Annotated in this window: 100 protein-coding genes and 1 tRNA gene; 53 read left to right on the top strand and 48 right to left on the bottom strand. The window is 66.9% G+C overall.

Features of this window, described 5'->3' with window-relative positions:
* The first annotated feature begins 134 nt into the window (after positions 1–134).
* The 7 genes from HTA01S_RS13120 to HTA01S_RS13090 are packed head-to-tail and all read left to right on the top strand — an operon-like array spanning position 135 to position 6,913.
* The gene (locus HTA01S_RS13120) at positions 135–1,196 is read left to right on the top strand and encodes a CobW family GTP-binding protein (RefSeq protein WP_068172128.1); all 1,062 of its coding nucleotides are present in this window, start codon (positions 135–137) and stop codon (positions 1,194–1,196) included.
* Positions 1,197–1,239: 43 nt separating this feature from the next.
* Positions 1,240–2,526: an ABC transporter substrate-binding protein gene (locus HTA01S_RS13115; RefSeq protein WP_068172123.1), complete on the top strand. Its 1,287-nt coding sequence runs from the start codon at positions 1,240–1,242 to the stop codon at positions 2,524–2,526.
* Between the two features lie 10 nt (positions 2,527–2,536).
* A complete protein-coding gene (locus tag HTA01S_RS13110; protein WP_068172120.1) occupies positions 2,537–3,262 on the top strand; it encodes an ABC transporter ATP-binding protein in 726 nt (241 codons plus the stop codon).
* Positions 3,249–3,947, top strand: a complete 699-nt coding sequence (locus HTA01S_RS13105) for an ABC transporter ATP-binding protein (RefSeq protein WP_068172117.1) — start codon at positions 3,249–3,251, stop codon at positions 3,945–3,947. Before HTA01S_RS13110 ends, HTA01S_RS13105 begins: the two co-directional genes overlap by 14 nt.
* Position 3,948: 1 nt before the next feature.
* Positions 3,949–4,815 (top strand): branched-chain amino acid ABC transporter permease, encoded by an 867-nt coding sequence (locus HTA01S_RS13100; RefSeq protein ID WP_068172114.1) that lies wholly within the window; start codon positions 3,949–3,951, stop codon positions 4,813–4,815.
* Complete coding sequence (locus tag HTA01S_RS13095) at positions 4,812–5,765, top strand: branched-chain amino acid ABC transporter permease (RefSeq protein WP_068172112.1); 954 nt, start codon at positions 4,812–4,814, stop codon at positions 5,763–5,765. The genes HTA01S_RS13100 and HTA01S_RS13095 overlap by 4 nt, the downstream gene beginning before the upstream one ends.
* Positions 5,762–6,913, top strand: a complete 1,152-nt coding sequence (locus tag HTA01S_RS13090) for an ABC transporter substrate-binding protein (protein ID WP_068172110.1) — start codon at positions 5,762–5,764, stop codon at positions 6,911–6,913. Before HTA01S_RS13095 ends, HTA01S_RS13090 begins: the two co-directional genes overlap by 4 nt.
* Here HTA01S_RS13090 and HTA01S_RS25990 read toward each other — a convergent pair.
* The 4 genes from HTA01S_RS25990 to HTA01S_RS13070 form a co-directional block, all read right to left on the bottom strand.
* A complete protein-coding gene (locus HTA01S_RS25990) occupies positions 6,903–8,915 on the bottom strand; it encodes an HAD-IA family hydrolase (RefSeq protein WP_169804775.1) in 2,013 nt (670 codons plus the stop codon). The genes HTA01S_RS13090 and HTA01S_RS25990 overlap by 11 nt on opposite strands.
* Positions 8,912–10,276, bottom strand: a complete 1,365-nt coding sequence (locus HTA01S_RS13080) for an aminotransferase class III-fold pyridoxal phosphate-dependent enzyme (RefSeq protein WP_068172105.1) — start codon at positions 10,274–10,276, stop codon at positions 8,912–8,914. Before HTA01S_RS13080 ends, HTA01S_RS25990 begins: the two co-directional genes overlap by 4 nt.
* Positions 10,277–10,402: 126 nt before the next feature.
* The gene (locus HTA01S_RS13075; protein ID WP_068172175.1) at positions 10,403–11,863 is read right to left on the bottom strand and encodes an NAD-dependent succinate-semialdehyde dehydrogenase; all 1,461 of its coding nucleotides are present in this window, start codon (positions 11,861–11,863) and stop codon (positions 10,403–10,405) included.
* A gap of 72 nt (positions 11,864–11,935) precedes the next feature.
* On the bottom strand, positions 11,936–12,928 hold the full coding sequence (locus HTA01S_RS13070) for a helix-turn-helix domain-containing protein (protein WP_068172103.1): 993 nt from the start codon (positions 12,926–12,928) through the stop codon (positions 11,936–11,938).
* Between the two features lie 156 nt (positions 12,929–13,084).
* On the opposite strand from HTA01S_RS13070, the gene HTA01S_RS13065 reads away from it, so the two are divergent.
* The 4 genes from HTA01S_RS13065 to HTA01S_RS13050 all read left to right on the top strand — a co-directional run bounded on the left by HTA01S_RS13065 (position 13,085) and on the right by HTA01S_RS13050 (position 18,771).
* Positions 13,085–14,605 (top strand): APC family permease, encoded by a 1,521-nt coding sequence (locus tag HTA01S_RS13065; protein ID WP_068172100.1) that lies wholly within the window; start codon positions 13,085–13,087, stop codon positions 14,603–14,605.
* A 96-nt stretch (positions 14,606–14,701) separates the two neighbouring features.
* Entirely contained in the window at positions 14,702–15,985 is a 1,284-nt protein-coding gene (locus HTA01S_RS13060) for an aspartate aminotransferase family protein (RefSeq protein WP_068172097.1), read from the top strand.
* Positions 15,982–16,929: a phosphotransferase enzyme family protein gene (locus HTA01S_RS13055; protein WP_084236082.1), complete on the top strand. Its 948-nt coding sequence runs from the start codon at positions 15,982–15,984 to the stop codon at positions 16,927–16,929. The genes HTA01S_RS13060 and HTA01S_RS13055 overlap by 4 nt, the downstream gene beginning before the upstream one ends.
* A 150-nt stretch (positions 16,930–17,079) precedes the next feature.
* Positions 17,080–18,771, top strand: coding sequence for an AMP-binding protein (locus HTA01S_RS13050; RefSeq protein WP_068172095.1), 1,692 nt, complete (start codon positions 17,080–17,082; stop codon positions 18,769–18,771).
* Here HTA01S_RS13050 and fghA read toward each other — a convergent pair whose 3' ends face one another.
* A complete protein-coding gene (gene fghA / locus HTA01S_RS13045; protein WP_068172092.1) occupies positions 18,772–19,608 on the bottom strand; it encodes an S-formylglutathione hydrolase in 837 nt (278 codons plus the stop codon).
* Between the two features lie 5 nt (positions 19,609–19,613).
* Complete coding sequence (locus HTA01S_RS13040) at positions 19,614–20,720, bottom strand: S-(hydroxymethyl)glutathione dehydrogenase/class III alcohol dehydrogenase (protein ID WP_068172089.1); 1,107 nt, start codon at positions 20,718–20,720, stop codon at positions 19,614–19,616.
* Between the two features lie 69 nt (positions 20,721–20,789).
* Here HTA01S_RS13040 and HTA01S_RS13035 point away from each other — a divergent pair, with 69 nt between their 5' ends.
* Positions 20,790–21,623 carry an endo alpha-1,4 polygalactosaminidase gene (locus HTA01S_RS13035; RefSeq protein WP_068172086.1) on the top strand — a complete coding sequence of 278 codons (834 nt, stop codon included), beginning with the start codon at positions 20,790–20,792 and terminating at the stop codon, positions 21,621–21,623.
* A 2-nt stretch (positions 21,624–21,625) separates the two neighbouring features.
* Here the strand turns inward: HTA01S_RS13035 and HTA01S_RS13030 are convergent, their stop codons facing one another.
* Positions 21,626–22,822 (bottom strand): urate hydroxylase PuuD, encoded by a 1,197-nt coding sequence (locus HTA01S_RS13030; RefSeq protein WP_068172084.1) that lies wholly within the window; start codon positions 22,820–22,822, stop codon positions 21,626–21,628.
* A gap of 194 nt (positions 22,823–23,016) precedes the next feature.
* Positions 23,017–23,847 carry a xanthine dehydrogenase accessory protein XdhC gene (gene xdhC, locus HTA01S_RS13025; protein ID WP_068172079.1) on the bottom strand — a complete coding sequence of 277 codons (831 nt, stop codon included), beginning with the start codon at positions 23,845–23,847 and terminating at the stop codon, positions 23,017–23,019.
* A 196-nt stretch (positions 23,848–24,043) separates the two neighbouring features.
* Between xdhC and HTA01S_RS13020 the strand changes: the two genes are divergently transcribed.
* A complete protein-coding gene (locus HTA01S_RS13020) occupies positions 24,044–24,598 on the top strand; it encodes a hypothetical protein (RefSeq protein WP_407656109.1) in 555 nt (184 codons plus the stop codon).
* A gap of 9 nt (positions 24,599–24,607) precedes the next feature.
* On the opposite strand, the gene HTA01S_RS13015 is transcribed toward HTA01S_RS13020, so the two are convergent.
* Together HTA01S_RS13015 and uraH are read right to left on the bottom strand one after the other, a co-directional pair.
* Complete coding sequence (locus tag HTA01S_RS13015; RefSeq protein WP_169804774.1) at positions 24,608–25,387, bottom strand: tetratricopeptide repeat protein; 780 nt, start codon at positions 25,385–25,387, stop codon at positions 24,608–24,610.
* 147 nt (positions 25,388–25,534) lie between these two features.
* Positions 25,535–25,888: a hydroxyisourate hydrolase gene (gene uraH / locus HTA01S_RS13010; protein ID WP_068172075.1), complete on the bottom strand. Its 354-nt coding sequence runs from the start codon at positions 25,886–25,888 to the stop codon at positions 25,535–25,537.
* 70 nt (positions 25,889–25,958) lie between these two features.
* Between uraH and HTA01S_RS13005 the strand changes: the two genes are divergently transcribed.
* The 18 genes from HTA01S_RS13005 to HTA01S_RS12920 all read left to right on the top strand — a co-directional run bounded on the left by HTA01S_RS13005 (position 25,959) and on the right by HTA01S_RS12920 (position 45,677).
* Positions 25,959–26,624 (top strand): GntR family transcriptional regulator, encoded by a 666-nt coding sequence (locus HTA01S_RS13005; protein WP_068172070.1) that lies wholly within the window; start codon positions 25,959–25,961, stop codon positions 26,622–26,624.
* 135 nt (positions 26,625–26,759) lie between these two features.
* The gene (puuE, locus tag HTA01S_RS13000; RefSeq protein ID WP_068172067.1) at positions 26,760–27,710 is read left to right on the top strand and encodes an allantoinase PuuE; all 951 of its coding nucleotides are present in this window, start codon (positions 26,760–26,762) and stop codon (positions 27,708–27,710) included.
* 10 nt (positions 27,711–27,720) lie between these two features.
* On the top strand, positions 27,721–29,532 hold the full coding sequence (gene uraD / locus HTA01S_RS12995) for a 2-oxo-4-hydroxy-4-carboxy-5-ureidoimidazoline decarboxylase (RefSeq protein WP_068172166.1): 1,812 nt from the start codon (positions 27,721–27,723) through the stop codon (positions 29,530–29,532).
* A 7-nt stretch (positions 29,533–29,539) separates the two neighbouring features.
* Positions 29,540–30,793 carry a M20 family metallopeptidase gene (locus HTA01S_RS12990; RefSeq protein ID WP_068172066.1) on the top strand — a complete coding sequence of 418 codons (1,254 nt, stop codon included), beginning with the start codon at positions 29,540–29,542 and terminating at the stop codon, positions 30,791–30,793.
* A gap of 93 nt (positions 30,794–30,886) precedes the next feature.
* Positions 30,887–33,187, top strand: coding sequence for an NADP-dependent malic enzyme (locus HTA01S_RS12985; protein ID WP_068172063.1), 2,301 nt, complete (start codon positions 30,887–30,889; stop codon positions 33,185–33,187).
* A gap of 190 nt (positions 33,188–33,377) precedes the next feature.
* Entirely contained in the window at positions 33,378–34,793 is a 1,416-nt protein-coding gene (locus HTA01S_RS12980; RefSeq protein WP_068172061.1) for an ATP-binding protein, read from the top strand.
* Positions 34,794–34,884: 91 nt separating this feature from the next.
* A complete protein-coding gene (locus HTA01S_RS12975) occupies positions 34,885–35,517 on the top strand; it encodes a response regulator (protein ID WP_084236080.1) in 633 nt (210 codons plus the stop codon).
* Positions 35,518–35,648: 131 nt separating this feature from the next.
* Complete coding sequence (gene pqqA / locus HTA01S_RS25760) at positions 35,649–35,789, top strand: pyrroloquinoline quinone precursor peptide PqqA (protein WP_218017350.1); 141 nt, start codon at positions 35,649–35,651, stop codon at positions 35,787–35,789.
* A 167-nt stretch (positions 35,790–35,956) separates the two neighbouring features.
* Positions 35,957–36,199: a pyrroloquinoline quinone biosynthesis peptide chaperone PqqD gene (pqqD, locus tag HTA01S_RS12965; RefSeq protein WP_068172156.1), complete on the top strand. Its 243-nt coding sequence runs from the start codon at positions 35,957–35,959 to the stop codon at positions 36,197–36,199.
* Positions 36,168–37,301, top strand: coding sequence for a pyrroloquinoline quinone biosynthesis protein PqqE (gene pqqE, locus HTA01S_RS12960; RefSeq protein ID WP_068172055.1), 1,134 nt, complete (start codon positions 36,168–36,170; stop codon positions 37,299–37,301). Before pqqD ends, pqqE begins: the two co-directional genes overlap by 32 nt.
* Positions 37,302–37,423: 122 nt before the next feature.
* Complete coding sequence (locus HTA01S_RS12955; protein ID WP_068172053.1) at positions 37,424–37,930, top strand: hypothetical protein; 507 nt, start codon at positions 37,424–37,426, stop codon at positions 37,928–37,930.
* Positions 37,908–39,020, top strand: a complete 1,113-nt coding sequence (gene serC, locus HTA01S_RS12950; RefSeq protein ID WP_084236078.1) for a 3-phosphoserine/phosphohydroxythreonine transaminase — start codon at positions 37,908–37,910, stop codon at positions 39,018–39,020. Before HTA01S_RS12955 ends, serC begins: the two co-directional genes overlap by 23 nt.
* The gene (locus HTA01S_RS12945) at positions 39,013–39,933 is read left to right on the top strand and encodes a dihydroorotate dehydrogenase (RefSeq protein ID WP_068172048.1); all 921 of its coding nucleotides are present in this window, start codon (positions 39,013–39,015) and stop codon (positions 39,931–39,933) included. Before serC ends, HTA01S_RS12945 begins: the two co-directional genes overlap by 8 nt.
* 142 nt (positions 39,934–40,075) lie before the next feature.
* Positions 40,076–41,107 carry an ABC transporter substrate-binding protein gene (locus HTA01S_RS12940; RefSeq protein ID WP_068172045.1) on the top strand — a complete coding sequence of 344 codons (1,032 nt, stop codon included), beginning with the start codon at positions 40,076–40,078 and terminating at the stop codon, positions 41,105–41,107.
* Between the two features lie 90 nt (positions 41,108–41,197).
* On the top strand, positions 41,198–42,040 hold the full coding sequence (locus HTA01S_RS12935; protein WP_068172042.1) for an ABC transporter ATP-binding protein: 843 nt from the start codon (positions 41,198–41,200) through the stop codon (positions 42,038–42,040).
* Between the two features lie 125 nt (positions 42,041–42,165).
* Positions 42,166–42,921 (top strand): ABC transporter permease, encoded by a 756-nt coding sequence (locus tag HTA01S_RS12930; protein WP_068172039.1) that lies wholly within the window; start codon positions 42,166–42,168, stop codon positions 42,919–42,921.
* Between the two features lie 121 nt (positions 42,922–43,042).
* The gene (locus HTA01S_RS12925; RefSeq protein WP_068172036.1) at positions 43,043–43,873 is read left to right on the top strand and encodes an urease accessory protein UreD; all 831 of its coding nucleotides are present in this window, start codon (positions 43,043–43,045) and stop codon (positions 43,871–43,873) included.
* Positions 43,874–43,991: 118 nt separating this feature from the next.
* Positions 43,992–45,677 carry a response regulator gene (locus tag HTA01S_RS12920; RefSeq protein ID WP_068172033.1) on the top strand — a complete coding sequence of 562 codons (1,686 nt, stop codon included), beginning with the start codon at positions 43,992–43,994 and terminating at the stop codon, positions 45,675–45,677.
* Positions 45,678–45,696: 19 nt separating this feature from the next.
* Here the strand turns inward: HTA01S_RS12920 and urtE are convergent, their stop codons facing one another.
* The 5 genes from urtE to urtA form a co-directional block, all read right to left on the bottom strand.
* Entirely contained in the window at positions 45,697–46,389 is a 693-nt protein-coding gene (gene urtE, locus HTA01S_RS12915; protein WP_068172142.1) for an urea ABC transporter ATP-binding subunit UrtE, read from the bottom strand.
* 25 nt (positions 46,390–46,414) lie between these two features.
* Positions 46,415–47,290 (bottom strand): urea ABC transporter ATP-binding protein UrtD, encoded by an 876-nt coding sequence (gene urtD / locus HTA01S_RS12910; RefSeq protein WP_068172030.1) that lies wholly within the window; start codon positions 47,288–47,290, stop codon positions 46,415–46,417.
* A complete protein-coding gene (gene urtC / locus HTA01S_RS12905) occupies positions 47,287–48,417 on the bottom strand; it encodes an urea ABC transporter permease subunit UrtC (protein ID WP_407656108.1) in 1,131 nt (376 codons plus the stop codon). The genes urtD and urtC overlap by 4 nt, the downstream gene beginning before the upstream one ends.
* Positions 48,414–50,015: an urea ABC transporter permease subunit UrtB gene (urtB, locus tag HTA01S_RS12900; protein ID WP_084236077.1), complete on the bottom strand. Its 1,602-nt coding sequence runs from the start codon at positions 50,013–50,015 to the stop codon at positions 48,414–48,416. The genes urtC and urtB overlap by 4 nt, the downstream gene beginning before the upstream one ends.
* 179 nt (positions 50,016–50,194) lie before the next feature.
* Positions 50,195–51,457, bottom strand: coding sequence for an urea ABC transporter substrate-binding protein (gene urtA, locus HTA01S_RS12895; protein ID WP_068172140.1), 1,263 nt, complete (start codon positions 51,455–51,457; stop codon positions 50,195–50,197).
* A 207-nt stretch (positions 51,458–51,664) separates the two neighbouring features.
* Here urtA and HTA01S_RS12890 point away from each other — a divergent pair, with 207 nt between their 5' ends.
* The 5 genes from HTA01S_RS12890 (at position 51,665) to HTA01S_RS12870 (ending at position 60,441) form a co-directional block, all read left to right on the top strand.
* On the top strand, positions 51,665–54,733 hold the full coding sequence (locus HTA01S_RS12890) for a type I restriction endonuclease subunit R (RefSeq protein ID WP_068172027.1): 3,069 nt from the start codon (positions 51,665–51,667) through the stop codon (positions 54,731–54,733).
* The gene (locus HTA01S_RS12885; RefSeq protein ID WP_068172025.1) at positions 54,726–56,192 is read left to right on the top strand and encodes a Fic family protein; all 1,467 of its coding nucleotides are present in this window, start codon (positions 54,726–54,728) and stop codon (positions 56,190–56,192) included. Before HTA01S_RS12890 ends, HTA01S_RS12885 begins: the two co-directional genes overlap by 8 nt.
* Before the next feature lie 133 nt (positions 56,193–56,325).
* Positions 56,326–57,618: a restriction endonuclease subunit S gene (locus HTA01S_RS12880; RefSeq protein WP_068172022.1), complete on the top strand. Its 1,293-nt coding sequence runs from the start codon at positions 56,326–56,328 to the stop codon at positions 57,616–57,618.
* Positions 57,615–58,805: an AAA family ATPase gene (locus tag HTA01S_RS12875; RefSeq protein ID WP_068172009.1), complete on the top strand. Its 1,191-nt coding sequence runs from the start codon at positions 57,615–57,617 to the stop codon at positions 58,803–58,805. Before HTA01S_RS12880 ends, HTA01S_RS12875 begins: the two co-directional genes overlap by 4 nt.
* A 22-nt stretch (positions 58,806–58,827) precedes the next feature.
* Complete coding sequence (locus HTA01S_RS12870) at positions 58,828–60,441, top strand: type I restriction-modification system subunit M (protein ID WP_068172006.1); 1,614 nt, start codon at positions 58,828–58,830, stop codon at positions 60,439–60,441.
* 60 nt (positions 60,442–60,501) lie between these two features.
* Here HTA01S_RS12870 and HTA01S_RS12865 read toward each other — a convergent pair whose 3' ends face one another.
* Complete coding sequence (locus HTA01S_RS12865) at positions 60,502–61,533, bottom strand: response regulator transcription factor (protein WP_068172004.1); 1,032 nt, start codon at positions 61,531–61,533, stop codon at positions 60,502–60,504.
* Positions 61,530–65,165, bottom strand: coding sequence for a hybrid sensor histidine kinase/response regulator (locus HTA01S_RS12860; protein WP_068172001.1), 3,636 nt, complete (start codon positions 65,163–65,165; stop codon positions 61,530–61,532). The genes HTA01S_RS12865 and HTA01S_RS12860 overlap by 4 nt, the downstream gene beginning before the upstream one ends.
* A gap of 251 nt (positions 65,166–65,416) precedes the next feature.
* Here HTA01S_RS12860 and HTA01S_RS12855 point away from each other — a divergent pair, with 251 nt between their 5' ends.
* The 8 genes from HTA01S_RS12855 (at position 65,417) to HTA01S_RS12825 (ending at position 70,196) form a co-directional block, all read left to right on the top strand.
* Positions 65,417–65,719, top strand: coding sequence for an urease subunit gamma (locus HTA01S_RS12855; protein ID WP_068171998.1), 303 nt, complete (start codon positions 65,417–65,419; stop codon positions 65,717–65,719).
* Between the two features lie 134 nt (positions 65,720–65,853).
* Entirely contained in the window at positions 65,854–66,012 is a 159-nt protein-coding gene (locus HTA01S_RS25250; RefSeq protein WP_157572088.1) for a hypothetical protein, read from the top strand.
* 10 nt (positions 66,013–66,022) lie between these two features.
* Positions 66,023–66,328, top strand: a complete 306-nt coding sequence (locus HTA01S_RS12850) for an urease subunit beta (RefSeq protein ID WP_068171996.1) — start codon at positions 66,023–66,025, stop codon at positions 66,326–66,328.
* Positions 66,329–66,355: 27 nt separating this feature from the next.
* Positions 66,356–68,074: an urease subunit alpha gene (ureC, locus tag HTA01S_RS12845; RefSeq protein WP_068171994.1), complete on the top strand. Its 1,719-nt coding sequence runs from the start codon at positions 66,356–66,358 to the stop codon at positions 68,072–68,074.
* A 21-nt stretch (positions 68,075–68,095) separates the two neighbouring features.
* Positions 68,096–68,641, top strand: coding sequence for an urease accessory protein UreE (gene ureE / locus HTA01S_RS12840; protein WP_068171991.1), 546 nt, complete (start codon positions 68,096–68,098; stop codon positions 68,639–68,641).
* The gene (locus HTA01S_RS12835; protein WP_068172136.1) at positions 68,628–69,353 is read left to right on the top strand and encodes an urease accessory protein UreF; all 726 of its coding nucleotides are present in this window, start codon (positions 68,628–68,630) and stop codon (positions 69,351–69,353) included. Before ureE ends, HTA01S_RS12835 begins: the two co-directional genes overlap by 14 nt.
* Before the next feature lie 14 nt (positions 69,354–69,367).
* Positions 69,368–70,051 carry an urease accessory protein UreG gene (gene ureG / locus HTA01S_RS12830; protein ID WP_068171988.1) on the top strand — a complete coding sequence of 228 codons (684 nt, stop codon included), beginning with the start codon at positions 69,368–69,370 and terminating at the stop codon, positions 70,049–70,051.
* A gap of 57 nt (positions 70,052–70,108) precedes the next feature.
* Positions 70,109–70,196: transfer RNA gene (locus HTA01S_RS12825), tRNA-Ser, on the top strand.
* Between the two features lie 61 nt (positions 70,197–70,257).
* Here HTA01S_RS12825 and rtcA read toward each other — a convergent pair.
* The 6 genes from rtcA to HTA01S_RS12795 all read right to left on the bottom strand — a co-directional run bounded on the left by rtcA (position 70,258) and on the right by HTA01S_RS12795 (position 76,684).
* Complete coding sequence (gene rtcA, locus HTA01S_RS12820; RefSeq protein WP_068171985.1) at positions 70,258–71,295, bottom strand: RNA 3'-terminal phosphate cyclase; 1,038 nt, start codon at positions 71,293–71,295, stop codon at positions 70,258–70,260.
* A 17-nt stretch (positions 71,296–71,312) separates the two neighbouring features.
* A complete protein-coding gene (locus HTA01S_RS12815; protein ID WP_068171982.1) occupies positions 71,313–72,104 on the bottom strand; it encodes a nucleotidyltransferase domain-containing protein in 792 nt (263 codons plus the stop codon).
* A 70-nt stretch (positions 72,105–72,174) separates the two neighbouring features.
* Positions 72,175–72,669 carry a DUF4275 family protein gene (locus tag HTA01S_RS12810; RefSeq protein WP_068171979.1) on the bottom strand — a complete coding sequence of 165 codons (495 nt, stop codon included), beginning with the start codon at positions 72,667–72,669 and terminating at the stop codon, positions 72,175–72,177.
* Between the two features lie 19 nt (positions 72,670–72,688).
* Entirely contained in the window at positions 72,689–73,138 is a 450-nt protein-coding gene (locus HTA01S_RS12805) for a hypothetical protein (RefSeq protein ID WP_068171976.1), read from the bottom strand.
* A 191-nt stretch (positions 73,139–73,329) separates the two neighbouring features.
* The gene (locus HTA01S_RS12800; RefSeq protein ID WP_068171973.1) at positions 73,330–74,553 is read right to left on the bottom strand and encodes an RtcB family protein; all 1,224 of its coding nucleotides are present in this window, start codon (positions 74,551–74,553) and stop codon (positions 73,330–73,332) included.
* 433 nt (positions 74,554–74,986) lie between these two features.
* On the bottom strand, positions 74,987–76,684 hold the full coding sequence (locus HTA01S_RS12795) for a vWA domain-containing protein (RefSeq protein WP_157572087.1): 1,698 nt from the start codon (positions 76,682–76,684) through the stop codon (positions 74,987–74,989).
* A 199-nt stretch (positions 76,685–76,883) separates the two neighbouring features.
* On the opposite strand from HTA01S_RS12795, the gene rtcR reads away from it, so the two are divergent.
* A complete protein-coding gene (gene rtcR / locus HTA01S_RS12790) occupies positions 76,884–78,497 on the top strand; it encodes an RNA repair transcriptional activator RtcR (RefSeq protein ID WP_068171969.1) in 1,614 nt (537 codons plus the stop codon).
* Positions 78,498–78,512: 15 nt separating this feature from the next.
* Here rtcR and hemW read toward each other — a convergent pair whose 3' ends face one another.
* From hemW to HTA01S_RS12765, 5 genes are all read right to left on the bottom strand, one after another.
* Positions 78,513–79,694 carry a radical SAM family heme chaperone HemW gene (hemW, locus tag HTA01S_RS12785; RefSeq protein ID WP_084236085.1) on the bottom strand — a complete coding sequence of 394 codons (1,182 nt, stop codon included), beginning with the start codon at positions 79,692–79,694 and terminating at the stop codon, positions 78,513–78,515.
* Between the two features lie 154 nt (positions 79,695–79,848).
* Positions 79,849–80,466 (bottom strand): RdgB/HAM1 family non-canonical purine NTP pyrophosphatase, encoded by a 618-nt coding sequence (rdgB, locus tag HTA01S_RS12780; RefSeq protein WP_068171964.1) that lies wholly within the window; start codon positions 80,464–80,466, stop codon positions 79,849–79,851.
* 9 nt (positions 80,467–80,475) lie between these two features.
* Positions 80,476–81,207, bottom strand: coding sequence for a ribonuclease PH (gene rph, locus HTA01S_RS12775; RefSeq protein ID WP_068171961.1), 732 nt, complete (start codon positions 81,205–81,207; stop codon positions 80,476–80,478).
* Positions 81,208–81,353: 146 nt separating this feature from the next.
* Positions 81,354–82,253: a PP2C family protein-serine/threonine phosphatase gene (locus HTA01S_RS12770; RefSeq protein ID WP_068171958.1), complete on the bottom strand. Its 900-nt coding sequence runs from the start codon at positions 82,251–82,253 to the stop codon at positions 81,354–81,356.
* Positions 82,250–83,257 carry a serine/threonine protein kinase gene (locus tag HTA01S_RS12765; protein WP_068171956.1) on the bottom strand — a complete coding sequence of 336 codons (1,008 nt, stop codon included), beginning with the start codon at positions 83,255–83,257 and terminating at the stop codon, positions 82,250–82,252. Before HTA01S_RS12765 ends, HTA01S_RS12770 begins: the two co-directional genes overlap by 4 nt.
* 61 nt (positions 83,258–83,318) lie before the next feature.
* Here HTA01S_RS12765 and HTA01S_RS12760 point away from each other — a divergent pair, with 61 nt between their 5' ends.
* From HTA01S_RS12760 to rpoZ, 3 genes are read left to right on the top strand one after another with little or no spacing between them, the layout of a single operon-like run.
* Positions 83,319–84,254: a YicC/YloC family endoribonuclease gene (locus tag HTA01S_RS12760; RefSeq protein ID WP_068171954.1), complete on the top strand. Its 936-nt coding sequence runs from the start codon at positions 83,319–83,321 to the stop codon at positions 84,252–84,254.
* 2 nt (positions 84,255–84,256) lie between these two features.
* Entirely contained in the window at positions 84,257–84,877 is a 621-nt protein-coding gene (gene gmk / locus HTA01S_RS12755; RefSeq protein ID WP_068171951.1) for a guanylate kinase, read from the top strand.
* A gap of 27 nt (positions 84,878–84,904) precedes the next feature.
* On the top strand, positions 84,905–85,108 hold the full coding sequence (gene rpoZ / locus HTA01S_RS12750) for a DNA-directed RNA polymerase subunit omega (RefSeq protein ID WP_068171949.1): 204 nt from the start codon (positions 84,905–84,907) through the stop codon (positions 85,106–85,108).
* 58 nt (positions 85,109–85,166) lie between these two features.
* Here the strand turns inward: rpoZ and nadA are convergent, their stop codons facing one another.
* On the bottom strand, positions 85,167–86,270 hold the full coding sequence (nadA, locus tag HTA01S_RS12745; RefSeq protein WP_068171947.1) for a quinolinate synthase NadA: 1,104 nt from the start codon (positions 86,268–86,270) through the stop codon (positions 85,167–85,169).
* 166 nt (positions 86,271–86,436) lie between these two features.
* A complete protein-coding gene (nadC, locus tag HTA01S_RS12740) occupies positions 86,437–87,294 on the bottom strand; it encodes a carboxylating nicotinate-nucleotide diphosphorylase (RefSeq protein WP_068171945.1) in 858 nt (285 codons plus the stop codon).
* A 66-nt stretch (positions 87,295–87,360) separates the two neighbouring features.
* Here nadC and panB point away from each other — a divergent pair, with 66 nt between their 5' ends.
* A complete protein-coding gene (gene panB, locus HTA01S_RS12735) occupies positions 87,361–88,251 on the top strand; it encodes a 3-methyl-2-oxobutanoate hydroxymethyltransferase (RefSeq protein WP_068171942.1) in 891 nt (296 codons plus the stop codon).
* 107 nt (positions 88,252–88,358) lie between these two features.
* Positions 88,359–89,225, top strand: a complete 867-nt coding sequence (gene panC / locus HTA01S_RS12730) for a pantoate--beta-alanine ligase (RefSeq protein ID WP_068171939.1) — start codon at positions 88,359–88,361, stop codon at positions 89,223–89,225.
* Positions 89,226–89,337: 112 nt separating this feature from the next.
* On the opposite strand, the gene HTA01S_RS12725 is transcribed toward panC, so the two are convergent.
* The 4 genes from HTA01S_RS12725 to HTA01S_RS12710 form a co-directional block, all read right to left on the bottom strand.
* Positions 89,338–90,360, bottom strand: a complete 1,023-nt coding sequence (locus tag HTA01S_RS12725) for an NAD(P)H-dependent glycerol-3-phosphate dehydrogenase (RefSeq protein ID WP_068171938.1) — start codon at positions 90,358–90,360, stop codon at positions 89,338–89,340.
* A 27-nt stretch (positions 90,361–90,387) separates the two neighbouring features.
* Entirely contained in the window at positions 90,388–90,846 is a 459-nt protein-coding gene (secB, locus tag HTA01S_RS12720) for a protein-export chaperone SecB (protein ID WP_068171935.1), read from the bottom strand.
* A gap of 149 nt (positions 90,847–90,995) precedes the next feature.
* Positions 90,996–91,253, bottom strand: coding sequence for a glutaredoxin 3 (gene grxC / locus HTA01S_RS12715; protein ID WP_068171932.1), 258 nt, complete (start codon positions 91,251–91,253; stop codon positions 90,996–90,998).
* Positions 91,254–91,300: 47 nt separating this feature from the next.
* Complete coding sequence (locus tag HTA01S_RS12710) at positions 91,301–91,711, bottom strand: rhodanese-like domain-containing protein (RefSeq protein WP_068171931.1); 411 nt, start codon at positions 91,709–91,711, stop codon at positions 91,301–91,303.
* A gap of 114 nt (positions 91,712–91,825) precedes the next feature.
* Between HTA01S_RS12710 and gpmA the strand changes: the two genes are divergently transcribed.
* From gpmA to HTA01S_RS12695, 3 genes are all read left to right on the top strand, one after another.
* A complete protein-coding gene (gene gpmA / locus HTA01S_RS12705; RefSeq protein ID WP_068171929.1) occupies positions 91,826–92,569 on the top strand; it encodes a 2,3-diphosphoglycerate-dependent phosphoglycerate mutase in 744 nt (247 codons plus the stop codon).
* A 145-nt stretch (positions 92,570–92,714) separates the two neighbouring features.
* On the top strand, positions 92,715–94,196 hold the full coding sequence (locus tag HTA01S_RS12700; RefSeq protein WP_068171927.1) for a S41 family peptidase: 1,482 nt from the start codon (positions 92,715–92,717) through the stop codon (positions 94,194–94,196).
* A gap of 33 nt (positions 94,197–94,229) precedes the next feature.
* Complete coding sequence (locus HTA01S_RS12695; RefSeq protein WP_068171926.1) at positions 94,230–94,985, top strand: HesA/MoeB/ThiF family protein; 756 nt, start codon at positions 94,230–94,232, stop codon at positions 94,983–94,985.
* A gap of 1 nt (position 94,986) precedes the next feature.
* Here the strand turns inward: HTA01S_RS12695 and HTA01S_RS12690 are convergent, their stop codons facing one another.
* From HTA01S_RS12690 to HTA01S_RS12625, 14 genes are all read right to left on the bottom strand, one after another.
* Positions 94,987–95,583 carry a thermonuclease family protein gene (locus HTA01S_RS12690; protein WP_245638081.1) on the bottom strand — a complete coding sequence of 199 codons (597 nt, stop codon included), beginning with the start codon at positions 95,581–95,583 and terminating at the stop codon, positions 94,987–94,989.
* A 58-nt stretch (positions 95,584–95,641) separates the two neighbouring features.
* Positions 95,642–96,301, bottom strand: a complete 660-nt coding sequence (locus HTA01S_RS12685) for a YitT family protein (protein ID WP_084236076.1) — start codon at positions 96,299–96,301, stop codon at positions 95,642–95,644.
* Between the two features lie 212 nt (positions 96,302–96,513).
* Positions 96,514–96,930, bottom strand: coding sequence for a hypothetical protein (locus HTA01S_RS25680; protein WP_068171917.1), 417 nt, complete (start codon positions 96,928–96,930; stop codon positions 96,514–96,516).
* 129 nt (positions 96,931–97,059) lie between these two features.
* Positions 97,060–97,905, bottom strand: coding sequence for a DUF429 domain-containing protein (locus HTA01S_RS12675; protein ID WP_084236075.1), 846 nt, complete (start codon positions 97,903–97,905; stop codon positions 97,060–97,062).
* Between the two features lie 28 nt (positions 97,906–97,933).
* Positions 97,934–98,815: an EamA family transporter gene (locus tag HTA01S_RS12670; RefSeq protein ID WP_068171912.1), complete on the bottom strand. Its 882-nt coding sequence runs from the start codon at positions 98,813–98,815 to the stop codon at positions 97,934–97,936.
* Between the two features lie 136 nt (positions 98,816–98,951).
* On the bottom strand, positions 98,952–99,377 hold the full coding sequence (locus HTA01S_RS12665) for a BLUF domain-containing protein (RefSeq protein WP_068171909.1): 426 nt from the start codon (positions 99,375–99,377) through the stop codon (positions 98,952–98,954).
* 10 nt (positions 99,378–99,387) lie between these two features.
* Entirely contained in the window at positions 99,388–100,122 is a 735-nt protein-coding gene (gene folE, locus HTA01S_RS12660; RefSeq protein ID WP_068171907.1) for a GTP cyclohydrolase I, read from the bottom strand.
* Positions 100,123–100,192: 70 nt separating this feature from the next.
* On the bottom strand, positions 100,193–101,455 hold the full coding sequence (gene clsB / locus HTA01S_RS12655) for a cardiolipin synthase ClsB (RefSeq protein WP_068172133.1): 1,263 nt from the start codon (positions 101,453–101,455) through the stop codon (positions 100,193–100,195).
* 59 nt (positions 101,456–101,514) lie between these two features.
* Positions 101,515–102,243: an endonuclease/exonuclease/phosphatase family protein gene (locus HTA01S_RS12650; protein WP_068171904.1), complete on the bottom strand. Its 729-nt coding sequence runs from the start codon at positions 102,241–102,243 to the stop codon at positions 101,515–101,517.
* Positions 102,244–102,292: 49 nt separating this feature from the next.
* Positions 102,293–104,452: an HlyD family efflux transporter periplasmic adaptor subunit gene (locus HTA01S_RS12645; RefSeq protein ID WP_068172131.1), complete on the bottom strand. Its 2,160-nt coding sequence runs from the start codon at positions 104,450–104,452 to the stop codon at positions 102,293–102,295.
* Positions 104,453–104,463: 11 nt separating this feature from the next.
* Positions 104,464–105,789, bottom strand: coding sequence for an efflux RND transporter periplasmic adaptor subunit (locus HTA01S_RS12640; protein ID WP_068171902.1), 1,326 nt, complete (start codon positions 105,787–105,789; stop codon positions 104,464–104,466).
* Positions 105,790–105,798: 9 nt separating this feature from the next.
* Complete coding sequence (locus tag HTA01S_RS12635; protein WP_068171898.1) at positions 105,799–106,602, bottom strand: efflux RND transporter periplasmic adaptor subunit; 804 nt, start codon at positions 106,600–106,602, stop codon at positions 105,799–105,801.
* Between the two features lies 1 nt (position 106,603).
* Entirely contained in the window at positions 106,604–108,481 is a 1,878-nt protein-coding gene (locus HTA01S_RS12630; protein ID WP_084236073.1) for a TolC family protein, read from the bottom strand.
* 41 nt (positions 108,482–108,522) lie between these two features.
* A complete protein-coding gene (locus HTA01S_RS12625) occupies positions 108,523–109,158 on the bottom strand; it encodes a hypothetical protein (protein WP_068171896.1) in 636 nt (211 codons plus the stop codon).
* Between the last annotated feature and the right edge of the window lie 216 nt (positions 109,159–109,374).

Here is a 109,374-nt window from a genome sequence, read left to right as displayed (position 1 = left end):
CACCCCCCGCGCCGCTTCGCGTCACCCCCCTCAAGGGGGGCGGCACTGGCCGTCCGGCAAAGCCGGTCCGGCGGTGCCCTGGACTGCACCCTTTCATGCATCGGGATGGCGCTTCGACGCCGTAGAGGACTGATATGAACGACCCGCGCATCCCGGTGACCGTGCTCACCGGCTTCCTCGGCAGCGGCAAGACCACGCTGCTGCAGCAGCTGATGCAGCGCCCCGAGTGGCGGGGCACCGCCGTGGTCATCAACGAACTGGGCGAGACCGGGCTGGACCACCTGCTGGTGCAGCACGTCGCGCCCCATGTGCGCCTGCTCAGGAGTGGCTGCCTGTGCTGTTCGGTGCGCGAGGACCTGACGCAGACGCTGACGGACCTGCTGGCACGCCGGCGTCGCCACGAACTGCACTTTGATCGTGTGGTGGTGGAGACCACCGGGCTGGCCGACCCGCTGCCGGTGATGCACACCCTGACGACGCACGCCTCGCTGGTGCGCGACTTCCGCCTCGCGGGGGTGGTGACCGTGGTCGACGCCTTCAACGGCTCCGCCACGCTGGACCAGCACGAGGAAGCCCGCCGCCAGGTGGCCGTGGCCGACGCGCTGCTGCTGAGCAAGTGCGACCTGGTGCAGCCACCCGCGCGCGAACAGCTGGAACAGCGGCTGGCGCGCCTCAACCCCAGCGCGCCGCAACACCGCGTGGACCATGGGGCGCTGCGCTCCGAGCACCTGCTCTACCTGGAGCACCTCGACAACCCCTTCCATGCCCCACCACAGCCGGGCAGCGCCGCGCCGGGCACGGGCGGCTGGCTGCTCCGGGCCTCCACCGGGCGCGCCGGCTCGTTGTTCCAGCGCGCGCAGCACGCCCACGCCAGCGACATCCAGGCCCTGTGCCTGACGGTGGACGAGCCCTTCGAAGACGAGGCCTTCCGCCACTGGCTGAGCCTGCTCACCGCCCTGCGCGGCGAGCGCCTGCTGCGCTTCAAGGGCCTGGTCCACATCGCCGAGCGCCCCGAACAGCCGCTCGTGGTGCACGCCGCGCAGCACCTGGTGCACCCCCCGGTGACCCTGCCCGCCTGGCCCGACGCCGACCGACGTTCGCGGCTGGTGTTCATCACCCAGGGCATGGAGCCGCAGGTGATCGAACGCACGCTGCACCAGTTCACCGGCGCCCGCGCCGTGGCCGCACCGGCCTGACCGTTCCCCGTTTCCGTTTCCTTTTTCCCCGGAGCAAGCCCCTATGAACCACCACCCCGCCCCACGCCGCGAGTTCCTGAAGACCTCGGTCGCGCTCACCGCCGCCAGCACCCTGCCCGGCTTCGCCATCGCGCAGCAGAAGACGCTGCGCATCGGCTACATCACTGCCCTGTCCGGGCCACGCGCGCCCTTCGGTGTGGCCGACCAGTGGCACCTGGCCAAGATGCGCGAGCTGCTCAAGAACGGTCTGGAGATCGGCGGCAAGCGCGTGCCCGTGGAGATCGTGCTCAGGGACAACCAGTCCGACCCCAACCGCTCGGTGCAGGTGGCCAGTGAGCTGGTGCTGCGTGAGAAGGTCGACCTGATGCTGGTGGAAGACGGCGATGCCTCCACACCCGCCGGCCAGCTCTGCGACGTGCACGGCGTACCGATGATCAGCACCATGTCACCTTGGCAGGCCTTCCTGTTCGCTCGCAACGGCAAGATCAGCAAGGGCTTCCCCTTCTCGTTCCATTTCTTCTGGGGTGCGGACGACGTGGTGAAAACCTTCACCGCGCTCTGGGACAGTGTCAAGACCGGCAAGTCGGTCGGCACGCTCTACATCGACAACCCGCCCGGCGCGGCCTTCGCCGACCCGCTGGCGGGCATGCCGCCCGCGCTGAGAAAGGCGGGCTACACCGAGTCCACCGGCGGCTTCTTCAAGGTCGCCACCGACGATTTCAGCAACCCCATCGCGAGCTTCAAGAAGGCCAACGCCGACATCGTCTCGGGCTTCATGTACGAGAGCCACTTCGCCACCTTCTGGAAGCAGGCGCAGCAGCAGGGCTACAAGCCCGAGGTCTGCACCGTGGCCGCGGCCTTCCTGTTCCCCAGCGCGCTCAAGGCCCTGGGGGCCGCGGGCAACGGCATGTCCACCGAGGTCTGGTGGACGCCGGCCTTTCCCTACCGCTCTTCGCTGACCCAGCAGAGCGCCGCCGAGCTGGCCGCCGAGTGGGAGAAGTCCACCGGCAACCAGTGGACGCAGCCGCTGGGCTATGTGCACGCCATGTGGGAGGTGGGCCTGCACGCGCTCAAGACCGCGGGCGATCCGTTCGACCGCAAGGCCGTGCGCGACGCGATCCAGAACATGACCCTGGACACAGTGGTCGGCAAGGTCGACTTCAAGAACAGCCCGATCAAGAGCGTGGCCAGGACGGCGCTGGCGGGCGGGCAATGGAAGCGCACGGCGGCGGGGTCCAGGCACCCCTACGAACTGGTGGTGGTGAACAACGCACTGGCGCCGGCCATCCCGCTGGGCGGCAAGCTCGAACTGCTTTCGCAGATCCGCTGAGGCACACCCCATGAGTCTGGAAGTCAGGGGCCTGTGCAAGGCCTACGGCCAGGTGGTGGTGGCCGACCGCATCGACATCGATCTGCCGCTCGGCCAGTGCCTGGGCGTGATCGGTCCCAACGGGGCCGGCAAGAGTTCGCTGTTCCACCTGCTCACCGGCACCGTAGCGGCCGACGCGGGCCACATCGCACTGGACGGCAAGGCCCTCTCGGGCCTGCCCGCGCACCGGCGCGCCCGCCTCGGTGTGGCGCGCGCCTTCCAGGTGCCGCAGCCCTTCGGCCACCTCAGCGTGTTCCAGAACGCGCTGGCCGCGGCCACCTTTGCGGCCGGTCTGCGCGGCGAGGCCGCGGCCAGCGCCGCGCAAGAGGCGCTGGAGCGCTGCGGGCTGTCCCGGGCCGCCGACAAGCTGGCCGGCGCGCTGCCCTTGCTGGACCGCAAGCGCCTGGAGATGGCCAAGGCCGTGGCTGCGCAGCCGCGCCTGCTGCTGCTGGACGAAGTGGCCGGCGGCCTGACCGAGCGCGAGGTGCACCAGATGGTGGACCTGGTGGACGAGCTCAAGCAACGCTACGCGGTGATCTGGATCGAGCACATCGCGCACGCGCTGCGCGCCGTGGCCGACCGCATCATGGTGCTGCACTTCGGCCGCAAGCTGCTGGAGGACACGCCCGCCGAGGTCATGGACAGCGCCATCGTGCGCGAGATCTACATGGGGGTGCCCGCCAATGCCGCTGCTTGAAGTCGACCACGTCGACGTGTTCTACGGCGACTTCCAGGCCATCTCCGGCGTGAGCCTGTCGCTGGCGGCCGGCAAGGTGCTGGCGCTCATCGGCGCCAACGGTGCCGGCAAGACCACGCTGCTGCGCGCGGTCACGGGCCTGCTTGCGCCCCGCGCGGGCCGCATCCGTTTTGACGGCGGCGACGTGACCGGACTGCCCGCCGAAGCCCTGGCGCGCCGCGGCATCGCCATGGTGCCCGAGGGCCGCATGCTGTTCCCCTCGCTCACGGTGCAGGAGAACCTGCAGATGGGCACGCTCACCCGCCGGCGTGGTGCCTGGACGCTGGACGCCGTGTACGACGTGTTCCCGGCGCTGAAAGACCTGCGCCAGCGCAACGCCATGCAGCTCTCGGGCGGGCAGCAGCAGATGGTGGCGATTGGCCGCGCGCTGCTGGGCAACCCGCGCCTGCTGATCTGCGACGAGCTCTCGCTGGGCCTGGCGCCGCTGGTGGTGGAAGAGATCTACCGCACCTTCGAGCGCATCCGCGGCGCCGACCTGTCCATCGTGCTGGTGGAGCAGGACGTGGCGCGCGCCCGCGCGGTCTCCGATCAGGTCACCTGCCTGCTCAAGGGCCAGGTGACGCTGCAGGGCGCCAGCCAGGCCATCGAACTTTCGCAGGTGACTGCGGCCTATTTTGGGGAATGACTTGGACTGGCTATCGACCTTGATCAACGGCCTGCTGCTCGGCGGCCTGTACGCGCTGTTCGGCCTGGGCCTGGCGCTGGTGTTCGGCGTGATGCGGGTGGTGAACCTGGCGCACGGCGAATTCATCGTGCTCGGCGCCTACGCCGGCTTCTTCCTGGTGGGCTGGTTCAGCGCCGTGCCGGTGTGGGCCATGCTGATCCCGGTGGTGCTGATCGGCTACGCCTTCGGCTGGCTGCTGCAGGCCACGCTGCTCAACCGCGCGGTGCGCTCGGGCAACGTGCTCACGCCGCTGATGCTGACCTTCGGCCTCTCGGTGCTGCTGCGCAACGGCATGGTCGAGCTGTTCGGCGCCGATTCGCGCGCGGTGGACGCCGGCGCGCTGGGCAGCGCGAGCATGGAGCTGTTCGGTCTCTCGGTGGGCGTGTACCCGGTGCTGATGCTGCTGCTGGCGCTGGCCCTGTTCGCCAGCCTGCAGTGGGTGCTGCAGCACACCGAGTTCGGCCGCACGGTGCGCGCCACGGCCGATTTCCCGGACGTGGTGCGACTGATGGGCGTGAAGCCCGAGCGCGTGTTCTGCCAGGTCATGGGCCTGGCCGCGGCCTTCGCCATGGGTGCGGGCTACCTGCTGGCGCAGCGCACGCTGTTCACACCGTTCTCCGGCGTCGAACGCATGCTGGTGGCCTTCGAGGTGGTGATCATCGGCGGCCTGGGTTCGTTCTGGGGCGCGGTCGCCGGTGGCCTGGTGCTAGGCGTGGCCCAGCTGTTCGGTCAGCGCTTCGACTCCAACGCCGGTTCGCTGTATGCGCACCTGCTGTTCCTGGTGACCCTGATGCTGCGCCCCAAGGGCCTGGCCGGAGGCCGCGCATGAAAGCCAACACCTTGTTTCCCCTGGCCTGGACCCTGCCCTGCGCCCTGGTGGCGGCGCTGGCGCCGCAGTGGCTGGATGCCGGCCTGATGCGCCTGGCCAGCGAGGTGCTGCTGGCCATCTGCCTAGCCCAGATGTGGAACCTGCTGGCCGGCTACGGCGGCCTGATGTCGCTGGGCCACCAGCTGTTCATCGGCGTCGGTGCCTATGCGCTGTTCGACCTGGCGCAGCGCACCGGTATCTCGCCCTACTGGCTGCTGCCGCTCACCGCCCTGGCCGGCGCCTTGTGCGCGGCCCTGGTCGCACCCGCCCTGTTCCGGCTGCGCGAGGCCTACTTCGCCATCGGCATCTGGGTCATGGCCGAGGTGGTGGCGCTGCTGGTCTCCAAGACACAGGCGCTGGGCGGCAACGCGGGCCTGACGCTGGACATGTCGGCGCTGGAGGATATCGAACTGTTCGGCCAGATGAGCTTCTGGCTGGCCTGCGCGCTGGGCATCGCGTCGGTGGCCGGCCTGCAGCTGCTGATGCGCTCGCGCCTGGGCCTGGCCATGACGGCAGTGCGCGACAACGAGGTGGCCGCGCGCAGCGTGGGCATCGACGTGCAGCGGGTGCGCCTGGTGGCCTTCGTCATCTCCGGCGGCGTGAGCGCGCTGGCGGGCGCGGTGTACTTCATGGGCGGCATGTTCCTCGCGCCCAGCGCCGCCTTCGACGTCAACTGGGTGGTGATGATGCTGTTCGCCACACTGATCGGCGGCATTGGCAGCATTGGCGGCCCGGTCATCGGCGTGCTGATCTGGTTCGCGCTGCGCGAGCTGCTGGCCACCTCGCTCGGCATCTCGGGCGGCTGGACCCTGATCGCCATGGGCGCCGTGGCCGTGGGGGTCAGCCTGTGGGCGCCGCGCGGCCTGCTGGGACTGCGACCCTGGACCACCCTTCGCAAGGCCACGCCATGAAACCCGCCGCGCGCCTCCTGCCCTTGGCCACCGCCCTCGCGGCCTCGGCCGTCACCGTCTGCGCGCAGGACAAGGGCCCGCCGCCGCCCATCGTGGTGGGCGCCGTCAGCAGCCTCACCGGCCCGGGCGCCTCGGACGCCAGCGTGCAGGCGGCGCGCATGGTCTTCGACTCGATCAACGCGGCCGGGGGCATCCAGGGGCGGCGCATCGAATACCGGGTGATCGACGACCAGATGTCGCCACCGCAGGCGCAGCGCGCCGCTGCCGAGCTGATCGAAGACCCGCGCACCATCGCCCTGGCCGGAGGGTCCAGCGCGCTGGAATGCGGCGTGAACCAGGCGCGCTACGCCCAGGCCGGACTGTTCAACCTGCCCGGCGCCGGTGGCGACCCTGCGTGCTTCTCCTCGACCCACATCGCACCGCTGAACGCCGGCCCGTACGTGGCCACCGCCACGGCCCTGAGCTTCGCGCACCAGGTGCTGCGCCACGAGCGCCTCTGCGTGGTCTCGCCCGCCCTGCCGGGCATGACCGAGGCGTTCGAAAAATCCGTGCGGGACTGGACGCAGCGCACCCAGGCGCCCACGCCGTCGCTGGACATGTACCAGCTGGGTGAGCCCCTGGCACCGCTGGTGCAGCGGGTGGCGGCGCGCCAGTGCCACGCGGTGGTCTACACCGGCCCCGGCGGCCCCGCCATCGAATGGGTGCGGGCCAGCCGGCCGGCCATGCCGAAAGTGCCCATCGTGATGCTCACACCGGTCTACACCACGCAGGCCGCGCAGGCGCTGGCGGGTGCGGGCGACGGCCTCTACGCCATGGCCGAGTTCGACCCCTGGTCCAGCGGCTCAATGCAGATCATGGGCTGGCGGCGCCTGCTGATCGCCCGACAGATCGAACCGAGCTCGCTCTCACAGGGCGGCTACCTCGCGGCACAGGCCCTGGTGCACACCTTGCAGGGCATGCGCGGTCCCATCACCCGGGCCAGCGTGGCGCAGGCCCTGGCGAACATGGCGCCCTGGCGCAGCGGCATGATGGAGCAGCCCTTCCGGGTCGGCGCCGACGGCCGCCACCAGCTCAACCGCAGCGCCCTGCCGATGAAGCTGGAAGCGGGCAAATGGCGCATCGCCCACGCACAATGGATCAGGAACTGAGCCCCAACAGTTCCCGGGCCGTCGCAAACGACACCGCGGGCCGCAGCACATCGAAGTGCACCACCTGCATGCCGGCTTTCACACCGCCGTCGGCGTTGCGCTTCTGGTCGTCCACGAACACACATTCGCCAGCGGGCAACCCCAGCGCCTCGGTCACGGCCTCGTAGGCGCGCGGGTCGGGCTTGAGGATGCCGGTGTAGGTCGCGTCCACGATCACGTCGAACAGCTGCAGCAGCGGCAAGCGGGTGCGGAAATCGGCGCCGTAGAACAGGTCCAGCTCGTTGGAGAGGATGGCCAGGCGCTTGCCGGCCGCCTTGGCCGCTTCGATGATGGCCACGGCTTCGGGGCGGATCACGGCTTCCACATCGGCGCCGCGCGCGCGCTGCACGAAGGTTTCCATCGCATCCCACTCTTCGCCAACAAGGCATCCCACCTCGCGGGTGCGGGCCATCCAGTAGTCGCGCTCGCTGAGCTTGTCGGCCTGCATGTCCTGCCAGAGCGGGTCGGAAGCGGAGTCGAACGGCCCCTTCCAGGTCAGCGTGCCGGGCGCGAGGCCCAGCGCCTTTTCGGTCAGCGGGTGGGTCTCGAACAGCATGCGGCTGATGACGCCACCGAAGTCGAGCACCAGGGCCTGAGCACCCACGGGAGCGCGCGGTCGACGATCCGGCGCCGGGCCGCCCCAAGCCGGATCAGCCCCCTCGGGGGGCAGCGACCCGCGCAGCGGTGGAGCGTGGGGGCTCGTGTCCACCACACCCGGTGGCACCAGGCCCGCCGCCACCCAGCCATCGAACACGCGCAGCGCGGCCACGGCAAAGGCCTCGTCGTTGATGTGCGCGTCCACCGGCTGGAACACGGTGCCGGGGGAGATCACGTGGACCATTTCGTCGGTGAAGGCCTTCAGGCCCTCGGGGTCGTGCAGCGGCTCGCCCGGCCGGTCCCACTGTTCCACGCCGCCCATGGGCAGCAGCAGGCAGGTGGGGCCGGTCGCCTGCTCCAGCCGGTCGGCGATGGCGCGCGCCACGTGGCGCCGCATCTCGGGGTCGATGCAGACCGAGGCGATCAGGCGGTTGTGCTCGTGCACCGAACGGCCTTCGAACTGCGAAGGGCAGCGCGTCCAGGCCGGGAAGTCCACCATGTCGGTGGCGCCGGGCGCCACGATCTGCGGCACGCCTGCGAGGCCTGCGCCCAGCAGGCGCTCGCTGCCCGCGCTCACGCAGCTGCCGGCCAGGTCGTTCACCAGCTCCTGCAGGCTGAAGTCCATCACGCAGGCGAAGTAGCCGCGCCGCGCCAGGTCTTCGAAGGCGCGCCCGCCCATTCCGGTGGTGTGGAACACCGCCAGCTCGTAGCCACGCGCCTCCAGCGCGGGCTTGAGCTTCTTCATATAAGAGAGCGCGCTGCTGCCCAGCGAGGTCATGCCGATGACGGGCCGCCGGTCGGCCTCGGCCGCACGCGCCATGCAGGCGCCCACCACCGCGCCCGCGGCCTGGCCCAGCGCCGCCTTGCAAAGCCGGTTCAGCCCGTACAGGCCACCGGCCCACAGCCGCATGATCAGGTCGGGAGGGATGCGGTCGGGCGGGATCAGCGGGGAGTAGGCGATGGTGGACAGCACCACCTTCGGGCAGCCCAGCGGCAGCGCGTTGGCCACGTCCAGCGCGAGGTCGGTGCCCATGGTGCCGCCCAGCGCCAGCAGGCCGTCGAAGCGCCCTTCGACGTACCACTGCGTCGCGATCAGCGACGCGCCGGTGGCCATGAGCTTCATCGAGGTGTTCTCGTCTCCCGTCTCCATCACCTGCTGCAGCGTCACCCCCGCGGCAGCGGCCACCTCGCTGTTGAGGATGTCGGGCGTGAAGCCGCCCTTGCCCAGCACGCCCACGTCCATCACCAGGGCCGTGCCGCCCAGGTGCTCGACCGATTCGCGCAGGTAGGCCATCTCGTCGCTCTTGGTGTCGACCGTGCCGATCAGCAGGATCACCGGCGGGCGACCGGCTTGGGTGGGGCTCACAGCGTCGCCTCCACCGCAGCGAATGCGGCCTCCAGTGTGTCGCACAGGTGGTTGATCTCTTCGAGCGAGATCACCAGCGGCGGCGAGAGGATCAGGTTGGGGCCGGAGATGCGCACCATCAGGCCGCGCTGGTAGGCCTCCTTGGCCACGCGCGCCGGGATGTCGTTGCTGCGCGGCATGGGGGTGCGCAGGGCCTTGTCGTCCACCATCTCGATGCCCAGCATCAGGCCGACACCGCGCACGTTGCCGACGAAGCTGCAGGTCTGCTCCAGTTTGCGCAGTCGCTCCTGCATCACCGCGCCGACGCGCCCGGCGTTGCCCGGCACGTCCAGCGCCTCGATCTGGTCCAGCGTGGCCAACGCCGCAGCGGCGCCCACCGGGTGCGCACTGTAGGTGTAGCCGTGGCCCACGGCGGCCTGGCCGGTCTTGTCGTCGTTGAACACCTGTGACACCTTGGCCGAGATGGCCGTGGCGCCCAGCGGCACATAGCCCGAGCTGATGCCCTTGGCCAGGCACCACATGTCCGCGTTCACGCCCCACAGCCGCGTACCGAACAGGTGGCCGGTGCGGCCGAAGCCGGTGACCACCTCGTCGGCGATGAGCAGCACGCCGTGCTTGTCGCAGATCTTGCGCACCAGCGGCCAGTAGTTGGCCGGAGGCACGATCACGCCGCCTGCGCCCTGCACCGGCTCGGCGATGAAGGCGGCCACGGTGTCCGGCCCCTGGAAGACGATCTCGCGCTCCAGCAGCTCGGCGCAGATCTCGCCCAGTTCCAGCGGGTCGTCGGTGTAGGGGTTGCGGTAGAGCCAGGGCGTGTCGATGTGGAAGCAGCCGGGCAGCAGCGGTTCGTAGGCGCGGCGGAAGTTGGTGTTGCCGTTGACGCTCATGCCGCCGAAGTGCACGCCGTGGTAGCCCTGGCGCAGGCTGATGAACTTGAAGCGGTCCTTCTCTCCGCGCAGCTTGTGGTACTGGCGGGCCAGCTTGAGCGCGGTCTCCACCGCGTCCGAGCCGCCGCTGGAGAACATCACGCTGGCCACACCGTCGGGCTCCATCAGCTTGACCAGCCGCGCCGAGAGCTCGATGGCGCGCGGGTGCGTGGTGCCGCGGAAGGTGTTGTAGAAGGGCAGCTCGTCGAGCTGGGCCACGATGGCGTCGCGCACCGCGGTGGCGCTGTGGCCCAGGTTGCTGGCCCAGAGGCCGCCCACGCCGTCGAGCAGCTTGTGGCCGTCCACGTCCCAGATCCAGCAGCCCTCGCCGCGCGCGACGATGTCGGGCTTGGCCTTCTTCATGGCCGCCGGGTGCGCCATGGGGTGCCAGAGGAATTCGGCGTTGTCGGCTTTGAGTTGGTCGATGCTGCTCATGAATGTGCTTTCAAAAGAATCCCATGTCTTGCCCAGAAAACACCGCGGAACCGGCTTGGCCGGGCCGCTGGTGTTGCCCCTTGAGGGGCTGAGCGGCTACGCGCAGCGAGCAAGCGATGGGGGTGGTCAAAAAGGTCTGCCTACCGTGATGGTTTTGATTTCTGTGTAGTGCGTGATGCCCTCGGGGCCCTGTTCGTGGCCGATGCCGCTTTCGCGGATGCCGCCGAAGGGCAGTTCGGGCTGCGAGACACCGAAGTGGTTGATGCCGACCATGCCGGCCTCGATGGCTTCGCCCAGGCGGTGGGCGGTGTGCAGGTCGCGCGTGAAGGCGTAGGCCCCCAGGCCGTAGGGCAGCGCGTTGGCCTGTTCGATGGCCGCGTCCAGCGTGTCGTAGGGCTGGATCACAGCGATGGGGCCGAAGGGCTCCTGTTGCATCAGCCGCGTGCTGGCGGGCGCCTCGGCGAACACCGTGGGTTCAAAGAAGAAGCCCGGCCGCGCCACGCGGTGGCCACCGGTGAGCAGGCGCGCGCCCTGGCCCACGGCGTCGTCCACGAAACGCTCCATGTCGTCGATGCGGCGCGCGTGCGAGAGCGGCCCCATCTGCGTGGCAGCGTCCAGGCCCGAACCCAGCTGCAGCTTCTGCGCCGCGGCGGCGAAGCGTTCGCTGAAGACGGCCAGCTGCGCGCGCGGCACGTAGAAGCGGATCGGCGAGGCGCAGACTTGGCCGGCGTTGCGGTACTTGGCGGTGACCGACTGCTTGAGCACGAAGTCCAGGCCAGCGCCTTCGGCCATGTCCTCGGCCACGATGACCGGCGCGTGGCCACCCAGCTCACCGGTGAAGCGCTTGACATGGCGCGCGGCCTGTTCCCCCAGCAACTTGCCCACGGCCACCGAGCCGGTGACCGACACCTTGGCGATCTCGGGCCGCTCGATCAGGAAGGAAGAGACCTGCGCCGGGTCGCCACACACCATGTTGATCGCGTCGGGCGGCACACCGGCGTCCAGAAAGCAGCGCACCAGCAGCATGCAGCTGGCGGGTGTTTCTTCGGCCGGCTTGATGACCACGCTGCAACCCGCGGCGAGCGCGCTGCCGAGCTTGCGGCTGGGCAGGTTGACGGGGAAGTTCCAGGGCGTGAACGCGGCCACCGGGCCCACCGGCACGCGGGTGACGGTGTGCGAGAGGATGCCGTCCACGCGCGGGGCCACGCCGCGGCCGTACAGGCGCTTGGCCTCCTCGGCCTGGACATCGATGATGTCGGCCGACAGCGTGACCTCGCGCTTCGCTTCGGCGAGCGGCTTGCCCTGCTCCAGCGTGAGCACGGTGGCGATCTCATCGGCTCGCTGGCGCAGCAGCTCGGCCGCGCGGCGCAGGGTGACGTAGCGGTCGTGCGGGCGCACGCGGCGCCATTGTTCAAAACCGCGTTGGGCCGATTCGGCGGCGGCCGCGAGTTCGGCCGGGCCGGCCAGCGGCAACCTGGCCAGCGGCTCTTCGGTGGCGGGATTGATGACGACGCGTTCGCCGCCCGAGGCCTGGGTCAGCCAATGGCCGGCCACATGCAGGGAGAGGGTGGGGTAGGAAGAAGTCATGCTGCGCACTGTGCCGCCCACACCCCACAAGGCGTGATCGGAAATGCGCAAAACCACCTTGCGGGTTTACCCCTAGCGTCCCTTGCGGGCGCGCGCCAGCGTCTCCGACGGCAGCTCGAAAAAATGCTTCTTGTAGTCCAGCGAAAACTGCCCCAGGTGCCAGAAGCCCCAGCGCGCCGCCACGTCCTGCACCGTCGCCCCCGGTTCCGCTTCGCGCAGACCGCGCCGCACGCCATTGAGCCGCAGCGCCCGCAGATACTGGGTGGGCGACGTCCCCAGCACATCCTGAAAACAGTAGTTCAGTTTGCGCCGGCTCGCGCCCACGCGGCTGCACACATCCAGGATCGAGGGCGGCTCGTCCGGGTTGGCCATCATCAGCTCGCAGGCCTTGTCCACCATGCGCTTGCGCCGCGCCAGCGAATCCAGATCCGAAATGTCGACACTGGGCGGCAGCGCCTCGATCCATTCGATCAGGATGTCGTCGCGCAACTGGTTCAGGGGCGAGGCGTCGGTGAAATGCTGGGCCAGCGCCAGTGCCTCTTTCAGCGCTTGCTGGTGCTTGCCGCGCAGCGCGGCGGCGCTCTCGGGCGTGGGCAGCAACTCGACCTGGCGCTCCAGCCAGGTGGCCAGCGGCTTCTGGTACATGTGCTCCCAGAGCTCGTTGAGCAGGCCACGCTCGACCGTCAATGCGATCAGGTGGTGCTGCGGCGGTGTGACGAAATCGATCTCGCGCCCGCTGCCGCAGAGGATGGCGTCCGGGTGGACCTTGCGGCCATCGAAGTACACATCCCCGGTGGGCGCCACCGACGTCGCAAACCCGTAGACATGCTCACCCAGCCGCCCGCGTTGGCGCAGCGCGAGGCTGGTCTTCTCGCCCGTCAGGCGCACCCCTTCGAGTTGCACCAGGGCCAGCTCCCCACGAAAGCGACCGCTGGAGAGCTGTTCGTAGTGCAACACCCAGTCACCCTGAGCCCTGGCGTGGGCGTCCATGTCGAAAGTCAGCAGGGATTGTGCCCAGCCGGGCGCTTCCGCGTCTTCGTGGGTCTCGTCTATGGGGTCGCTCATGGCGCGCAGCGTAGCAGCAGGAGGGCCGATTGGGAGAAACCCGGGCCACATCGTGCGCAGTTTTGATAACCCGATTGGCGGCGCGTCCCTAGCATCCGTCCACCCCCTGGCTCTGCGGGCCCGGTGGCCACATAGACACAACGACGAGGAACAGCCATGAATACCGCTTCCACTTCACTTTCACCATCCGGGCCCGCCCCGGGCACCGAGCAGTCCCTACGTTCCGGTCGCCTGGGCGTGATCGGCATCGTTTTCTTCGTGGTCGCCGCCGCCTCGCCGCTGGTGGGCATGACCGGGGCACTGCCTGCCGCCATCCTGCTGGGCAACGGCGCTGCGGCGCCGGGCGCCTACCTGCTGGCGGGTCTGATCCTGCTGCTGTTCAGCGTGGGCTACGCCGCCATGAGCCACCAGGTGACAAACTCCGGCGCGTTCTTCGCGTACATCGGTCGCGGCATGGGCTTGCACCTGGGCGTGGGCTCGGCTTTCGTGTCCCTGCTGGCCTACCTGGCCATCCACCTGTCGATCTTCGGCTTCTTCGGTGGTCTGATGGCCGAGCAGGTCGGGGGACTGCCCTGGTGGGGATGGTCCCTGGTGGCCTGGGCCGCGGTGACCTGGCTGTCGCTGCGCAGCGTCGACGTGGGTGCGCATGTGCTGGGTCTGCTGATGGGGCTTGAGCTCCTGAGCCTGGTGGTCACGGCGGTGGCGATCTTCCTGCAGGGTGGCCCGGAGGGGTGGAACTTTGCGGCGTCCTTCAGCCCGGCCAACATCCTGGCGGGGGGCCTGGCGGGCTCCGCCGGCATCGCCCTGGCCTTCGCGTTCGCCTCTTTCGTGGGCTTCGAAGCCACCGCCATCTACGGCGAAGAATCGATCGACCCCAAGCGCACCGTGCCGCTGGCCACCTATGTCGCCGTGGTGCTGATCACCGTGCTGTTCGCCTTCACCTCGTTCGCGGTGGTCAGTGGTCTCGGTGCGGGCAAGGTGATGGACCGCGTGGTCGAGCTGTCGTCGGTCGACGGCGCGCCCCTGGTCAACCCCGCCAATGTGCTGTTCACGCTGGCCGGCCAGTATGTGGGTGACTGGCTGTCCGCGCTGATGAAGAGCCTGGTGCTCTCCAGTCTGTTTGCCGCCATGCTGGCGTTCCAGAACTCCGCCGCGCGCTACCTGTTTGCCCTGGGCCGCGGCGGCACCTTGCCCGCTGCGGTGGCCAAGGTCAACCAGCGCGGCGCACCGTCGGCCGGCTCGATCATCGTCTCGGTGATCACCGCCGCCGTGATCGCTCTCTTTGCGGTAGCGGGCCTGGACCCCATCCTCAACATGTTCTTCTGGTTCTCCGGCCTGGCGGTGGTGTCGATCCTGCTGATCGAGATCCTGGTCTGCCTGGCGGTGATCGCCTGGTTCCGCCGTGTGCCCGGTGACGCGAACCTCTTCCAGTCGCTGATCGCGCCGGTGCTGGCCACCGCCGGGCTGTCGGTCGGGCTCTACCTCCTGATGGCGCGCTTCGGCCTGCTGACGGGGGCCGTCGCCGAAGGCCTGGACCCGACCACGACCTCCTGGGCCATGAACGGTCTGGGCTGGTTCATGGCGCTGCTGCCGTTCGGTGTTCTGGTGGTGGGCTACTTCTTCGCGATCGTTCGCCACAAGGAAAACAAGGAACTGATCCAGGACGTGATCTCCTGATCATTGCCCGGCCAGTAGGCGATGTTGAGGGAAGTGCTGGCGCCGCAAGCGCCGGCATTTCCTTTTTTGGGTTGACTGCCTTGATGGAAAACTGCCATGAATGAAACCGAACTGATGGAGAAGCGGCGGGCCCTGCTCGGCCCCAACGTCTCCACCTTCTACCAGCGACCGGTGCACATTGTGAAGGGCGAGGATGTGTGGCTGTGGGACGCGGACGGCCGCCGCTACCTCGACTGCTACAACAACGTGCCGCACGTCGGGCACTGCAACCCGAGGGTGGTGGAGGCCATCTGCTCGCAAAGCGGGCAGCTCAATGTGCACAGCCGCTACCTGCACGAGAACCTGGTGAACTACATCGAGAAGCTGACGTCCACCTATGGCGGCGAACTCTCCAACGCCCTGCTCACCTGCACCGGCTCCGAGGCCAACGACATCGCGCTGCGCATGGCCGAAGCCATGACCGGCAAGCGGGGCGTGATCGCCACCGACGCCACCTACCACGGCAACACCAGCCTGGTCAGCCAGCTGTCGACCGGCAACGCACCCACATACGGTTACGGGCTCGATCAGTACGTGCGCCATGTGGAGGCGCCCGACAGCCTGCGCATCGAGGACCCCCAGGGGCTGCGGTTTGCCGCCAAAGTGCAGGAGCAGATCGACGAGCATGAGCGCTCGGGCATCGGCTTCGCGGCGCTGATCGTGTGCCCGCTGTTCCTCAACGAAGGCTTCCCCGACCAGGCCCCGGGCTGGTTGCGCCCGACCGAACAGGTGGTCCGCAAGGCCGGCGGCTTCCTGATCTGCGACGAGGTGCAGTCGGGCTTTGCGCGCAGCGGCAGCCATTTCTGGGCACACCAGAAGCAGGGTGTGGCGCCCGATGTGGTGACCATGGGCAAGCCCATGGGCAACGGCTACCCGGTCGCGGGCCTGGTCACGCGGCCGGAGGTGATGGAGCGCTTCCGGAACTCCTACCGCTACTTCAACACCTTTGGCGGCAACCCCGTGGCCTGCGCCGCCGCCATGGCCGTGCTGGAAGAGATCGAGCAACGCCAGCTGCAGGCGAATGCCGCCAAGATCGGCGCCCTGGCTGCGAAGGCGCTGAACAAGCTGTCCATAAAGTACGGCGTCATCGGCGACGTGCGCCAGAGCGGCATGGTGTTCGGCGTCGAGTTCCTGAAGGACAAGGCCACGCAGGAGCCCGCCTCGGGCTTCGCTGACCAGGTGGTGGAGGCGATGCGCGAACGGGGCGTGTTGCTGTCCAAGCTGGGACGGCACAAGAACACTCTCAAGATCCGCCCGCCAATGACCTTTTCGGAAGAACACCTGGGCCTGCTCGTGCAGACGCTGGACGAGGTACTGGCCGAGCTGGCGCCTCAGTCATGACGAATCTCGCCAAGGCAGCGGCCGCCGAATGGGGCCTGGGTGATGCGCGCCTGCAGTTCGTGGCGGGCCGGGAGAACCAGGTCTACCGGGTGTCCGACGCATCCGGTGACTACGCCCTGCGCCTCAAGCGTCCCGGCTACCGGACCCGCATCGAGATCGAGTCCGAACTGCAGTGGATGGCGGCGCTCGACCGAGCGGGGATTCTGGTGCCGAGACCGGTTCTTTCGCTCAAGGGGCGGTTGCTCGAACCAGTGGATGGCCATCTGGTCGACCTGCTGACCTGGTTGCCTGGTCAGACCCTGGGCACGCTGCTGGCCGGCGGCTCGGGCGCCGACGCCGAGGCGCTGTTCCAGAACCTGGGGCGGCACATGGCGCTGTTTCACATCGCGTCCGACGCCTGGGTGAAGCCGGAGGGTTTTTCCCGCATCCGCTGGGATGGCGAAGGCCTGCTGGGCGAGTCACCGGTCTGGGGGCGCTTCTGGGAGCACCCGCTGCTGTCCGTCGCCGACAGAACCCTGTTCGAGGACTTCAGGGCAGCGGCGCTGCGCGACCTGCACCGCCTCCAGGACCAGCTCGATGTCGGCCTGATCCACGCCGATCTGGTCCGTGAAAACGTCCTGCTGCTCGGTGACCGCATCGGCATGCTGGATTTTGATGACGGCGGCTGGGGCTTTCGCGCCTTCGACCTCGCCACCACCCTGCTCAAGTTCATGGACTCGCCCAACCATCCGGCGCTCAGGGCGGCGCTGCTGCGAGGCTACCTGGGCGTCCGGGCCATGGACGTGGAAGCGCTCGACCTGTTCCTGGCCTTGCGGGCCGTGACCTATGTCGGGTGGGTCGTGCCTCGTCTGGGCGAAGAAGGCGCGCGGGAACGCAGCCATCGCTACGTGGCGACAGCCCGCCATGTCTGCCAGCGGTACCTGTCGAACCCGCCAGACCATTGAGTTTCTGGCCGGCACACGGCCCGTGCCATCGTTGATCCAGATCAGGCCTTCGCACCAACTGGAGCGCATGCTCTAGAAGACACGCGGGAAAGCCCGCTGCCCGAACACCGGCCAGGCCCGGTAGATTCCGGCATTCACCTGGAGATCCGCATGACCAAGATTTCACCCGACTACCTCGCCCTGCAACGCCTGTACCACTGGGAGCGGACGGCGCCCCACCGCGTCGCTCTCACCCAGCCCATGGGCGCGGGCGCGGTGCAGGACTTCACCTGGAGCCAGATCGGTGACCAGGTGCGGCGCATGGCGGCACACCTGCAGTCCCAGGGCTGGGAGCCGGGCTCCAAGGTGGCCATTCTCTCGAAGAACTGCGCCTGGTGGATGATGAGCGACCTGGCGATCTGGATGGCCGGCCATGTGTCGGTGCCGCTGTACCCCACGCTCGCGCCCGAGACGGTGCGCCAGATCCTGACCCACAGCGAGGCCAAGGCCTGTTTCATCGGCAAGCTCGACGGCTGGGAGGGCATGAAGCCCGGCGTGCCCGACGACCTGCCCTGCATCAGCTACGCGCTCTCACCGCTGGACGCGATCGAAAACTACGAAGGCTGGGACACCATCTGCGGGGGCCGCCAGCCCCTGCAGGGCACACCGCTGCGCCAGGGCGAAGAGCTGGCCACGCTGATCTACACCTCGGGCACCACTGGGAGCCCGAAGGGCGTGATGCACAGCTTCGAGAACTTCGCCTGGGCGCTGGACTCGGGCCTCAAGCGCATCCCCATGTCGGCCGACGACCGCATGCTGTCCTACCTGCCGCTGGCCCACGTGGTCGAGCGCATGCTGGTCGAACACGGCTGGCTGCGCACCGGCATGCACGTGTATTTCGCCGAGTCGCTCGACACCTTCGCCGCCGACCTGCAGCGCGCGCGCCCCACCATCTTCTTCTCGGTGCCGCGGCTGTGGGTCAAGTTCCAGCAGGGCGTGCACCACAAGATGCCGCCGGCCAAGCTCAACCGGCTGCTGGGCATCCCCATCCTGGGCGGCATCGTGCGCAAGAAGGTGATGAAAGCGCTGGGCCTGGACCAGTGCCAGTTCGCCGCCGGCGGCGCCGCCCACATGCCGCTGGCCCTGCTGCAGTGGTACAGCCGGCTGGGCCTGCACATCAACGAGGGCTACGGCATGACCGAGAACCTCGCGCTCTCGCACATCACCGAGCCGGGCAAGAACCAGCAGGGCACCGTGGGGCCGGTCTACGAAGGCGTCGAACACCGCATCGACCCGGCCACGGGCGAGGTGCAGATGCGCAGCCAGGCGCTGATGCTGGGCTACTACAAAGACCCGGAAAGAAGCCGCGAGGCCTTCACCGAGGACGGCTGGCTCAGGACCGGCGACAAGGGCGAGATCGACGCCCAGGGCCTGCTGCGCATCACCGGCCGGGTGAAGGACCTGTTCAAGACCGGCAAAGGCAAATACGTTTCGCCCGCGCCGATCGAGGACAAGCTGGTGGAGCACGAGGCGGTGGAGGCTTGCGTTGTGACCGGCGCCAACCTGGGCCAGCCGCTGGGCATCGTGATGCTCAACGCCGAGGCCGTGGCCCGGGCCGCCGATCCCGGCGCGCGCGCCGAACTCGAACGCTCACTGGAGCAACACCTCCAGCGCATCAACGCCACGCTCGACCCGCACGAACAGCTGCAATGCATCGTGCTCGTGACCACCGCCTGGACGGTGGACAACGACGTGATCACGCCGACCTTCAAGGTCAAGCGCAACCGCATCGAAGACCTGTACGCGAAGCACTACGAACGCTGGGAAACGTCAGGCCGCAAAGTGATATGGCAAAACAGCTGATCAGGCCAGCAGCGTGCGCGCGTGGTGGCGCAGGTGGTCGTCGATGAACGAGGCGATGAAGTAGTAGCCGTGGTCGTAGCCCGCGTGGCGGCGCAGCGTGAGCGGCTGGCCCGCTTCGGCGCAGGCGGCTTCCAGCAGGTGGGGATGCAGCTCGGCGGCGAGGAACTGGTCCGCCAGGCCCTGGTCCACCAGCAGGGGCGGCGCCTTGTGGCCCGCCTTGATGAGCTCGGTGGCGTCGTGCGCGGCCCAGCCGCTGCGGTCTTCGCCGAGGTAGCCGGTGAAGGCCTTTTCACCCCAGGGGCACTGGCTGGGCGCCGCGATGGGCGCGAACGCCGACACGCTCTGGTACTGCCCCGGGTGGCGCAGCGCCAGGGTGAGCGCGCCGTGCCCGCCCATGGAATGGCCGAAAAGGCCCACCCGGTCGGCACGGGCCGGGAACTGGGCCAGCACGAGCTGGCGCAGCTCCTGCGTGACCCAGGTCTCCATGCGGAAATGGCCCGCCCAGGGCGCTTGCGTGGCGTCGAGGTAGAAGCCCGCGCCGTGGCCGAAATCCCAGGCAGCGTCGGCCGCGTCGATACCGGTGCCGCGCGGGCTGGTGTCGGGCGTGACGATCATCAGACCGAGCTCGGCCGCCAGGCGCTGGGCACCGGCCTTGATGGCAAAGGTCTCTTCGGTGCAAGTCAGGCCGGCCAGGTAGAACAGCACCGGCACCGGGCCGTGCGCGGCCTGCGGCGGCACGAACACGCCGAACTTCATGGGCAGGCCGATGCTGTGCGCGCTGTGCCGGTAGAAGCCCTGCACGCCACCGAAACAGTGGTGTTGACTCAGCGTTTCCATGCTCTTCAGAACTCCACCACCGCGCGGATCGACTCGCCGCTCTTCATCAGCTCGAAGCCTTTGTTGATGTCTTCCAGCTTGAGCTTGTGGGTGATCAGGTCGTCGATGTTGATCTTGCCGTCCATGTACCAGTCCACGATCCTGGGCACATCAGTGCGCCCGCGTGCGCCGCCGAAGGCCGAGCCTTCCCACTTGCGGCCGGTCACGAGCTGGAAAGGCCGCGTGCTGATCTCGGCACCGGCTTCGGCCACACCGATGATGATGCTGCGGCCCCAGCCCTTGTGCGTGCACTCGAGCGCATCGCGCATCACCTTGGTGTTGCCGATGCACTCGAAGCTGTAGTCGGCGCCGCCATCGGTGAGCTGCACGATGGCGTCGACCACGTTGGGCACGTCCTTGGGGTTGATGAAGTGCGTCATGCCGAATTGACGCGCCATCGCCTCGCGCGCGGGGTTCAGGTCCACGCCGATGATCTTGTCGGCGCCCACCATCTTGGCGCCCTGGATCACGTTCAGGCCGATGCCGCCCAGGCCAAACACGACCACGTTGGCACCCGCCTCCACCTTGGCGGTGAAGATCACGGCGCCGATGCCTGTGGTGACGCCGCAGCCGATGTAGCAGACCTTGTCGAAGGGCGCGTCTTCGCGGATCTTGGCCAGCGCGATCTCGGGCACCACGGTGTGGTTGCTGAAGGTCGAGGTCCCCATGTAGTGCAGGATGGGCTGGCCGTCGATGGAGAAGCGCGAGGTCGCGTCGGGCATCAGGCCCTTGCCTTGCGTGCCACGGATCAGCTGGCAGAGGTTGGTCTTGCGGCTCAGGCAGAACTTGCACTGGCGGCACTCGGGCGTGTAGAGCGGGATGACGTGGTCGCCCTTCTTGAGCGAGGTCACGCCGGGGCCCACGTCCACCACGATGCCCGCGCCTTCGTGCCCCAGGATGGCGGGGAACAGGCCCTCGGGGTCGGCGCCCGAGAGCGTGTAGTAGTCGGTGTGGCAGATGCCGGTGGCCTTGATCTCGACCAGCACTTCGCCGAACTTCGGACCTTGCAGGTCCACGGTTTCGATCGTCAGGGGTTCGCCGGCCTTCCAGGCCACGGCGGCGCGTGTCTTCATGAGGTCTCCCATCCGTTGAAAATGGCTAGGTTAATGCACGAAAGCCCTCACTCGTCACAGGAGCCCCAAATGCCCCGTTCCACGCTCTCCCCAGGCCGTTTTGTCTTCGCGCTGGCGCTGGCCACCACCGCACTGCTCGTGGGCGGATGTGGCGGTGGTGACCGTGAAGGGACCTCGTCCCGCTGGTCCCCGGCGGTTTCGGACACCTGGCAATGGCAGCTGTCCGGGACCATCAACACGAGCTACTCGGCCAAGGTGTACGACATCGATCTTTTCGATGCGCCGGCCTCCACGTTGAACCAGCTCAAGTCCCAGGGCAAGCGTGTGGTGTGCTACTTCTCGGCAGGCAGCTCCGAAAACTGGCGACCCGATTTTTCGCGGTTCGGTGCGGCCGACATGGGCCGCCCGCTGGACGGCTGGGCGGGCGAGCGCTGGCTGGACACCCGTTCAGCCAACGTGCGCGCGATCATGAAATCCCGGCTGGAACTGGCCGCCTCCAAGGGGTGCGACGGGGTGGAACCCGACAACATGGACGCCTACACCAACGGTTCGGGGTTCGCGCTGGATGCCGCCACGCAACTCGACTACAACCGTTTCCTGGCCCGCGAGGCCCATGCCCTGGGCCTCGCGGTCGGCCTGAAGAACGATGTCGATCAACTGGCGGCCCTGGCGCCGGACTTCGACTTTGCCGTCAACGAGCAGTGTCACGAGTACAACGAGTGCGGCGGCTATGCCGTGTTCGTCAGCGCCGGCAAGCCGGTGTTCAACGCCGAGTACCTCAGCCGGTGGCGCAACGACGCCGCCGACCGGGAGCGGCTGTGCCAGGCCTCCCGGGCCGCAGGCCTTCGCACGCTGGTGCTGCCGCCGGCGCTGGACGACCGGTTCCGCTTCAGCTGCGACTGAGCTCAGTTCAGCGGCGCGCCGGCCTTGAACCACTGGGCGAACAGGGCCCTCTCGTCTTCGGTCAGACCCGTGGCGTTGTTCATGGGCATGGCCTTCATCACCACCACCTGCTGGTAGACCATCTGTGCGTGTTGCTTCAGGCTCTGTTCCGAGTCCAGGCGCACCCCCTTGGACTGCAGCGCCTCGCCGTGGCACATCACACAGCGCTGCGCGATCACCGGCTGGAGCTGCGCATAGCTCACAGTGGCGGGTCCGGCCACCGCCACCACCGGCGCGGGCTTGAGCCAGACGATGAGCGCGAGCAACACCAACACCCCCACGGCGGCATAGGGCCAGGGGTGCGGGTTGCGCCCGAGCTTGTGGCCGTGGCGCATGACGAAGAACTGGCGGATGGCGGCGCCCGCGAACATCATGCCGATCAGGATCAGCCAGTTCTGCGGGTGGGCATAGGTGAAGCTGTAGTGGTTGCTCAGCATGGCGAACAGCACCGGCAGCGTGAAGTAGGTGTTGTGCACGCTGCGTTGCTTGCCGCGCTGGCCGTGGACCGGGTCGATCGGGCGCCCTGCCTTCATGTCGGCCACCACGGTGCGCTGGCCGGGGATGATCCAGAAGAACACGTTGGCGCTCATCGCGGTGGCGAGCATGGCGCCCATGAGCAGGAAGGCGGCACGGCCGGCGAACATCTGCGTGGCTGCATAGGCGCCGATACACACCAGCACCAGCACCAGCGCCCCCACCTTGGCGTCGCCGTTCTGCGTCTGTCCCAGCGTTCGGCAGATGGCGTCGTAGGCGAACCAGAACACCACCAGGAAGGCCAGCGCCGCGGCGATGGCGCCGGCCGGGCTCCAGTGCATGACGTTGGGGTCGATCAGGTAGACGCTGGGGCTCCACAAGTACGAAATGAGGAACAGCGCAAAGCCCGAGAGCCAGGTGGAATAGCTTTCCCAATAGAACCAGTGCAGGTGCTCGGGCAGCTTCGGCGGCGCGCCCGCGAACTTCACCGGGTGGTAAAAGCCACCGCCGTGCACCGCCCAGAGCTCGCCGCTGACGCCGTCTTTCTTCAGTTGCTCGTCTTCGGGCGGGGTGAGGCTGCTGTCGAGAAAGACGAAATAGAACGAAGAGCCGATCCAGGCGATGGCGACGATCACGTGCAGCCAGCGCAACAACAGGTTGGCCCAATCGAGCAGGTAAGTTTCCATGGCACCTCAACACGACGACGGACGGGCCGTCTGGGTTTGCGACTCACCACCGCGGGCGCTCTGAGCCGACTGAGGGCCGCGTTTGAACGCCCACCTGGGGATGGACACCCTGCTCCGCTGCGACCGGTCAGCCAAAAGTGTATACAGTTTTTGAAGACATTCCAACCGACCCAAACCCGGCATCTCCGGCGCCTTCAGCGGTCCGCGCCGGCGTGCTCCAGAAGCAACAACTGCGCCACCACCGAAGCAGCGATCACAGCGGGTGCCTTGCCCGTGATGCCCGGCAGGCCAATGGGGCAGGTGATGTGGGCCAGCTCGTCGGCGCTGAAACCGCGCGCCTCCAGGCGGTGGCGGAAGGTCGCCCATTTGGTGCGGCTGCCGATCAGGCCCACGAACGGCAGGTCGGCCTGATCGCGCTGGCGCTGCAAGCAGGCCGCCACGATGTCCAGGTCTTCGGCGTGCGAAAAGCTCATGATCAGCACACGCGAGCCCGGCGCCAGATCGTGCACAGCGGCCTGCACCGGGTCGGAATGTTCGGCGCGCACGTCACCGGGCAGCTCGGCGGGGAAAACACCGTCGCGGCTGTCCACCCAGAGCACATCGAACGGCAGGGGCGCCAGCGCCTGCACGAGGGCATGCCCCACATGGCCACCGCCGAACAGGGCCACCGGCGCCAGGGCTTGCGCGAGCGTCTGGCGCAGGCGCTCCGTGTCGGCCACCGTCACCGGCTCAAAGCGCAGCCGCAGCACGCCGCCGCAGCACTGGCCAAGGCTTGGCCCCAGCGCCACGCTCTGCTCCCAGGGCGCTGGCGGCGCGCCCGGTGGGGCGTTCAGGTGGGCCCGCGCCTGCCGCAGCGCGTCCCACTCCAGGTGCCCGCCACCGATGGTGCCCACCATGCCGCTGGCAAACACGGCCATCCAGGCGCCGCTCTCGCGCGGCACCGATCCGCGGGCCTGCGCCACCGTGACCAGCACGGCCGGCTCGGTCTGCAGGCGCTGCAGGCAGTGGTTCAATTCGCTGGGCATTTGTGGTGTGTTTGCCTAAAATATGTGCAGAAACGTAAACGCGGTGAACAGGACCGAGTATCCCCGGCTCATCGCCCGATACCACCCGCCAAACCGCCATAGACTTCATGGGCCAACCCATATGGCGCCGGTTGGAAGCCCTCCTCTTGACCACGGCGCGCCACCCGATTCACACCGTTCGAGGGACTCGCAAACCATGAAAAACACCCGCCCGGCGCCGCGCTCCCATGAGGATGCACCTTCTTCGCCCGAAGTGCCCCCCACCTGGCGCTGGCCATGGGGTCTTCTGGGCACCTGCACAGCACTCTTGTTGGCGTCGTGCGCCGCACGGGTGCCGCCTGCGCCCACCCCCGAGCCATCCGCACCGCTGCCACCGCCCACCGCAGCCACGGAACCAACACCGGTGTCCAACGCCGTCAGCCCCCGGGACTACCGCCGCGACGGGGCCCAGCACATCTACAGCAAGAACGGGCACCGCATCTACAAAGGCCAGATGCCACCTTTGATGCATGCAGTGGGCGTTCTGCAGGTGGACCTGGACCGCAACGGCCAGGTGCGCAAACTCAACTGGATGCGCGCGCCCAAGCATGCACCCGATGTGGTGCGCGAGATCGAACGCACCGTGATGGCGGCAGCGCCCTTCCCGGCACCGGCGCGCCTGGGCGGCGTGGTCTACACCGACGTCTGGCTCTGGGACAAGAGCGGGAATTTCCAGCTGGACACGCTGACCGAGGGACAGCGAGACCGCTGAGCCCCGCCGTTACCGGGGCGCCATGGGCACAAAACCCGGCCCCAGGCTGCTGGCGGCGATTCGCAGGCAGTCCTCCATCAGGCCGACATATCGCTCCGCGCTGATGGCCAGGGCCTCTTCCAGGTCCTTCCGGGTGTAACGCGTGAAGGGCGCCTGCCCCGGCGACGGGATGGCGCAGGCGCCGGGGCTCACCGAGGTCGAGTTGGTGACCGAAGTTACAGCCCCGTTCGCGCTGGGCAGCAGGCCCTTGATGCGCAGGTTCCAAAGCACCTCTTGCGCGAGCACGTGGCCGTTCTCGGCCGACCGCGTCAGCCAGCGTTCGGTCTGCGACAGGTCTTTCTCTGTTCCCGGCCTGCCATGGACATAGGACAACCCCAACAGGTATTGCGCATGCCCGTGTCCTTGTTGTGCCGCCTTGAGCAGCCATGCCATGGCCTCCGGGAAAGTGCCCTTCACCCCTTGGTTGTCCAGATGCAGGATCGCCAGCGCGAACTGCGCGTGCGGCAGGCCTTGCAGTGCGGCCTTGTGGAACCAGGCATAGGCCTGCTCGAAGTTGTTGTCCACAACGCCATCGGCCAAGAAATAGGCCTGCCCCAGATTGTGTTGCGCCCTCGCCTCTCCCTGCTCCGCCGCACGGCACAGCGCCCTCAGATCCCGGGGGTCGACTGGCAGCGCCGAGGGACAGACGATGCGGGCCGACGACGCTGGGAACTCGCCCGCTTCCGCCCCCACCTCCGGTGCGCCGGGAGACGACGGTTTCGCATCGGCAGTGCCCACAGCGCACAGCATCAAACACCCCAGCGCGAACGCGGGCAGGCGGCATGGTTGACTCATTCGGGGAAACCTCCTTGATCTTTCATTCGGCGCGCCCACCGAAGCGCCCTGTGGTCGAAAACTTGCCGCGGCCTATGCCGTGACCGCTCATCGTATGCGCGCTCAACTGCCCCTATACGTGGAATAGCTCCACGGGCTCACCAGCAGCGGCACGTGGTAGTGCTCGCTGGGGTGGGCCACGCCGAAATCGATCGACACGCGGTTGAGGAAGTTCGGCTCGGGCAAGGCCACGCAGCGGCGTGCGAAATAGCCCTTCACGTCGAACACCAGGCGGTAGGTGCCGACCTTGAGGCTGGCGTTGTCGTAGAGCATGCCGTCGGGGTTGCGGCCATCGGCGTTGAGTTCGAAGCGCTTGACCAGCGTGGCGAAGTCGCCGTCCGTGGTGTAGAGCTCCACCGCCATGCCGGCGGCGGGGCAGCCGTGCATGGTGTCCAGAACGTGCGTACTCAAGCCCATGGTGCGTCCTTTGAAAAGCAGTCGACTGAAAGTGTATACACTTTTTGCCTTTTCTGGCTATGATGCCCGCATGGACACCTCCAGCACCCACCAGATCGTCGCGTCGCTCACGCGGGCCATCGTGGAACACCGGCTGCACCCGGGCACCAAGCTGGCCGAGCAGAAGCTGGCCGACCATTTCGGGGTCTCGCGCACGCTGGTGCGCCAGGCGCTGTTCCAGCTCTCGCAAAACCGCCTGATCCGCCTGGAACCCGCGCGCGGCGCCTTCGTGGCCACCCCTTCGGTGGAAGAAGCGCGGCAGGTGTTCGCCGTGCGCCGCATGCTAGAAGCCGAGATGACCCGCGCCTTCGTGCGGCAGGTGACGCCGGCCCGCATCAAGGCGCTGCGCGAACACCTGGCCCAGGAAAAGCAGGCGATTGACCAGCAGGACGTGACCGGCCGCACCGAGCTGCTGCGCGACTTCCACGTGCGCATGGCCGAGCTCATGGGCAACCAGGTGCTGGCCGAACTGCTGCGCGAGCTGATCTCGCGCTGCGCGCTGATCACCCTTATGTACCAGAGCACGAACGCGGCCGAACACTCGAACGAAGAACATGTGGCCATCGTCAAGGCGCTGGCCGCCAAGGACGAAGACACCGCCGTGCGCCTGATGAACGAACACCTGTTGCACGTGGAAGAAGGCCTGACCTTCGACCGCAAGCTGCCGACCAACGATTTGTCGTTGGCGTTGACATGACCCACCCCAAAGATGACCCACCCCCGCCACGGCCTTAAGGGGCCGTGACCCCCTCAAGGGGGCAACACCTGCGGCCTGGCAAAGCCAGTTCCGCGGTGTTCCCGGATAAGACACTTCTCTCTCGCTGCTTTTGCCATGACCGTCTACGACTCCACCGCCCCGTATCCCCGCGACCTCATCGGCTATGGCCGTGATGTACCGCACGCGCGCTGGCCGGGGGGTGCGCGCATTGCTGTGCAGTTCGTGCTGAACTACGAAGAAGGTGGTGAAAACTCGGTGCTGCATGGCGACGCGGGTTCGGAGCAGTTCCTCTCGGAAATGTTCAACCCGGCGTCGTTTCCGGACCGCCACATCAGCATGGAAGGCATCTACGAATATGGTTCGCGGGCCGGCGTGTGGCGACTGCTGCGCGAGTTCGAGAAGCGCGGCCTGCCGCTCACGGTGTTTGGCGTGGCGACCGCGCTGGAGAAACACCCCGAGCTGACCGCGGCGTTCCAGCAGCTCGGGTACGACATCGCCTGCCACGGTCTGAAATGGATCCACTACCAGGCCATCGACGAGGCCACCGAGCGCGCCCACATGGCCGAAGCCATGGCGATCATCGAGCGCCTCACGGGCGAGCGCCCGCTGGGCTGGTACACCGGCCGCGACAGCCCGAACACGCGCCGCCTGGTGGCCGACTTCGGCGGCTTCGAGTACGACAGCGATTACTACGGCGACGACCTGCCATTCTGGATGAAGGTGAAGAAAACCGATGGCAGCGACGCGCACCAGCTCATCGTGCCCTACACGCTGGACTGCAACGACATGCGCTTCGCCCTGCCCCAGGGCTATTCACACGCCGACCCGTTCTTCCAGTACATGAAGGACACGTTTGACGCGCTGTACGCCGAAGGCGACCCGGACGGTCTGGACCGCCCGAAGATGATGAGCATCGGCATGCACTGCCGCCTGCTCGGCCGCCCGGGCCGCATCACCGCGCTGCAGCGTTTCCTGGACCACATCCAGTCGCACGACAAGGTGTGGGTGGCGCGGCGGCTGGACATTGCGCGGCACTGGAAGGCCACGCACCCCGTGACCGTTTGAGATGACCACCATGCCGATCACGCTGGACCAGCTCAACACCGCGCCGCTGCCCGAAGCCGCGCAGATGCTCGACGGCCTGTACGAGCATTCCCCCTGGATCGCCGAGCAGGCGTTGGAGCACCGCCCCTTCGCGTCATTGGCCGCGCTCAAACACACCATGGTGCGCGTGCTGGACGCCGCCGGCGTGGAGCCACAACTCGCGCTGATCCGCGCCCACCCCGAACTCGCCGGCAAGGCGATGGTGAGCCAGTCGCTCACCGCCGAGTCGACCCACGAGCAGACCAAGGCCGGCCTGACGCACTGCACGCCCGAAGAGTTTGCCCACATCCAGCGGCTCAACGCCGACTACAACAACAAGTTCGGCTTCCCGTTCATCCTGGCGGTGCGCGGACCACGCGGCACAGGCCTCACCAAGGCACAGATCATCGCCACCTTCGAGCGCCGCCTGCACCACCCGGTGGACTTCGAGCGCGCCGAATGCCTGCGCAACATCCACCGCATCGCCGAGATCCGGCTGAACGACAAGTTCGGCTTCGAGCCAACCTTGGGCAACGCGGTCTGGGACTGGCACGAGGACCTGGCGCGCCACACCGACCCGGGCTACGCCGAACTCGGCCAGCTCACCGTGACCTACCTGACGGAGGCACACCGGGCGTGTGCGGCGCAGTTGCAGCGGCAGATGCTGGCCATCGGATTCGACGAGGCGCACATCGATGCGGTGGGCAACGTCGTTGGCGTGTACCACGCTGGCCCTCACCCCAACCCTCTCCCGCCAGCGGGAGAGGGAGCCAAGACCCTGCTCACGGGCAGCCACTACGACACCGTGCGCAACGGCGGAAAGTACGACGGCCGCCTCGGCATCTTCGTCCCCATGGCCTGTGTGCAGCAGCTGCACACCGAAAGGCGCAGGCTGCCCTTCGCCATCGAGGTGGTGGGCTTTGCCGAAGAAGAAGGCCAGCGCTACAAGGCCACCTTTCTCGGCTCGGGCGCGCTCACCGGCCACGTCAACCCGACCTGGCTGGACCAGCAGGACGCCGACGGCATCACCATGCGCGCGGCCATGCAGCACGCGGGCCTGCCCGCCACGCTGGAGGCCGTCGCCGCGCTGCAGCGCGACCCGGCCAAGTACCTGGGCTTCGTCGAAGTGCACATCGAACAGGGCCCGGTGCTGTGCGAACTCGACCTGCCGCTGGGCATCGTCACTTCCATCAACGCCAGCGTGCGCTACCTGGGCGAAGTGATCGGCATGGCCAGCCACGCCGGCACCACGCCCATGGACCGCCGCCGCGATGCGGCCTGCGCCGTGGCCGAACTCGCGCTCTACGCCGAGCAGCGCGCCGCCGCCGACGGCGACTCGGTCGCCACCATCGGCATGCTGCTGGTGCCCAACGGCTCCATCAACGTGGTGCCCGGCCGCTGCAGCTTCAGCCTGGACCTGCGCGCGCCCAGCGATGCGCAGCGCGACGCGCTGGCGCAGGACGTGCTGGCGAAACTCGCCGAGATCTGCGAGCGCCGCGGTGTCCGCCACACGCTGGAGGAAACCATGCGCGCCGCCGCCGCGCCCAGCGCCCCCGCCTGGCAGGCACGCTGGGAGGCCGCCGTGGCCGCGTTGGGCGTGCCACTGCACCTTTTGTCCAGCGGCGCCGGCCACGACGCCATGAAGCTGCACGAAGTGATGCCGCAGGCCATGCTGTTCGTGCGCGGGCAGAACAGCGGCATCAGCCACAACCCACTCGAATCCACCACCAGCGACGACATGGACCTGTGCGTGCGCGCCTTCGCGCACCTGCTCGAACAACTCGCCGCCGAACACCCCAACTGAACACCCAATGACCACTCCGCAACAACAACTCGACGCCTGGATCGACGCCCACTTCGACGAAGAAGTGCGGTTCCTGCAGGAACTCGTGCGCGTACCCACCGACACGCCGCCCGGCAACAACGCGCCGCACGCCGAGCGCACGGCCGAGCTGCTGGCCGCCATGGGCCTGACGGCTGAAAAGCACGCCATGCCCGAGGCCGAGGTGAAAGCCGCCGGCCTGCAGAGCATCACCAACCTGATCGTGCGCCGCCGCTTCGGCGAAGGCGGCCAGACCATCGCGCTCAACGCCCACGGCGACGTGGTGCCACCGGGCGAAGGCTGGACGCACGACCCCTACGGCGGCGAGATCGTGGACGGCCGGATCTACGGCCGCGCCACCGCGGTGAGCAAGTGCGACATCGCGAACTTCACCTTCGCCATCCGCGCACTCGAATCGCTCGGCGCCCCCCTCAAGGGTGGCGTGGAACTGCACGTGACCTACGACGAGGAATACGGCGGCGAGGTCGGCCCCGACTGGCTGCTCAAGAAGGGCCTGACGAAGCCCGACCTGATGATCGCCGCCGGCTTCAGCTACCAGGTGGTGGTGGCGCACAACGGCTGCCTGCAGCTGGAAGTGACGGTGCACGGCGACATGGCGCATGCCGCCATTCCCGACAGCGGCACCGACGCGCTGCAGGGCGCGGTGCACATCCTCAACGCGCTCTACGCGCTCAACGCCGACTACCTGAAGGTCACGTCCGGCGTCGAAGGCATCACCCACCCGTACCTGAACGTGGGTCTGATCCAGGGCGGCACCAACACCAATGTGATCCCTGGCAAGGTGGTGCTCAAGCTCGACCGCCGCATGATCCCCGAGGAAGACCCGGCCGAGGTGGAAGCCGCCCTGCGCCGCACCATCGCCGAAGCGGCCGCCAGCTACCAGCCGCCGCGCGGCGGGCGCGCCATCGGCGTGGACGTGAAACGCATCCTGCTGGCGCGCGCGCTCAAACCCCTGCCCGGCAACAAGCCCCTGGTCGAAGCGATCCAGAAGCACGGCCAGGCTGTCTTCGGCGAGCCCATTCCCGCGGTGGGCACACCGCTCTACACCGACGTGCGTCTCTACGGCGAACACGGCATTCCCGGCGTGATCTACGGCGCCGGCCCGCGCACCGTGCGCGAGTCCAATGCCAAACGCGCCGACGAAAACCTGCTGCTGGAGGACCTGCGGCGCGCCACCAAGGTGATCGCCCGCACCCTGCTGGATTTGCTCCAGGCACCTTAAACGCCACCTGTGGAATGCCCCAGCAGATGGCCGGCGGACAGCGTGCCACAATGACCGCCCGCCCACGCCGGGCGGCCCGATTCTGGAGACACCATGACCCCCGCTGAAGAAGCCCTGCGCGACGCCGCTTTCGAATACCACCGCTCACCCCACAAAGGCAAGATTTCCGTCAACCCGACCAAGCCGCTGTCCAACCAGCGCGACCTGTCGCTGGCGTATTCGCCGGGTGTGGCCTACCCCTGCCTGGCGATCGAAGCCGACCCGACGATGGCGGCCGAATACACCTCGCGCGGCAACCTGGTGGGTGTGATCACCAACGGCACGGCCGTGCTGGGCCTGGGCGACATTGGGCCGCTGGCGAGCAAGCCGGTGATGGAAGGCAAGGGCTGCCTGTTCAAGAAATTCGCCGGCATCGACGTGTTCGACATCGAGCTGGCCGAACGCGACCCGGACAAGCTCGTCGACATCATCGCGGCGCTGGAGCCCACGCTGGGCGGTGTGAACCTCGAAGACATCAAGGCACCCGAGTGCTTCTACATCGAGAAGAAGTTGCGCGAGCGCATGAAGATCCCTGTCTTCCACGACGACCAGCACGGCACGGCCATCATCTCCAGCGCCGCCCTGATCAACGGCCTGGAACTGGTCGGCAAACAGATCGGCCAGGTGAAGGTGGCGGTCTCGGGCGCGGGCGCCGCCGCCATCGCCTGTCTGGACCTGATGGTCAACCTCGGTGTGAACATCGAGAACATCCTGGTCTGCGACTCCAAGGGCGTGATCCACACCGAGCGCGCCGACGCCGTGGCGGGCAAGCTCGACGAATCCAAGCGCCGCTACTGCCGCAGCACCAGCGCACGCACGCTGGCCGACGCGCTGAACGGTGCCGACGTGTTCCTGGGCTGCTCGGCCGCCGGCGTGGTCGATGCCGACATGGTCAAGAGCATGGGCACGCAGCCCATCATCCTGGCGCTGGCCAACCCCGAGCCCGAGATCCGGCCCGAGATCGCCAAGGCCGCGCGGCCCGACTGCATCATCGCCACCGGCCGCTCGGACTACCCCAACCAGGTCAACAACGTCCTGTGTTTCCCCTACATCTTCCGCGGCGCGCTCGACTGCGGCGCGACCAAGATCACGGAAGAAATGAAGGTCGCCTGCGTGCATCAGATCGCCGCGCTCACCAAGAGCGAGACCAGCGACGAAGTGGCCGCCGCCTACGCCGGCCAGGACCTGAGCTTCGGCCCCGACTACATCATCCCCAAGCCGTTCGATTCGCGCCTGATCCTCAAGATCGCGCCGGCCGTGGCCCAGGCCGCGGCCGACTCCGGTGTGGCCACGCGCCCCATCGCCGACATGGAGGCCTACAAGGAGAGCCTGGGCCGCTTCGTCTACCAGACCGGCATCCTCATGCGGCCGATCTTCAACGCGGCCAAGGCCCTGCCCGACAACCGCAAACGCGTGGCCTACGCCGACGGCGAAGACGAGCGCGCGCTGCGCGCCGCCCAGATGGCCATTGACGACCACCTGGCCGTGCCCATCCTGATCGGGCGCCCGGCCGTGATCGCCGCGCGCATCGAAAAAGCCGGCCTGCGCATGCGCCTGGGTGTGGACGTGCAGAACACCAACCCCGAAGACGACCCGCGCTTTCGCCAGTACTGGGAGCACTACCACAAGCTCATGGCGCGCGACGGCGCCACGCCCGAGGTGGCCAAGGCCGCGGTGCGCCGCTCCAACACCATCATCGGCTCGCTCATGCTCGCGCTGGGCGACGCCGATGCGCTGATCTGCGGCCTGGTGGGCAGCTACAACACCCACCTGGAGCGCATCGACGCGATCCTGGGCAAGCAACCTGGCGTGACCAACTACGCTGCCGTCAACGCGCTCATGACCGACCGCGGCCCGATCTTCATCACCGACACCTACGTCAACGACGACCCGAGCGCCGAACAGCTGGCCGAGATCGCCTTCATGGCCGCGCAGCAGGTGCAGCGTTTCGGCATTCCGCCCAAGGTCGCCTTCCTCTCGCACTCCAGCTTCGGCTCCAGCAAGCGGGCCTCGGCCAAGAAGATGCGCGCCGCGCGCGACCTCTTCGTGGCCCAGCACCCCGAGATCGAGTGCGACGGCGAGCTGCATGGCGACGCCGCGCTGCAGGAAGAGATCCGCCGCAGCTACGACGCGCAGACCACGCTCACCGGCTCAGCCAACCTGCTGATCTGCCCCAACCTGGATTCGGCCAACATCCTCTACAACGTGCTCAAGACCACCACCAGCGGCGGCGTGACCGTCGGGCCGGTGCTTATGGGCGCGGCGGCCACGGCCTACATCCTCACGCCCGCGGCCACGGTGCGCCGCGTGCTCAACATGACGGCCCTGGCCGCCGCGGCCAGCCCGCGCGACTGACCCGGCTTCCGGCCCGACCCCCGAGGGACGCTGCGGCGTCCCTTTTTTTCACCCCAGGGCGGGGGCCGCTACCGTCGTCCGGTGACCCACCGCCCCGGCACCGGGGCCTGGCGCTCATGATTTTCTTGAAAGTGCGGGCCGCCGCGCCGCCGGAGCCCTGCCAGGGCGCTCATCGTCCGACAATGGGCATATGGTCGAACCCCTCTCGCCGCCGCTCCCTCTGCCCCGCAGGCGCGGCGTCTCGCTGCGCCTGCAGCTCAACCTGATCGTGGCCACGCTGACGGGCCTGTTCGTCGCCGCGCTGGTGGGGCTGCAGATCGACGGCACGCGCGCCAGCGTGCGGGAAGAAATCACCGCGTCGAACAGGGTGGCTACCCAACTGCTGGAGCGCGTCAGCGGCATCTTCTCCCGCGGCGGCCCCCCGGCCATGCTCGGTTTCCTGGAGCAACTCGGTCGCGTGCGGGCCAACGACATCGTGCTGGTGGGCGACGACGGCCAGGTGCTCTACCGCTCACCGCCCGCCACCTACAAGCAGGGTCGCGATGCCCCCGAATGGTTCACCGCCTGGGTCGTGCCGCCGCTGCAGCGCCAGCTGGTGCGCATGCCGGGCGCCACGCTGGCGATCGAGCCCAACCCGTCGCGGGCCATCCTCGACGGCTGGGACCACCTGGTGCAGCTGGCTGGCATCGCCGCGCTGGCGCTGGTGGCCCTCCATGTCGCCGTGTTCTGGGCGGTCGGGCGGACCCTGCGTCCCTTTGCGCGCATCGTCGAAGGCCTGCGGCGGCTGCAGGCCGGCGACTACGCCACCCGGCTGCCCCCCTTGCCGGGCCGCGAGGCGGCGCTGATCGGCGAGTCGGTCAACCGGCTGGGCGAAGCCATCGAGACGACCCTGCAGCAACGCATCGCCGCCCGCGAGGCCCGGCAGCGGCTGTCGGAGAGCCGGGCCTGGGCCCAGCAGGTCGAGCAGCGCCTGGAGGCCGAGCGCAAGGACATCGCCGCCGAGTTGCACGACGAGCTGGGGCAATCGGTCACCGCTATCCGCTCGCTCGCCCGATCGTTGATGGCCCGGCTGCCGACGGACGACACCACGGGCCGCGAGGCCGCCCAGATGATCGACGCCGAGGCCGCGCGCCTGTACGACGCGATGCACGGCATGATTCCCCGGCTGACACCGCTGACGCTGGGCCCGCTGGGCCTACCCGACGCGTTGCGCGACCTGGTCGCCGGCCTGCGCCTGCGCCACCGGGCGCAGGTCTTCGACCTGCACATCGAGGGTCCGGAAACGCCGCTCGACGCGGACACCGCGCTGGCGGCCTACCGGACGGCCCAGGAGGCCCTGAACAACGCCCTCAAACACAGCGGGGCGCGGCACCTGGGCCTGCTGCTGCAGCACAACGCACAGACCCTGGCCCTGACGGTGACCGACGACGGCTGCGGCCTGCCCCCGCCCGACCAGCGCCCCCACCGCTTCGGCCTGCCCGGCTTGCACGAACGCGCCGCGGCGCTGGGCGGGCGCTTCGACGCCCAGCTCCGCCCCGAAGGCGGCACGCAGGTCCGTCTGGAGCTGCCCTGCGGGGGCCGGCCGGCCGAAGGAGGCGACGCATGAGCCCCCACGCTCCACCGCTGCGCGGGTCGCTGCCCCCCAAGGGGGCTGATCCGGCTTGGGGCGGCCCGGCGCCGGATCGGAGGGTCGTTCAGTGATCCGGGTGGTGCTGGTCGACGACCATGCCGTGGTACGCATGGGGTTTCGCCTGCTGCTGCAGGCCCAGGGCGGGTTCGAGGTGGTGGGCGAGGCCGCCGACGGGGAGACCCTGCTGCGGGAGCTGCCCCAGTGGGCCGCCGACGTCATCGTCATGGACCTGACCATGCCCGGCCTGGGCGGACTGGAGACGCTGCGGCGCCTGCGGTCCCGCGATCCCGTGCCCGGGGTGCTGGTGCTGTCGGCCCACGACGATGCGGCCTACCCGCGCCGTGCCCTCAACGCCGGCGCGCTGGGTTTCCTGGGCAAACGCAGCGCCCCCGAGGCCCTGCCCGAGGCGGTGCGCGCCGTGGCCCAGGGCCGGCGCTACCTGGACCCGCAGACCGCGCAGGCCCTGGCCCTGTCGCAGTTCGACGGCAACACCAGCCCGTTCGACGCCCTGTCCGAGCGGGAATTCGAGGTGTTCACCCGGCTCGCGCGCGGGCGCAGCGTGCAGGAGATCGCCCAGGCGCTGAGCCTGTCGCCCAGCACGGTGGGAACCCACCTGTACAACGTCAAGCAGAAGCTGGGGGCCGGCAACCAGGCCGAGCTCACGCTGCTGGCGCTGCGCTGGGGCGTGATCGAGGCCTGACAGGCTGAGAGGACCGGCCGGCGCCAGCGCCGACGCCGCGGGCCCTCATGATTTTCTGGAGGCGTTTCCATGAAATTCCCGGGGAGCGATTCCCGATCGCCCCGAGGCGCCGGGGCTCGACGGTCTCCACAATGACCAGCAGGCGGGGTCGAAGCCTCGCCGCTGTTGCCCTTCATCTCAACCTCAAGGAAATCGTCATGCAATGGATTGATCCAGCTTTCTGCGACATCCGCCTGGGCTTCGAAGTCACGGCCTACGTCTACGTGCGTTGATCCGGCGGGGGCGGCGCAAGCCGCCCCCCCAGACACGAAGGGCATCCATGAACAACGCCGTCCGGCCTGACCTGCACAGAGACCCCCACGCTTCGCTGCCCCCCGAGGGGGCGTTCGCCGCCTTGGGGCGGCCCGGCGGCGACTCAGGCCGCTACGCCATCCACCCGATGTACCTGTTTCGCTGGGAGCCCAGCCAGACGGCCCATGTGCTGCTGTACCCGGAGGGCATCGTCAAGCTCAACGAGACCGCCGGCGAGATCCTCAAGCGCTGCGACGGCGCGCGCACGGTCGACCAGCTGATCGCCGAGCTGCAAGCGCTGTATCCCGATGAACCGGCCCGCGTCGAAGCGGGCGTGCTGACATTCCTGGAGGTGTTTCGTGCCAAAGGATGGATCCGTCGTCAGGCTTGACGGCCAGGGCAAGCCGCTGTGGCTCGTGCTCGAACTGACCTACCGCTGCCCACTGAAGTGCCCGTGGTGCAGCAACCCCGTGAACGCCGCGCCCGGCCACGGATCGGAGTTGAGCACCGACGAATGGAAACAGGTGCTGCGCCAGGGCCGCGAGCTGGGTGCGCTGCAGCTGGGCTTCACCGGTGGTGAGCCGATGCTGCGCGACGACCTGGAGGAACTGGTGGAAGAGGCCAACCGCCTGGGCTACTACACCAACCTGATCACCTCGGGCGTCGGGCTGAGCGAGGCGCGCCTGGTGGCGCTGAAACAGGCCGGCCTCAAGCAGATCCAGTTGTCCATCCAGTCGAGTGACCGCGACCTGACCGACGCGCTGGTGGGGGCCAAGGTCTTCGACCTGAAGCTGAAGGTGGCGCGGATGATCAAGGCCCACGGTTTCCCCATGGTGCTCAACGTGCCGGTGTTCCGCCACAACGTCGACCAGACGGCGCAGGTTCTCGCGATGGCCGAGGACATCGGCGTCGACTACCTCGAATTCGCCAACATCCAGTACTACAACTGGGCCCTGCTCAACCGCGACGAGCTGATGCCCACGCGCGAACAGCTGGAGCGGGCCGAGCGCACGGTCAACGAGGCCCGACAGCGGCTGGGCGACCGCATGACGATCTACTTCGTGATCCCCGATTACCACGAGTCGCGGCCCAAGGCGTGCATGAACGGCTGGGGCTCGATCCACCTGACCATCGCGCCCGACGGCACCGCCATGCCCTGCCAGGAGGCGCGGTCGATCGACGGCCTGAGCTTTCCGACGGTGCGCGAACACGGCCTGGACTGGCTCTGGAACGAATCGCCCACCTTCCGCAAGTTCCGCGGCCTGGACTGGATGCGCGAGCCCTGCCGGTCCTGCGACGAGCGGGAGATCGACTTCGGCGGCTGCCGCTGCCAGGCCTTTCTGCTGACCGGCGACGCCTGCAACACCGACCCGGCCTGCGCCAAGTCCCCGCACCACGACCTGATCGCCCAGGCCGTGGCACGCGCCACCGACCCGACCCGTGTGCGCATGCCGCTGATCATGCGCACGGCGCCGCAGGAACAACCGACATGAACACCCCACCCCGGCGCCATCCCCTGGACTCGGCCCTGCTGACGGTGCTGCTGGGCGTGGCTCTGACCGCCTTGCTGGTGGCCCTGCTGCGCCTGCTGGGCGCCGCCTGAACAAGCCCGGCCATGGACATCGCTCTGCTGGACCTGCTGCTGCGCTGGGCACACTTCGCTGGCGCGCTGGTGTGGATCGGCCACAACTACGCCACCGCGGTCACGCGCCCGCGCTATGTGCCACTGGTGGCGGCCGACCTCGCCGACCCCAACGGTCCGCGCCAGCGCGACCTGCTGCAGCGCGAGCACGGCACCTTTCGCTACGCCTCGCTGCTCACGCTGGGCACCGGGCTGGCCATGCTGGGGCTGCGAGGTGCGCTGCCCGGCGCCCTGGGCCTGCAGGGCGGCCTGGCGCCCATCGGCGTCGGCCTGTGGCTGGGCGTGATCATGGTGTGCAACCTGTGGTTCGTGCTGTGGCCCCACCAGAAACGCGTGCTGGGCTTCGTGCCCGCGCCCATCGAGGAGCGCCTGCGCTGCTCGCGCATCACCTTCCTGTCGGCGCGCGTGAATACCATGCTGTCGATCCCGCTGCTGTTCTTCATGGCCGCGGGGTCCCATGGCGGTGCCCTGCTGCCCTGAAGCGGTGGCCGCACCGGCCGCCGCCGCGCCCGCCGGTGGCCACCGCTTCTCGGCGGCGGCCGGCCCGCTGCCGCCGGACGTGGTGGACGAGGTGGCCGAGGCCTGCCGGTCCTGGCGCGGCGGGGGATCGGTGCTGAGCCTGCCGTTCATATCGGAGGCGTTTCGCGAACTGCAGCACGAGACCCAGGCCCGCCTGCGACGGCTGCTGGGCCTTCCCCCGGGGTACCAGGTGCTGTTCATGCAGGGTGGGGCCAGCGCGCAGTTCGCCCTGGTGCCGCTCAACCTGCTGGGCCTCGACGGCGCCGCCGCCCACCTGGACACGGGGCACTGGTCGCGACGGGCCGCGGCCGAGGCCGCCCGCCACGCCCGGGTCGTGACGCTGCGGCACGATGCCCTGGACGAACCGGCCCCGCCCCGGGAAACATCGCCGGTGGCCTACCTGCACCTCACCAGCAACGAGACCGCGGACGGTTGGCAGTGGCCCCGGCTGCCGACCAGCCCCTGGCCGCTGGTCGTCGACATGAGCTCCGATCTGCTCACCCGAGCGATCGACTGCACCGGCCTCGGCCTGCTGTACGCCAGCGCCCAGAAGGCACTGGGGGTGCCGGGGCTCACGCTGGTGATCGTGCGGGACGACCTGCTGGGCCGCGCCCGGCCCAGCCTCCCCGGCGTCATGAACTACACCGCCCTGGCCGCCGCCGACTCGCGCCTGAACACGCCGCCGGTGTTTGCCATCTTCGTCGCCCACGCCATGCTGGGCTGGATCGAACGGCAAGGTGGCGTGCCGGCGATGGCCCGCACCGCCGCCCGGCGCAGCCACGCGGTCTATCAGGCGCTGGACACCAGCGGTGGCTTCTACCGCCCTCAGGTCGGGCCAGCCTGGCGCTCAAGCGTCCACCCGTGTTTCGGCCTGGCCGAACGGGCCCTGACACCCCGCTTCCTCGAACAGGCGCGGGCCGCCGGCCTGTTCGATCTGCAGGGGCACCCGGACGTGGGTGGCCTGCGCGTGAGCCTGTACAACGGCACGCCGGAAGCGGCGGTGTCGGCCTTGCTGTCGTTCCTGCAGGAGTTCCAGCGCACCCATGGCTGAGCCTGCCACCGCCAGCGAAACGCCCCTGGCCCGCCGCACACGGCTGGCGCTGGCGCGGTTGCTCGACGTCGCCCGCGACGCGCCGCAATGCTGCGCCTGGCCGGGCCCGGCCGTGCGCCGCATGGGCCTCGACTTTCCCGGCCCGGCCGGACTGGCGGCGGGCTTCGACCCCCATGGCGCGCTGCTTGGTCACGCCCACCGGCTGGGTCTCGGGCACGTGGAACTGGGCACCGTGCCCGGCCCAGCGCTGTGCGGCGCCGGCATGGCTCCCGCCCGACCGGGCCACCCGGGTCCGCAGGCGTCCGCCGCACCGCGCGCCGTCTGCGGCCTCAGCCTGGGCCGGCACCCCGCGACCCCCTGGGCCCGGGCCGAGGACGACTACTTCGCCGGTCTGCAGACCCTCCCGCCCTGGGTGGACTACCTGACGCTCAACCCGGGCCGCTCGCCCCCGACGGCGGCGCGCTTCGCCCAACTGGTGGCCGCCGTGGCCGCCGCGCTCGGCGCAGACCCTGCCCGGCCACGCCGACCGATCATCGTGAAGCTGCCGGCCGCCTGGACCGAGGGCCCCGAGGGTGCCCGTGCGGCCGCCGACTTCGTCACCCGGGGGGCGGACGGGCTGCTGCTCAGCGCCGAGGGCGCACGCGATGCCGGTGCCGCCCTCGAAGCGCTGCGCCGCGTGGCCCGCGCCGTGCCGCGCGACACCTGCCTCATCAGCGTGGGCGGCATCCACAGTGCCCGGGAAGCCCTGGCCCGCCGGCACGCCGGCGCCGACCTGGTTCAACTGCACCGGGGGCTGAGCGAGCTCGGCGTCGACCTGATCCACACGGTCAACCGCGCCCTGGCGGCGCCACTCGACAGCCCAGCACCCCGAAACGGTGCACCGCCTGGCCGGAGCGCACCGTTTCAGGGTTAGTCAGGATGACGGCGGTCTTCGCATGGCCGACGATGTATACACATTCTGTGTTCAATCATCCCTGGGGGTGCTTGGCATTGTTTTTGCTGAATGCCCCGGATGCGGGCCGCCGGCGCCCGAAACCCCCGCCACGGAGACCCCCATGCACAAGCGCCACTTCCTCAAGACCACGGCTGCCCTGGCCGCCGCGGCCGCCTTCGGCATCGCCCACGCCGAAACCCCGATCAAGTTCCAGCTCGACTGGCGCTTCGAGGGCCCGGCAGCGCTGTTCCTGCAGCCCGTGGCCAAGGGGTATTTCAAGGCCGCCGGCCTGGACGTGACCGTGGACTCGGGCAACGGCTCAGGCGGCACCGTCACCCGCGTGGCCTCGGGCACCTACGACATGGGTTTTGCCGACATGGCCGCGCTGATGGAATTCCACGCCAACAACCCGGACGCGCCCAACAAGCCGGTGGCCGTGATGATGGTCTACAACAACACGCCCGCGGCCGTGCTCGCGCTCAAGAAGAGCGGCATCAGCAAGCCCGCCGACCTGAGCGGCAAGAAGCTCGGCGCCCCGGTGTTTGACGCCGGCCGCAAGGCCTTCCCGATCTTCCAGAAGGCCAACGGCGTGAGCAACGTCACCTGGACCTCGATGGACCCGCCGCTGCGCGAGACCATGCTGGTGCGCGGCGACATCGATGCCATCACCGGCTTCTCGTTCACCTCGCTGCTCAACCTGGAAGCGCGCGGTGTGAAGGCCGCGGACGTGGTGATCCTGCCCTACGCCGACCACGGCGTGAAGGTCTACGGCAACGCCATCATCGCCAGCCCCAAGCTGATCAAGGACAACCCGGCCGCCATCAAAGCCTTTCTGAGCGCCTTCACCAAGGGCGCGCGGGACGTCATGGCCAACCCCGCGGCCGGCATCGAAACCGTGAAGGCGCGCGACGGCATCATCAACGTGGCGCTGGAAACGCGCCGCCTGCAGCTCGCCATCGACTCCGTGGTGGCCAGCCCCGACGCGCGCAAGGAAGGTTTTGGCCAGGTCAATGCCGGGCGGCTCTCGCTGATGGCGTCCCAGGTGTCCGACGCCTACGCCACCAAGACCCGCATCAACCCCGCCGCCATCTGGGACGGCTCCATGCTGCCCCCGGCCGCCGAACTCAACGTGCTGCCGCCCGCGAAGAAGTAAGCCCCGCGAGCAATACCGGCGCGCACCCGACGCCTTCGGCCCGGGGCGCGCGCGTTTTCGTGACCGCTGGCCATTTTTCAGGACCGCCCCATGCCAGAAGCCACCCCCACGCCCGCCGCCAGCGACAAGCCCTTCGTCGAATTCGACCAGGTCTGGCTGGCCTACAACGACGAACTGCTGGCCCAGAACGTCTTCGCGGTCGAAGACATCAACCTCCAGGTGAAACAGGGCGAATTCATCGCCATCGTCGGCCCCTCGGGTTGCGGCAAGTCCACCTTCATGAAGCTCACCACCGGGCTGAAGATGCCCAGCATGGGCCGGATCCTCATCGACGGCCAGCCGGTGACCGGCCCGCTCAAGATCTCGGGCATGGCCTTCCAGGCGCCTTCACTGCTGCCCTGGCGCACCACGCTGGACAACGTGCTGCTGCCGCTGGAGATCGTGGAACCCTACCGCAGCCAGTTCAAGGACCGGCGCAAAGAGTACGAGGAGCGAGCGAAGAAGCTACTGGCCAGCGTGGGCCTGGGCGGCATGGAGAAGAAGTTCCCCTGGGAGCTCTCGGGCGGCATGCAGCAGCGCGCCAGCATCTGCCGCGCGCTGATCCACGAGCCCAAGATGCTGCTGCTGGACGAGCCCTTCGGCGCGCTCGATGCCTTCACGCGCGAAGAACTCTGGTGCACGCTGCGCGATCTGTGGGAGGCACAGCGCTTCAACGTGATCCTGGTCACGCACGACCTGCGCGAGAGCGTGTTCCTGGCCGACACCGTGTACTGCATGAGCAAGAGCCCGGGCCGCTTCGTGGTGAAGCGCGAGATCGAGATCCCGCGCACGCGCGACCTGGAGGTGACCTACACGCCCGGGTTCACCGACATCGTGCACGAGCTGCGTGGGCATATCGGAGCAATGAGAGGGGCGCCCCCCGCGCCGGCCTGACGGCCGTCACCCCCCGGAGGGGGGCAACACCTGCGGCCTTGCAAAGCCAGTTCCGCGGTGTTCTGGGCTGGGTCCGTGGCACGCGTATCGCATCAGCATCTTGAAATGACGTAGGAATCCACACCATGAACAAGAAACAAGTCGAACGCTGGTCGCCCTTGCTGCTGCTGATCGCCATCGTCGTGGTCTGGGAGGTCATCACCAGTGGCTTCGGCGTCTCGGAGTTCATCTTCCCCAGCCCCTCGCGCATCTGGGAGCAGACGCTGGAGCACAAGGCCACCATCCTCGGCCACGCCTGGCGCACCTACTGGGTGACGATGGCGGGCTTTGGCATCGCCATCGTGGTGGGCGTGCTGCTGGGCTTCCTCATTGGCAGCTCGCGCCTGGCCTATGCGTCGGTGTACCCGCTCATGACCGCCTTCAACGCCCTGCCCAAGGCGGCCTTCGTGCCGATCCTGGTGGTGTGGTTCGGCATCGGCGCCGGCCCGGCGATCCTGACGGCCTTCCTGATCAGCTTCTTCCCCATCATGGTCAACATCGCCACCGGTCTGGCCACGCTGGAGCCCGAGCTGGAAGACGTGTTGCGTGTGCTGGGCGCCAAGCGCTGGGACGTGCTCACCAAGGTCGGCCTGCCGCGCTCCATGCCTTATTTCTTCGGCTCGCTCAAGGTCGCGATCACGCTGGCCTTCGTGGGCACCACGGTGTCGGAGATGACGGCGTCCAACGAAGGCATCGGCTACCTGCTGATCTCGGCCGGCAGCTCCATGCAGATGGGCCTGGCCTTCAGCGGCCTGCTGGTGGTGGGCGCGATGGCGATGGCGATGTACGAGCTGTTCAGCTTCATCGAGAAGCACACCACCGGCTGGGCGCATAGACGATAGCCCCCCCCGCGCCGCTTGCGGCGTCACCCCCCAGGGGGCGACACTGGCGGCCCGGCGAAGCCGGTTCCGCGGTGTCCTGGGTTGGGCTGCCGCTCGCTCCCGCCCCCTACACTTCCCTCCCATGCCCTGGCACGCCTCCCTCTCACTCGACTACCGACTGGACGCGCAGCGCACGGTGCTGCGCCACGAACACGACGGCCCGCTGCGCATCTTCAAGAGCCTCTACCCCGAGGGCGATGCGATCTGCCACAACGTGCTGATCCACCCACCCGGCGGCCTGGTGGGTGGCGACGTTCTGGACGTGAAGGTGCACGTGGGCAGTGGCGCCCATGGCCTGATCAGCACGCCGGGTGCGACCCGCTTCTATGCCTCCGACGGCCTGCCCGCCACGCAGCAGGTGGCGCTCACGCTGGACGCCGGGGCGCGGCTCGAATGGCTGCCGCTCGAAGCCCTGGCCTACCCCGGCTGTGCGGCTCACAACACGCTGCGGGCCACGCTGGCCGAGGGCGCGGAGCTGATGGCCTGGGACGTGACCGCGCTCGGACTGCCCCTGGCCGGCCAGCCGTTCACCCAGGGCTGCTTCAGCCAGCGGCTGGAGATTCCCGGGCTGTGGCTGGAGCAGGCGCGCATCGACGCGGCCGACACGCGCCTGCTGGCCTCCCCGCTGGGGCTGGGCGGCCAGCGCTGCCTGGGCACGCTGCTGCTGGCCAGCGGCACGGCCTTCAGCCGGGAGCGCCGCGAACAGCTGCTGGAGGTGGCGCGCGCCGCGCTGGAAGACGAGGCCGACGGGGTACGGGCCGGCGCCACCTGCCCCAACCCGCAGATGCTGGTGGTGCGCGCCGTGGCCCCGCTGGTGGAGCCCCTGATGGCCCGCCTGCAGCGGGTCTGGGCGGCACTGCGCCCCGCCGCCTGGGGGCTCGGCGCCACCCCGCCGCGTATCTGGCGGGTCTGATCCCCGGTCCGGAAAAGCCCCCGCTTTGCGCCGCAGTTCCGGCGTTTGGCCCCCGCCAGGCTGTGCAGAATGAAGCTAAGCACTCCTGCCCGCGCCCATTCCGCCCACCCCAGCCACCATGCCCGTGACCTACAGCGATCTGCACGACGCCCGCGCGCTGGTGGTGGACAGCAATCCGCTGTCGCGCTCCATCTTGGTGTCGCAGCTGCGCGAGTGCGGTGTGGGCACGCTGGTGCAATGCCCCCGGCTGGCCGACGCGCGCCGCAAGCTGGAGATGGGCAGCTACGACGTGGTGATCTGCGACCAGTATTTCGAGCGCGAGGAAATCACCGGGCAGGACCTGCTCGACGACCTGCGGCGCAACCAGCTGCTGCCCTACTACACCGTGTTCGTGATGGTCACGTCCGAGTCGGCGTACAGCAAGGTGGCCGAAGCGGCCGAATCGGCGCTGGACGCCTACATCCTCAAACCCCACACCGCCGCCGGCCTGGTGGAGCGCATCCGCCAGGCGCGGGTGCGCAAACAGGCGCTCAAGGACATCTTCACCGCCATCGAGCGCGAGGAGTTCGAGCACGCCGCCAACCTGTGCCGCCAGCGCTTCGAGTCGCGCGGGCCATACTGGCTGTACGCCGCGCGCATCGGCGCCGAGCTGATGCTGCGCAACGGGCACCTGAGCGACGCGCAGAAGCTCTATGAGGCGGTGGTGGAGGCCAAGACCCTGCCCTGGGCCCGCCTGGGCGTGGCCCGGGCACAGCTGGAAGCGGGCTACCCGCAGCGCGCCACCACCACCCTGGAAGGCCTGATCGAAACCGAACCGGGCTACACCGACGCTTACGACGTGATGGGGCGCGCGCAGTTCGAGCTGGGCAACTTCCAGAACGCGCTGGCCACCTTCAAGATGTCCACCCAGCTCACGCCCTCGTCGGTCAACCGGCTGCTCAAGCACGGCATGATGGCCTACTACGCCGGCGACCGCGAAGAGGGCGTGGAGCTGCTCGACCGCGCCACCCGCATCGGACTGGCCTCCAAGTTCTACGACCCGCAGGCGCTGGTGCTGCTGGCCTTCGCGCGGCTGGACGACAACGACCAGCGCGGCCTGCTGCGCTGCGTGGAGCAGCTCGAACACCTGCGCGACCGCAGCCCGGACAACCCGCGCCCGCAGCGCCTGCTGGAGATGGCCCAGACCCTGGTGTCGATACAGACCTACCAGACCGCCCGCGCGCTCGACGACGTGCGGCACTGGGCCAAGACGATTTCCCAGCCCGAGTTCGACTTCGAATCGGCCAGCAACCTGCTCGCCCTCATGACCCAGCTGGCCAGGCGCTCGATCCAGCTCTACGAGGTGGACGCGGCCGTGGACACGCTGGGCCTGCGCTTTTGCACCAGCAAGGCGCTGACCGAGCTGCTGGCCTGCGCGGCGGTCGGGCGCTCGGAGTTCGCCGACCGCGTGCGCGAGGCCCACGCGCAGATCCTCAAGCTCACCGAACAGGCCATGACACTGAGCCTCCAGGGCGACCCGCAGGGCGCGGTGGAGAAGCTGCTGACGGAGGCCACCCGCACACTCAACGCCAAGCTGATCGAATCGGCCCACCTGGTGCTGCAGCGCTACACGGACAGCATCCCCGACCACGCGGCCCTGCTGAAGCGCGCGCAGGCCATGCGCGAGCGCTACCGCAGCAGCGACATCCACGCGGGCCTGGGCGAACAGAGCCACATCGGGCGCGCCGCGGGCGGCGTGTCGCTGCCCGGCGGCTACAAGCCCCCGAACCCCGAGGGCCTGCTGGGCAAGGTGACCGCGGTATAGGGCGTCACTCCGCCAGGGCCTATATCGCCACCAGCTGGCGCACGCCCTTGGCCTGCATCTCGCTGCCCGGGCCGCTGGCGATGACCTCGCCGCGCTCCATCACCACATAGCGGTCGGCCAGCGCTTCGGCAAAGTCGTAGTACTGCTCCACCAGCACGATGGCCATGTTGCCGCGGTCGGCGAGCATGCGGATCACGCGGCCGATGTCTTTGATGATGTTGGGCTGGATGCCTTCGGTGGGCTCGTCGAGGATCAGCAGCTTCGGGCCGGCCGCGAGCGCGCGCGCGATGGCCAGCTGCTGTTGCTGCCCGCCCGAGAGGTCGCCCCCGCGGCGGCCCAGCATCTGCTTCAACACCGGGAACAGCTCGAACAGCTCGGCCGGGATCGGCGTGCCGCCCTTGCGGGTCGCCAGCCCCATCTGCAGGTTTTCCTCAACCGTGAGGCGGCCAAAAATCTCGCGGCCCTGCGGCACGAAACCCACGCCCAGTCTGGCCCGCTCGTAGGGTGTGGCCTGGGTGATCGCGACGCCGTCGAGCGTGACGCTGCCGCTCTTGATGGGCACCAGCCCCATGAGCGATTTCAGCAGCGTGGTCTTGCCCACCCCGTTGCGGCCCAGCACCACCGTGACCTGGCCCAGCTCGGCCTGCAGGCTCACGTTGCGCAGGATGTGGCTGCCGCCGTAGTACTGGTTGACGTCCTTGACTTCGAGCAGGCTCATGGTGTTTCCCGTAGGCGGCTCAGCGGCCCAAATAGACTTCGATCACACGCTCGTCGGCCTGCACCTCGTCGAGCGTTCCCTCGGCCAGCACGGCCCCATCACACAGCACCGTGACCTTCTCGGAAATGGTGCGGATGAAGCCCATGTCGTGCTCCACCACCATCAGCGAGTGTTTGCCCTTGAGCGTCAGGAACAGCTGCGCCGTGCGCTCGGTTTCTTCGTCCGTCATGCCGGCCACGGGTTCATCGAGCAGCAGCAGTTTCGGGTCCTGCATCAGCAGCATCCCGATCTCCAGCCACTGCTTCTGGCCGTGGCTCAGGTTGCCTGCCTGGCGCGCCGCGCTGTCGGCGAGGTGGATGGTGGTCAGCACCTCACCGAGACGGTCTTTCTCTTCGCCCGTGGGGCGGAACACCATGCTGTGGCGCACGCGCTTGTCGGTCGCCAGCGCGAGCTCCAGGTTCTCGTACACGCTGAGCTGCTCGAACACCGTGGGCTTCTGGAACTTGCGGCCGATGCCCATGGCGGCGATCTCGGCCTCGCGGTGGCGCAGCAGGTCGATGGTGCTGCCGAAGAACACCTGGCCTTTGTCGGGCCGGGTCTTGCCGGTGATGATGTCCATCATCGTGGTCTTGCCCGCGCCGTTGGGGCCGATGACGCAGCGCAGCTCGCCGGGCGCGATGTCCAGGCTCAGGCCATTGATGGCCTTGAAGCCGTCGAAGCTCACGTGCACGTCTTCCAGATACAGGATGCGGCCGTGCGTGGTGTCGACCTCGCCGGGCGTGTGGAGGCGACCGTAGGCGGCGGCGCGACCACCGGACTCGGTCCGGCCCAGCACGCTCGCGGTCTGCAGTTTTTCAAAGCGCTGCGCGCCTTCTTCCATCAGGTCGGGCGTCATGCTTTCGCTCCACGGATTTTCTTCACCAGCCCCACCACGCCCTGCGGCATCCACAGCGTGACCGCGATGAACAACGCGCCCAGGAAGTACAGCCAGTATTCGGGGAAGCTCACGGTGAGCCAGCTCTTGGCGCCGTTGACGATGAAGGCGCCGAGGATGGGGCCGACCAGCGTGGCGCGGCCACCCACCGCCGTCCACACCGCGATCTCGATGCTGGCGGCGGTGCTCATCTCGCCCGGGTTGATGATGCCGACCTGCGGCACGTACAGCGCACCGGCCACGCCGCACATCACGGCCGAGATCGTCCAGATGGTGAGCTTGTAGGGCAGCGGGTTGTAGCCGCAGAACATGACACGGCTCTCGGCGTCGCGCACCGCCTGCAGCACACGGCCGAACTTGCTGCCCACCAGCCAGCGCGCCCAGAGGAAGAAGCCCAGCAGCGTGAAGCCGGTCAACACGAACAGCGTCATGCGCATGTTCTGCGTCGCGATCGGAAGCCCCAGGATGCGCTTGAAATCGGTGAAGCCGTTGTTGCCGCCCAGCCCGGTTTCGTTGCGGAAGAACAGCAGCAGCGCGGCGAAGGTGAGCGCCTGCGTGATGATGGAGAAATACACGCCCTTGATGCGCGAGCGGAAGGCGAAGTAGCCGAACACGAAGGCCACCAGACCGGGCACGAGCACGATCAGCAGCAGCGTGGCGATGAAGCTGTCGGAGAGCGCCCAGTGCCAAGGCAGCTCCTTCCAGTCCAGGAAGACCATGAAGTCGGGCAGCTCGCTTTTGTAGTTGCCGTCGGTGCCGATCTGGCGCATCAGGTACATGCCCATCACGTAGCCGCCGAGCGCGAAGAACAGGCCATGGCCCAGCGACAGGATGCCGGTGTAGCCCCAGATCAAATCCATGGCCAGCGCGCAGATGGCGTAACACATGATCTTGCCCAACAGGCCGACCATGTAGTCGGAAAGGTGGAAGGCGCTGTCGGCCGGCACGAACAGGTTGAGCAGCGGCGCCACGGCGCAGACCACCAGCAGGGCCACGATGAAGGCGCTCCAGCCGGCGCGGGTGAGCAGCGGGCCGGCTTGCGGCAACGTCACGGATGCAGGAACGGGAGGTGTGGACATGTTGGTCATGCTTCGGCGCTCCGGCCCTTCATGGCGAAGATGCCCTGCGGCCTCTTCTGGATGAAGACGATGATGAAGACCAGCACCGCGATCTTGGCCAGCACGGCGCCCGCCCAGCCTTCGAGGAACTTGTTGAGGATGCCGAGGCCCAGCGCGGCGTACACCGTGCCCGCGATCTGGCCCACGCCACCAAGCACCACCACCATGAACGAGTCCACGATGTAGTTCTGGCCCAGGTCGGGGCCGACGTTGCCGATCTGGCTGAGCGCGCAGCCCGCCAGCCCGGCGATCCCCGAGCCCAGCGCAAACGCGTAGGTGTCGATGCGTGCGGTGTTCACGCCCATGCACGAGGCGATCGGCCGGTTCTGCGTGACGCCGCGCACGAACAGGCCCAGGCGCGTCTTGCCGATCAGCAGCGTCACGCCCACCAGCACCGCCACCGCGAAGCCGATGATGATGATGCGGTTCCAGGGCAGGCTGAGGTTGCCCATGAGGGTGACGCCGCCGCTCATCCAGCTCGGGTTTTCCACGCCCACGTTCTGCGCGCCGAACAGGCTACGCACGCCCTGCATCAGCACCAGCGAAATGCCCCAGGTGGCCAGCAGCGTTTCCAGTGGGCGGCCGTAGAGAAAGCGGATCACCGTGCGCTCCATCGCCGCGCCCACCAGGGCCGAAGCGATGAAGGCCAGCGGCATGGCCACCAGCAGGTACCAGTCGAACCACTGGGGCAGCGCCTCGCGGAAGAACGACTGCACCAGCCAGGTGGCGTAGGCACCGATCATGATCAGCTCGCCGTGGGCCATGTTGATCACGCCCATGAGACCGTAGGTGATGGCCAGGCCCAGCGCGGCCAGCAACAGGATGCTGCCCAGGCTGACGCCGGTGAAGGCCTGGCCCAGCGCGCTGCTGATGGCCAGCGAGCGGTCCAGCGCGGCCAGCGAGGCCTTCAGCGCACCCTGCACCGGCGCGCTCTCCTCCGTTTCCAGCCGCTGCAGCAGCAACGGGCGCACGATGGCCTGGCGCGCCTCGCCGAGCTTTTGCGCCGCCTGCAGGCGCTGCGCTTCGTCTTCGCTGGCGAGCAGCACGGCGGCCCGCGCCAGCTCCAGCGTCTGGCGCGCCTGCGGGTCGATGTCGGCGGCCAGCGCCTTGTCGATCAGGGGCAGCTGCGAGGCATCGGGTTCGTCAAAAGCGTTGCGCTGCAGGCTGCTGGCGGCTTCGCGCTGGCGCGCGGCATCGGCCCCCACCAGCTGCATGCCCGCCAGCGCCGTCTCCATGGCGCTGCGCAGGCGGTTGTTGATCATCACGTCTTCGGCCTCTTCGGGCACGGCGGCCACGCGCTCGCCGGTCACGGCGTCGAGCGCACCGTCGCCCTGCACGATAAGCACCCGCTCGCCCACCACGCGCACGGACTCGTCCGCCATGGCCTGTATCAGCACCGAGGCCCGCTCGTCGGCCGCGGTGGCCAGGCGGTTCAGGGTGGTGATGCGGTCGTCCGTCTCACCCGCCACCAGTGCCAGCGCGTCAGCCGGTGTGAGCGCCTGGGCCGCACCCGCGCCCATCCACAGCGCCAACCCCAGCCCCAGAAGCCGGAGCCAATGAATCTTCATGAAATTTCCTCAACCAATACCAAGCCAAGCACAGTGCGCCAACAGACCCTCAAGGCCAACGCCAACCAAGCCCCAACCCAGGGACACCGAGGGTCCGGCTCCGCCGGCCCAAGGTGTCGCCCCCCTCCCGCCGAAGGCGAGAGAGGGGGGAGCGCCGAAGGCGCGCGGGGGGTGCTTATTTACTTCACCATGGGCATGTTCTTCTTGCCCTTGTTCTCGGCGATGTAGTCGCTCCACGGATCGGCGACCACCGGGCCCGGCGTCTTCCAGACCACGTTGAACTGGCCGTCGGCCTTCACCTCGCCGATGAACACCGGCTTGTGCAGGTGGTGGTTTTCCTTGTCCATGGTGGACGTGAAGCCACCCGGGGCCTTGAAGGTCTGGCCGGCCATGGCGGCGATCACCTTGTCGGTGTCGGTGCTCTTGGCCTTCTCGACCGCCTGTGCCCACATGTTGATGCCGATGTAGGTGGCTTCCATCGGGTCGTTGGTCAGCGGCTTGTCCTTGTGACCAGCGATGCCCTTGGCCTTGGCGTAGGCGGCCCACTTCTTGGTGAACTCGGCGTTGGTCGGGTTCTTCACGCTCATGAAGTAGTTCCAGGCGGCCAGGTGGCCCACCAGCGGCTTGGTGTCGACACCACGCAGCTCTTCTTCACCCACCGAGAAGGCGACCACCGGAACGTCCTTGGCCGACAGACCGGCGTTGCCCAGTTCCTTGTAGAACGGCACGTTGGAGTCGCCGTTGATGGTGGAGACCACAGCCGTCTTCTTGCCCGCAGCGGCGAACTTCTTGATGTTGGCGATGATGGTCTGGTAGTCGGAGTGACCGAAGGGGGTGTACTCCTCCATGATGTCTTCTTCCTTCACGCCCTTGGCTTTCAGGAAGGCGCGCAGGATCTTGTTGGTGGTGCGGGGGTAGACGTAGTCGGTGCCCAGCAGCACCCAGCGCTTGGCCGAGCCGCCGTCCTTGCTCATCAGGTATTCGACCGCGGGAATGGCCTGCTGGTTGGGCGCGGCACCGGTGTAGAACACGTTCTTGCTCAGCTCTTCACCTTCGTACTGCACCGGGTAGAACAACAGCGAGTTCTTCTCTTCAAACACCGGCAGCACCGACTTGCGCGAGACCGAGGTCCAGCAGCCGAACACGGCGGCCACCTTGTCCTGATCGATCAGCTGCTTGGCCTTCTCGGCGAACAGCGGCCAGTTGGAAGCGGGGTCGACCACCACGGGTTCGAGCTTCTTGCCGAGCACGCCGCCCTTGGCGTTGATCTCGTCGATGGCCATCAGGGCCACGTCTTTCAGCACGGTTTCCGAAATGGCCATCGTGCCCGACAGGCTGTGAAGCACACCGACCTTGATGGTGTCGGCAGCGTGGGCCGAGAGGCCGAAAGCGCCCAGGGCGGTGGCGACCGTCAGGGCTTTGAGGGTGAATCGACGTTGCATCATGGCGCTTCTCCAGGGTTCAAAAAAACATCCGTTGGTGGGGTGACTCTGGCCGCCGACCACCCGTTTCCGGGCGGTTCACAGCGGACAACTGGATGCTAGGGAAGGCCCTGGGGAACGTCTGTACGCCGGGTGGCGTATGCCGGAACGCCGACCGGTCACAATCTCGGTCAACTTCCTTTTGGACAGAGCTCCATTCACCCATCCATGCCCACGAACACGTCCACCTACGACCAGCCGAGCGGAACACCGCCGCGGACCGTCAAAGAGGATCAGATCGAATACGGCTTCATCGGCAAGCTTCAGAACCTGAAGTACGAATACCGCGCAGACATTCGCGACCGCGCTGCACTGGAAAGGAACTTTCGCGAGAAGTTCGAAGCCCTGAACCGCGTCAACTTGTCGGACGGTGAATTCACCCGCCTGCTGGACGAGATCGTTACCCCCGATGTCTTCACCGCGTCGCGGAAGCTGCGAGAGCGCGAAACCTTCACCCGCGACGACGGCACCCCGCTGAACTACACGCTGGTCAACATCAAAGACTGGTGCAAGAACAGCTTCGAGGTCATTCACCAGCTGCGCATCAACACCGACTACAGCCACCACCGCTACGACGTTCTCATCCTCATCAACGGCGTGCCCTGCGTGCAGATCGAGCTCAAGACGCTGGGTATCAGCCCGCGCCGTGCCATGGAGCAGATCGTCGACTACAAGAACGATCCCGGCAACGGCTACAGCAAGACGCTGCTGTGCTTCCTGCAGCTGTTCATCGTCAGCAACCGCACCGACACCTGGTACTTCGCCAACAACAACGCCCGTCACTTCGCCTTCAACGCCGACGAGCGCTTCCTGCCCATCTACCAGTTTGCCGACGAGGCCAACAAGAAGATCACCCACCTCGACCACTTTGCCGAGACCTTCCTGCCCAAGTGCACGCTGGGCCAGGCCATCAGCCGCTACATGGTGCTGGTGGCCAGCGAACAGAAGCTGTTGATGATGCGGCCCTATCAGGTGTACGCCGTCAAGGCCATCGTGGACTGCATCCACCAGGACTGCGGCAACGGCTACATCTGGCACACCACCGGCAGCGGCAAGACGCTCACGTCCTTCAAAGCCTCCACCCTGCTCAAGGACAACCCCGACATCGAAAAGTGTTTGTTCGTGGTGGACCGCAAAGACCTGGATCGCCAGACCCGCGAAGAATTCAACCGCTTCCAGGAAGGCTGCGTCGAAGAGAACACCAACACCGGCACGCTGGTGCGCCGCCTGCTCTCAAGCGACTACGCCGACAAGGTCATCGTCACCACCATCCAGAAGCTGGGCCTGGCGCTGGACGAAAACAGCAAGCGCAACAAGCAACGCAAAAAGAGCGACCTCAAGACCTACAAGGAACAGCTCGAACCGCTGAGCGACAAACGCATCGTCTTCATCTTCGACGAATGCCACCGCTCGCAGTTTGGCGACAACCACGAGGCCATCAAGACCTTCTTCCCCAAGGCCCAACTCTTCGGCTTCACCGGCACGCCCATCTTCGAGAAGAACGCCACCGCCAAACAGTTCGAAGGCGAAGAAGGCCAGTTCAAGACCACCAAAGACCTGTTCCAGAAGGAACTACACGCCTACACCATCACCCACGCGATTGAAGACACCAACGTGCTGCGCTTCCACGTGGACTACTACAAGCCGGAAGGAAAGAACCCGCCCAAGCCCGGCGAACCGCTGGCCAAAAAAGCCGTGGTCGAAGCCATCCTGGCCAAACACGACACCGCCACCGCCGGCCGCCGCTTCAACGCCGTGCTGGCCACCGCCAGCATCAACGACGCCATCGAATACCACGGCCTGTTCGATGAACTGCAAAAGGTGAAACAGGCGGCCGCCCCGTCCTTCCAGCCGCTGAACATCGCCTGCGTGTTCTCGCCCCCAGCCGAAGGCAACCCCGACGTGAAGCAACTGCAGCAAGACCTGCAGCAGGAAAAGGTCGACAACGAGGAAGACCCCGAAGGCAAAAAGGCCGCGCTCAAAGCCATCCTGGCCGACTACAACGCGCGCTACGGCAGCAACCACAGCATCGGCGAGTTCGACCTGTACTACCAGGACGTTCAAAAGCGCATCAAAGACCAGCAGTGGCCCAACGCCGACTACCCGGCAGCCAAGAAGATCGACATCACCATCGTGGTGGACATGCTGCTCACCGGTTTTGACAGCAAGTACCTGAACACCCTGTACGTGGACAAGAACCTCAAGTACCACGGGCTGATTCAGGCCTTCTCGCGCACCAACCGCGTGCTCAACGGCAGCAAGCCCTACGGCAACATCCTCGACTTCCGCCAGCAGCAAGACAGCGTGGACGCGTCCATCGCCCTGTTCTCGGGCGAAAACGCCACCGAGGAAGAACGCAAGATCTGGCTGGTGGACAAGGCGCCCGTGGTCATTGAAAAGCTCGACGCTGCCGTGCACAAGCTGGCCGACTTCATGCAGACCCAGGGCCTGCCCTGCGCGCCCGAAGCCGTGCCCCAGCTCAAGGGCGACGACGCCCGCGCCGCCTTCATCAAGGCCTTCAAGGAAGTGCAGCGCCTCAAGACCCAGCTCGACCAGTACACCGACCTGACCGCCGACAACGCCACCGCCATCGAAGCCATCCTGCCGCGCGAAGACCTGCAGGCCTTCCGTGGCGTGTACCTCGACACGGCCCAGCGTCTCAAGGCACAACAAGGCAAGAGCGCGCAGGGCGCAGACGACCAAGCCGGCACCGACGAAGTGGACCAGCTCGACTTTGAATTCGTGCTGTTCGCCAGCGCCGTGATCGACTACGACTACATCATGGGCCTGATGTCTCGCTTCACGCAGCAAGGCAACGGCAGCAAGCTGAAGATGAGCCGCGAGCAGCTCATCGGCATCATCGCGGCCGACGCCAAGTTCATGAACGAGCGCGACGACATCGCCGCCTACATCAACACCCTCAAGGCCGGCGAAGGCCTGAGCGAGACCGCCATCCGCGAGGGCTACCTCCGCTTCAAGAAGGAACGGGACGGCGCCGAACTGGCCGCCATTGCCGCCCGGCACAGTCTGGCCGCCCCTGCCCTGCAAGCCTTTGTGGACAACACGCTGCAACGCCTGATCCTGGACGGCGAGCGCTTAAGCGACCTCATGGCCCCGCTGGACCTGGGATGGAAGGCCCGGGCGCAAGCCGAGACCGCGCTGATGGCCGAGCTGATGCCCCTGCTGAACAAACGCGCCCAGGGGCGCGAGATTTCGGGCTTGAGCGCGTATGAGTGAACAACCGCCCCTGACCGAAGCTGCTCTGCTGGAGCGTGTGGCGCTGGGCGAACACTCCCGCCAGCAGTTCAAACGCAGCTTCAACAGCCCCGACGCCCTGGCCGCCGAGCTGGCCGCCTTTGCCAACAGCGGCGGCGGCACCCTGCTCATTGGCGTCAACGACGACGGCAGCCTGGCCGGGCTGGATCCGGCCGAGCTGCGCCGCCTCAACCAGATGCTCAGCAACGCCAGCAGCCAGCATGTGCGCCCGCCCCTGCACCCCCACACACAAAACGTGCAAACCCACGCCGGGCTGGTGATGGTGGTCACCGTGCCCAACGGGCTGGCCAAACCCTACCTGGACCAGCAAGGCCGCATCTGGGTCAAACACGGCGCCGACAAACGCCACGTGACCGCCCGCGAAGAAATGCAACGCATGTTCCAGAGTGGTGGCCTGGTGTACGCCGATGTGGTGCCGGTCACGGGCACCACCAGCGTCGATCTGGACGAACCCGCCTTTCGCCGCTACCTGGCCCAGTACTACAGCGCAGACACCGCGCTGGCCGGGTTGCCGCTGGATGCCGTGTTGCAAAACCTGGGGCTGGGCGATGGTCATGAACTCACCCTGGCCGGCCTCATGCTCTTTGGCCGCAACCCCCTGCGCTGGCGCCCTGCGTTCACCATCAAGGCCGTGGCTTTCTTCGGCAACAGCATTGCCGACAGCCACTACCAGGACAGCCAGGACTTCAGCGGCACCCTGCCCACCCAATACGCCGAGGCGCTGGCCTTCATCAAACGCAACCTTCGCCGCGTGCAGGGCGACCAGGGCTTCAACTCACCGGGCATCCTGGAAGTGCCCGAAGTCGCCCTGCAAGAGCTGCTGGTCAACGCCCTGGTGCACCGCGACTACTTCACCAGCGCGTCCATCCGCATCCTGGTGTTTCGCGACCGCATCGACATCGTCAGCCCCGGCGCGCTGCCCGACAGCCTGAGCATTGAAGATATCCGTCGGGGCAAAAGCAACCGCCGCAACCCCACACTGAGCGAACACGCCTTTAGGCTGCTGCCCTACCGGGGCATGGGCAGCGGCATCCCCCGTGCGCTGGGCGAGTGGCCCCAGATTGAGCTGATCAGCGAAGCCGGCGGCAACCAGTTCACCGCCAGCGTGCAGCGGCCCCAGGCGCAGGGGGTGGGAGCTGGCGAACAAGTGACCGAACAAGTCGAGGCCCCAGTCACCGACCCAGTCACCGACCCAGTCACCGACCCAGTGTTGCGGCTGTTGCAAACCCTTGCCGAGGGGCCTCTGGCACCTTCGGTCATCCAGCAGCGACTGGCGCTGAAGCACCGCCCAACCTTCCGAACCAACTACCTGCGACCGGCTTTGGAGCGGTTGTGGATCGAACCTACCCTGCCCGACAAACCCAACAGCCGCCTGCAGCAATACCGCCTGACCGCACAAGGAAAGGCCTTGTTGAAATGAACTTGTTTTGCACCATTCGCTGGGACGCCTGCGCGTTCAACTACGGCGAAATCGCCTCAATTAAAAGTCAGGCCGGGTTCATCACGCAAATGCGCAGCCTGCCAGCCGATCACCATTTGAAGAGGCTGGCGCGATGAGCGGCGAAAAAACCATGCTGGTGCCCAAGCTGCGGTTTCCGGAGTTTCGGGGGGCCAAGCCATGGCAAACATATTCAGGCGACCACCTGTTTGATCAGGTGAGCGACAAGAACCTGAAGCCCGGGCTCCCCGTTCTCGCAATTACACAAGAGCATGGCGCCATTCCGCGCGACATGATTGACTACCATGTCTCAGTCAGCGAAAAGAGCATCGAGAGCTACAAGGTCGTTCAGGTAGGTGACTTCATCATCAGCCTGCGCTCCTTTCAGGGCGGAATTGAATACTCGCAATACCACGGCATCTGCAGCCCGGCATATGTCATCTTGAGGAGGCGCGCAGCGGGAAGTGACTCCTATTTCAAGCATTACCTGAAAACGGACCGATTCATTCAAATCCTCACCAAGAACCTAGAAGGTCTTCGTGACGGAAAGATGATCAGTTACAAGCAGTTCTCTGAGCTGCAGATTCCAATCCCTGCGCCAGAAGAACAAAAAAGAATTGCCGACTGCCTTAGTTCCCTGGATGAACTGATCGCCGTGCAAGGGCGCACAGTGGAGGCTCTCAAGAACCACAAAAAAGGACTGATGCAGCAACTATTCCCCCGCGAAGGCGAAACCCAACCCCGCCTACGCTTCCCTGAATTTCGGGATGCTGAGGAGTGGAGTATTACCACTGTGGGCGGTTTGGTTAGGGCGGGATGTCTTTTTCCGCCAAAGGACGGGAATCACGGGAACATTCACCCTAAGTCATCAGACTATGTCGCGACCGGGATACCGTTCATCATGGCAAGTGATCTCAAAGGCGGACTGATCGACATTGAAAAATGCCACTTCATCAGCAAAGAGCAGGCCGACACCCTGCAAAAAGGATTCGCGAAAGAGGGTGATGTGCTTCTCTCACACAAGGGTACGGTGGGTGAAGTCGCGGTGGTGCGGAAAATCAATACGCCGTACCTGATGCTGACACCGCCGGTCACCTACTACCGCGTGAAAGACCACCAGAAGCTCTCAAATGAATTTCTTGCACAGCTCTTTGTAGCCGACTCGTTTCAAGCAAACCTTGTGGAAGCATCCGGCGGCGGAACCAGGGCCTATATCGGGATAACTGAACAGGCGAAATTGCGTGTGCAGCTTCCTAGAGATTTGGAGGAACAACAGCGCATAGCCCGTTGCCTGAACAGCCTCGACACGTTCATCACCGCCGCAGCCGAAGAACTCGACAAACTCAAGACCCACAAGACGGGCCTAATGCAGCAGCTGTTTCCCTCGTCGGAGGCGCGAGAAGCATGAGCGACAAGCCGACGATTCACCGCTTCACCGACCTGCGCCGCCTGGCCGTCAGGCTGCGGGACGACCTGAACGGCGGCGGTCAGGACTTTGTGCTGCTCTACGCCTACAACGGCACGGGCAAGACCCGCCTGTCGATGGCGTTCAAGGACGAGGGCAAGCGCAAGAACAAAGGCCAACCCGACACGCTGTACTTCAATGCCTTCACCGAAGACCTGTTCTCCTGGGACAACGACCTGGAGAAAGACAGCGAGCGGCGCCTGCACATCAACACCGACTCGCAGTTCTTCAAGGGCCTGAAGGAGCTGGCCTTGGACGAGCGCATCGGCCACTACCTGGCGCGCTACGCGGACTTTCTGTTCGACATCGACTACGACGAGTGGACCGTCAGCTTCCGCAAGGGTGAGACCCACCACATCAAGGTCTCACGCGGCGAAGAGAACATCTTCATCTGGTGCGTGTTCATGGCCATCTGCGAGCGGGTGATCGACGGGGCAGAGGCGTACCAATGGGTGAAGCACCTGTACATCGACGACCCCATCACCTCGCTGGACGACAACAACGCGATTGCCGTGGCCAGCGACCTGGCCAAGTTGCTGCGCAAAGCGAAGAGCCGAAAACGCCCGGAAGCGGTGGCCTCGGACGCACCGGGCGAAGCCGACAACCCGCCCCGCATGGTGCCAGCTCCCATCAAGGCGGTGGTGTCGTCACACCATGCACTGTTCTTCAACGTGGTGTGCAACGAGCTGCGCTCCAACAAGGACAAGCACAGAACGTACTTTCTTCACCGCCCGGAGCGGGGCGACACGTACACACTGCGTGCCACCACCGACACACCCTTTTTCCATCACGTGTCCATGCTGGCTGAGATTAAAAAGGCGGCCGAGAGCGGGAAGCTGTTCACCTTCCACTTCAACATGCTGCGCAGCATTCTGGAGAAGACAGCCACCTTCTTCGGCAATGACGACTTCTCTGCCTGCATTCATGGCCTGGACGATGAAGACCTGTTCGCCCGTGCGCTGAACCTGCTGAGCCACGGCAAGTACGACATTTACCAACCTGCGGAGATGGTGGACGACAACAAGCGCCTGTTCCGTCAGATCCTGGACGCGTTCCTGGATCGCTACCAGTTCGCGTTGCCAGACATCTTCGAGCGGCCGGCCAAGAGTGCCCAAGCAACGGCTGCATGATCCCGGAAAACGAAGACCAACCATGACCGAAGAAAAACAGAAACAACTGGGCAAGACCCTGTGGGCGATTGCCGACCAGCTGCGCGGCGCGATGGACGCGGACGACTTCCGCGACTACATGCTGTCGTTCCTGTTCCTGCGCTACCTGTCGGACAACTACGAGGCTGCCGCCAAAAAGGAACTGGGCAGCGAGTACCCCAAGGTGGAAGCCGATGACCGCAGCGTGCCGCTGACGGTCTGGTACGCCAACAACACGGCCGACGTGCCCGCGTTCGAGAAACAGATGCGACGCAAGGTGCACTATGTGATCTTGCCCATGCACCTGTGGAGCAGCATCGCCCACATGGCCCGCACCCAGAACGACGAACTGCTGAACGTGCTGCAGTCGGGATTCCGCTACATCGAAACCGAGTCGTTCGCGAGCACCTTTGCCGGCCTGTTCTCCGAGATTGATCTGGGTTCGACCAAGCTGGGCAAGACCTACGCCGACCGCAACGCCAAGCTGTGCAGCATCGTCCAGAAGATTGCCGAGGGGCTAGCGGCGTTTTCCACCGACGTGGACACGCTGGGCGATGCATATGAATACCTGATCGGCCAGTTCGCGGCTGGCTCGGGCAAGAAGGCGGGCGAGTTCTACACGCCGCAACAGATCTCCGACGTGCTGTCCGCCATCGTCACGCTGGACAGCCACGAACCGAAAACCGGCATGAAACAGCGGCTGGAGAGTGTGATGGACTTCGCCTGCGGATCGGGCTCACTGCTGATGAATGTGCGCCGCCGCATGCAAAAGGCGGGGGGCACGATTGGCAAGATCTACGGTCAGGAAAAGAACGTCACCACCTACAACCTGGCGCGCATGAACATGCTGCTGCACGGGGTGAAGGACACGGAGTTCGAGATATTCCACGGCGACACGCTCACCAACGAGTGGGACAAGCTGCGCGAGCTGAATCCGGCCAAGCAACCCAGGTTCGACGCCATCGTGGCCAACCCACCCTTCAGCCTGCGCTGGGAGCCGGGCGAGGCGATGGCCGACGACGTGCGCTTCAAGAACCACGGCCTGGCGCCCAAGTCGGCGGCGGACTTTGCCTTCCTGCTGCACGGCTTCCACTTCCTGAAGGACGAAGGGGTGATGGCCATCATCCTGCCGCACGGGGTGCTGTTCCGGGGCGGGTCGGAGGCACGCATTCGCGAGAAGCTGCTGAAGGACGGCCACATCGACACCGTCATCGGCCTGCCGTCCAACCTGTTTTATTCCACCGGCATCCCGGTCTGCATTCTGGTGTTGAAGAAGTGCAAGAAGCCGGACGACGTGTTGTTCATCAACGCGGCGGAACACTTCGTCAAAGGCAAGCGCCAGAACCAACTGACCGACGAGCACATCGCCAAGCTCATCAAGACCTACCAGTTCCGCGAGGAAGCCGCGCGCTACTCACGCCGGGTGGAGATGGCCGAAATCGAGAAGAACGATTTCAACCTGAACATCTCGCGCTACATCAGCACGGCGGTGGGTGAAGCAGAGATTGACCTGGAAGCGACGCACCGCGAATTGGTGGACATTGAAAAGGCGATTGCGACAGCGAAGGAAAAGCACAACGCCTTCCTGAAAGAGCTGGGCTTGAAGCCGCTGCCATAAGTCGCTCATGCCAACTGCAGCAGTTGCCTCGGTTCCACACCCCGAGAAAATGACCGTTTTTCACCCCCGCGGCTGCAACAACGGCACACGGTTGATCGCCATCGCTGCCGCCGCCGTTCGGGTTTCCACGCCGAGCTTGGCGTAGATGCGTTCCAGGTGTTTCTTCACGGTGGCGGGGCTGGCGCCCAGGATGTCGCCGATGTCGCGGTTGATCTTGCCTTTGGCCACCCAGTACAAGACTTCGGCCTCGCGCGCGGTGAGGCCGAAGGCCTGGCCTATGGCTTCGAGCACGCTGGCGTCCGAGGTTTCCTGCATCACGATCAGCCAGTCGCCGCCCTCGCCCGACGCTTCGATGGCTTCGGACCCGTCCTGGTCGCCCACGCGCTGGTGCAGCCGGAAGGTGAGGCGGCGCGGGCCGTGGTCGAGCGTGAGGCGTGGCGGCTCTCGCTGGGCCCGGGCGTCCTGCAGGTGGCGGCGCAGCCACTGCAGCACGGCGGGCGGGGTGTCGGGCGCAGTGGTGCCGCAGTAGCGCTGCAGCAGTTCGCGCGCCAGCGGGGTCTGCCACATCAGGCGGCCGTCGCTCTCGCGCACGGTGATGGTGGCGTAGCCGAAGGCGTCGAGGGCGTAGCGGGCCTGGCTGCGCTCCAGGGCACCCTGGCGCGCGTGGCGCGCGGTGCGCAGGTGCACGCCCATGCGCGCCATCACCTCGCGCGGCTTGATGGGTTTGGTGACGTAGTCCACCCCGCCGGCGTCGAGCGCGGCCACCAGGTGTTCGGTTTCGGTGAGGCCGGTCATGAAGATGATGGGGATCAGCGCCGTGGCCGGGTCGGCCTTGAGGCGGCGCGCCACCTCGAAGCCGTCGAGCCCGGGCATCACCGCGTCGAGCAGGATGACGTCGGGCAGGGCCTGCGTGGCGCGGCGGATGGCGGACTCGCCGTCCAGCGCCACCAGCACGGTGTAGCCGGCTTCGTCGAGCGCGTCGTGCAGCGGGGCGACGTTGTCGGGCACGTCGTCCACGATGAGCACGACCAGCGCGTCCAGCGACGGCAGGGGTGCGTTCAGGGGTTCGGGTGTCGGCAAGGGGGTGTTCATGGCGTGCCGGGCAGTATCGGGTTGTCGCTGTGCGGCTGCAGCAACCGCTGCTCGATGGCTTCAAAGCGGAACTCGCGCGCCAGGGTGCGCAGGCCCTGGGCGAAGTCGGCCTGTTCGGGGCGCTGGCCCACCCAGTCGTCGAGCCAGTTCACGATGCCTTTGTAGTAGCCCAGGCGCACCAGTTCGAGCAGCGGCGCCATCTCGGCGGGGCTGGTGGCGCCAGCGCTGGCGCCGCCGGCCGGTCGGGGTGTGGGGTCCACTGTGGTGGGAGCGGGCGTGGGTTCGGCCACGGTCCAGGTCAGGCCGAGCCGCTGGCCGAGCCAGGCGAGCAGGTCGTCGCGCCGCACGGGTTTGACGAAAAAGTCCTGGGGCTGGTGGCCGAGGTCGTTGTCCAGCCCCTTGTCGAAGGCGTTGGCCGAGACGATGGCCAGCGGCACGCCCGCCCAGCCTCGCGCGCGCAGGCGGCGCAGGGTTTCCCAGCCGTCGATGCCGGGCATGGCCAGATCCATGAAGATGGCGTGCGGCGCGCCCGGCGCACCAGGCTGCAGGCCGTCGAGCAGGCGCAGCGCGTCCAGGCCGCTGGTGGCCAGCATCACCTCGAAGCCCAGCGGCGCCAGCCAGCGCTGCAGCAGTTCGCGGTCGGCCTCTTCGTTGTCCACCACCAGCAGCCGGCGGCGCTCGCCGGCGTAGCCGCTGCACAGGGGCGCGGTGGCCGTGCGGGGCAGCGCCACGCCGTGCAGCTCGGGCAGGAACAGGCGCACGGTGAACACCGATCCCTGCCCCGGCGTGCTGCGCACGGTCATCTCGCCGCCCATGAGGTCGGTGAGCATCTTGGCGATGGTCAGGCCCAGGCCGGTGCCGGAGCTGCCGGCGCCGGAGGCCGCGGCCAGCGAGGCGTCGTTCTGCCCGCGCGCGAAGGGTTCGAACACGCGCTCCAGGTCCAGCGCGCTCATGCCGGGGCCGGTGTCGTGCACTTCAAACTGCGCCATCTCGCGCGCGTGCGTCACGCGCAGGCGAACCTCGCCCGCGTGGGTGAACTTCACCGCGTTGCCCAGCAGGTTGATGAGGATCTGGCGCAGGCGTTTTTCGTCGGCCCGCACGGCGTCGGGCAGGCGGCTGCCGCTGTCGAAGACGAAGCGCAGACCCTTGGCCGCGGCCTGCAGCTCAAACATGCTGGCCACTTCCTGCATGGCGCCGGCAAAGGCCATGGGCCGCACGTCCAGCGCGAGCTTGCCGGACTCGATGCGCGCGATGTCCAGCGTGCCTTCGATGAGCGAGAGCAGGTGTTCGCCGCCGCGGTGGATCACGCGGATGGCCTGCGCGCGGTGCGGGGCCATGCCGGTGTCTTCCTGCAGCAGTTGCGCATAGCCCAGGATGCTGTTGAGCGGGGTGCGCAGCTCGTGGCTGATGGTGCTGATGTAGCGCGTCTTGGCCTGGTTGGCCTGGTCGGCGGCGCGCCGGGCCTGCTGCAGCGCTTCGTCGGTGCGGCGGTGCGAGTCGATCTCGTGCATGAGCAGCCGGGTCTGGCGGTTCGACTCTTCCTGCGCCACCTCGCGGCTCTTGTGCGCCAGGACCAGCCACCAGGCCACGGTGGCCGCGATCAGCAGCAGCACGGCGTAGACGCGCAGGAAGCCCGAGCGCAGCGCCGCATCCACCAGGCCGGTGTCGGCCACTGCCTGCAGGCCTTCGCCCAGGCCCTCCACCTGCTGCCGGTAGAGCAGGCCCAGCACCGCGGCCAGCACCGGCGCGATCACCCCCATGATCAGCAGGTAGTGCGCCAGGCCGGCTTCGAGGTAGGGCCACACGCGGCGCGGCAACACGGTGCGCAGGGCACCCTGCCACTGCACCGAGAGACGCGCCTGGGGTTTGCAGAGGTCGCCGCAGCGCGCGTCCAGCGTGCAGCACAGGGAGCAGATGGCGCCCTGGTAGGCCGGGCAGTGGGCCATGTCGGGCGCTTCGTATTCGCGCTCGCAAATCACGCACTTGAGAACACCCCCCGCGCCGCCTGCGGCGTCACCCCCCTGAAGGGGGGCAACACCTGCGGCCGGGCGAAGCCCGCTCCGCGGTGTTTCTGGGTGGGCTTCCCCGCTTCCGGCACAACCCTCGCAAGCAGCTTTGCTGCAGGCTTGCGAGGTGCGCGCGATGTAATAGCGCCCTTGGGTCGCCCATGCGATCAGCGGCGAAGCGACCAGCGCCGTCACCATCGCGATCACCGCCGAAAACGCCTGCGCCGTGTCGCCCATCAGGCCCATGTGCGCCGCTATCGACAGCGCCGATGCCAGGCCCATGGCGCCCACGCCCACGGGGTTGATGTCGTACAGGTGGGCGCGTTTGAACTCGATGCCCGGCGGGCTCCAGCCCAGCGGTTTGTTGATCACCAGGTCGGCCACCACGGCCATGATCCAGGCGATGGCGAGGTTGCTGTAGAGCCCCAGCACCTCACCCAGCGCCTGGAACACGTTCATCTCCATCAGCATGAAGGCGATCAGCGTGTTGAACACCACCCAGACCACGCGGCCCGGGTGGCTGTGCGTGAGGCGCGAGAAGAAGTTGCTCCAGGCCAGCGAGCCGGCGTAGGCGTTGGTCACGTTGATCTTGAGCTGCGACACCACCACGAACAGCGCCGTGGCGGCCACCGCCCAGCCGTAGTTCGGGAACACATACTCGTAGGCCGCCAGGTACATCTGGTTCGGGTCCACCGCACGGTCGGGCGGCACCATGTGGCTGAGGGCCAGGTAGGCCAGCAGCGCGCCGCCCAGCATCTTCAAAACCCCCAGGATCACCCAGCCCGGCCCGCCGGCCAGCACGCCGACCCACCAGCGCCAGGCCTTGCCCGGTTCTTTCGCGGGCATGAAGCGCAGGTAGTCGGCCTGCTCACCCATCTGGGTGATGAGCGCGATGCCCACCGTGAGCGCCGCACCAAACAAGTGCCAGTCGAACGCCACGCCGGCGCCCGATTCCCCGCCGTAGTGCACCACGTTGCTGAATGCACCGGGATCGAGCACCCAGACCGCCCCAAAAGGCACCAACATCATCACCAACCAGAGCGGCTGGGTCCAGACCTGGAAGCGGCTGATGACCGAGACCCCGTAGGTCACGAGCGGGATCACCACCAGCGCGCAGATGAGGTATCCCCAGGCGGGCGGGATGTCCAGCGCCAGCTCCAGCGCGTAGGCCATCACCGCCGCTTCGAGCGCGAAGAAGATGAAGGTGAACGAGGCGTAGATCAGCGAGGTGATGGTGGAGCCGATGTAGCCAAAGCCCGCGCCGCGCGTGAGCAGGTCCATGTCCACGCCGTAGCGCGCGGCGTACACGCTGATGGGCAGGCCGGCCAGGAAGATGATGAGCCCGGTGGCCAGAATCGCGAGCGCGGCGTTGATGAAGCCGTACTGCACCAGCAGCGTGGCACCCACCGCTTCGAGGATCAGGAACGAGGCCGCGCCGAACGCGGTGTTGGCCACGCGCCATTCGCTCCACTTGCGAAAGCGCTGCGGCGTGTAGCGCAGCGCGTAGTCTTCCATCGTCTCGCTGCCGACCCAGCTGTTGTAGTCGCGGCGCACCTTGATGATGCGCTGCACCGGCTCAGGTCTGCCCGGCGTGGGATCGGTGGCGTGGTCGGGGTGGGCGTTCACTCAGCGCAAAGTGCAGCTTTCGTGCCATGCGCCATACGCCATCTGCCTGATACCCGGAACCGCCGCGCAAAGGCATACTGATCCACCGCCCCGGCACACACCTTGCTCCAACCCCCATATGGAACTGACTCCGCGTGTTCGGCCGGCCTTTGCGGCCGCACGAGCTGACTATTGAGTGAAACGAAATGGAACTGACTCCTCGTGTTCGGCCCGCACTTGCGGCCGCACGCGCTATTTGAGCGAAGCGAACTATGGAACTGACTCCGCGTGAAAAAGACAAGCTGCTGATCTTCACCGCCGCCCTGCTGGCCGAGCGGCGCAAGGCGCGTGGCCTGAAGCTCAACTACCCCGAAGCCGTGGCCCTGATCTCGGCCGCCGTGATGGAAGGCGCCCGCGACGGCAAGACCGTGGCCCAGCTCATGAGCGAAGGCCGCAACGTGCTCACGCGCGACGACGTGATGGAAGGCATCGCCGAGATGATTCCGGACATCCAGGTCGAGGCCACGTTTCCCGATGGCACGAAGCTGGTGACGGTGCACACGCCGATACCTTGACCCCCCCCCCGCGCCGCGCTGCGCGCGTCACCCCCCAGGGGGCGATGCGAGTGGCCCGGCGGAGCCGGTTCCACCGCATCCCCGGATTCAGACATTTCGCGCCGACCGCCTGCTTTTTATTTTGGAGCCTTGAAATGAAATCGCTGCTCACTATCGCCACCTCCTTGACCGCCCTGCCCGCCTTCGCCCACGACGGCCATGGCCTGTTCGGCAGCCACTGGCACGCCACCGACGCGCTGGGTTTCGTGGTGGTGGGTCTGATCGCGCTCGCGGTCTGGCTCTCCAGGAAGTGAGGCCGCAGCCATGATCCCCGGCGAACTGATCACCGACGCGGGCGAACACGCCCTCAACCCCGGCCGCCGCACGCTCACGCTGGCGGTGCAGAACACGGCCGACCGGCCGGTGCAGGTGGGCTCGCACTACCACTTTGCCGAAACCAACGGCGCGCTGGACTTCGACCGCGCCGCCGCCCAGGGCATGCGGCTGAACATCGCTTCGGGCACGGCCGTGCGCTTCGAGCCCGGCCAGCAGCGCACCGTGGAGCTGGTGGACTATGCGGGCGACCGGATCGTGGTGGGCTTTCGCGGCCTGGTGCAAGGCAAAGTCTGAACACAGAACAACGCAAGGATTGAGCAGATGGCAACCATCCCCCGCAGCGCCTACGCCGACATGTTCGGCCCCACCGTCGGTGACCGCGTGCGCCTGGCCGACACCGGCCTGATCGTGGAAGTGGAAAAAGACTTCACCCTGGCCGCCGGTGGCTACGGCGAAGAGGCCAAGTTCGGCGGTGGCAAGACAATCCGCGACGGCATGGCGCAGTCGCAAAGGACCCGTGCGCAAGGCGCGATGGACACGGTGCTGACCAACGCGCTCATCATCGACCACTGGGGCATCGTCAAGGCCGACATCGGCCTCAAGGACGGCCGCATCGCCGCCATCGGCAAGTCGGGCAACCCCGACACCATGCCCGGCGTGGACATCGTCATCGGCCCGGGCACCGAGATCATCAGCTGCGAAGGCCACATCGTCACCGCCGGCGGCATCGACAGCCACATCCACTTCATCTGCCCGCAGCAGGTGGACGAGGCCCTGGCCTCGGGCGTGACCACCATGCTCGGCGGCGGCACCGGCCCGGCCACCGGCACCTTCGCCACCACCTGCACGCCCGGCCCCTGGCACATCGAACGCATGCTGCAGGCGGCCGACGGCCTGTCCATGAACCTGGGCTTCCTGGGCAAGGGCAACGCCAGCCGCCCCGAGGCCCTGCACGAGCAGGTGGACGCGGGTGCCATCGGCCTGAAGCTGCACGAAGACTGGGGCACCACACCCAGCGCCATCAGCAACTGCCTGGACGTGGCCGAGGCGGCCGACGTGCAGGTCGCGATCCACAGCGACACGCTCAACGAATCGGGGTTTGTCGAGAACACCATCGCGGCCACCAAAGGCCGCACCCTCTGCGCCTTCCACACCGAGGGCGCGGGCGGCGGCCACGCGCCCGACATCATCCGCGTGGTGGGCGAGGCGAACTTCCTGCCCTCGTCCACCAACCCGACCATGCCCTACACCGTCAACACGCTCGACGAACACGTCGACATGCTGATGGTCTGCCACCACCTGGACGCCGCCATCCCCGAAGACCTGGCCTTCGCCGAGAGCCGCATCCGCCACGAGACCATTGCAGCCGAAGACATGCTGCACGACATGGGTGCCATCAGCATCATGAGCAGCGACAGCCAGGCCATGGGCCGCGTGGGCGAGGTGGTGATCCGCACCTGGCAGACGGCCGACAAGATGAAAAGCCAGCGCGGCACGCTGCCCGAAGACAGCAGCCGCAACGACAATTTCCGCGTCAAGCGCTACATCGCCAAATACACCATCAACCCGGCCATTGCCCACGGCATCGCGCACACCCTGGGTTCGCTCGAAGTGGGCAAGTGGGCCGACATCGTGGTCTGGAAACCGGCCTTTTTTGGTGTGAAACCGGCCCTGGTGCTCCAGGGCGGCACGATCTCGCTGGCCGCCATGGGCGACCCCAACGCCTCCATCCCCACGCCGCAGCCGGTGCACTACCGCCCCATGTTTGGCAGCTTCGGCCGCTCGCTGGCGCGTGGCAGCCTCACGTTTGTGTCACAGGCCGGGCTGGCTGCCGGCGTGGGCGAACGCTACGGCCTGCAGAAAACCACCGTGGCCGTGCAGGGTTGCCGCAGCGTCACCAAGGCGAACATGGTGCACAACAGCTATCTGCCGAAGATGGAGATCGACCCCCAGCGCTACACCGTGCGGGCCGACGGCGTGCTGCTGACCTGCGAGCCCGCCAGCAAACTTCCGATGGCGCAGCGATACTTCCTGTTCTGACCATCTCAACCTCTGTTATTCATGCTTCAAGCTTCCAAGCTCATCCCCCAGGCCCAGGGCCTCGCCCCTGCGTTGGTGCGCCGTGCCGCGCACATCGAACTGGACTGGGATGTGCGCCAGAAAAGCCGTTTTGACGCCACCGCGTCCGACGGCCGCAATGTGGGCGTCTTCCTGCCGCGCGGCACCGTGGTGCGCGGCGGCGACGTGCTGATCACCCAGGACGGCTCGCTCCTGCGCGTGGTGGCCGCACCGCAGCCCGTGCTGCGCATCACCGCCTGCACCGACCACCACCACGGCCACACGCACGACGCTGCCTTCGACCTCATGCGCGCCGCCTACCACCTGGGCAACCGCCACGTGCCCATCGAGCTGCAACCCGACCACCTCAAGATCGAGCCCGACCACGTGCTGGCCGACATGCTGCGCGCCATGCACCTCACGGTGGTGGAAACCCGCGAGCCCTTCGAGCCCGAAGGTGGCGCCTATGGCGCGCATCCGCCGGCTGGTGGACACGACCACGGGCATGGCCACGATCACGGCCACGCCAAGGGCCATGCACACGGCTGATCCCGCCGGTGCGGCGCAGCCTCCGCGCTCGGCGGCCGGGCTGCTGCAGATCCTGTGGCTGGCCTCGCCCGCGCTGCCGGTGGGCGGTTTCTCCTACTCCGAAGGGCTGGAAGCCGCGGTGGACGCGGGCCAGGTGATCGACGAGGCCAGCGCCGCGGGGTGGCTGCAAGACCAGCTGCACCTGGGCCTGGCGCGTGCCGACCTCGCCGTGGTGGCGCAGGCCATCCCCGCCTGGCGCCAGGGCGATCTGGAGCGCATCCACACGCTCAACGCCTGGGTGCTGCAGACCCGCGAAACCGCCGAATTCCGCCTGCAGACCGAGCAGATGGGCCGCTCGCTGCTCGAATGGGCGCGTTGCCTGGGCGAGTTGGGCGCGGGCGTGTTTGAGCGCCTGCAATCGGCCCGGCTGAACCCGGCCAGCTACCCCGTGGCCATGGCCTGCGCGGCCGCCAGCACCGACGCGGCGGTGCGCGACAGCCTGATCGGCTTCGCCTTTGGCTGGGCCGAGAACATGGTGCAGGCGGCCATCAAGTCGGTGCCGCTGGGCCAGAGCGCGGGCCAGCGCATGCTCGCGCGGCTGGCGCTGGAGGTGCCCGCAGCGGTGGACCACGCCCTGACGCTCACCGACGACACCCGCCAGGCCTTCACCCCGCTGCTGGCCATCCATTCGGCGCGGCACGAAACCCAGTACTCCCGCCTGTTCAGATCCTGAAACCCGAGCCCCACATGACTGCCCTGCACCACATCCCCAACCGCACCAAGAAGCTCCCCCCACTGCGCGTGGGCATCGGCGGGCCTGTAGGCTCGGGCAAGACCACCCTGCTGGAAATGCTCTGCAAAGCCATGCGCGAGCAGTACGACCTGATCGCCATCACCAACGACATCTACACCAAGGAAGACCAGCGCCTGCTCACGGTCAGCGGCGCGCTGCCGGCCGACCGCATCATGGGTGTGGAGACCGGCGGCTGCCCGCACACCGCTATCCGCGAAGACTGCTCCATCAACCTCGAAGCGATCGACCGCATGCTGGGCGAACACCCCAACGCCGACATCGTGTTCGTGGAAAGCGGCGGCGACAACCTGGCCGCCACCTTCAGCCCCGAGCTGAGCGACCTCACCATCTACGTGATCGACGTGGCCGCTGGTGAAAAAATCCCGCGCAAAGGCGGCCCCGGCATCACCAAGAGCGACCTCTTCGTCATCAACAAAACCGACCTCGCCCCCCACGTGGGCGCCGACCTGGAAGTGATGAAAACCGACACCGCGCGCATGCGGCCCGACACGGCGCGCCGCCCCTGGGTCATGACCAACCTCAAGACGCTGGACGGCGTGGCCGAGGTGGTGCGCTTCATCGAAACCCGCGGCATGCTGCGCCAGGAAACCCCAGCCACCGAGCCCGCCGCCGCCTGAGAGCCGCCCGCCCCATTCCCCGGCCACAGGCTAGAATCGCGGGCTGCAACCGCACTCGGAGACGTGGGTGAGTGGTTTAAACCAGCAGTCTTGAAAACTGCCGACCCGCAAGGGTCCGTGAGTTCGAATCTCACCGTCTCCGCCAACACACCATGAACAACGGGCCCTCGCGGCCCGTTGTTCGTTTCATCCCCCCATCGTGTCGGTCAAACCGGTTCGGCCAAGACGCGCCAGCCCCGGTCCATCGCCTGGATCGAGAAGCGCACCGGCAGAAACCGCTGGATCACGTCGAAGTTGGTCTTCGCGTGAGCGGTCAACTCCGAACAGGTGTAGGCCGCCGCGCACTGGCGCTTCCACACGGCCAGCGCCAGCGGCAAGGCCCACTGATCGGCCAGGTGCGGCCCCAGCGCCGCGTCGCTCATCTGGTAGTTCCGCACCTCGCGAACCAGCTCGCGCGCCACTTTTTCGGCGCTGACCCCTTTTTCGCCGAACTGGGTGAAGACCTCGCTGGCGTTCCCGTGAACCAGGGTCACCAGCAACGCGTTGCCGGGGCCTTCGTTCTGGCGAACGGCCGCCACGCGCAGCTGGTCGTCGCGCCACCCCAGGGCGGCGCCCAGCTGACCCAGCTCGCGCTGGGCCACCGTGCGCGGCAGCGCAGGGGCGAAACACTCGGCATAGCCGTCCACCCTCGGCCCGCGTTCGGTCAGGTCGAAGGGCTGCAGGCTGTCGGCCGCGGGCCATACCGTGGCCGTGATCTCGCCACCACCGGCCGGGTAGAAGCCCATCCGGCGCAACGCCAGTTCAACGTTCGCGCCCAGCCGGCGCATCAACGGCGCGTAGCTGCGCTCCAGGAAATGGAAAGGCGGCGCCATCGGGTTGTGGGTGCCCCCGCCCAGCGTCAGACGGCTCGGCGCGTCGGCCAGCAGCAGCGCCGGCCAGACGGTCTGCAGCACCAGCGTGCAGCTGCCGGCCGTGCCGACGTTGAAGCTGTAGTCGCCCGCACGCACCTTGCCCGGCGCAAAGCGCAGCGTCTGCGAGTGCATCTCGGCGCCCTCCACTTCGGCGCCGCAGACCTCGGCCGCGGCCTTCACGCAGGTGAGGTGCTGGCGCATCAGGCCGGGTTTGGCGCGCCCCGCGCGGATGCGGGTCAAGCTCAGGCGCTGGCCCGTGCACATGGACAGGGCCAGCGAGCTGCGCAATATCTGTCCGCCGCCCTCGCCCACGGAGCCATCTATTTCGATCATGTTTCTGCTGCTTCTTTTCAATTGTTGTTCTGTGCCTCTGCGTCAAAACGCAGCACCGCGTCGTGCAGGTACTGGTCGAGCTCGGGCCCATGCGCCTTCGGTTCCTTGCCGGGGGTGTGCGCCAGCGCGGCGGCCAGTTCGCGCTCGATGAAGTCGTGCAGGCCCACCCAGCGCGGGCTGGTCGCGGACTCCCCGGCGCGCATCTTCACCTCCAGCAGCGCGTTGATCTCATCGATCAAGGCGGCGTCGGCCGTGGCGTCCAGCGTGCGCTGCGCCAGCTCGGCAAAACGCATCGGCGGCACGCCGGGCAGGTCGCGAATCCAGCGCGCGGCCAGCAGCGGGCGCAACACATAGAGGTATTTCTTGTAGCGCACCTCGTCCGCATGCAGATGCTCCCGGAAGTTCTTCCTGACCATGGAGGTGTAGTGGTGCCAGGCCTTGGCGCTGGAAAACACCCGCTCGGCCAGAGCCCGGAACCGCGCCATCGACTGGGCCTCTTCGCAGTAGACGATGGGCGAACGCAGCCACTCCAGCAGCGTGGGGTTGGACTCGCGCATCAGCCCCAGCGCCTTGCGCAGGTCCCAGCCGTTGATGTCCAGGTCGCCGCTGATGGGGAGCTCAATCACGTCGCGGCCTGGCTCCACGCGCAGGTACCACGGCAGACGGTTCACGTAGATGAAGCGCACGTCGTAATCGCTGTCGGGTGAAGCAAAGCCCCAGCCCCGGCTGCCCGACTCGCAGGCGAACAGGATGGTGACGTCGTGCTCGGCCTCGATGGCGCGCAGGTGGGTCATGATCTGCTCGCGCATGGCGGGGTCTATGGGGTGATCGGAGCGGAGGAATTCTTGTTGTTTCACGATACGTTCTCTCTTGGCGGTTTCAAATCCAGCCGTTTTGTTTTGCACGTTCCAGCTCCCTCGCCTTGCGATCGGTCGCCTGTCGCTGCTGTTTGGCCTTTTCGACCATCACCTCGTAGTCGGGATGCTTTGCAAAGTAGGGTCCTAGCCAACCGTCTTCGTGGGTGAAAGCCATGGTCCAAGCCAGATCGGGTGGAAAGACGTAGAAGTCAATCACCCGGTCTGAAACAGGCAGCGAGGCAACACGAAATGCGGTCTTTCGATCATTCGACAAAACGATGACGTCTGAGTACCGATGTCCAAAATATTGCTGTTCCGCGTCCTCTCCGGAGACGCTGTGATACGCGCCCGAGCTGAAGGTGTGCCAAAGGTATCTCGCCAAGCCGGAAGCGCGTTCGCCAGAGGCGTAGACGGCACGCCAGCGCTCCGCCCACTCCAGAGATTCAGCATTCGAATACGTTTGGAGAATGCTTTCTGGCTTGAGCGAAAGCTGTTCAGCAAACTCACGCGTCTTCATTTGCACGATTCACCTCTTTTCAGTCTGTGCTGCTTGCGGCAAGCGCGGACAGAGTTCTCTTCCGGGGGTTCCAGACGGTAAGGCACCAGATGCCCCACCACTCCTTCCCAGCGTCAAAGTAGTTGCTCCAGGTACTGCGCCCCGGCTCGGTATCGGGGTTTCCGACCCAGTCGAACACCTCCACGTCGCGGCTGGGCCAAAGACCAGCGACCTCGCAAAAGTCGGCGAACAGCCCTGTTTCACATTGAGCGGGATATGGTGGGTCATCAAACGCTTGGAACAACCATTCGAAATCGGTGACGAAGGAAACAGCCTTGGTCATAGATGCATACATGCGGGGCAGGCACTTCCTCGGGTCCGTCACCTGATCGGAGTTCCACCGTGTCGGCTGAGCCTGTTTCACGTCGACCAGCAATCGGAATCCCGGGTTCAGTTCCTGGACCTCACGAAATAACGCGTCCAGAGCCATTCGGTGGCATGTTGTTGATGGTGCCGAATTACAGTTGTCTACAGCGCGGACGGTGAAATCGAAGACGCAGCCTGCCACTCTCATGCGCTCACGCACTCCTTCGACACGCTGCGCCTCCCATGCTGGTACTGGCTGGAGATCCTCGTGTGGACGTAGATTCACTTTCACGCTCCCTGTGAGTTGCAAACTCACTACCCCTTCACACACAACACCTGCTTGAGCGTGTAAACCACCTCCACCAGATCCTTCTGCGCTTCCATCACCGCGTCGATGTCCTTATAGGCCATCGGGATCTCGTCGATCACGGCTTCGTCCTTGCGGCATTCCACGCCCTCGGTGGCCTTGATCTGGTCCGCGACCGTGAACATCTTCTTGGCCTTGGTGCGGCTCATCACGCGACCCGCGCCGTGGCTGCAGCTCTCGAAACTCTCGGGATTTCCGAGGCCGCGCACGATGTAGCTGCGCGCCCCCATGCTCCCCGGGATGATCCCGAGCTCGCCCTTCTTCGCGCTCACCGCGCCCTTGCGCGTCACGAAGACCTCTTCACCGAAGTGCGTTTCTTTCTGCACGTAGTTGTGGTGACAGTTCACCGCTTCCACGTGCGCCTCGAAGGGCTTGGTGATGACCTGGCGCACGGTGGCGACCAGGTTTTTCATCATCACCTCGCGGTTCAGGCGGGCGAACTTCTGCGCCCAGCCCACGCCACGCACGTAGTCGCCGAAGTACTCCGAGCCTTCCTCGAAATACGCCAGGTCCTGATCGGGCAGGTGGACGTTGTTGCGCTCCGCGTCTTTCTTCGCCAACTCGATGAAGGTGGTTCCGATGGCATTGCCCACACCACGCGAACCCGAGTGCAGCATGAACCACACGGCGCCCGCTTCGTCGAGACAGACCTCGATGAAGTGGTTGCCGGTTCCGAGCGTTCCCAGGTGCTTGTGGTTGTTGGTGTTCTTCAGGCGCGGGTACTTCTCGCAGATCGCGTCGAACTCGTCCACCAGCGTGGCCCAGGCCTGATCCACCAGATTGGGCGGGTTTTCCCAACTGCCTTTGTCGCGGCCACGCTGACGAAACGGCGTCATGCCGTGCGGCACGGCCTTCTCGATCGCGGCGCGCAGCGGCCCCAGGTTGTCGGGCAGGTCTTCGGCGCGCAGCGTGGTCTTGCAGGCCATCATTCCGCAGCCGATGTCCACCCCCACCGCGGCGGGGATGATGGCCTTGAAGGTCGAGACCACCGAGCCCACGGTGGCGCCGATGCCCAGGTGCACGTCGGGCATGGCCGCGATGTGTTTGAACACGATGGGCAGGCGCGCGGTGTTGGCCAGCTGCTTCTTCGCTTCGTCTTCGACGGGCACGCCCTTGGTCCACATCTTGATGGGCACGCCGCCTTCGGGTTGTTCGGTGTTGTAGTTGTTCATGTGGGTTCCTTGTTCTTGATTTTTGATTCTTGGATTCAGGGTGCAGTGACGAGGTTTGACGAAACGCTTTTTTCTCCGCCATCCATTGCTGGACCGGGATTTGAACCCGGGCACCCCCCGCCCGAAAGCGAGGGGCTCACGACAAGTCGTGTGCGTCTACCTGTAGTTCCATCGGCATTCACTGCGAAAAGTGGGAGGATGCCCCGTGACGACAAGGGTTGGTGAAAGGTTTTTCGTGCTCTACCAGACTGAGCTACGGTCGTTTGACGGACCGGCGGGATTCGAACCCACGACCACGAGGTTAATAGCCTGTAGTTCCACCGGCATTCGCCGCGAGACATCCAAAAAAAACAGCGCGACCAGATCGACAAGACGTAGCCATGACCGGTTTCCCGGCTGGGGAATCGAACCCCGGCATCCAGATGTAGTCCTGTCAGCATTCGCGCAAAAAAATCTTCCTTTCAACAGCCCCCGCGTGGCGACAAACAAGTGGTGAGACGAGACAGTTTGGATGTAGTCCCACCGGCATTCGCCACGCGACGACACATTCGTCGCTGTACTGCTGAGCCAGCGAAACCTTCTGAATCTCGCCCACCCAGTGGTCTGCGCCGGCGTTGCCCTTGGCAAACTGCGCCAGCATCGTGAACACCGCGTCCGAGAAGCCACCGACATTCAGGATGTCGGCGCGCTCCACGGCCTGCGTGGTGCTGCCCGGCTGGATGTCGACGCACACCAGCCGCGCCTGCGGGCAGCGCTGCTTGAGCTTTCCCCACTCGATCAGCGTCTGCGTCGCGCCACCGCGCCGCGCATCGACCCACGACTCGTTGTCCGAGACGAGGACCACCAGATCCACCTTCGCACGCTCCTGGTTCAGCAAGGCCAGCGGCGCGCTGCAGTTGGTACCACCGCCGCCGATGGCGGCCAGCGCCTGGGCGTTGGTCATCACCGAGTCGCGGGGGTTCAGCGACAGCTTCACCACATCGCGTTCGAACGGCAGCACACGGGCCTGCGGGTTCTTTCGCAGCACTGCTGCCGCCACCAGGGCCGCGACATCGATGCAACGCACCGACGAGGTGGCACCCGCGCGGTGACCAGTCACGGCCGAGCCCATCGAGCCCGACACGTCGGGACACACCACAACCTGACCTTCCAACGCGGGCACATTCACCAGCGCGGCTTCCATCGCGTCCTGCAGCGCCTCGCGCACCGCTGCCGGCACGCCCTCACCACTGGCCTTGAAGGCCGCCATGAGTTGGTACGGGAACACCCGCGCCTTGGCCACCGCCACCGGGTCGCGCAGCTTGGCCGCGACCACTTCGGTCATACCGGGCTGCTCGAACACACCGTGCCGCGCGAAGGTGTTCAGGTTCTGCCGCACCATCTGCCACGAACCGGCGCGGGCGATCTGCGCCCAGTGCGCGGGCTGCAGCGCCAGCGCGGTCAGCATCTGGAACGGCACGTCCGGCACCACGGTCACTTCACCTTGGGCCAGCGCGCGCTTGAAGCGCTCGAAGGCTTGCGTGGCGGGCGGCAGCGCGGCTTCGTCGAACGGCTTGCTGATCAACCAGGCGAACCAGGCCGCGCGCCATGCCTCGGTGGGCTTGGGGTGCACCATCTTCACCACGTCGGCCAGCGAGGGCGTGTTGCCCACGGCGGCGTTCAGCAGCTGCTTTTCGCTCGCGTTGAGCAACCATTGCTGCACCAGCTTCTTGGGCCGCGAGCCCAGGGACTTGCGACCCAGGGCGCCGCTGCGCAGCATCTGCACGAAACCGCGCAGCGTCTTGCCGTTGTCCACCGCGCGGCCAAACACCTGCGACAGCAGATTCACATCACGCACCGCCAGCAGCGAGGCCAGCAGCACAGGCATGTCTTTCATGAAGGCAGCCTGGCGGGCGTACACGGCGGTTTGCGCCACAAAGGCGGGCTCCACCTGCGCGGCCAGCGCCTGCACTGCGTCGAGCTGCGACTGGGCGTCGGCGTAGAAGGTCTGGCTCAGGCAGCCGGTGGCTGCGATCTGCGCCAGCTGGTGCTGGGGGCTCAGGGCGTAGGCGGGTGCGCCCGCCTGGTTCAGGGCCGTGGCCTGGGGCAGCAGCTGGCCCTTGAGCGTTTGAAAGAGTTGGGTGTTGACCATGTTGTTCTCCGTGTGCATTCAACTTGTGTGGCTTCTTCATTGCAACGGGTGTGCCAGGTCTGGGTGCCACCGGCCAAATCTCTAAAAGATTGTTGATTTAATTGAAAAATATTCCTTGAACCACGTTGATGGATGCCATCGACTCAGAATTGGTCACGCTCAGAACTAGAATATTTGCCAGTTATCTATTCATAAAACTATGTCCAAAAGAACCGTCGTCATCGGATTCCTCGGCACCCAGCTCGACAGCGGGCGCGGTGCGGGGCGTTGGGAGAAGTGGCGCCCCACGGTGTCGCTGGTGCAGCATGAAGACACGGTGGTGGACCGGCTGGAGCTGCTCTACACCCGGCCGCACGAGGCACTGGCGCTGGTGATCCAGCAGGACATCGCAACCATGTCGCCCGACACCGAGGTGCGGTTGGTGGCGCTGGACATGGCCGACCCCTGGGACTTTGGCGAGGTCTATGGCGTGCTGTACGACTGGGTGAAGCAGTACCCCTTCCAGCCCGAGAAGGAGCGCTACTGGACGCACATCACCACCGGCACCCACGTGGCGCAGATCTGCATGTTCCTGCTGACCGAAACGCGGCTGATCCCCGGCGTGCTGCTGCAGACCTCGCCGCCCAAGCGGCAGAACCGCGAAAACCCCGGCAGCTATGCGCTGATCGACCTCGACCTGTCCCGCTACGACGGCCTGGCGCAGCGTTTTGACCAGGCGCAGCGCGACGCCCTCGATTTCCTCAAGAGCGGCATCGCCACGCGCAACGCCCACTTCAATGCACTGATCGAAGAGATCGAGCGTGTGGCGCTGCGGTCCAAAGCGCCCATCTTGCTGACCGGACCGACGGGCGCGGGCAAGTCGCACCTGGCGCGCCGCATGTACGAGCTGAAGAAGTCGCGCCACCAGGTGCAGGGGGATTTCGTGGAGGTGAACTGCGCCACCCTGCGCGGCGACAGCGCGGCGTCCACGCTGTTCGGGCACAAAAAGGGCGCCTTCACCGGCGCCGCGACGGACCGTGCGGGCCTGCTGCGCACGGCGCACCAGGGTGTGCTGTTTCTCGATGAAATCGGCGAGTTGGGCCAGGATGAGCAGGCCATGCTGCTCAAGGCGGTGGAAGAGAAGCGGTTCCTGCCGATGGGCAGCGATCGTGAAGTCAGCAGCGACTTTCAGCTGATCGCGGGCACGAACCGGGATTTGCGGATTGACGTGGCGCAGGGGCGCTTCCGGGAAGACCTGTTCGCGCGTGTCAATCTCTGGTCGTACACCCTGCCCGGCCTGGCGCTGCGCCCGGAGGACATCGAGCCCAATGTCGAGCACCTGCTCACGCGCGCGGCGGCCGAGACCGGCCGGGCCGTGCGGTTCAACGCCGAAGCGCGGGCGCGGTATCTGCAGTTCGCCCGGTCCGGCGACGCGCTCTGGAGCGGCAACTTCCGCGACCTCTCGGCCAGCGTGACGCGCCTGGCCACGCTGGCCGACGGCGGGCGGATTTCGGCCAGCCTGGTCGATGCCGAGATTCAGCGCCTGCAATGGCTCTGGCAGAGAGCCGGCACGGCAAGCCCTTCCAGCGCTGGCGTGGATGTCGATGCGCTGTTGCCGGCGGAGGCGGCCAGCCGCCTGGACCTCTTCGATCGCATGCAGCTGGAATCGGTCGTCCGCGTCTGCCGCGCGTCACAGACCTTGTCGGACGCGGGTCGAAAGCTGTTTGGCCACACGCGCACGCAGCGCACCGTGATCAACGACGCGGACCGGCTGCGCAAGTACCTGCTCAAGTTCGGTCTGAGCTGGGACGCCGTGGCCCGCCACACGGGGTGACCGCTGGCGCGTGTGTCAGTCGGGCAGGAAAAGCCCTTGCAGATCGCTGAGAAAATCAAAACCCCGCACGGTGGGCCGCACGCAACCATGCTCCAGCACCACCAGGCCCTGCTGCTGCGCGCGGTCGAGCCCGGCCTGGATGGACGACAGGGGCAGGCCGGTGCGTTCCGCGAACTGCGCCAGCTCGAACCCGTGGCGCAGGCGCAGCGCGTTGAGCATGTATTCAAACGGCAGGTCGCGGCGCGCCACTTCGTCCACGCTCACCACCGCGTCTCCCGCGCGCGCCTTGTCCATGTACAGCCGTGGTTCGCGGGCACGCACCTGGCGCACCACGCGGTGGGCGAAGCTGAGTTTGCTGTGCGCTCCCGCGCCAATGCCCAGGTAGTCGCCAAACTGCCAGTAGTTCAGGTTGTGCCAGCAGCGGTGGCCCGCTCGCGCGTAGGCCGACACCTCGTAGCGCTCCAGCCCCTGCGCCGCGGTGAGCTCGGTGATGCGGTCGAGCATGGCATAGGCGTCATCGTCGGGCGGCAGCGTCGGCGGGAACTTGGCGAAGTAGGTGTTGGGTTCGAGCGTGAGGTGGTAGATGGAGATGTGCGGCGGCTGGAACGACAGCGCGGTGCGGATGTCGGCCTCGCAGTCGGCCAGTGTCTGGCCCGGCAGCGCGTACATGATGTCGAGGTTGAAGGTGTCGAAGGCCAGCGCCGCCTCTTCCACCGCGGCGATGGCCTGGGCGCGGTCGTGCACCCGGCCCAGCGCTTTCAGGTGCGCGTCGTTGAAGCTCTGCACCCCGATCGACAGGCGGGTCACACCGGCTTCGCGGAACGCGCGGAAGCGGTCTTTCTCGAAGGTGCCCGGGTTGGCTTCGAGCGTGATTTCGGCGTCGGCGTCCAGCCGCAGCAAGGCGCGCACATCGCCCAGCAGGCGGTCAATGGCCTCGGGTGAAAACAGGCTGGGCGTGCCGCCACCAATGAACACGCTGTGCACCGCACGACCCCAGATCAGCGGCAAGGCGGCTTCCAGATCGGCGCGCAACGCGTCCAGGTAGGCCTGTTCGGGCAGGGCCTTTCCGGGTTCGCTGGTGGCGCTCCATTCGTGCGAGTTGAAGTCGCAGTACGGGCACTTCTTCAGACACCAGGGCAGGTGGATGTAGAGCGAAAGCGGCGGCAGGCCCTGCAGCTGCAACGTGCCCGGGCGCATCCAGTGGCGGATGTCGCTCCAGTGTGGGCCTTCCGGCGCGGTGCCGTCGGCTGCGCCGGGCAGCGCCACCCGAACCTCTCTGGGTGTGCTCACTGGACGACCCTCCGCGCTGCGCACTGCGGGGCTGAGCGCCTTCGGAGCGGCCGGGCGGCGCTCATGTCTCTGCCCGGGGCGCGAACCAGCGTTCACGCATCAGTTCCAGCATCTGCTGCGCGGCCTTGCCGCGGTGGCTGTTGGCGTTCTTCTTTTCGTTGCTCAGCTGGGCGAAGGTGCAACCGAACTGCGGCAGATACATCACCGGATCGAAACCAAAACCGTTGTCACCGATGGGCTCGCGAGTGATCAGCCCCGGCGCCCGGCCGCTGGCCACCAGCGGTTCGGGGTCGTCGGCGCTGCGCACCGCCACCAGGGTGCTGACCAGGGCCGCGCGGCGGTCGTGCACGTCGGCCATCTGCTCCAGCAAGGCGCGCACATTGTTGGCGTCGCCCTTCTCGTAGCCGAATTGCGTGGCGTAGTAGGCGGTGTCCACGCCCGGCAAACCACCGAAGGCTTCCACGCACAGACCCGCATCATCGGCCAGCGCGGGCAGGCCGCTGACCCGCGCGGCATGGCGCGCCTTGGCCAGGGCGTTCTCGATGAAGGTGCGGTGCGGCTCGGGCGCCTCCGGAATGCCCAGCTCGGACTGGCGCACCAGCTCCACGCCCAGCGGCGCAAACAAGGCCTGCAGCTCGGCGAGCTTGCCTTGATTGTTGGACGCGAGGACGAGTTTCATCGAGGGCTCTCAGACCAGGCCAAGGCTCTGCTTCTGCAGCATCACCAGTTCGGCCACACCCTTCTCGGCCAGTGCCAGCAAGGCGTCCATTTCCTGGCGGCTGAAGGCCGCACCCTCGGCCGTGCCCTGCACTTCCACGAAGTGACCGGCGCCGGTCATCACCACGTTCATGTCGGTGTCGCAGGCCGAGTCTTCCACGTACTCCAGGTCCAGCAACGGCGTGCCCTGCAGGATGCCGACCGAGATGGCGGCCACGTGGTCCTTGATCGGCGAAGCGGCGATCTTGCCTTCGGCCAGCAACTGGGTCACCGCGTCGTGCGCGGCCACGAAGGCACCGGTGATGCTTGCGGTGCGGGTGCCGCCGTCGGCCTGCAACACATCGCAGTCCAGCGAAATGGTGCGTTCGCCCAGCGCCTTGAGATCAAACACCGAACGCAGCGAGCGGCCGATCAGGCGCTGGATTTCCTGCGTGCGCCCGCTCTGCTTGCCCTTCGCGGCCTCGCGATCGCTGCGGGTGTGGGTGGCGCGCGGCAACATACCGTATTCGGCCGTGACCCAGCCTTCGCCACTGCCGCGTTTGTGCGGCGGCACTTTTTCTTCCACCGAGGCGGTGCACAGCACCTTGGTGTCACCAAACTCGATCAACACCGAACCTTCGGCGTGGATGGTGAAACCCCGGGTTATGCGCACCGGGCGCAGGGCGTCGGCGGCCCGCTGGCCGGGTCGAATGAAATCTGTCATGGGAACCTCAGAAAATCGGTGGTCTGTATTGTCGGGGAGGGGGCAGCCGGAGCGCCAAGGGATCCAACCCGGAACGCGGAGGAACCGGCTTCGCCGGGCCTCTCGCGTTGCCCCCTGGGGGGTGACGCCGCAGGCGGCGCGGGGGGTCAAGAATTTCTTTCAGCCGTGCGCCGGATCGCCTCGTTGATTTCGGCGATCGATTTCTCGATCTCCTCGTCATCCATGTCTTCGATGGTCGGATCGGCCACGCCCGACTGGATGGTGGAGGCGAACACGCCGTCCTCAATGTCTTCGGTGGACACGCGCGTGGTCTGGAATTCGTCGGGCGTCTCCCACTCCATGGCCAGCACAGTCACGTTGTCACAACGCGGCCCGCCACGCTTGAGCGCCAGTTCCACCAGCTCGGGGACCGCCTGTTCCAGCGAGTTCTTCGAGAGCTCGGACACGATCTCGGAGTCTTTGACCGTGCCCCAGAGGCCATCGGAACACAGCAGCACCCGGTCCCCCTGCTGCAGCTGCAGCGCGCCCGACAGGTCGTACACCGGTTTGGCCGGAGAGCCCAGGCAGGTGAAAAGAATGTTGCGGTTGATGTGCTCGGTGGCCTTGCCCAGATGAGCCTGCTGCTCCATGTACGAGTGGTCGCGCGTGCGGGTGAGTAGCTCGCCGTCGCGCACGATGTACAGGCGCGAGTCACCGCAGTGGATCCAGTTCATCTGGTTGCGTTCCAGCACCGCGGCCACCAGGGTGGTGCGCGGCGTGTCGAGCATGCCCTTTTCCGCTGCGTAGCGAATGATCTGGTGGTGCGCCGCCATCAGCGCGCTGGAGAGGAACTCCGGCACTTCGCGCACCGTCGGGTTGGCCGTCTTCTGGAAGTAGGCCGAAAAGGTCTGCAGCGCCAATTGGGCGGCCATGGCCCCTTCCGGATGCCCACCCATGCCATCGGCCAGCACCAGCAAGCCGGACTCGCGCGTGTAGGCGTAGCCCATGCGGTCTTCGTTGCGCTCACGACCACCCTGCCGGCTGATCTGGTAAACCGAAAACTTCATCGGAACTTGGTCCCGGCGTCGGTCGACTTGCGCGGCGATTTCTTGGAGTCGGACACGATGTTGTCGAACTGCAGCCGCATTTTTTCGGCCACGGTCAGCTTGGTGTAGCTGCGCTCGGTCTCGCGGCTGAGTTCTTTCTGCAGTGCAAACACCGACTGCGGACGCGAGAGCGGATCGAGCGACATGCACCATTCGACCACCTCGATCAGGTTGTCGGAATACACACCGCGCAGACGGGACAGCGCCAGCGACAGACGGTCTTTTTCGAGCCGCTGGGGTGCGTCGTTGGGCGGATAGCCCTGCATGCTGGCGTAGATGCAGGCGCCGATGGCATAGATGTCGGTCCACGGCCCCATGCTGGAGTCACGCCGGTACATCTCGGGCGCGGCAAAACCGGGCGTGTACATGGGCCGGATGAAATTGCCTTCCTTGCTCAGCACCTCGCGCGCCGCGCCAAAGTCGATCAACACCGCGCGGTTGTCGTCGGTCACGAAGATGTTGGCCGGCTTGATGTCGAGGTGCAGCATCTTGTGCTGGTGCACGATGCGCAGGCCACGCAGCACCTCGTCGTACAGCGAACGGATGGTGGACTCGCGAAACACCTTCTGTTTCTTGAGGTCCCGCGCGGTGATGATGAACTCCTGCAGGGACGAGCCCTCCAGGTAGTTCATGACCATGTAGACGGTCTCGTTCTCGCGGAAGAAATTGAGCACGCTGACCACCGAGGCGTGCGAGATCTGGGCCAATGCCCGACCTTCTTCAAAAAAACTCTTGAGGCCCAGCCGGTACAGCGACAGCTTCTCGGGCTGCACCTGGGGCAGCAACTCGCCCGGGCCACGCGTGGCGAGTGACGACGGCAGGTATTCCTTGACGGCCACTTGCTGGCCTTCGGTGTCCACCGCGAGGTACACCACACCAAATCCACCGGCCGCCAGCTTGCGAACAATACGGTAGCCACCGATCACGGTGTCCGGCGGCAGCGGGGCTGGTTTGACCTTTGACATAATTCGGATGGGTTCCGGAACGCCTCGTTTTGGACCACTCAACCTGATGGGACACAGTTCAATGGCAGTTTACAGCATGACCGGCTACGCCACGGCCCAGACTGGCGGGCCTGCAGGCGCAAACGCCGGCGAACCTGCCCGCGAGAGCACGCCCGGCCTGGGCCTCGAAATCCGCTCGGTCAACAGCCGCTTTCTCGACCTCACTTTCAAGCTCCCGGACGAGTTGCGAGGCACCGAACCCGCGCTGCGCGAATTGCTGGGCTCCAGGCTCAAGCGTGGCAAGGTCGAGGTGCGGGCCTGGATCGAAGGCAAGACCGACACCGGCCCACGTGCACCCTCGGTCCAGGAACTGCAGAAACTCGTGAGCCTGCAAGACAACGTGCGGGCCTGGTTGCCCACGGCGACCCCCCTGACCGTGGCCGACGTCCTGCAGCTTACATCGCGCCAGACCGCCGTTCCGGGGGAACTTCACGAAGCCCTGATCGCCCTGGGACACGAGGGCCTGGCCGGTCTGGTGGCGGCGCGTGAGCGTGAAGGCGAGCGCCTGGCCAGCATGCTACTGGACCGCCTGACACAGCTGCGCCAGCTCGCCCAGGACGCCCAGCCCCTGATTCCCCAACTGGTCGCCCAGCAGCGCCAGCGCTTCATCGACCGCTGGAACGAGGCGCTGGGTGCCGGCGCCGCGTCGGGAACGCTGGGCAATGCCGTCACCAACGACATGGCGCGCGACCGCGCCCTGACCGAGGCCACCGCCTTCGCGATCCGCATCGACGTGGCCGAGGAACTGACGCGGCTGGACTCGCACCTGAGCGAAATCGAGCGCCTGCTGGCCAAGGGCAACGGCATCGGCAAACGGCTGGACTTCCTGATCCAGGAACTGCACCGCGAAGCCAATACCATGGGCTCCAAGTCATCGAGCCTGGAGCTCACGCGCATCTCGGTCGACATGAAGGTGCTCATTGAACAGATGCGCGAGCAAGTGCAGAACATCGAGTAAGCATGGAATACCCAGGAAACCTGTTTGTCGTCGCGGCCCCCAGCGGGGCCGGCAAGTCCAGCCTCGTGAAGGCGCTGATGGAGCTGGACTCGCGTGTCGTGCCCTCCATCTCGCACACCACCCGTCCGCCCAGAGGCCAGGAACTGCACGGTCGCGAGTACTACTTCGTGGCCAAGGAAACCTTCGACCAGATGGTCATTCAGGGCGCGTTCCTGGAATGGGCCATGGTGCACGGCAACCGCTATGGCACATCCAAACAAGCCATCGAACAACGCATGGCCCAGGGGGCGGACGTGGTGCTGGAGATCGATTTCCAGGGCGCCATCCAGGTCAAACGCATCTTCCCGAACGCTGTGCTGATCTTCATCCTGCCGCCCAGCTGGGAAGAATTGCGCTCGCGGCTGGAGCGGCGCGCCGAAGACAGCGCCGAGGTCATCGAAGTCCGGCTGCAGAACGCCGCCCACGAGATGACGCACGCCAAAGAATTCGACTTCGTTATAATCAACGAGTTGTTCGAGCGGGCCCTGTTTGACCTCAAGGCCATCGTCCATGCCCAGCGGCTCAAGTTCGCCGCCCAGCGTATCGCCCGCAGCGATACCTTTCAGGCGCTCAACATCCACTGATTCACCGCACACTACCGAGGCCCGCACATGGCACGCATCACCGTCGAAGATTGTCTGGAAAAGATCCCCAACCGCTTTCAACTCGTGCTGGCCGCCACCTACCGTGCGCGCATGCTCAGCCAGGGCCACGCGCCCAAGATCGAGAGCAAGAACAAGCCCGGCGTGACCGCGCTGCGCGAAATCGCCGACGGCAAGATCGGTCTGGAAATGCTCAAAAAGGTCCCGCTCTGATCCGTCAGGCGCCCGAAAAAACCCGCATGCTGCGGGTTTTTTTTCGCCTGAACCCACCTCAAGCTGCGCCGATGTTCGGCACCAACGCCCCGGCATCCTGACCAGCCCGGTGCGCGGCAGTGAACGCCAGCATGCGATCGATGGGCAGCCGGGCGCGCGGAATCAGCGCCGGGTCCACGTGGATCTGGTTCAGGCCCTTTTCCAGCACCTGCGCCACGCCGGCCAGGCCGTTCATGGCCATCCAGGGGCAGTGCGCGCAGCTCTTGCAGGTGGCGCTGTTGCCGGCGGTGGGCGCTTCGATGAACACCTTGCCGGGGTTCTGCTGGCGCAGCATGTGCATCATGCCGTTGTCGGTGGCGACAATGAACTCGTTCGCGTCCAGCTCGCGCGCGGCCTTCAGGATGGCCGAGGTGGAACCCACGGCGTCGGCCAGCGCCACCACGTCGGCCGGGCTTTCCGGGTGCACCAGCACCTTGGCCTTCGGGTGTTCCTTTTTCAGCGCTTCAAGCTCAAAGGCCTTGAACTCGTCATGCACGATGCACGAGCCGTTCCACATCAGCATGTCGGCACCGGTTTCGCGCTGGATGTAGCCACCCAGGTGCTTGTCGGGTGCCCACAGGATCTTGTGCCCCTTGTCCTTGAGCGCTTTGACGATATCCAGCGCGCAACTGGAGGTCACAAGCCAGTCGGATCGCGCCTTCACCGCCGCACTGGTGTTGGCGTAGACCACCACGGTGCGGTCCGGGTGGGCGTCGCAGAAGGCGCTGAATTCGTCGATCGGGCAGCCCAGGTCGAGCGAGCAGTTTGCGTCCAGATCGGGCATGAGCACGGTCTTTTCCGGGCTCAGGATCTTGGCCGTCTCGCCCATGAAGCGCACACCCGAGACCACCAGTGTCTGAGCCGCATGGTCGCGACCAAAGCGCGCCATTTCCAGCGAGTCGCTCACGATGCCGCCGGTCTCGACGGCCAGGTCCTGCAGGTCGGGGTGCACGTAGTAGTGCGACACCATCACCGCGTTGCGCTCCTGGAGCAGGCGGCGGATCTTGTCCTTGAGCTCGGCGCGCTGCTTCGGACCGGGTTCCACCGGCACTCGCGCCCAGGCGTGTTTCGTCGGGCAGGCCGGCTGTTCGTATTCGACGTCGATGATGGCTGGGTTGCTCATGAACAGGACTCCTGGATGTGCCGCCATCCGCGGCACATGAATTGATTAAATCACTCGACTCCTCTCCGGTGCGGGATGTCATCTCTCAGGGCACCGCGGAGCCGGCTTTGCCGGTCCGCCAGTGCCGCCCCCTTGAGGGGGTCGCGCACAGCGCGGCAGGGGTGGGTTAAGTCATCCGCATGGAGAAGTCAATGGCTTTGACGTCTTTGGTCAATGCCCCGATGGAGATGCGGTCCACTCCGGTTTCTGCAAGGGCCCGCACCGTCTGCAGACTCACGCCACCCGAGATTTCCAGGATGGCCCGGCCCGCGTTGCGCCGCACGGCTTCCTGCAGGGTGGGGATGTCCATGTTGTCGAGCAAGACCATCTTGGCGCCGCAGGCCAGTGCTTCGTCCAGCTGCGCCAGGGTCTCGACCTCGATCTCGACAAAACGCGCCTGGGGTGCCATTTCCTGCACACGCTTCAACACGGCCGCCACGCCACCTGCGGCGGCAATGTGGTTTTCCTTGATCAGTACCGCGTCGTAGAGACCGATGCGGTGGTTCACGCCGCCGCCGGTCCTGACCGCGTACTTTTGCGCCAGGCGCAGTCCCGGGATGGTCTTTCGCGTGTCCACAATGGCCGCGCGCGTACCCTGGACGGCATCGACGAACACCGCCGTCTTCGTGGCCACGGCCGAGAGCAACTGCAGGAAGTTGAGCGCGGTGCGCTCGGCGGTCAGCAAGGCCTGGGCACGGCCCTCGATCTCCAGCACCACCTGGTCGGCCACGCAGCGCTGACCCTCGGCCACATGCCAGGTCAGACGGGCCTTGGGGTCGCAGGCCAGCACGGCCGCTTCCACCCAGGGTGCGCCACAGATCACGGCCGACTCGCGCGCGAGGATGCGTGCGCGTGCGCCATGCGCGCAGTCCACCAGAGCCGCGGTGAGGTCGCCCGAGCCCACGTCTTCGGCCAGCGCGCGAACCACGTCAGCGCGGGCCAGTTCGGCCAGATCGGAGGCCGTGAATTCAGAGAGGTGTTTCATGGGTCGCAAGCATAACGGGATCGCATATAGTGCCTCCCATCCAAAGCCCACGCAAAGGGGACCCTCATGAGTTCAGCGAAATCCGCCGCCCCGACCAGCGGCACACCCTACGGCACCCTGCCTTCGGCCTCGCCCATGCCCCAGCGCAAACCGGTGAGCCTGCCGCGCCTGCAGGAAATGCGTGAGCGCGGCGAGAAGATCACCATGCTCACCGCCTACGACGCCACTTTCGCCGCCGTGGCCGATGCCGCGGGCGTGGAATGCATCCTGGTGGGCGATTCGCTGGGCATGGTCTGCCAGGGGCTGTCCAGCACGGCGGGCGTCACGCTGGAAACCATGCGCTACCACACCGAAAGCGTGGTGCGTGGCCTGCAGCGCGTGCAGGCCACGGCCTGGGTGCTGGGAGATCTGCCGTTTGGCAGCTACCACGAGAGCAAAGAACAAGCCCTGCGCAGCGCCGCCGTGTTGATGCACGCCGGCGCCCACATGGTCAAGCTCGAAGGCGGTGGCTGGACCGCTGAGACCGTGCGTTTTCTGGTCGAGCGCGGCATCCCCGTCTGTGCGCATCTGGGCCTCACGCCGCAAACCGTGCACGCGCTCGGCGGCTACCGCGTGCAAGGGCGCGGCGACGCCGCCGGGCTGCAGCTCAAACGCCACGCGCTGGAACTGCAGGACGCGGGCGCGGCCATGCTGGTACTGGAGATGGTGCCCGCAGCCCTATCGCTCGAAATCACCCACCAGCTCAAGACCTGCCACACCATCGGCATCGGGGCCGGCAAAGGTACGGCGGGCCAGGTGCTGGTGATGCACGACATGCTGGGCATCAACCTGGGCAAGAACCCCAAATTCGTGCGCAATTTCATGGAAGGCCAGGCCAGCGTGCGCGAAGCCATGGCCGCCTATGTGGCGGCGGTGAAAGACGGCAGCTTCCCCGACGACGCACTGCACGCCTGGTGAACAAGACCCTCCCCGCAGCGCCTGCGGCGCTACCCCCAAGGGGGCGGCGTTGGCGGCCCGGCAGAGCCGGTTCCGCGGCGCCCCTCGACAAGACTCCCCGCATTCTTATGAAGCTCGTTCACACCATCGAAGACCTGCGCGCCGCCTTGCGCCCGTACAACTCGCCCGCGTTCGTGCCCACCATGGGCAATCTGCACGAGGGTCATCTGGACCTGGTGCGCACGGCGAAACCCCTGGGCGACGTGACGGTGTCCAGCATCTTCGTCAACCGGCTCCAGTTCGCGCCGCACGAAGATTTCGACACCTACCCACGCACGCTGCAGGCCGACTGCGCACGGCTGGAGCAGGCTGGCTGCGACTTGGTGTTTGCGCCATCCGAGAAAGAGCTGTACCCCGAGCCGCAGGGCTTCAAGGTGCAGCCCCCTGCCGAGCTCGCCGACATTCTGGAAGGGCACTTCCGGCCGGGGTTCTTCGTCGGCGTCTGCACGGTGGTGATGAAGCTGTTCCAGTGCGTGTTTTCCGAGGCCAAAGGCCCACGCTACGCACTTTTTGGCAAGAAGGACTACCAGCAGCAGATGGTGATCCGGCGCATGGTTCAGCAGTTCGCGCTGCCCATCTCCATCGTGGGCGGTGAAACCCAGCGCGCCCCCGACGGCCTGGCGCTGAGTTCACGCAACGGCTACCTGAGTGAATCCGAACGCGCGGAGGCCGTGCAACTCTCGCTGGCACTGCGCGCGCTCGCGCGCGATGCACTGGCTGCGGCCGACGCCCTGCCCCAGCACCTGCCCGGACTGGAGGCGCGAGCCCTGCAGGCGCTGGCCGCGCGCGGCTGGAAGCCGGACTACCTCACCGTGCGCCGCCGGGTCGACCTGCAGCCGCCCACACCGGCAGACGCCACCACCGCGCAAAGCCTGGTGGTTCTGGGCGCGGCGCGGCTGGGCACCACGCGGTTGATCGACAACTTCGAGGTTTGACCCCCCCGCGCCGGGCTTTGCCCGTCACCCCCCAAGGGGCGATGCGTGCGGCCCGGCGAAGCCGGTCCCGCCGCATCCTGGGTTATGCAAACCCTCACTCCGGATCCGTTCCTTACATGGCCTCAAGCTTGGGGTTGCGACCCATCAAGGTTGCGACCACATGGTTGGGTTGCAGCCTTCCATCGAGCAAAGCCACCACAGCCTCACTGATCGGCATGTCCACACCGAGTTTCTGCGCGCGCTGCACCACGGTGCGGGCGCTGTAAACGCCTTCGGCCACATGGCCGAGCGAGTCCACCGCCTGCTGCAGGCTCAGGCCACGTGCCAGCAACTGGCCGACCTTGCGATTGCGCGACAGGTCCCCGGTGGCGGTGAGCACCAGGTCACCCAGACCCGAGAGGCCCATGAAGGTCTCGGCCCGGGCCCCGAGCGCGAGCCCCAGACGTGTCATTTCCGCCAGACCCCGCGTGATGAGCGCTGCCCGCGCATTGAGACCGAGGTCGAGCCCATCGCACAACCCGGTGGCGATGGCCAGCACGTTCTTCACCGCGCCACCCACCTCCACCCCCACGATGTCGTCGTTCGCATAAACGCGCAGCGTGGGGCCGTGGAAAGCGCTCACCAGCGCATCGCGCACGCCCGCGTGTTCGCTGGCCGCCACCAGCGCCGTGGGCTGGCCACGCGCCACTTCCAGCGCGAAACTGGGGCCGCTGAGCACCCCGGCGCTCAGGTCTGGCGCCACACGGGCACGGATTTCATGACCCAGCAGGCCCGTGGAGGTCTCACCATCCCGCGGCGCTTCAAACCCCTTGCAGAGCCAGGCCACGGGCGCGGTGCAACCGACCAGGCGCTCGAGCATGCCGCGCAAGGCGGCCATGGGCGTGCCCACGACCACCAGCCCGGCATCGGCCAGCCAGGGCTGCTGCAGGTCCATCTCGCCGCTGGCCAGTTCCAGACCCGGCGGCAGCGCGATGCCCGGCAGGTAGCGCCGGTTTTCCCGTTCGGCCCGCATGCGGGCCACCTGCTGCTCGTCGCGCGCCCACAGGGTGACCCGGTGCGGACTCTGCGACTGGCCTGCCGCGTTGATCGCCAGCGCCGTCCCCCAGGCGCCAGCGCCCAAGACCACGATGTTCATGACACCCGCGCCGGTAGGAAAACCGACTTATTGCGTGACGATGCGCGGCGCGTCTTCCGCGGCCTGGGCCTGTTGCTGCTCGTACATGGCCTGGAAGTTGATTTCGGCCAGGTGCACGGGCGGGAAACCGGCGCGCTGGATCAGGTCGGCCACATTGCTGCGCAGGTAGGGGTACACGATCTGCGGGCAGGCGATGCCCATGATCGGGCCCATCTGGTCCTGTGGCAGGTTGCGGATCTCGAAGATGCCGGCCTGCTTGGCTTCGACCAGGAACACCGTCTTGTCCTTGATCTTGGTCTGCACGGTGGCCGTGACGCAGACCTCGTAGACACCGTCGGCCACCGGGTTGGCTTCCACACCGAGCTGGATGTCCACCGACGGTTGATCCTGCTCCAGCAGGATGGCCGGCGAATTGGGTTGCTCCAGCGACGCTTCCTTGAGGTAAACGCGCTGGATCTGGAATACGGGTTCTTGGTTGTCGGCCATGTTGCGATCTCGGGTAATCTGGAAAAAACGAAACCCGCCGGGGACAAGCGTTCCCGCAGCGGGCACCGGGGGCAATTATGTCAGCCCGCCGTGTCGGTCAACGACGCACGATCAACGTCCCAAGGGACGTTCCGCTCACGCTCGCCGCTTCAGGCCTGCAGCAGCGGCATCAGCCCCCCCTGGCTATCGAGCGCGTGCAGGTCATCGCAGCCCCCCACATGCGTCTGCCCGATGAAGATCTGCGGCACGCTGGTGCGGCCCGTGAGCTGCCGCATGTGAGCCCGCAACTCGGGCTGTCCATCCACAAACACCTCTTCCAGATCGGTCACGCCGCGCTTTTCCAGCAGGGCCTTGGCCCGGCTGCAGTAGGGACAATAGGCGCTGGTGTACATCTTGACCGTGGCCATGCGAGTTCCTGTCAATGGGGTTGAAGAGAGAAGTGTCCGGAGAACGATCAGGCCTTCTCGATCGGCAGGTTGGCCGAGCGCCAGGCGCCCATGCCGCCCGCGAGCGAATGGGCGTTTTCGTAACCCAGCTTCTTGGCAATCGCCACGGCCCGGTTTGAACGCATGCCCGAGGCACAGACCAGCACCACCGGTGTGGCCTTGTTCTTGACCAGGCCCGGCAACTTGGCCTCCAGTTCGGGCAGCGGCACGTTTTTCGCTCCCACCACATGGCCGGCGGCGAATTCATCAGCGCCACAGACGTCCACCACCGCCGCCTTTTCCCGGTTCATCAGCTGGACCACCTGGGTCGCACTCAGCGCCCCCGCCCGCCCGCCTCCCGTGACCGCAGGCCATACCAGCATGGCACCGGCAGCGAACGCCACCGCAATCAGAATCCAGTTTTCAATAAAAAAACTCACAGGAACACCTTTCAGTTAAGCCTGGGATTTTAGAATGTCCGGCTGAACTCCGCAGACCGCCCCGCTGTGGGGTGTGCCACCCGGCTTTGCGCCATTCACCGTTCTTCACCGCCCATGTACAAACTTGTCCTGATTCGTCACGGCGAATCCACCTGGAATCTCGAAAACCGCTTCACCGGCTGGACCGACGTTGACCTGACGCCGCTCGGGCTGGAACAGGCGAAAAACGCGGGCCGGCTGTTGCGGGCCGAAGGCTATGACTTTGACCTGGCCTACACCAGCGTGCTCAAGCGTGCCACACGCACGCTGTGGCATGTGCTTGACGAGATGGACCGCACCTGGCTGCCGGTGGCCCACAGCTGGCGCCTCAATGAGCGCCACTACGGCGCCCTGCAAGGTCTGAACAAAGCCGACATGGCGAAACAATACGGTGACGAACAGGTGCTGATCTGGCGCCGCAGCTACGACACCCCACCTCCGGCCCTGGATGCAAACGACCCGCGCTGCGAACGCAGCGACCGCCGCTACGAGAAGCTCAAACCCGAGGAAGTGCCTCTGACCGAGTGCCTCAAAGACACCGTGGCCCGCGTCATGCCGTTCTGGAACGAGGCCATGGCCCCGGCCATCCGTTCGGGCAAACGGGTGGTGGTCGCCGCGCACGGCAACAGCATCCGCGCCCTGGTGAAATACCTCGACGGCATCAGCGATGCCGACATCGTGGGCCTGAACATCCCCAACGGCATCCCGCTCGTCTACGAACTCGACGCCGAACTCAAGCCGCTCAAGAGCTACTACCTGGGCGACGCCGAGGCAGCGGCCAAAGCGGCGGCGGCCGTGGCCGCCCAGGGCAAAGGCTGACCCTCCCACCAGACCGCGGGAAACCACGGCACCCAGGGATATGGAACCGAAATCCCCGGCCGTGCTCCAAGGTGTATATTGGTTCGCCAGCGGGCCAAATCGTGTCTCGCTGGCTTTTTTTTGGGGTGTTTCGATGGGTAAACAAATGAGTCACAAGCTGAAAATCGTGGGCTGGGTGGCCATTGGCGCGGTGGCCGGAGCCTTGACCACGGTGCAGTTGCAGGCGGTGGCGCGCGGAACCCTCGCGCCCCTGCCTCTGGAAGAGTTGCAGCAGCTTGCGGCCGTGTTCGGCATGGTCAAGAGCGACTATGTCGAGCCGGTGGACGAGAAAAAGCTGATTTCCGAAGCCATCTCGGGCATGGTGGCCAGCCTGGACCCGCATTCCCAGTATTTCGACAAGAAGTCGTTCAAGGATTTCCGCGAAGGCACCAGCGGGCGCTTTGTCGGCGTGGGCATCGAAATCACCATGGAAGACGGCCTGGTCAAGGTGGTCTCCCCCATTGAAGACTCACCCGCCTTCCGCGCCGGCCTCAAGACCGGCGACCTGATCACCAAGATCGATGACACCATGGTCAAGGGCCTGTCGATCAACGACGCGGTCAAGCTCATGCGTGGCGAGCCGCGCACCAAGGTGCTGCTGACCATCTTCCGCAAGGATGAAAACCGCAGCTTCCCGGTCACGATCACCCGCGAGGAAATCAAGACCCAGAGCGTCAAGACCAAGATGATCGAGCCCGGCTACGCCTGGGTTCGCGTGTCGCAGTTCCAGGAACGTACTATCGAGGACTTCGCACGCAAGGTCGAAGAAATCTACAAGGCCGACCCCAAGCTCAAGGGCCTGGTGCTCGACCTGCGCAACGATCCGGGCGGTCTGCTCGACGCGGCGGTGGCGCTGTCGGCTGCCTTCCTGCCCGAGGGCGCGACCGTGGTGTCCACCAATGGCCAGCTCGAAGACAGCAAGTTCGTCTACAAGGCCGTGCCGCAGCACTACCTGCGCCGTGGCGGCGCCGACCCCATCAAGCACCTGACCGAGGCCACCCGCGGCGCACTGCGCACGGTTCCGCTGGTGGTGCTGGTCAACGAAGGTTCGGCTTCGGCCAGCGAGATCGTGGCCGGTGCCCTGCAGGATCACAAGCGCGCCACCCTCCTGGGTAGCCAGACCTTCGGCAAGGGCTCGGTGCAGACCGTGCGTCCGCTTGGCCCCGACACGGGCCTCAAGCTCACCACGGCGCGCTACTACACCCCCTCTGGCAATTCCATCCAGGCCAAGGGCATCGTGCCCGACGTGATGGTGGACGAAACGCTGGAAGGCAACCTGTTCGCCGCCTTGCGCACCCGTGAGGCCGATCTGCAGAAGCACCTGGGCAATGGCAAGGACCCGAGTACGGAAGTCCAACCCATGACCGACGCACGCCGCGCCGAGGAACAGCAGCGCGAAGAAGCACGTGAACAGGCCCGCAAGCGGCTGGAAGAGGAGTCCAAGAAGAACCCCGGCCAGCGCCTCGTGCCCGAGTTCGGCAGCGACAAGGACTTCCAGTTGCAGCAGGCCATGAACCAGCTCAGGGGCCGCCCGGTGGTGGTCAGCAAGACCCTGACCGTGCGCACCGAAGAGAAGAAAGAAAACTGAGTTTGCGGCGGCCCCGCGCCGCCGCCATCGACCTTGAACGACGCACAGCTCCTGCGCTATTCGCGCCACATCCTGCTCAACGAACTCGGTGTCGAGGGCCAGGAGCAGTTGCTGGCATCGCACGCGCTGGTGGTCGGCGCCGGTGGCCTGGGCTCACCGGTGGCGCTCTACCTGGGCAGTGCGGGCGTGGGGCGCATCACGGTGGTCGACCACGACATGGTCGACGAAACCAACCTGCAGCGCCAGATCGCGCACAACCTCGCGCGGGTGGGCAGCCCCAAGGCCGCTTCGGTGCGCGAAGCCATTGCGGCCATCAACCCCGATGTGATCGTCACGCCCGTGATCCAGCGAGCCGACGCAGCGCTGCTCGATGCGCTGGTGCCCGGCGCCGACGTGGTGATCGACTGCACCGACAACTTCGCCACACGCCACGCCATCAACCGGGCCTGCGTCCAGCACCACAAACCTCTGGTGTCGGGCGCGGCCATCCGCATGGACGGTCAGCTCAGCGTGTTTGACCAGCGCTCGCCTGGCAACCCCTGCTACGCCTGTGTTTTCCCCGAGACCTCGGACGTGGAAGAAACCCGTTGCGCCACCATGGGGGTGTTCGCGCCGCTGGTGGGCATCGTGGGCACCATGCAGGCGGCCGAAGCGCTCAAGCTGCTCACCGGCCTGGGCTCACGCCTGACGGGACAGCTGCTCATGATCGACGGGCGTGACATGGCTTTCAACCAGATCGCCCTGCCGCGGAACCCGCTGTGCGCCGTGTGCGGCCACCCGCAGCGCTGAGTCAGGAACTGAGCTGCCCCTCCCGGGGTAGCGGGCAGGGCCCATGACGCTGGCGAAAGTCGCGTGGCAACTCAGCCGGCACATCGCCTTCAAAGATGCCCTTGCGCTGCTTGCGCGCCCATGCCTCCTGCCGGGCGTAGGGCCCCAGGCTGCGCCTCCAGCGGTGCGACCAGGCATGGCCCTGGAGCACCAGCCGAGCTGCCACATCCGAGCCCCCGTGGGTCAGCCGCACCAGGGCACGGCCATAGGTGTCGTGATAGCGCTCATGCACGGTGACCACCTGCTCCAGCACACGCGCCGCCAGCGCGTCGCGCGACGCCACACCACCGTCCTGGCAGATTTCCGGTGCATCGATGCCGTCCAGCCGCAGCTTGCGGTAACGGCCGCCCGCGAGCGGCTTCACCCACAGCGTGTCGCCATCGGACACGCGCGTCACGCGGGCTTGATACATCTTGGGCTGTGTCGGAGCCGTCACATCGACGCCGCCTTCTGCGTTGGCGACGGTATGTGTGGACAGCAGCAGCGCGAGCAACCATGGCTTGCAGCCCATGCGCTGACCCACCAGGACCCGAGTGGATTCGATCAAGGAAAAATTCATGGCCCGAGTCTGCCACCATCGGCGCCAGGAACCGGGCACCCGGCCCGCGGGCAGCGGTTCAGACCGCCATGTAGCGCCCGGGCCGGTGGTTGATGGCCAGGGTCATGTTGAGCACCACCGCGCCCACCACCGACCAGACGATCTGCGTCCAGTCCACCACGGCAAACGCGGCCAGCACGATGGTGCAGTCCATTGCCATCTGCACGTGACCGGCGCGCCAGCCAAAGCGCTCCTGCAGGAAAAGCACCAGCACGTTGAAGCCGCCCAGGCTGGCACGGTGGCGAAACAGCATCAGCATGCCCGCGCCGGTGAGCAGCCCGCCGGCCACTGCGGCGAAAGCGGTGTTGAGCTCACCGATGGACAGCCAGGCCGGCACCCATTGCGCGAAAACCGACAGCAGTGCCACGGCGGCAAAGGTCTTGAAGGTGAACAGCGGCCCCATGCGCTTCCAGGCCAGACCATAGAACGGCAGGTTGATCAGGAAGAACACCAGGCTGAAGTTCCAGCCGGTGGCGTAGTGCAGCAAAAAGGCGATCCCGGCCGTGCCACCGGTGAGCAACCCGGCCTGGCGGAACAGCACCACGCCCAGCGCCACGAACAACGTGCCCGTGAGCAGCGCCTGCACGTCCTCGTGCGGCTGGTGGCGCGCCGACGCTGCGGCACCCGCCACCGGGGCGGCAGAAGAGCGCAAGCGGGACAACAGGGAAGACACGGACATGGGATGGACGGACAAATGAATGGCTGACCCGCAGGAATGGACCCAGCGACGCAGTGTCACCGATGGACAGGGCAGCGGCCTTGACGCAGGTCAGTCCCACGGCACGCCGGCAGCGCCCTGCCGCCATGAACGGCACCCTCCACCGCCTGGCGGGCAAACGCCCCTACGGACCCGCTTCGCCAGCACCGCTGGCAGACACGGGCACCGGCACTTCAGACGTCGTCGGCCAGGCTGCGCTGCAGACGGAGGCCCAGGGCCTTGTAGTCCCCCGGGTGCAGGCGCTTGAGGCGCAGCAGACCGGCCTCCACGTCCCGGGCCAGAGTGGCCGCGTCCTGGGTCTTGATCTGTTCGATGTCGGCCTGGATCTGCTTGAGCCGCTGCAGGGCCTCGCGCGCCGCCTTCGTCCGCGGCGGCGTCTGCTCAGCCTGCTCCACCAGCACCTCGGCGATCAAGCCGAGCTGACGGCCATAGCTCGCCACCTCGAAGGCCTGGCGCTCGATCCGTGCGTCGCCCGCCGAAGCATCGATGCCGTCAAAGAACCAGCGCGTGTCCGGCTCGATGCGCTGCGCCACGCTGCCGCTGAATGGAAAGTACAGCTGTGGCGCGAACAGAAACAACCATGGAAACATAAGCACCTCCCTGAATCGGAATCACAGCTTACGCCGACCGTTGGCCACAGGGAAGACACCGGGAAAGGCCAGGCAAACCCAGCAGTCACCGCTTGCCCAGGCCCAGCCGGCCCGCGCCGATGGATGGGTTCAGGCCGTGACGATCCAGCCTTCGAGCGGATCGAAGTCGGGCAGACCCCAGAGCGGGTGGCCAGTCTGGTGCTGGCGCAGTGCCCAGGCCGCCTGTGCCATGCACAGCACGGCATCGAGGCTGTCGCCGCTGGCGTCGTCGGCCAGGGCGTCGCGCTGGGCGTGCGTGAGCTTCAGGCGCAGGCCCGCGGCTTGCAGCAGCGGCGCCTGGCCGTTTTCCAGGGCGTTGATGAGGGTGCGGCGGGCAATCAGCCGGTCGGGCGTCTGGCGGGCCTTGTCGTCGCTCTTGTACGACGCAGTGCCCAGCACGCTGCGCGCCAGCAAGCCAGGGTAGGCTTCCAGCGCGATGCGTGCCGGGTCGCCTTCGCACAGGCCCGGCAGGCTCACGCCGGCCTTGATCAGCCGGGGCACGCCCGCGTGCAGCATGAACGCCACCGGCGGGTTGACCCACTTCATGCTGGGACTGGAGCCGGCTGGGCCATCGGTGGCGCGGTGGGCGAACTTGCCACCCACCGGTCGCGCGTCGCAAAAGGCGGCAAAGACCTCACGAACTTCGGCGCGGCTCAGACCGGCATAGTGCGCCATGCAGGCGCGCCAGTCGGTGGGCCAGCCGAGCGTGGTCACCAGCTCGCGCGACAGGCCGAAAGGCAGATCGAACCCACCCACCCAGGCCCCGGGCGCGGCCAGGCGCTCGCTCCAGGACTCCAGCGTTTCGAACCGCTCGAGTGCTTGCAGCAGCAGACGGCCCCGGTCCACACGGCCCACCGCCAGGGTGATGGGCTTGCGCCTCGACGGGGCACTGGTGAAGTCGCAGCCCAGCAGCAAGGGGTCGGTGGGTTCAGGCATGGGGGGACTTGCCGCGGGGTTCATGGTTTCATCCCAGCGCCAGGGCCGTCACACCGGCAGCGATGCACAGCGCACCCAGCAAGCGGGCCACGCGGTCGCCCTCGCCCAGCAGATGACCGCCGATGAGAGCGGCGAACAGCATGGACACTTCACGCGCCGGCGCCACGTGCGACAACGGCGCCTCGCGCATGGCGTACAGCACCAGCACATAGGCCACCGGGCTGATCACCGCCACCAGCAAGGCGTAGCGCCATTGCTGGCGCCACAACTGCCCGGCGGTAGGCAGATCGCGCAGCACGGACGGTGCGAGCAGCGCCACGCGCACGAAGTTGCCCATGTAGTCCACGAGGATGGGCGACATCAGCAGAAATTTGACCGCATAGCCATCGACCACCGTGTACGACGCGATGAAGGCGCCGGTGAGCAGGCCGTAGCGCATGCCCTTGAGCACCCGCAGGCGCGCTTGCGGGTCTTGCGCGGCGCGCAGCAAGCCGGGGCCGCCCGCGATCAGGAACACGCCGCCCACCACACCCGCGATGCCCGCCGCACCCAGCGCCGAGATGCGCTCGCCCAGGAACACGATGGCCACCAGCGACGACAGCAGCGGCCCCGAGCCGCGCGCCACCGGGTACACAACGGTGAGATCGGACTTGCGGTAGCCGCGCAGCAGGATGACGTAATAAAAGACATGCAGCACACCGCTGGCCACCACAAAACCCCATTCGGTGACGCCCCAGAGCGGCACTGCGGTGCGACCCAGCCACCAGCCCAGCGGCGCCCAGAACAGCATCATCAAAAAGGCGCTGAAAAACGCAAAACGCGCATCGCCAGCGGCCTTCTTGGCGGCGATGTTCCAGCCCGCGTGGATCAGGCCGGCGAGAACGATGAGACCGAAGGCGGTCAATGACATGCGACGACAGAAAAAGCGCAATCCAGGGGCAGCAAGGGTCCGGCTCCGCCGGCCCAAGCTGCCGTCCCCCTTCCCAGCGCCGCAGGCGCGTCAGAGAGGGGGGAAGCCGCGCAGCGGCGCAGGGGGGAGAGCCTAGTCAGGCCCTTCCGATGATGCTGGCCGTCGCCATCAGCTCTTCGAGCAGGGCCAGCGAGACCTTGCCCGAGACGCTGTAGGGATCGAACTCCGGGCGTTCGGAGTACTTGAGCACGATGGAGGTGTTGAGCTTGGAGAGGTTGACCTGTCCCATGGTCCAGCCACCAAAGCGCCGCTCGCTGATTTCCTCGAAATGCAGCAGCACCACGTCGGTGTGGCGCGGGTCGGCCACGATGTGGTTGTAGAGCGTGTTGACGGCGTTGCGCCCGCCCTCGATGGCCTGCAGGAACACGCCGCCGCCGTAGCACAGCACCCCGGTGATGCCGTTGTGCATGTTGTGGGCGCGCGAAACATCCAGGATGGATTCGATCGCCTTGGAGCAGTCTTTGTCGATCGCTCGGCTGACGTAAAGCAGGCGTACCAGCATGGTGTTTTCTTCAGGAATTGCGGGGAATGAGCGAGAGGAATTCGCGGCGCAGGTTCGGGTCTTTGAGGAACACGCCGCGCATGACCGAGTTGATCATCTTGCTGTCCATGTCCTTCACGCCACGCCAGGCCATGCAGTAGTGGCTGGCTTCCATGACGATGGCCAGGCCGTCGGGCTGGGTCTTTTCCTGGATCAGGTCGGCCAGCTGCACCACGGCCTCTTCCTGGATCTGCGGGCGGCCCATGATCCATTCGGCCAGGCGTGCGTACTTGGACAGGCCGATCACGTTGGTGTGTTCGTTGGGCATGACGCCGATCCAGATCTTGCCGATGACCGGGCAGAAGTGGTGGCTGCAGGCGCTGCGCACGGTGATCGGGCCGACGATCATCAGTTCGTTGAGGTGCTCGGCGTTGGGGAATTCGGTGACGCTGGGCCCGTGCACATAGCGACCGTTGAACACCTCTTTCAGGTACATCTTGGCCACCCGGCGCGCGGTGTCGCCGGTGTTGTGGTCGCTGTCGGTGTCGATCACCATGCTGTCGAGCACGCCCTGCATCTTGACGGTGACTTCGTCGAGCAGTTGCTCCAGCTCGCCGGGCTGGATGAACTCGGCGATGTTGTCGTTGGAATGGAAACGGCGGCGAGCGGCCTGGACGCGCTCGCGGATCTTGACGGAGACGGGCACGCCCTGGTCATCGTCTGGGGGGGCGGCGGTGGTCATGGGGCTTTCGGTTTTCATGAGCATGGGGCATGCTATCACCAGGCCTGAAACCGGCGAATACCAGGCGGTCAGCTGGGGCCTTTGGGTCCTGGGTTCAGTAGCGGTGCCCGGTGATGAACAGCAGCGCGCGCATCACGCCAAACGCCAGCCGGTCGAGCACGCGCTGGCGCCACGGGCGCTGCCCGAGCGCGTGGGCGCTGAGCGTCTGGCCACTGCGCTGCACCAGGGCCTCCAGGTGTTCGTGCAACTGCGAGGCGAAGCGCCGGTCGGTGGTCATGACGTTGGCCTCGCGCGCGAGCAGCAAAGACAACGGATCCAGGTTGGTCGAGCCCACTGTGGCCCAGCGCCGGTCCACCACCGCCACTTTCGCGTGCAGCGCACTGGGTGCGTACTCGTGGATCTCGATGCCGGCATTCAACAAATGCTGGTACACCGGACGCGCCGCGTGGTACTGCAGAAAGTGCTCGTACCGCCCCTGCAGCAACAGCCGCACCCGCACCCCGCGCGCGGCCGCCATCGTGAGCGCGCGGCGCAGCTTGCGCCCGGGAATGAAATACGCATTGACAATCACGACCTCCTGTCGCGCCTCGCCGATGGCTTTGAGGTAGGCGCGCTCGATGTCGTGCCGGTGGCTGACGTTGTCGCGCAGCAGCAGGCAGGCCCGGGCGTCGTCCACCCCGAAGTGGAAAGCGCCCTCGCCCGCCCCGAGCGGCTCGCCATGGCCGGAGGCCGATCCGCTGTGCGCCTCGAACTTCTGCAGCAGACGCGAAAAGTCGCCCACCGGCAGGGTTTCGCGCAGCGCGTCCCAGGCCGCCATGAACTCCCGTTGGCGCGCCTTGCGCACCGCCTGCAGCCGCCACCAGAGCTGTTCCATGGTTTCCACCATGTCGGCCACCAGCGGGCCGGCCACGCGCAGTGAATAGTCCAGCCGTGGCGCGGTCAGCCGCCCCAGGGCCACATCGTCCTGGTCGTCGATGATGTTGATGCCACCACAAAACCCGACCGTGCCGTCCACCACGCAGAGCTTGCGGTGCAGCCGCCGCCAGCTGCTCGGGATCAGCAGGCCCAGCCGCCCCAGCGGGGCGTACACGCGCCAGCGCACGCCGGCGGCGTCAAAGCGGCGCCGCCATTCGGGTGGCACCTGGGGTGTGCCCACGCCGTCCAGCACCAGGCGCACCAGCACACCGCGCCGCGCCGCGCGCTCCAGCGCCTGCGCCACGCTCAGCGCCGAGCCGGCGAATTCGAAGATGTAGGTTTCCAGATGCACCACCCGGCGCGCGGCGTCCATGGCCTCGACCAGCGCCGGGAACAGGGTCTCGCCCCCCTCCAGCAGCAGCAACTGATGCCCGCCCTGCATGGCGCCCAAGCCCGGTCCACACGCCTTGGGTGGGGTCGGAGCACGGCGGCGCGCGGTGGTCACAGCTCCAGCTCGGCGATCAACGGCAGGTGGTCCGACATGCGCGCCCAGGCGCGCCCGTGCGGCACCTGCGCCGAGACCGGGCGCAGCCCGCGCATGTACACGCGGTCCATGTGCAGCAGTGGCAGGCGCGAGGGGTAGGTGGGCAGGCGGATGCCGTCAAAGGTGTGCAAGTCCAGTTCGGCCATGGGCCGGTGCAGTTGCACGCCCCAGTCGTTGAAGTCCCCCGCCACGATCAGCGGTGCGCCAGGAGGTACCTCGCTCGCCACGTACTGGCCCAGGCGCTGGACCTGGCGCTCCCGGCTGGCGTGGATCAGCCCGAGGTGCACCACCACCACGTGCACGTCCTTGCCGTCCACCAGCAGCTGCACGTGCAGCAGCCCGCGCTGCTCGAACCGGTGGTCCGACACATCGGAGTGCCAGCTCTCGATCACCGGCCAGCGCGACAACAGGGCGTTGCCGTGTTCGCCGTGGCGCGTGATGGCGTTGGTGCGGTAGACCGCCTCGTAGCCATCGGGGGTCAGGTAGTTGGCCTGGTCCAGATCGGGCCAGCGCGTGAAGTGTCTTTCCAGCTTTCGGTGGTGACGGCGCACCTCCTGCAGGCAGACGATGTCGGCGTCGAACTGCTCCACCGCGTGGGCGAGGTTGTGGATCTCCAGCCGGCGCGCCGGCCCCAGGCCCTGCACGCCTTTGTGGATGTTGTAGGTGGCCACACGCAAGATGCTCATGCGCGCAATGATCGCATGTTGGCGCGGCCCGGTGTTCAGGTCTTATGGGTCAGAAACCGCTTTCCCGGATCACGACGGACGCCACCTGGCGCAGGGTGCCCATCAGGATCGAATCGGCACGGCCCTCGATGCGCACCCGCACCGTGGCCGAGCGGTCCACCGTCAGCGGCTCGTCCAGCACCACCCGCACGCGGAACAGGGCATCGCGCGCCACCGAAACCGATGCCTGACCGGCCGCCGCAGCCTCCTGGACGGTGGCGATCGGCCCGCCGTTGCGGGCGTCGAGCATGGGGCTGGGCAGGACCGTGGTCCTGGAGACATCGATCGCGGCGATGTGTCCGCCGGTCCATGCCGCGGGGTCGGACAGCAGGCGCGCACGCACGGCCTGGCCCACCTCGACGCGCGCCAGATCGGCCTCGGGAATGTAGGCATCGATGACCCACTGCTGGTGGTCCACGATCATCGCCAGCGGCTGGCGCGATTTGACCCAGACCCCGGGGGCCAGGGCATGGTCCAGATCCCGCAGCTCGCCGTCGAACGGCGCGCGCAGCGTCAGCCGCTCCAGTTCGTCCTCGCTGAGTTTTTCCTCGGCCTCGAAATAGGCCTTCTGCGAGGTCAGCAACTGGCGCTGCGATTCGCCGTCGGGCAGCCCCATCAGCCCGGCGATCTGGCTCTCGCGGGCCAGCGCCAGCTGCCGCGATCTGTCTTGCGCAATGCCCAGCGCCGAGGAGTCCAGCACAAACATGACGTCCCCCGCCTTGAACTGGCGCTGCTGCGGCACGGAGACGATCTGGGCCGCGAACGGTGAGTGGATGAGCTGCTGGTTGTCGGCATGGACCCAGCCGAAACCCATCACGCGGCTGTTGAACGGGAACACCAGGACCACCAGCACGAGCGCGCCCAGCACCCACAGGCGACGGCGCCGGGGACGGGTGATCTCGGCCCGGCGCTCCCGCCAGACCGCCAGTTCCTTCATCACCGGCCGGCCGATGAACCAGTGCAGCTCCAGCGCCATGAGCATGAGGCCCAGCAGCTTGAAGAAGAACACATAGACCAGCACCGCGATGCCGAGAAACACCACCAGCCGATAAGCCCAGGTGATCAGCGCGAAGGCGATCAGCATCCGCCGCTTGGCCAGCGAAAAGCTCTCGGTCCATTCGTCCTGCAGGCCCAGCAGGCTGCGGCGCAGCCAAACCCGGGCCAGCGCGCTCGACCGTTCGTGCAGGTTGGGCAGGTCCAGGAGGTCGCTGGCGATGAAATAGCCGTCAAAGCGCATGAACGGGCTGGCGTTGACCGCCAGCGTCATCACCCAGCTGGTGGTGGCCAGGAAAAACAGGCCGTTGCGAAACGAGCCATCGGGCGCCAGCGCCCAGGCCAGGGTCGCCACACCGGCCAGCGCGAGCTCCACCGCGATGCCCGCGCTGGCGATGACCAGCCGCTGGCGCGCATCCTTCAGGCGCCAGCTCTCGCCGGTGTCGGTGTACATCATGGGAAACATGACCAGAAACGCCACCCCCATGTGGGCCACGCGCACGCCGTAGCGGGTGGCGGCAAAAGCGTGCCCCAGCTCGTGCACGGTCTTGGCGAACACCAGTGCCAGCCCATAGCCCAGCACGCCGGACCAGGTCAGGTTGTCCACCAGGGTGTGGGTGAAGACATCCCACTGGCGGGACACCAGGTACACGCCCAGCACGGTGATGGCGCCAAACAGCGCCGCGAGCACCGAAAGGTTGAGCCAGGCCAGCAGCGGCTGGATCGAGGCCAGCCAGGCCTGCGGGCGCACCAGCGGCAGGCGGAAAAACAGGTAGTTGTGCACCAGCCACTCCAGCGGCGAGCGCTGGAGCTTCTCGCTGCGGTCCAACACGCGGGCCACGTCGGCCGGCTTGTCCAGGCGCAGCAACTGGTTGTCCGACAAAAAACCCATCAGGTGTCGCACGTCCTGCAGCGTCACGTTGAGCGGCGTCTGGGCATTGACGGTGCGCACCAGGCTGGCTGCGTCGTGGTCCGCCCAATGCAGCAGAAGTTCGAAGTCGATCCAGCCGATGCGGTAGAAGCGATTGTTCACCGGGTCCTGGATCACCCAGGCCGGGGTGCCGTCTTCGTTGGGCGCGGCCGGAAACAGGACCAGTTCGTCGCGGATGCGGGGCAGTTCCACCGGCTTGGCGCCGCCGATCTTCAGCTGCCCTTGCAGGCCTGGCGGCGCGGGCATGGCGCCGGCATTCACAGGCCGGTCCATTCCCGCACGCTGGCGATGGGGCGGCGGAACAGGTAGTAACCGAGCAGCACCCAGTCGCCCGAGATGCGCGCGGTGCCGCGCAGGCCGATACGGGGCAGCTCGGTACCGGGTTCAAACCCGGCACGCAGGCGGTAGGAAGCCACGCCGTCGGGGCTGAGCGAGGCCTGGTAGCTGGCCTCGATCAATCGCCCCGCGCGCGGGCTCAGCGGCTCGGTGTGCAGGAACAGGCGCACCGGCGCGTCGGTTTCGAGCTGGATCGCATCGGACACGGCCAGCCAGACCAGGATGCCGCCGTCCTCGGGCCGCGCCAGCTGCATCACGCGCTCACCCGTCTGCACCGGCCGGCCCAGCCAGTCGTTGGCGTCGGCGAAAATGGCCACGCCATCGCGGTCCGCCCGCACCTCGACACGCTGGGCCTGGCTGTCCACGGCGGCCAGCTCGGCCTCTTTCTCCCGCACCCGTCCAAGCGCGACGGCCACGTCGGCCTTGCTCTTGGTGTCGTCAAACGAGCGCTGCTGGGCGATGTGCGCATCGGCTTGGGCGATTTCCAGCCCTTTGAGCGCCACCTGGCGCCGGTTCGACAGCGCCGAATCGTCCAGCGAGAACAACAGATCGCCCGCCTTCACCCGGGCGTTGGGCGCCACGGCGAACGAGCCGACCACGCCGTCCTGCGGCGCGGCCACCGCGACCGCATTCAGCGCGATCACCTCGGCCGGCGCCAGCACCGACAAACGAACCGGAATCAGCATGCCGAGCGCCAGCGCTCCCAGCGCCAGCCAGCGGTTGCGACCCTTGAACCATTGCCTGACATGGCTCCAGGCCGGACGCGAGGTCTGGCTCAGGGCTGCGAAACAGTAGCCGTAGGTGCTGTACAGGCGCTGCGCGAGTTCCACCGAGGCCTCGTCCCAGGGCTGCTCTCGGGCGTAGAGCACGACGCCCAGGGCCTGCCCTTGCGGGCCCGACAGCGGCACCAGCAGCAGGTGTTCGGGCAGCCATTCGGCCCAGCTGTCGGCGTCTTCGCTGGCGGCGTCCGCGAGATCCAGGCGGTGAACCGCGCCGTCCCGGGGAAAGCGCCTGGCGAACTGCCCGAGCCAGACCGCGAACGGCGATTCGCTGGCCACGCTGACCAGCCCGGAGGCCGCGCTCAGCCGCAACTGCTCGCCGTCAGCTTCAAACAGGGCCGCCTGCCGGTAGGGCGTCAACGCGTGGGTTTCGTTGACGATGGTGAAACGCAGGGCGGCGAGGGTCTGCGCTTGCAGCGCACGGGCTTCGATCTGCAGCAGAACGCCCAGATCTGATACCTCAGACATGGGCCGGACTCACCGCATGCCGGTGAATTTCGCCACGCCGCTCATGCCGGGCAGCAAGTCGGGGTGCGACTTCAGCAAGGTGGCCTCCAGCTCGATGGTCTGGCTCACCGGATCGACCCGGCTGTTGATCCGCTGCACGCGCGCCGGGTAGGTGTTGCCGGTTTCATCAATGGTCACGTCGAACGGGTGGCCCATCTTGAGGGTAGAAATCCAGCTCGACGGCACGTTGAGCTTGAGCAGCAGCAGCCCGCTGCGCACCAGATCCAGCAGGGGCTGGCCTGCGGTGACCGTCATGTGGCTGCGCACATGCAGCTTGGCGGTCTGGCCGCTCCAGGGGGCCCGGATGGTGCACTGGGATATCTGGAACTGGTACAGATCGGTCTGCGCCTTGGCCTTGGCCACGGCGCTGGCCGCCAGGGCCACCTCGACATCGCTGGCCTGCTCCAACCCCTGCATGCGCAGCTTGGCCTCGTACTGGTCGTTCGCGGCCGCCAAGTCGGCGTTGGCCATGGCCTGGCGCGCGCGCGGCTCGTCACAATCCAGCGCGATCAGCACCGAGCCCTGCTTGAACGCCATGCCCAAACCGGTGTTGAGCTGCACGATGCGTCCCGGCACCGGGCTGGCCAGCACCGTTTCGCCCGCCGGCAGCACCAGCACCCGCACGGATGCGGCGGCGGCGGGCGCAGCGGCCTTGGCGGGGCTTGCCACCGCCTTGGCCGCACCGGCCGGACTGTTCTGGGCCGACGCACCCAGAGAAAGAGCACCCAGAAGCGCTGCCAGACCGGTGGCGCGCCACAGAGATTTACGGGACATATCAGTCAACATTCAACCAGGTTTTGAGCTCGCCGAGATGGGCATTCATGGCCGCCATGAGGCTGGACTCGTAGACCGAGGCCCGGGCGTTGACCGGTATGGTAGTCGCGAAACGTGCGCGCTGCGACTGCCCCGCCTCATCGGTCAGATTCAGCGTCCAGGTGGCTTTCTCCACGCCATTCCGGCCCGCCGACTCGAACGCCAGGTGCAGCGGCGCGCCCTGCTTCGCATCGGTGCCGATCTGGTGGCGGGCCAGCAGCTCGGTCACCAGGGCCTTCATGCGCACCTTCTGCACCGGGTCCTGGATGCCTTCGAGCTGCACGTTGACCACTGCGGGTCGGCCAAACAGGTTGGACGACATCACGAAGGCGTCGCTCTCCGTGGCCTTCAGGTGGGCGCGCACGCGCTGCGTGAGCGTGTTCAGGTCGTTGCCCTCGAAGTCGTCGGCGATCGGGTCGAAGCCCAGAGTGTTGTACAGGCGTCCGAAGGCGATGTGCGCGTTGGCGTAGGCGTTGGCGCGCTGGTAGGCGCCGAGCACGGCGCGGGCCTGGGTGCGGATCGCTTCGAGCTCGCTTTCCAGCCTGGCCGAGACCGAGGCCTTGGTGTAGGCGGCGAGCCGCACGTCCACCTGCGCGGCCTGGTCGGCCAACCGGAAGTCTTCCAGCGCCATGCGGTAGCGCTCGGCGCTCACGCGGGTCTGGGTGAGGATGGCCATGGACAGCGCCATGCGGCGCGTCTCGTCGGTCTGCTCCTGGTACTGCTGCGCGTTCTTGAGCGACGGCAGGGCCACCAGGCGCATGAGGTTCCAGGCCAGGTTCACGCCGCCTTCGCTCCAGCTGTTGTTGTACAGCAGGTTGTTGGAGTCGTGCTGTCGGCTCAGGTTGAAGGTGATGCCGGGCAGCATGCCCAGCAGCTGCTTGCGCGCTTCGTCGGCGGTGATGCGTTTGCGAAAGTCTTCTTCACGCAGTTCCGGGCGCTGCAGCAGCGCCATGTCTTCGAGTTTGGTGATTTCCTTGGGTGCCGCCGGCAGCGTCATTTCGCTGGCCTCGGCGACCTGGAAGTCCACCCCCGGCGGCACGTTCATCAGAGCGGCGAGTTCACGTTTGGCGAACTCCAGGTCCTGGCGGCGCTGGTTGAGCAGCACGGTGGCGTCGAGCAGGGCGCGCTGGTAGGCCAGGGCCACGCCGGGCGGGATGATCTTCTGCGCCTCGGCCTCGCGCGAGCGGGTCAGCGCCAGCGAGGCTTTCTGCAGGACTTCGTCGGCCTGGGCGTTAAGACGCTGCGCGCCCAGGGCGCGCCAGTAGGCAGCCCGCACGTCCTGCAGCATGTTCTGCACCACCTTGCGGCGGCGCTCTTCGGAGATCAGGAACTGGTCGCCCTGCTGGCGCGCGCGGTAGTACGAGACGCCGAAGTCCAGCGCGTTCCAGCTGAATTCGATGCCGCGCAGGGTGCGCGCGCGTTCATCGGACGAGGTGGGGCGGGTGGAGACTTCGCCGTCAAGGATGCCGATGCTGGTGCCGCCGGAGAAGTTGTTGCGCTCGCGGTAGCCTGCGCTGGCCACCATCTGGGGCAACATGTCGTAACTGGTGTGGTTGGCCAGCCCCTGGGCCAGCGCGGACTCCATTTTCTTGAGGCGGTAGTCCAGGTTGTATTTGAGGGCACGGGCCACCGCTTCTTCCATGGTGATGGCGGCGGTGATGGGGGCCTGGCCGCTGTACATCTTGGCGGTGTCGTGTTTGACGCGCTCGCGCACCTCGTCCTGGGTCAGGGCCTTGGGGGCCACGGTGCAGCCGGCCATCACGGCGGCCACGGCCAGCACCACCATGCTGCGCGGCAGGAAGCCCGCGGCCTGAAGAGAAATCGATTGCATTTTGCTCATGTCGTTGTCCTAAAGAATCAGATAGGGGTTCGGTTGGGCGTTCAGGCGCTGGCCACGGGGCGTGTCACGGCACGCGTCACGGGGCGGTCGCCACGGACCCGGTCGTTCGCCAGGCGCTGCAGCTGGGTCTTGAACCCGACGGCGGCCTTGGGCTTGACAACCGGTTCCTTGTCCTGCGGCGCCTCCACCCGGTCGGCTTCGGCCGGGGGGGTCGCGGTGTCGGGTGGCGCGCTGCGCGTCCCGGCCTCACCGGGCTTGGAGTCCGCAGGTACGTCGGCGGCGCGCGTCTGGGCGTCCAGCGGCGCCGGTGCGCCCAGGGCGAAGGGGTTCAACAAGGTGGTGGTGGCCGAACTCTGTGCGTCGATCATCGCGCTTCGCACCAGCGACTCCAGTTGCGAGGCGCGCACCGCGTGCTGAACGAACAGGCCCCGCTCCATCACGATCGGCTGGTGCCTCACGGCGTGCTGCACGTGCAATGCGGGAGCGATGACCTGCAGCTCGCCCACATCACCCCGCAATCCAGCGTCGAACATCAGACTGTCGGGCACCTGCGCCAGGGCCTCGGCCTGCAGCGGGGAGTCCGTCGGGAGCGTTCCCAGGGACGTCGACAAACTGCTACCCGTGTTGGACTCACCCACCGCGAAGGAGACGTGCACCACCGGGCTGGAGGGCGCCAAGGGCTCCGGAACAGAGCTGGGGCCAGGGGTCGGCGATCCTTCCTTGCCAGGCTGGCCCGGTTCGCTCGGAGCGGGTGCCGGGGACGGGGCGGGTGCGGGTGCAGGAGCGGGGGACGGCGCCGGGGTTGGTTCAGGCGCAGGTGGCGGCACCGGCGCTGGTGGGTCGTTGGCCGGTGTGACGGTGATGTTCAACGTGCCTACGTCCGTGGCGCCACC

Origin of the sequence: Hydrogenophaga taeniospiralis CCUG 15921 (assembly GCF_001592305.1) — a bacterium.
Lineage (GTDB): Bacteria > Pseudomonadota > Gammaproteobacteria > Burkholderiales > Burkholderiaceae_C > Hydrogenophaga > Hydrogenophaga taeniospiralis.
This window is presented reverse-complemented; position numbering and strand designations above follow the sequence as displayed.

Coding starts and splice junctions, on each gene's coding strand:
- HTA01S_RS13120 (WP_068172128.1), top strand. CDS start 135: ATGAACGACCCGCGCATCCCGGTGACCGTGCTCACCGGCTTCCTCGGC.
- HTA01S_RS13115 (WP_068172123.1), top strand. CDS start 1,240: ATGAACCACCACCCCGCCCCACGCCGCGAGTTCCTGAAGACCTCGGTC.
- HTA01S_RS13110 (WP_068172120.1), top strand. CDS start 2,537: ATGAGTCTGGAAGTCAGGGGCCTGTGCAAGGCCTACGGCCAGGTGGTG.
- HTA01S_RS13105 (WP_068172117.1), top strand. CDS start 3,249: ATGCCGCTGCTTGAAGTCGACCACGTCGACGTGTTCTACGGCGACTTC.
- HTA01S_RS13095 (WP_068172112.1), top strand. CDS start 4,812: ATGAAAGCCAACACCTTGTTTCCCCTGGCCTGGACCCTGCCCTGCGCC.
- HTA01S_RS13090 (WP_068172110.1), top strand. CDS start 5,762: ATGAAACCCGCCGCGCGCCTCCTGCCCTTGGCCACCGCCCTCGCGGCC.
- HTA01S_RS13080 (WP_068172105.1), bottom strand. CDS start 10,276: ATGAGCAGCATCGACCAACTCAAAGCCGACAACGCCGAATTCCTCTGG.
- HTA01S_RS13075 (WP_068172175.1), bottom strand. CDS start 11,863: ATGACTTCTTCCTACCCCACCCTCTCCCTGCATGTGGCCGGCCATTGG.
- HTA01S_RS13070 (WP_068172103.1), bottom strand. CDS start 12,928: ATGAGCGACCCCATAGACGAGACCCACGAAGACGCGGAAGCGCCCGGC.
- HTA01S_RS13065 (WP_068172100.1), top strand. CDS start 13,085: ATGAATACCGCTTCCACTTCACTTTCACCATCCGGGCCCGCCCCGGGC.
- HTA01S_RS13060 (WP_068172097.1), top strand. CDS start 14,702: ATGAATGAAACCGAACTGATGGAGAAGCGGCGGGCCCTGCTCGGCCCC.
- HTA01S_RS13055 (WP_084236082.1), top strand. CDS start 15,982: ATGACGAATCTCGCCAAGGCAGCGGCCGCCGAATGGGGCCTGGGTGAT.
- HTA01S_RS13050 (WP_068172095.1), top strand. CDS start 17,080: ATGACCAAGATTTCACCCGACTACCTCGCCCTGCAACGCCTGTACCAC.
- fghA (WP_068172092.1), bottom strand. CDS start 19,608: ATGGAAACGCTGAGTCAACACCACTGTTTCGGTGGCGTGCAGGGCTTC.
- HTA01S_RS13040 (WP_068172089.1), bottom strand. CDS start 20,720: ATGAAGACACGCGCCGCCGTGGCCTGGAAGGCCGGCGAACCCCTGACG.
- HTA01S_RS13035 (WP_068172086.1), top strand. CDS start 20,790: ATGCCCCGTTCCACGCTCTCCCCAGGCCGTTTTGTCTTCGCGCTGGCG.
- HTA01S_RS13030 (WP_068172084.1), bottom strand. CDS start 22,822: ATGGAAACTTACCTGCTCGATTGGGCCAACCTGTTGTTGCGCTGGCTG.
- xdhC (WP_068172079.1), bottom strand. CDS start 23,847: ATGCCCAGCGAATTGAACCACTGCCTGCAGCGCCTGCAGACCGAGCCG.
- HTA01S_RS13020 (WP_407656109.1), top strand. CDS start 24,044: ATGAAAAACACCCGCCCGGCGCCGCGCTCCCATGAGGATGCACCTTCT.
- HTA01S_RS13015 (WP_169804774.1), bottom strand. CDS start 25,387: ATGCTGTGCGCTGTGGGCACTGCCGATGCGAAACCGTCGTCTCCCGGC.
- uraH (WP_068172075.1), bottom strand. CDS start 25,888: ATGGGCTTGAGTACGCACGTTCTGGACACCATGCACGGCTGCCCCGCC.
- HTA01S_RS13005 (WP_068172070.1), top strand. CDS start 25,959: ATGGACACCTCCAGCACCCACCAGATCGTCGCGTCGCTCACGCGGGCC.
- puuE (WP_068172067.1), top strand. CDS start 26,760: ATGACCGTCTACGACTCCACCGCCCCGTATCCCCGCGACCTCATCGGC.
- uraD (WP_068172166.1), top strand. CDS start 27,721: ATGCCGATCACGCTGGACCAGCTCAACACCGCGCCGCTGCCCGAAGCC.
- HTA01S_RS12990 (WP_068172066.1), top strand. CDS start 29,540: ATGACCACTCCGCAACAACAACTCGACGCCTGGATCGACGCCCACTTC.
- HTA01S_RS12985 (WP_068172063.1), top strand. CDS start 30,887: ATGACCCCCGCTGAAGAAGCCCTGCGCGACGCCGCTTTCGAATACCAC.
- HTA01S_RS12980 (WP_068172061.1), top strand. CDS start 33,378: ATGGTCGAACCCCTCTCGCCGCCGCTCCCTCTGCCCCGCAGGCGCGGC.
- pqqA (WP_218017350.1), top strand. CDS start 35,649: ATGACCAGCAGGCGGGGTCGAAGCCTCGCCGCTGTTGCCCTTCATCTC.
- pqqD (WP_068172156.1), top strand. CDS start 35,957: ATGTACCTGTTTCGCTGGGAGCCCAGCCAGACGGCCCATGTGCTGCTG.
- HTA01S_RS12955 (WP_068172053.1), top strand. CDS start 37,424: ATGGACATCGCTCTGCTGGACCTGCTGCTGCGCTGGGCACACTTCGCT.
- serC (WP_084236078.1), top strand. CDS start 37,908: ATGGCGGTGCCCTGCTGCCCTGAAGCGGTGGCCGCACCGGCCGCCGCC.
- HTA01S_RS12945 (WP_068172048.1), top strand. CDS start 39,013: ATGGCTGAGCCTGCCACCGCCAGCGAAACGCCCCTGGCCCGCCGCACA.
- HTA01S_RS12940 (WP_068172045.1), top strand. CDS start 40,076: ATGCACAAGCGCCACTTCCTCAAGACCACGGCTGCCCTGGCCGCCGCG.
- HTA01S_RS12935 (WP_068172042.1), top strand. CDS start 41,198: ATGCCAGAAGCCACCCCCACGCCCGCCGCCAGCGACAAGCCCTTCGTC.
- HTA01S_RS12930 (WP_068172039.1), top strand. CDS start 42,166: ATGAACAAGAAACAAGTCGAACGCTGGTCGCCCTTGCTGCTGCTGATC.
- HTA01S_RS12925 (WP_068172036.1), top strand. CDS start 43,043: ATGCCCTGGCACGCCTCCCTCTCACTCGACTACCGACTGGACGCGCAG.
- HTA01S_RS12920 (WP_068172033.1), top strand. CDS start 43,992: ATGCCCGTGACCTACAGCGATCTGCACGACGCCCGCGCGCTGGTGGTG.
- urtD (WP_068172030.1), bottom strand. CDS start 47,290: ATGACGCCCGACCTGATGGAAGAAGGCGCGCAGCGCTTTGAAAAACTG.
- urtC (WP_407656108.1), bottom strand. CDS start 48,417: ATGACCAACATGTCCACACCTCCCGTTCCTGCATCCGTGACGTTGCCG.
- urtB (WP_084236077.1), bottom strand. CDS start 50,015: ATGAAGATTCATTGGCTCCGGCTTCTGGGGCTGGGGTTGGCGCTGTGG.
- urtA (WP_068172140.1), bottom strand. CDS start 51,457: ATGCAACGTCGATTCACCCTCAAAGCCCTGACGGTCGCCACCGCCCTG.
- HTA01S_RS12890 (WP_068172027.1), top strand. CDS start 51,665: ATGCCCACGAACACGTCCACCTACGACCAGCCGAGCGGAACACCGCCG.
- HTA01S_RS12885 (WP_068172025.1), top strand. CDS start 54,726: ATGAGTGAACAACCGCCCCTGACCGAAGCTGCTCTGCTGGAGCGTGTG.
- HTA01S_RS12880 (WP_068172022.1), top strand. CDS start 56,326: ATGAGCGGCGAAAAAACCATGCTGGTGCCCAAGCTGCGGTTTCCGGAG.
- HTA01S_RS12875 (WP_068172009.1), top strand. CDS start 57,615: ATGAGCGACAAGCCGACGATTCACCGCTTCACCGACCTGCGCCGCCTG.
- HTA01S_RS12870 (WP_068172006.1), top strand. CDS start 58,828: ATGACCGAAGAAAAACAGAAACAACTGGGCAAGACCCTGTGGGCGATT.
- HTA01S_RS12865 (WP_068172004.1), bottom strand. CDS start 61,533: ATGAACACCCCCTTGCCGACACCCGAACCCCTGAACGCACCCCTGCCG.
- HTA01S_RS12855 (WP_068171998.1), top strand. CDS start 65,417: ATGGAACTGACTCCGCGTGAAAAAGACAAGCTGCTGATCTTCACCGCC.
- HTA01S_RS25250 (WP_157572088.1), top strand. CDS start 65,854: ATGAAATCGCTGCTCACTATCGCCACCTCCTTGACCGCCCTGCCCGCC.
- HTA01S_RS12850 (WP_068171996.1), top strand. CDS start 66,023: ATGATCCCCGGCGAACTGATCACCGACGCGGGCGAACACGCCCTCAAC.
- ureC (WP_068171994.1), top strand. CDS start 66,356: ATGGCAACCATCCCCCGCAGCGCCTACGCCGACATGTTCGGCCCCACC.
- ureE (WP_068171991.1), top strand. CDS start 68,096: ATGCTTCAAGCTTCCAAGCTCATCCCCCAGGCCCAGGGCCTCGCCCCT.
- HTA01S_RS12835 (WP_068172136.1), top strand. CDS start 68,628: ATGCACACGGCTGATCCCGCCGGTGCGGCGCAGCCTCCGCGCTCGGCG.
- ureG (WP_068171988.1), top strand. CDS start 69,368: ATGACTGCCCTGCACCACATCCCCAACCGCACCAAGAAGCTCCCCCCA.
- rtcA (WP_068171985.1), bottom strand. CDS start 71,295: ATGATCGAAATAGATGGCTCCGTGGGCGAGGGCGGCGGACAGATATTG.
- HTA01S_RS12815 (WP_068171982.1), bottom strand. CDS start 72,104: ATGCGCGAGCAGATCATGACCCACCTGCGCGCCATCGAGGCCGAGCAC.
- HTA01S_RS12810 (WP_068171979.1), bottom strand. CDS start 72,669: ATGAAGACGCGTGAGTTTGCTGAACAGCTTTCGCTCAAGCCAGAAAGC.
- HTA01S_RS12805 (WP_068171976.1), bottom strand. CDS start 73,138: ATGGCTCTGGACGCGTTATTTCGTGAGGTCCAGGAACTGAACCCGGGA.
- HTA01S_RS12800 (WP_068171973.1), bottom strand. CDS start 74,553: ATGAACAACTACAACACCGAACAACCCGAAGGCGGCGTGCCCATCAAG.
- HTA01S_RS12795 (WP_157572087.1), bottom strand. CDS start 76,684: ATGGTCAACACCCAACTCTTTCAAACGCTCAAGGGCCAGCTGCTGCCC.
- rtcR (WP_068171969.1), top strand. CDS start 76,884: ATGTCCAAAAGAACCGTCGTCATCGGATTCCTCGGCACCCAGCTCGAC.
- hemW (WP_084236085.1), bottom strand. CDS start 79,694: ATGCGCCCGGGCACGTTGCAGCTGCAGGGCCTGCCGCCGCTTTCGCTC.
- rdgB (WP_068171964.1), bottom strand. CDS start 80,466: ATGAAACTCGTCCTCGCGTCCAACAATCAAGGCAAGCTCGCCGAGCTG.
- rph (WP_068171961.1), bottom strand. CDS start 81,207: ATGACAGATTTCATTCGACCCGGCCAGCGGGCCGCCGACGCCCTGCGC.
- HTA01S_RS12770 (WP_068171958.1), bottom strand. CDS start 82,253: ATGAAGTTTTCGGTTTACCAGATCAGCCGGCAGGGTGGTCGTGAGCGC.
- HTA01S_RS12765 (WP_068171956.1), bottom strand. CDS start 83,257: ATGTCAAAGGTCAAACCAGCCCCGCTGCCGCCGGACACCGTGATCGGT.
- HTA01S_RS12760 (WP_068171954.1), top strand. CDS start 83,319: ATGGCAGTTTACAGCATGACCGGCTACGCCACGGCCCAGACTGGCGGG.
- gmk (WP_068171951.1), top strand. CDS start 84,257: ATGGAATACCCAGGAAACCTGTTTGTCGTCGCGGCCCCCAGCGGGGCC.
- rpoZ (WP_068171949.1), top strand. CDS start 84,905: ATGGCACGCATCACCGTCGAAGATTGTCTGGAAAAGATCCCCAACCGC.
- nadA (WP_068171947.1), bottom strand. CDS start 86,270: ATGAGCAACCCAGCCATCATCGACGTCGAATACGAACAGCCGGCCTGC.
- nadC (WP_068171945.1), bottom strand. CDS start 87,294: ATGAAACACCTCTCTGAATTCACGGCCTCCGATCTGGCCGAACTGGCC.
- panB (WP_068171942.1), top strand. CDS start 87,361: ATGAGTTCAGCGAAATCCGCCGCCCCGACCAGCGGCACACCCTACGGC.
- panC (WP_068171939.1), top strand. CDS start 88,359: ATGAAGCTCGTTCACACCATCGAAGACCTGCGCGCCGCCTTGCGCCCG.
- HTA01S_RS12725 (WP_068171938.1), bottom strand. CDS start 90,360: ATGAACATCGTGGTCTTGGGCGCTGGCGCCTGGGGGACGGCGCTGGCG.
- secB (WP_068171935.1), bottom strand. CDS start 90,846: ATGGCCGACAACCAAGAACCCGTATTCCAGATCCAGCGCGTTTACCTC.
- grxC (WP_068171932.1), bottom strand. CDS start 91,253: ATGGCCACGGTCAAGATGTACACCAGCGCCTATTGTCCCTACTGCAGC.
- gpmA (WP_068171929.1), top strand. CDS start 91,826: ATGTACAAACTTGTCCTGATTCGTCACGGCGAATCCACCTGGAATCTC.
- HTA01S_RS12700 (WP_068171927.1), top strand. CDS start 92,715: ATGAGTCACAAGCTGAAAATCGTGGGCTGGGTGGCCATTGGCGCGGTG.
- HTA01S_RS12690 (WP_245638081.1), bottom strand. CDS start 95,583: ATGAATTTTTCCTTGATCGAATCCACTCGGGTCCTGGTGGGTCAGCGC.
- HTA01S_RS12685 (WP_084236076.1), bottom strand. CDS start 96,301: ATGTCCGTGTCTTCCCTGTTGTCCCGCTTGCGCTCTTCTGCCGCCCCG.
- HTA01S_RS25680 (WP_068171917.1), bottom strand. CDS start 96,930: ATGTTTCCATGGTTGTTTCTGTTCGCGCCACAGCTGTACTTTCCATTC.
- HTA01S_RS12675 (WP_084236075.1), bottom strand. CDS start 97,905: ATGCCTGAACCCACCGACCCCTTGCTGCTGGGCTGCGACTTCACCAGT.
- HTA01S_RS12670 (WP_068171912.1), bottom strand. CDS start 98,815: ATGTCATTGACCGCCTTCGGTCTCATCGTTCTCGCCGGCCTGATCCAC.
- HTA01S_RS12665 (WP_068171909.1), bottom strand. CDS start 99,377: ATGCTGGTACGCCTGCTTTACGTCAGCCGAGCGATCGACAAAGACTGC.
- folE (WP_068171907.1), bottom strand. CDS start 100,122: ATGCTCATGAAAACCGAAAGCCCCATGACCACCGCCGCCCCCCCAGAC.
- clsB (WP_068172133.1), bottom strand. CDS start 101,455: ATGCAGGGCGGGCATCAGTTGCTGCTGCTGGAGGGGGGCGAGACCCTG.
- HTA01S_RS12650 (WP_068171904.1), bottom strand. CDS start 102,243: ATGAGCATCTTGCGTGTGGCCACCTACAACATCCACAAAGGCGTGCAG.
- HTA01S_RS12645 (WP_068172131.1), bottom strand. CDS start 104,452: ATGCCCGCGCCGCCAGGCCTGCAAGGGCAGCTGAAGATCGGCGGCGCC.
- HTA01S_RS12640 (WP_068171902.1), bottom strand. CDS start 105,789: ATGTCTGAGGTATCAGATCTGGGCGTTCTGCTGCAGATCGAAGCCCGT.
- HTA01S_RS12635 (WP_068171898.1), bottom strand. CDS start 106,602: ATGTCCCGTAAATCTCTGTGGCGCGCCACCGGTCTGGCAGCGCTTCTG.
- HTA01S_RS12630 (WP_084236073.1), bottom strand. CDS start 108,481: ATGAGCAAAATGCAATCGATTTCTCTTCAGGCCGCGGGCTTCCTGCCG.